Here is a 112,310-nt window from a genome sequence, read left to right as displayed (position 1 = left end):
AATTCAGATGTGCTCTCTCAGCTTGCTGAACTCGACGTTCGGCCGTCCCGATACGAAAGGCCGGGGCGAGCTTCCAGAACCCGGCTACCCAGCTGGGTTTTTTTTGTCCGTTGTTTGGTCTGTTCGGTAAATCGCATCAACGATGTCACAGTCGTCCTCCACGTCTTCCCGCATGACCGCGCCCGAACTGCGCGCGACCACGTCGCTCGCGGCGATCTTCGCGCTGCGCATGCTCGGCCTGTTCATGATCATGCCGGTATTTTCGGTCTACGCGAAAACCATCCCGGGCGGCGACAACGTGCTGCTCGTCGGCATCGCGCTCGGGGCCTACGGCGTCACGCAGTCGCTGTTCTACATTTTCTACGGCTGGGCGTCCGACAAGTTCGGCCGCAAGCCGGTGATCGCCACGGGCCTCGTGATCTTCGCGCTCGGCAGCTTCGTCGCCGCGTTCGCGCACGACATCACGTGGATCATCGTCGGCCGCGTGATCCAGGGGATGGGCGCCGTGTCGTCCGCGGTGCTCGCGTTCATCGCCGACCTGACCTCCGAGCAGAACCGCACGAAGGCGATGGCGATGGTCGGCGGGTCGATCGGCGTATCGTTCGCGGTCGCGATCGTCGGCGCGCCGATCGTGTTCCACTGGGTCGGGATGAGCGGGCTGTTCGCGATCGTCGGCGTGCTGTCGATCCTGGCGATCGGCGTGGTGCTGTGGATCGTGCCCGACGCGGCGAAGCCCGTGCACGTGCCCGCGCCGTTCGCCGAGGTGCTGCACAACGTCGAACTGCTGCGCCTGAACTTCGGCGTGCTGGTGCTGCACGCGACGCAGACGGCGCTGTTCCTCGTCGTGCCGCGCCTGCTCGTCGAAGGCGGGCTGCCGGTCGCCGCGCACTGGAAGGTCTACCTGCCGGTGATGGGGCTCGCGTTCGTGATGATGGTCCCGGCGATCATCGTCGCGGAAAAACGGGGCAAGATGAAGCCGGTGCTGCTCGGCGGCATTCTGGCTATCCTGATCGGTCAATTGCTGCTGGGCAGCGCGCCGCATACCATCCTGATTGTGGCGGCGGTCCTGTTCGTGTACTTCCTCGGGTTCAACATCCTGGAAGCGTCGCAGCCGTCGCTCGTGTCGAAGCTCGCGCCGGGTTCGCGCAAGGGTGCGGCCACGGGCGTCTACAACACCACGCAGTCGATCGGGCTCGCGCTCGGCGGCATCGTGGGCGGCTGGCTGCTGAAGCACGGCGGCGCGAACACGGTGTTCCTGACGTGCGCCGGATTGGTTACGGTGTGGCTCGCAGTCGCGGCCGGCATGAAGCAGCCGCCGCCGCGCATTTGAACGATCTCGAAGTCGTTCGACATTCGAAACAGGCAGACCAGTGTTTGGGGGGAGACCGATGATTCGCATTTCCGCGCTCGCGGATCGACGTGCGTTGCTGCACGCCCGGCGTCTGTGGCTTCACTACGGCGTGTTCTGGCTGGGCGCGGTTGCCGTGGGCCTCGTGGCGGTGCTCTACGCGAAGCTGATCGATTTCGGCTACGGGTTTTTTCTGGGCTACGCTGCCCGGCACGCGTGGCTGCCACTGATCGTCACACCGATCATCGGTGCGCTCACGGTCTGGCTGACGCGGCGATTCTTCGACGGCGCGGAAGGAAGCGGTATTCCGCAGGTAATTGCGATGCTTCACGCACCGGGCAACGGGGGCGCACGGTTGCTCAAGTTCCGGATCCTGGTCGGGAAGATTCTCGTTTCGTTCCTGGCCATTCTCGGCGGTTTCACGATCGGACGCGAAGGTCCGACGATCCATGTGGGTGCTGCGCTCATGTTCAACCTGCGGAGGTTCTATCCGCAGCGGTTTCGTGCGATACGCCCCGGCGTGCTCGAGCATCGGCTGGCTCTTGCGGGCGCGGCCGCGGGTCTTTCCGCAGCTTTCAATGCGCCGCTCGCAGGCGTGGTGTTCGCGATCGAGGAACTCACGCGAAGCTTCGAGCAACGCACGAGCGGTGTCCTCATTACGGCGATCATCTTCGCCGGCATCGTGTCGCTCGGCATTCAGGGCAACTACGTCTATTTCGGCACGATCGACGTCGGGACGCACCTGCCCGAGTCGTTGGCGCTGGCGGTCGTGCTCATCGGCGTGATGGCGGGTGTCATGGGCGGGATCTTCTGCTGGATATTGCTCAACACGCGGCGCTGGATGCCGAGCAGGCTCCAGGATTTCCGTGCCAACCGGCCGGTTCTGTTTGGCGCCCTGTGCGGGCTGGTCGTCGCGGTCGTCGGCGTTGCGACCCACGGCCATACGTTCGGCAGCGGATACGCGGAAGCCCGGGGCATGCTCGAGAGCCACGCCGACGTCAGCATCCTGTACCCGGTGTTCAAGATGGTTTCGATGATCGGCTCCTATCTTCCCGGCGCGCCGGGCGGCCTGTTCGCACCGTCTCTGGCGATCGGCGCGGGGATCGGCAATACGCTGCATATCCTGTTCTCGGGGATGCAGTTGCAGATGCTGATTGCACTCGGGATGGTCGGCTATCTGGCCGCAGTCACGCAAAGCCCGATCACGGCGTTCGTGATTGTCATCGAAATGATCAACGGCCACGCACTCGTCATCTCGCTGATGGCCACGGCCCTGATTGCGAGCCGCGTGTCGCGATTCTTTGCTCCGCCGCTGTATGAAGCGCTTTCGACACGCTATTTCCCCGGAGACCACCGGTGACCTCAAGGGCATCGGTTCGCGGCGCGGGACATGATTAACCTCGTCCAGTTCTACTCATGAAGGGTTTGCTCATCTTTCTCTCAGCGTTGATGCTTCTGTTTGCCTATGCGGCACGATCCAGCGCTGACGACACGATTTCAGAGGATTATCGCTATCTGGCGCGTATTAACGTTCGCCCGGTCGTCATCAATTGCGTCGCGGAAATCGACCGATGGATCCGAACTTCGGCGAAATTCGACATGTTTCTCGCACCGGACGTTCGTTTGCTGAGGGCCAAAGTTCGCGCGTTTCGCGCGATCGACGGAAGTGCCGACAACGGACCGTCTGTGGATTCAACGGTGACCATTCGCGCTTCAGCGCGCCTGCGGCCTCGTGCTGCCTGGATTCCCGTGAAGGCACGGTGCAACATCTGGCGCACGCGCGTGGTGGGCATTGCAATGAAACCAATGGAATGACGGCGGTCGGCTCGCGCATGCCGAGCCGTGACCAACACGAGCGCTGACATTAAATCGAGCGCAGGTGCTGTCGAACCATTACGCCGGATCTGGCGCCCCGTGTGTCTCGCGGCGTGCTCATGATTGTGGAACGGCCGGCGTGCTGGCTGCGCCACGGATCACATCAGAATGCAGGCATCCGCGCACCATCGACCAGTAAAGCGGGTCGGCACGGCGCCGGCGGAAGTATTCGACGCGCGAGTGTCGTCCGTCAGTCACGACGCGCAATCCGATCGGCACGCCGCGGAAGAATGATTCGGCACGCAGCAGGATCGCCCCGGCACCTTCCGCGCGATGCAGCTGCCGCGTACTTGATTTCCAGCGATGGACGACGCATTTCGCGACCTCGGACGCAGACAGGCTCGATTGCTCCGCGAATACGGGCGATAGGGAGAAGACGCCGTCTCGGCGCGAACACGCCACGAGCATCACACAGAACCCTGCTGCAATTACCGTCTGCCAATTGTTCATCGGTGTTCTCCGTGTCGATGCGGCCCGACGTGGGATCCGTTGACGAAATTGCATCGCAGTGTGACACAAGAGCACATCGACGGCACTGCGTCGAGAGTTCGTCCTAGCGGATTTTTGCCTCGATCGATATGCGGCGTCCCCGTGCATCCTCTCGGGAGACTATGCCGCCCCATGTTCGTCTTGACCGATAAGCAGTTCGCTCGGCGACAGGAACATGTAACGCGGCACATCGAGGTTCTGCGGTGCCGGCTTGTCGCGGAATACCCGTCCGGCAAGATCGTAGGTCGAGCCATGACAGGGGCACAGGAAGCCGCCTGGCCAATTATCGGGCAGGTTTGGCTGAGCCCCTGGTTGAAACCGAGGTGTTGGCGTACAACCGAGGTGCGTACAGACGCCAACCACGACCAGAATGTTCCGATGGTCGGCACGCGAGCGAAAGGTGTTTTGGCAATAGACCGGCAATGGCATTGAGAAGGCGTGACGCGAGTCCGGATCAGCGACGAGCGGGGTCGCCTTGATGACGGTTTCAAGCATGGTCGGCGAGCGGTCGACGATGAACACCGGCTTCCCGCGCCATGCAACGGTCAACATTGCGCCTTCGGACAAGCGACCGATGTCGACCTTGACCGGTGCGCCAGCGGCGAGCGCATTGGCGGGTGGTGTCAGGGAATCAACGAAAGGGATGGCGGCCGCGATGCCGCCGATGCCGCTCGCGACGGAAGTCGCGATCAGCCAACGGCGACGCTTGACGTCGGGCCCCGCCGGCTCGGTCGGTTTCTCGTCCATGTCGACTCCTTCGATGTGGCCGTCTTTCATGCTTTCCGGGCCGCTGCCACGCCCGAACCCATGGTCGAGCAGATGGGCCGGCTCCCGGAGGTCGAGCTACATTGTCCAGACGAACACCGAGTGGGCATGCGACGACTCGCGTACCTCGACGCTTCGCCGCATGGCCTGCCCGTTATAGGTGGCCGTCACGGTATAGCGCCCGTCGGGCGTTGAGACGAGCAGGAATGGCCCGGTGGTTAGCATCGAGAGCACGGTCTTGCCATGTGCATCGACGATCTTGACCGGGACATCGGCCAAATAGTCGTTCCCGCCGCTCGTATGCCCCGCAAACTCGAGCACGAGCGGATACTTGCCCATCTGCTGTTTGATTGCAGTCGATTGATCACTACCGATGCCGCCGGATAGATAGGTTACGTTGCCAGCGTGTTCGGGCTGCGGCAGTGACGCCTGCTCGGCGGAAAACGCGTCTTGGGCGAACACGGCAATCGTCACGACGACGACGCCGAGCGCTGTTCTGGACGAGTACTTCATGACTGACTCCTTGAATGTGCACGATGCCGAGCTGCCGACAGCGAAACATGCTCAACCTGCGTCCGTGGCGACGAACGTGCGCGGACCGTTCTGCCGCATCAGCCCGAACGCCTTGGCAAGCGGAGCCGTCACCTCCTGCGCCGAGACTCCGAGTCGTCCATGCGCGGCCTTGCCGTGCAACTTCAACTGACGTTCGACCTTCATGGCCTTGTCGATCGGTATCGCAAAGGCGAGACCCTGATACACGTTGCCGTCGTCCGGAGGTGGCGTTTCGATACCGACGACTTCACCCTTGAGGTTCAGGAGCGGGCTGCCGCCGTCCCCGGAGTGCTCCGTAAGATCGGTCTGGATCAACGGAACGTACGATTGATCGGGAAGCAGACGGGAGGGGTTGCTGACGATGCCTCTGACGATCGAGGTTCCCAGCCCGTAGGGCGAACCGATCGAGGCGACCCATTCGCCGGCCTTGAGCATCGCAGGTGATCCGATCCGGGCGACCGGCAGACCTTTCGCATGAATATGAAGCAGCGCGACACCGCTTGCCGGATCGCTGCCGATCAACCGAGCGCGGTACGTTTTCCCGTCGGCGAGCGTAACGGCGATCGTCGACGCGCCGGCAAGGTCGCCGGCATCGGTGAGGATGTCGCCGTCCGACGAGATAATGAAGCCGCTGGCGGGCCGCTGTGCCAAGGCACCGCGATCGCCGCCGGGTGGGGGTGAAAATTCCTCGAAGAAACCGAGGAACGGCGCGTTCACGCTGCCTGGCGGGGGCCACAGTTGCCGCACACTCGATGTCGCGTCGATCCTGGACACCTTGACGGCAACGACGGCGGGGCCGTCGATTCGCGCCATGTTCTCGAAGTCGGACACGATTCCCGGGTAGGCCGTGAAACCCGGGCTTGCGGACAGAACAGCCTGCGGAGCCCGTGTTGCCGTTGCAGGCGACAGCGGTTCCTTCGCCATGCAACTCGCGGACACGGCTGCAATGGCCAGACTGGTAAGCGCGATACGCTTGAACCCGATGCTTGTCATGACTACGCTCCCGTCGCGCCGTACCGAACGCACTGCGTATAACCGCCCACACGGCTATTTCATGACGTGACGATTCCACCGTAGGTCGCCAGAATTAAATTTTGCTTAAAACGCCGGAATCAGCGTGCCCGTCGCAAGGGACGTGCGTTGCGGCTTCTCGAGCGGCAAGGTCGTCATGGCCGGCTAGGCGCGATTGCACGCCTATGCAAGTCAATGAACGGAGGAATGATCGGCAAGACGATCAGTTTCGACCGCAGAAAAGGCGGGGCGCTGCTCAGCCATTCCCAATGAACGGCGCGTTCGGGAAAGGCGAACATCCGGCCAGCTTTCTTTGGGGGGCCGAAGGTGGCTGGAAAGCGCAACATTCGCCATCCCGTTCCGGGCAGCATGGTATTCCTGTCACACTGTGACATTTCTATTTCGGCGCGCGGCAGCACACCGTTCGGCCAGACATCGGATCGATAGACATGACGTTCTTCCACGCGCTGACTGCATTGATCGTCCTGGCTGCATTGGGCAGCTACGTCAATCATCGCGCTTTCCATTTGCCGCCGACGATTGGGGTGATGACGATCGCATTGGTGGCAACCGTCCTGCTCGTCATACTGGGCGAATTCGGCGCAATCGACGTGACGCGCTTCACGCGGCTGATTCCGGAGATCGACTTCAGCGAACTCCTGTTTCACGGTTTCCTGCCGTTTCTTCTGTTTGCCGGCGCATTGCATGTCGATTTTCACGATCTCCGCCAGGTGAAATGGACGGTCGGCGTGCTCTCGACCGTCGGCACACTGATCTCCACCGTGTTCGTCGGTGCCGCGTTCTGGTATGCGTCATGGTGGCTGGGTGTACGGATCGGCTTCATCTATGCGTTGCTGTTCGGCGCGCTCATCTCGCCGACCGACCCGATTGCCGTGATGAGCATCATCAAGAAGGCGGGTGCTCCAAGGGAATTGGAAACCCGAATTACCGGGGAAAGCCTATTTAACGACGGGGTGGGTGCGATCGTTTTTCTGACGCTTCTGAGTATCACAACCGCCGCTCGCGAACCCGGTGTCCTCGACGTCACCTTGCTGTTTCTCCAACTGGCGGTCGGCGGCGCCTTGGCAGGATGGTTAGCAGGGTGGATCGTATCCCGTCTCGTCGCAAGTATCGACAATCATCACGTCGAGATCCTGCTATCGATCGCGCTTTGCATGGGATCATATGCGCTGGCGGAGCTTGCCCACGCCTCGGGCCTGATCGCGGTGGTCGTGGCCGGGCTGTTCGCCGGCAACCACGGGTCGATGAAGACCGTTTCCGGCCAGACGGGGGAGTATCTGAGCATGTTCTGGGAGGTCGTCGACGAGATGATGAACAGCGTGCTCTTTCTGCTGATTGGCCTTGAAGTCCTCTCGATCCATCAGAGCCGGACGTATCTGATAGCCGGAATAGTCGCCGTCGGCTGCGTGCTGGCGGGACGGACAGTCAGCGTGGCCATTCCGCTCTGGGTGATCGGTCTGCGTATCCGGTTTCCGAAAGGCACGACCAGACTGCTGATCTGGGGAGGCCTGCGCGGTGCCATCTCGCTCGCACTCGCGCTTTTGCTTCCCCATGGGCCCGAGCGGGAAATGATCGTGACCGTAACCTATGTCGTCGTCGTGTTTTCCGTACTGACTCAGGGCACCACGTTCGGATGGCTTTTGCGGAAGTTGACATCGCCGCCCGAACCGTCAAATACGGCACCGTAGCGATTCATGAAGCGAGAGTCCCCTCGACGCTCGACAATTCGACGATTTCGGCAGTGATCTGCTCCTGTCTCAAGCGGTGATAGTCCCGGTTCAGCCGCTGTGCGGTGTCGTCGATATTACGTTTCGCCGCGATCATCGCGCGCATTCGCGCTTCGTTCTCCGCGGCGAACGACAGAATGATGGCCTCGCATACCTGGGTGTAGACGTATTCCTCGGCCAGCCTTTCCTGCAGTTGTTGTATCGGGAGCGTGACGACAGGCGGGAAGGGGCGTCTGGCCGGTTCGAACCGCTGGAAATCGAACGGCAGCAGCGAAGTGGACTGTACAGGCGATTCACCGGCCGCTTGCGGCGCGCCGTGGACAAGCGTGACGTGCGATGCGTTGCCGTGGCGCAGGCGGCCGTAAAGCGCATCGATGATCCTGGCTGCGAGATCGGACACCATATCGGCGTGACCGATCATTTCCGACGACCAGGTGACCGGCAGATTGAGCGCGTCGGCAGCGACCCTTGCGCGACTCCCCACGACGAAGTACTCGACGGCAACAGTCGCAGGAACGCAAATCGACTGGAACACGCGTTGGTTGTAGGTGCCGACGAAGCCGTGCTCTGCGCCGATGACGATAAAGACGTGAGTGTCGGCCGGAACGCGGGGCCTTCGGCTCTCGGAGGGGCGTTGGGCGGCAATGCCCATTGCATCTGCGATCGCAAGGCCGATCAGATCGGCGCAGGCCCGGATGCCCGGCAGGCGGGAGAGCGCTTCTCGCGTCCGTGTCGCTGCGATACCGCGCATTGCACTTACCACGGATTCCAGTTCGCGGACCGTACCCAATCGATTCTGGACTTCGTCGAGCCGATTGCTCATCGACCGCTCCTGACTTCCGCGGACTGCGGGATGAGGTCGCGGACAATGCGAACAAGCGCCGCCCGGTCGTCGGATGACACTTCTCCGCCGGCAACGAGGATTGGGCCCAATCTTGTCGCGATGCCGGTCGAATCGAGACGGGCGGGAAGTGCGACTCGCACGGCAGCGATCGTTGACGGTGCACACGCATCGAATACACCGTCGGCCAGCGCAAACAGCAACGCAATCTCGCCAACCGGGCGTAGCGGCGCAAATCGCGGCTGCGCAATCAACGTACGAATACGCTCTCCACGAGCGATTTGCGCCTTGATCCTCGTGTCGCCGAGACCGCCGAAGCGCGTGAACATCTCGAGCTCGAGAAACTGTGCGTAGTCGAGTCGCAACCTTCCGGAGGCGGCTCTCAATGCCGGCAGCTGGGCCTTGCCGCCAACACGGCTGATGCTGAGTCCGACATCGATCGCAGGGCGCTGGTTGGCCGCGAACAAGTGTGCATCCAGCACGATCTGGCCGTCGGTAATCGAGATCAGATTGGTCGGGATGTATGCTGCCAGGTTCCCGGCATCGGTTTCCGCAATGGGGAGCGCGGTCAACGAGCCGCCGCCTCGTTCCGCGGAGAGCTTGGCGGCACGCTCCAGCAGACGGGCGTGCAGATAGAAGATGTCGCCCGGATACGCTTCGCGCCCCGGCGGATCTCGTGCAAGCAATGCGAGTTCCCGATGGGTGGCGGCATGCTTGGTCAGGTCGTCGATGACGACGAGCGCATGCTCGCCCCGATCCCTGAAGTATTCCGCGATGCTGAACGCGGCAAACGGGGCAATCCATTGCAGGCCGGGCGGATCCGCCGCCGACGCGACGACGAAGATGCAGCGTTCCGGCGCACCGTGCCGTCGAACCGCCTCGATCACGCGCTCGACCGCGGTGGCCCGCTGACCGATCGCCACGTAGACGCAGATCATGTCGGAATGTTTCTGGTTGACGATCGCGTCAACCGCGATGGACGTCTTGCCGGTTGCGCGATCGCCAATGATCAGTTCGCGCTGCCCGCGGCCGATCGCGAAAAGCGCATCAATCAACAGAATGCCCGTTTCGACCGGTTGAGAGACCGGTGCGCGCTCGATGATCGACGGCGCGGCGCGTTCGATCGGGAGGGATAGCTTGCATTTCGGCGGCCGTCCGCGATCGAGCGGCCTCCCGAGTGGGTCGACAACGCGTCCGAGCAGGTCCGGACCTACCGGAACTTCAACCACGCGGCCGGTGCCCGATACGCGCGTGCCGGCGGCAATGCCGCTACTGTCGTCGAGCAACACGCAACTTAGCGTGTCGACGTCCAGCTTGAGCGCGAAGCCGTACTGTCCGTCCCCGAACTGCAACAACTCGTTCAGGCGAACATGCGGGAGGCCGCTCACCCGTGCAATGCCGTCAGCGATATGCTCCACGCGCCCAACCGATTCCGTCTGCGGCGCAAGATTCAGCGACTCCAGCACGGCTCTGCCGTTCGTCAGCCATGCGTCGTCGGAGTCGTTATGCGTTTCGTTCGTCGCCATGGGAGATGAGTCCGCTTCTCAGGGATTCCAGGCTATGTCGAAAGCTGTTTCGCACGATAAGGTGAGGTGCGACGAGTTCGAGTCCCGCGATCAGGGTGGGATCGACTTCGGTTCGAATGGAGAGGGCGTGGCCCGATGCCGTCGCGAGCATCGAACGGCAATGAGCCAGTTCGTCGTCGTTCAACGTGCGCGGGGCTATCAAGCGCAACGTTTCGCCTTCGCGGCCGAGACAAGCGCGGTCCTCCGCGGGCAGGGCACGGACTGCGTCGGCGAGCGGCGCAATGAATCCTTCTACCAGCGTGCTCGGCGGGAGCGTCGCGAGCAACCGCGCCGCGATGTCGACGGCAAACTGACCGGCCCGCTCGGCATTGGCTCGCAGCGCATCGTCTTTCATCGCCGCGGCTTCGGCCTCGGCCGTCTTTCTGAGTGTATCGGCCTCGGCGTGCGCATCGGCGAGCAGGGATGCCTTGAGGCGCTCTGCCTCCGACGCCACCGCACTCAATCGATCAAGGCGCTCTGCATCCTGTGCGGCGCTTTCCCTTGCAGCGTTGTCGCGATCCTGCCGCGCTGCATCGCGGGCAGCCGAGGCATCTTGCAGGAGGCGTGCGGCGGCCTGCTGACGATCCGCCATGATCTTGGCGACCGGCTTGAACAGCAAGCGCGACAGCAGCCAGATCAGGACGAGGACGTTGATCGTCTGGAAGCCGAGTGTCCACCAGTCGATTCGCATGGCTAATGCCTACTTGATAAACGGATTGGCGAACAGAACGAGCAAGGCGACCACCAGACAATAGATCGCCATGGTTTCGATCATGGCCAGGCCGACAAACAGCGTTCGCGAAATCGTGCCTGCCGATTCCGGCTGACGCGCCAATGCGTCCATCGCGGCTGCGACGGCGCGACCTTCGGCCAGCGCCGGGCCGATCGCGCCGAATGAAACGGCAATGGCTGCCGCGACGATGCTCACCAGTTGAATCCAGTTGCTCATGATGCTCCTTGCCGTGGATGCGGCGTGGCTGAGCGCTCGTCGCCGAGCGCGGCGCCAATGAATACCGCCGCGAGTACCGTGAAGATGTACGCCTGAACCGCGCCTGTCAGCAGATCGAGCGCCATGAGCGGTATCGGCACCAGAAGGCCCGCGAGCGACAGCACGATACCGATCACGAACACGCCGCTCATGACGTTGCCGAACAGGCGCACGATCAATGAGAAGGTACGGGTTATCTGCTCGACCAGATTGAGCGGAATCATGATCCAGGTCGGTTGAGCGAACGAGGCGAGATAGCGAGCGAGCCCGCGTTCGTGGACGCCGTAGAACACCGTCGACGCGAACACGACGGCTGCGAGGGCCGCATCGGTTTCGAGATGGGCGGTAGGCGGCTCGACGCCTGGAACCAAGCCGGACCAGTTGGAAGTCAGGATGAACAGGAACAACGTACCGAGCAAGGCGCGGCAACGCGCGGGGTCGATTTGCATCGTGTCCTGCAACTGGCTGTCGAGCGTGGAGACGAAGAGTTCCACCGCCGTCTGGAGTTTGCCCGGGGTCAACGACAGTCGCCTGCGCATCGCGGCCGCGGTGACGGCGACGAGCGCCATCAGTGCCCAGGTGGTTGCGACCGGCGTCGACACGGGAATCGCCCCGATGCGAAACAGCGGTTCGGTCAAGAGCGGTGAATGCATCATGACGAACCTCCCGGCAAGCGGATCATCGCGCGGCGAGCGAGCATGATGCCGGCGAGGCCGCTCAGCAACGCAACGTATCCGATATGTGCCAGACCGAACAGCACCAGAGCGAGCGTGCCGAAACGAACGAGATGCACGATGATGGCGACGCTGATTGCATCCCTGACGTACCAGCGCACATTAGCGAGTAGCGACGCAAAATAGGCGAGCCCGACGACGCCACCGGTCACGCCACCGACAGCCATCTGCAGGGGGATCCACAATGGATGGACTGGCATCATGTTTCAGCTCCCTGGGCCCTGGCGATGCATCCAGCGCCACGCGGACCACAAACCGAATGCAGCGCCCAGCATCAGTAACGGCGCTGAGAAAAACACGCCGGTATGAAAATGTCGGTCGAGCCAATGGCCCGCCCAGAGTGCCAGCAAGGCCGGAATCACGATCATCCAGCCAAGCATGCCGATCTGCCCCAGTCTGGAGCCCAGTGTCGGCTCCGGTACATCGCGCGCCTGCCGGTCTCGCCGGACGGCGCATTGCGTGATTTGCTCGAGTACCGGCGCAGCGGGCTCGGGCGCTTTCACGTCCCGGTCGCGCGGGCCAGGAGCGGTTTTTCGTGAATTACCGGCCATGACCGTCGCCTTCATTCGTGCCATCCGCATGTCCGGCCGCCGCCGGGGCGCCGGGGCGCAAGTACTTCAGTACCTGCCGGATCGCCTGGGCATTGAGGCGCGTTTGCTCGACCCGGACGCGGCGGGCCGCATCGATTCGCGATTCGCGGGCGTCCCGGACGCGGCTTTCGAGCGTCTCGAGCGCGTCCCCGAGTTCGCCGTCACGACACGCGATATTGACGTCTTTTCCGTTGACGACTCGCAACACGCCACCGCTTACGGCGCAAAACCTGCGCGTGCCATCCGCGGTGCGCCAACGCATGACGCAGGGCGACAGCACGGTGAGAAAATCCGCATGGCCGGGCAGAACACCGAAACTGCCGGTCGCATCCTCCGCACGGAAAGCAACGACATCAGGTGCGTCGACCAGCATCCCGGCGGGCGTCGCGATGGTCATATGAAGCGCCGTGCTCATGACGTTTCTCGCTCCCGCTCGCGTGCTTCGTCCAGCGTCCCGACCATGTACAGCGATTGTTCCCGCCACGCGTCGCATTCGCCGTCCAGAATCGCGCGGCATCCTGCAATGGTGTCGTCGACCGAGACGGAGCGGCCGGGCACACCCGTGAACGCTTCGGTGACGGCGAACGGCTGGGTCAGAAACCGCTGCAGACGGCGGGCCCGGCCGACGATCCGGCGGTCGTCCGCTCCCAGTTCCTCGATGCCGAGCAGCGAGATGACATCCTGCAGTTCGCGGTAGTGCTCGATCGTGCGCCGCACGTCGGTTGCGACCTGAACGTGTTCGGCGCCGACCACCAGCGGATCGAGCAGAATCGACGACGAGGTGATCGGGTCGATCGCCGGATACATGCCTTCGGCGGCCATCGCGCGGGACAGAACGACCATGCTGTCGACGTGTGCGGCGATGGTCGTGACGGCAGGGTCCGTGAAATCGTCCGCCGGAACGTAGACGGCCTCAATTGCCGTGATCGAGACGCCACCGACCGATACGATGCGCTCCTGCAGCGCAGCCACTTCGGTGGCCAGCGTCGGCTGATAGCCGACGCGTGACGGGAGTCTCCCGAGCAAACCCGACACTTCGGCGCCGGCCTGGACGAAGCGGAACACGTTGTCCATCAGGAGCAGCACATTCTGGTGCTGGTCGTCGCGAAAGTACTCAGCCACTGTCAGGGCGGTCAGCGGAACGCGCCAGCGCGCGCCTGGGGGCTCGTTCATCTGACCATACACGAGCACGGTCTTCGACAGCACGCCGGAATGCTGCATGTCCATCAGCAGTTCGTGGCCTTCTCGCGAGCGCTCCCCGACGCCGGCGAACACCGAGATTCCCTTGTAACGCTCGACCATCGCATGAATTAGCTCCATGACGAGGACGGTCTTGCCCACGCCGGCACCGCCGAACATCGCCGCTTTGCCGCCCCGGGCGAGCGGGGCAAGGAGATCGACGACCTTGATGCCCGTGGCGAAGATGCCCGTTGCGCTGTCTTGTGAGGACAATGCTGGCGGAGGCCGATGGATCGGACGGCGCTCGATATCGAGCGGAAGCGGCTCGCCCTGGTCGCCCGGCGTGCCCATCACGTCGATCAGGCGTCCGAGTACGGCGTTGCCGACCGGAACCGCGATCGGCCGACATGACGCTTGCGCCGATGCGCCTCTGGGCAAACCGCTGGTCGACTGCATCGCCAGTGCCCGGACGGTCCGCTCGCCGAGGTGGGCTTGTACTTCCGCGACGATCGAACTGTCGCCATCGACTTCGATCGAGATCGCAGTGTCCACCGGGGGTAGCGTACCTGCCGGGAACGCGAGATCGACAACGGCGCCGCGCACCGCGACGACGCATCCGGGAAGCTGCGGGCTGGAGACATTGGCGATCGTCGCGGTATTCATCGGTTTTCGTCGCTGTTGGAGGGCACCCATGCACCGGTCATTGCCGTACGAGTCCTAGTCACTGGCAAAAGCCACAAGCCAATATTTACTGCGATGCATCCTGTCGACGATTGATCGTGATCAAGGGGCCTGTCGCCGAGCTGACTGAGAGGTGGGGATGGGGACGTTCACGCCAAAATGCCGGCGATACCCGGCGATGTGCGCTGTGCAAGCCAGATTGATGCACATCAACGAGCCGGTGCGCTCGTCACCTAATCTCGATATCGGAAACACAGGCAAGCGCCGGCTATTGGCGCATGACTGAAACAGGTACGAGGAGGCTGACAATGCACGCCATTGACGTCATGACACCCGTAGTCGTTTCCGTGAAACCGGATATGACAGTTCAACAAACGGCAGCGCTTCTCGTCGAGAATGGAATAAGTGGCGCGCCAGTGATCGACGCGAATGGACGGTTGGTCGGGATGATCAGCGAGTCGGATCTGGTGCGACGCGTGGAGATAGAAACGGACAGGCCACATCGCGCCTGGTGGATGGAACTGCTGACTGCCCGCCGCGACGATGCCGCCGACTATGTGAAAACGCATGCGCATCTCGTCAAGGATGTCATGACGAAGCACGTCGTCACCGTTCAGGAGATGACGCCGATCGACGAGTTGGCCCACATCCTTGAGAAGGCGCACGTCAGACGTGTCCCCGTCGTGCGCGGCAATGAGGTTGTCGGGATCGTGAGCCGAGCCAATCTGGTTCAGGCACTCGCGATTTCGCCGTCGACGCCGAACTTGCAGCAGGTTCTAAGCGATCGCGAGATTCGAGGCATGCTGTTGGCCGAGATTGCAGGTCGCAAATGGAGCTTTCCCGGTCGCAATGTGATCGTCAAGAACGGGATTGTCCATCTTTGGGGCTACTACGCCTGGGCACCGAACGAGGTCCAGGCGATGCGGGTAGCAGCAGAGGGCATTCCAGGCGTCAGGGGTGTGGAGGATCACACTGGCGCATCGCATTCAGATGCGTAGGACGGGAAGCAGGGGCTGTGCGTAGAGCACGAGCCTGGTTGACGTTGCATGCGCGACCAACGGTTGCTTTGAGCCTCGAGAGAATTGCTCGACGCCTGCGCACCGTCGGTGAAGGTGTTGTGCTTATCCTTGTAGCCAAGAGACCTGAACGGCACGGTGGGCCTGTCAGGAATTTTGTGTTTAAGGCATAACATGCTCTCAAGGAGAGTTTATGCCTCGCAAACCGAAAGCCCAGCCGGCGGCGCTGCCGGCGATTCCGGCCGAGCTGCTTGAGCAGTTCGGCAACGGCCCGATGACGGCTGAAGCCATCAATGCCGCGACGCTGGCGCTCAAGAAGGCGCTGATCGAGCGTGCGCTGGGCGGCGAGATGAACCATCATCTCGGCTACCCTCTCGGTGCTGCCAAGCCGGCCAACGCCACGAATCAGCGCAACGGCAAAGGCGCCAAGACGGTTCTGACCGAAGACGGTCCGATCCGCATCGAGGTGCCGCGTGACCGCGACGGCAGCTTCGAACCCGTCCTGATTCCCAAGCACGAAAGGCGCTTCACCGGCTTCGACGACAAGATCGTCGCCATGTATGCCCGAGGCATGACCGTACGCGAGATCCAGGGCTTCCTGCTGGAACAGTACGGTACGGAGGTCTCGCCCGACTTCATCAGCTCGGTCACCGACGAAGTCATGGCCGAAGTGACTGCCTGGCAGGCCCGACCGCTTGAACCGATGTATCCGGTCGTGTTTTTCGACGCACTGCGGGTCAAGATTCGCGAAGACGCCGTCGTGCGCAACAAGGCGGTGTACCTGGCGCTGGGCGTGCTGCCCGACGGCACCCGGGAGATCCTGGGCCTGTGGATCGAGAATACCGAGGGTGCCAAGTTCTGGATGAAGGTGTTCAACGATCTGAAGACGCGCGGCGTTCACGACATCCTGATCGCCGTCACCGACGGTCTTAAGGGCATGCCCGAAGCTCTGGCGGTGGTGTTTCCGGCGACTACGCTGCAAACCTGTATCGTCCATCTGATCCGCAACAGCCTCGATTACGCCAGTTGGAAAGATCGCCGAGGACTGGCCGCCGCGATCAAGCCGATCTACGCCGCTCCCAGCGCGGAAGCAGCTCAGGCCGAACTCGATGCGTTTGCGGATGGGCCGTGGGGTCAGAAATTCCCGACCGTCAGTAGCGCGTGGCGCAACGCCTGGGATCGCGTGATCCCGTTCTTTGCGTTTCCGCCGGGTGTGCGCAAGATCATCTACACGACGAACGCGATTGAAAATATCAACTCGCAGCTGCGCAAGATCATCAAGACCCGGGGTCACTTCCCGACCGACGAGGCAGCCACCAAACTCATCTGGCTGGCCTTGCGCAACATCACCGCGAATTGGGGAAGTGCCGCTCATGACTGGAAGACGGCCATGAACCAATTCGCTATCCTTTACGCAGATCGATTCGCTCGGCCTTCCGTGTAATTACTCCACCCGCCTTGAACACGGAAATTCTGACACCCCCGGCACGGTCACCGCGAGTCATATTTCTGGCTTCAGACAATATCCTCCGTCTGATCCTCATACTGTCCGGCGCGCGTCGGCCAGGGCAGGATGCGGGGGAGAATGCTTTCCGTCCGGATTACCTGATGCGCCAATGCGCCGAGCACATGGATGCCGACCAATGCGACAAGTCCATATGCCGTCAGTGCATGCAGTTCTCCTAGCCACTGCGATATGGCACGACTTTTCGGCACCAGCGTCGGTAACGAAAAGAATCCGAAGCAACTGGCCGTGTGCCCGGCGGCGTTCGTCTTCATCCACCCGAGCAGCGGGATGACGAGCATCAGCACGTAAAGCAGGCTGTGGACAGTGCGTTCGACGAGGCGGGCCGCCGTGCCAACCGGATTGATCGACGGCGGCAACACGCGTCGCTTTCGGACCCGATTCCCGAGACGAACCAGTACAAGGCCGAGAATGACGATGCCGATCGACTTGTGCAGACCGACGAGATCCTCGTTGTCGTCCAGCAGCAGGCCGACGATCAAGTTGCCGATCAGCGCGACGGCCAGCAGCCAGTGCAGTACGCTGATCGACAGCGGATAGCGGGTGACGATTTTCATGACGGGAATATCTGTTCAGTGGCAAAAGCGTGGTTGGCCGCAGTCAGCCGAGAAGGTCGTGATAGTGCTTTTTCGTGCCGTTGATCCGTCGTAGCGCTTGCTTGGCGGCTGACAGATCGTTGGCCTGGATCGCGCGGTCGACGTCGGTCAATTCTCCCTGCAATGTACGCATTCCTTCGTCATAGGTCGGCTGGTCATCACGATACCTCTGGCGGCTAGCCTGTTGCGCATCGCTTTCGAGCCGGGCCACATAGGCTTTCATTTCGGGAATCGTCCGGCTGTTCGTCGCACCTTGCATCGCGTGCTTCATGTCCCTCATCAATGTCTTGATCTCGCCGGCGCAGGCCGGCGCGGTAGCCACGGAAAGCAGCACGGCCAGCGCTGCGCAGAAACGGAGTCGGAACGACAGGCTGTTCATGGTCATCGATTCGATTGCGAATGTCGGTGACCGCGACCTTAGGGTGCCGACGTTAACGAATTCTTAAGGCCCGGAATTTTCCGCGACCGACTTGATGGCGGCCCGCGCCTGCGGTTATCGTGCGGCTATGGACGCCATGTGCGGAACTAACAGGAACGCGACGCCATGCGGGTACTACTCGTGGAAGACGACAAGCTGATCGGAAGCGGGGTGGAAGACGGCCTGATCGACGCTGGCATGACGGTCGACTGGGCGCACGACGGCAGGCATGCACAGCTCGCGCTCGAAACCACGCCATACGATCTCATCGTGCTCGATCTCGGCCTGCCCCGCATGTCGGGGGTCGAATTGCTGGATTGGCTTCGCAAGCGCCGCGACCATACGCCGGTGCTGGTGATGACCGCGCGCGACACGGTGGCCGATCGCGTGAGTGGCCTGAGCGCGGGTGCCGACGACTACCTCGGCAAGCCGTTCGACCTGACCGAGCTGCTCGCCCGCTGCCGGGCGCTCGTGCGCCGTTCGCAGGGCCGCGGTACCGACACGATCGAATACGGCGACATGTCGATCGACCCCGCGCTGATGACGGTGACGCGCGGCACCGAGCGGATCGCGCTGACCTCGCGCGAATGCGCGTTGCTCGTCGAACTGCTGGCGAACCAGGGGCGCCCGTTGTCCCGCGCGCGCCTCCAGGACAGCCTCTACGGCTGGAACGAAGAAATCGAAAGCAATGCGATCGAAGTGCATGTGTCGAATCTGCGCAAGAAACTGGGGGCCGACCTGATCCGAACGATCCGCGGCGTCGGGTACGTGGTGGAGAAGGCATCGTGATGCGCTCGATCCGGCAACGGCTCACCTTGCTCGTGTTGTCGGGTGTCGTGGTGGTCTGGGCGTACTCGCTGTTGTCGAGCTACCGCCAGGCGATTCAAGAAGCGGAGGAATGGGACGAAACCCGCATCGAGCAGATCGCCAGGGCGTTCGCCGCGCTCGATGCCACCGATCTCCCAGTCTTTGCGGACATCGCGCTCGGTTCGTCGGAAGACGATGACGGCGACAACGATACATCGCCGCGGATGTTGTATCAGGTCAGCGATACCGGCGGACGCATCCTGGCCGCCAGTCCGGGGCTTGACTCGCTCGATCTACCGGTGTTTCCCGCTGCCGCATCGAGCCCGATCCGGTTCGGCAATCCGAAGTGGCACGCGTACGTGCTGACCGATGCCGCGCGCGGCCGTACCGTGCGTATCTTCGAGCAACGCTCACACCGTTCGGATTTGTCTGCGGAGGTAGCGCGTCGCGTCGCCCGGCCGCTCGCATTCGCGTTGCCCGTGCTGGCCGTGTTGATCTGGCTGGCGATCGGACGCAGCCTCACGCCGCTACGGACGCTGTCCGAGGCAATCGAGGCGCGTTCGCCCGACAGTCTCGATGCAATCGGCACGAAGGGCATTCCCGACGAAGTGCGGCCGCTAGTCGCCGCACTGAACACGTTGCTGCAACGTCTGCGCGGATCGCTCGATCGCGAGCGCGCGTTCACCAGCGACGCGGCACATGAGCTCAAGACCCCACTCGCCGCGCTCAAGGTTCAGGCGCAGGTCGCGCTCACGGCGCGCGATCCTGACCGTCAGCGGCGCGCAATGCAACGAGTCGTCGAGGGCGTCGACCGAAGCACGCATCTAGCGGACCAGTTGCTTGCACTCGCACGACTCGACGAGACGGTACCGATGGCTGGCGAGGACATAGATCTCGCGCGCGTGGTGCAGACCTGCATCAACGACCACCAGACGCGCGCGGATCGCAAGCGGATTGCGCTGAATTCGCGCGTCGACGGCCCAGTCATCGCACATGCGCCGTCGACGCTGGTGCGTGTCTTGCTAGACAACCTCGTCGATAACGCGATCAAGTACGGTCGCGAAGAGGGGCGCGTCGAAATCACGTCGTGGCAGGATGCCGGCGCGGTCAGCCTCCAGGTACAGGACGACGGGCACGGCGTCTCGGACGAAGATCTGTCCCGATTGCAGGATCGCTTCTTTCGCGGTGCGGACCATCAAGAAAGCGGCAGCGGGCTGGGGCTATCGATCGTTGCGCGCATCGTGACCAAACTTGGAGGTAGGTTCATGTATATCGATGGGCTCGATGGAAAGGGGTTTGGCATTCGTGTCGTGTTGCCCGCGTCGGCTTGATTCGGCATCCACGGTATGAGGTCGCCATTCCTTCTCGGGCAGGGTAGGCGATGCGCAGTGTTTCCTAAACGCACGCGCCGTCATGATTTCAGTCGTTCCGTGTCGATCGGCTTACTCCGGACCTGCCGACGTCATGGCTAATGCGCTCAAGGACGCGCAGTTAACATTGCCTTCATGTTGAGCGGGGCATGCTGTCATTACGGCAGAAGAGGTTTCCTTGGATGCCGACCCTGTTCATTGGAGGTTGAAATCATGAAGTTCGCTATCGGTACCATCATGCTGGTCGTGGGCATCGCCCCCGTGTTTGCCTCGGCAGGTCAGTCGAATGGCGGCTTGACCAGGGCGGAAGTTCGTGCCCAGATCGTACAACTCGAGCAAGCCGGCTATAACCCAGCCAGAAAGGACATCCATTATCCGCAGTCGATCCAGCAAGCCGAAGCGCGCATCCGGTCTTCGGAATTGAGGCGCGCAGATGCATCGGGATACGGGTCCGCTCAGCCGTCTGGATTTGACTCGGGGGCAGCAGTCCAGAGCCACGCTCCGGCACGTTCGTTGTACATGCATCATTGACGCGGCGTACATGCCATCGTTCTGTCATCCTGTGGCGTATTCGGGACCGGACCGAGATTTCACCGATCAACCGCGTCTTTCGAGGAAGTGTTCGCTCGCCGATGTGTACTCGCAGTACGGCACATGAAAGATCGCGCGTAGCCAAAAAAAGGGTTCATCGCGGATTACCGGGGAACGCGGCGCGGATTTTGAGGAAGAAGTATTCCTCGTCGCGGTACCCATAAGCCCGACGCTTGATGACCTTGATGGTGTTGTTGATGCCTTCGACGACGCTGGTATTGAGCGGATGACGGCAGCGAGTCACGATTCCGTGCCAGTAACCCTGCAAGCGCTGAGCGAACTTTTGCAGCGCGGCGATCCCGCTTTGCTGAGCCTGTTCGAACCATTGCCCCCAAGCCTTTTCCGCCCAGGCGGGCTTTCGGTAGAACCAGAGCCGTTTGAGTTCGTCGCGCAGCACGTAGACGCATAACAGCGACTGATTGGCGGCCAGCAGATCCTTCAGGTGCACGGCCTGTTCTGGTTTCAGGTTGTGACGGTTGCGCAGCAACAGCCAGCGGCTGGACTTCAGGACCTTGCGGGCCGGCTTGTCATGTCGTAGTTGATTGGCCTGATCCACTCGCACCCTGTCGATCACTTCGCGGCCGTACTTGGCCACGACGTGGTACAGGTCAAAGACGATTTCCGCTTGCGGGCACTGCTCCTTGATCTCCAGCTCATAGGCCGTGGTCATGTCGATCGCGACCGCTTCGATGCGCTCGGCAACGCCTTCGGGCAGTTGTTCGAAGAAGGTTCGAGCCGTTTCTCGTGAACGTCCGGGGCCGACCCAGAGCACCTGTCGGCCGATCGGATCAACTACCACCGTGGCGTAGCGATGGCCCTTATGCAGCGCGAATTCGTCCATTGCCAGATAGCGGATCGTCGACCAGTCCGGCTCGGCCACGCGAGCCCGCAAGCGCATCTTGTCGATCGATTTGACCGTGTGCCAGCCCAGGTCGTAGAAGGCTGCCACCGCCTGCACGCTGGCCGCTTGCAGCAGCTTCTCACAGGCCTTGGCGAACCGCTCCGTCACTCGCTGGTAGCGGCCCAGCCACGTCAGCTTCTCCAGCCTCGGGCCGCCGCAGTGTGCGCACCAGACCCGACGGCGGGGGACATGCAGCACGACTCGGTACTCGAACAGTGGCAGATCGCGCACTCGCCGAACCGTCGTCTCGTGGATTTGCTGGCAGCGCGCGCCGCACTGTTCGCAGTGCATGACCTTGCTGACTGGCTTCAGATGCAGCGACAGCGTATGGCCGTCTCCTTCCGGCCATTCCACCCGTTCCAACCGATAGCCGGTCCAGCAGCCCAGTGCCTGAAGCGCCTTGCGATCGAGCAATTCTTCCCCCTGACCTCCATAGAATCAGGCGTCAGGTTACGCAATCGCCCTCAAACGCTCCACGGTTTCCTGCGATGAACCAAAAAAAGACCCGGTGTTGAACCGGGTCAAACGAGAGCGGCAGCCGGGCAGGTCCCGAAGATCGCGGGGTGTACTGCAGTTAACGCCACGTTTGCCGTCACTCGGCGTGGACGACGCGAAACATGATAAGCGTGATCGTCGTTATCTCCGTTGGACGAGATTGACACGCGATGCTTAAGTTATCCTTAACAGGCTGTTGAAATTGGATACGGTGTAAGCGGGCCCTGAGGGCGATGCGTTAGAGATATCGTGTTCATGATCTTGGGCAGACGAGAGCGATGCGCGGAATGGACGAGATGCAAGAACCGCTGTTCACGACGGTAAAACTGGAAGATTTTGTTCCGGCCGACCACCCGCTGCGGCCGCTTCGGCTGCTCGTCAACGACGCGCTGAAGCGGCTCAGCGGGCTGTTCAGTGTGGCACGCTTGGGCCAGCCACAAAAGTTTCCGGCCCAAGGAGGGGGCGGACGATGAGCCGCCGCCGGCGGGCGGGCGTAACGCCGACACTGACTGGAAAGGCAAGCGGCGCAGCAACGAGACTTACGAGTCGAGTACCGATCCGGACGCACGGCTGTTCAAGGAGAGCAAAGGCACGCCGTCCATTCTGTGTTACCTGGGCACATCCTGATGGAGAACCCCTTAAACAGTGCCTCGGTCGTCAAATCGATGCGCTTTTCAACAGCCTGTTAGACCCCTGGGGTTGCGATGTTGGCGCACAACGGGTACCAGCGTGTTCACGGTTCCGAGTTCAGTAGACGGAGTCCGAATACGTGGTGCCGACGCCGAGTTCGCCGAATGCTGGGCCGACGTGGTCAACGGCAACGACATGCCGGGCGCGTTAGAAGTTATCCGTAAATAGTAAACTCTTGCTCCGGGCCGCACTGCAAGCGGCGACGGAACGAAGAGATGGCAACACGCAAGCGAGTGGAATCGTGGGTGGTGACGGAGGATTTCTGGGCGCGGGTCGAGCCGTTGATCCCGCAGCGTGAGCGTCCGGCAGGCCAAGAGTACTTGCGCAAGCCCGGCGCGGGGCGACCCGCCAAGCCGGCGCGACAGGTGTTCGAGGCGATCATGTATGTGCTGCGCACGGGCTGCCAATGGAAAGCGCTTCCCAAAGAACGATTTGGCAGCGCCAGCGCGATGCACAAGCGCTTCTTGGAATGGGAGGCGGCAGGCGTGTTCGAAGCCATCTGGCAGGCCGGACTCGCCGAGTACGACCAGATGGAAGGCATCGCCTGGCGATGGCAAAGCATCGACGGGGCCATGTTCAAAGCGCCCATGGCGCAAGAGGCTGTGGGACGCAACCCGACGGATCGGGGGAAAAAAGGGAGCAAGCGCCACCTGCTGGTGGACGGGCGTGGCGTCCCGTTGTCGCTCGTCGTGACCGGAGCCAATAGGCATGATGTCACGCAACTCGACGCGGTGCTCCAAGCCATCATGGTCAAGCGCAAGACGCCGAGAACTCGACGCAGCAAGCATCTTTGCGCCGATGCAGGCTATCGAGGCAAACGTGCATTGGAGACGATCGAGTCGCACGGCTACATTGCCCACGTCGTCGATCGACGCAAAGAGGCCGATGCCAAGCGGCGCGATCCAACGAAGAAAGCGCGACGGTGGGTGGTCGAGGTCTGTCACAGCTGGTTCAACCGTTTTCGTAAGTTGCTCGTGCGATACGAAAAACTGGAGCGCAGCTTCGTCGCGCTCAATCACATCGCCGCGGCGATCATCGCGTTCCGTAAAGTGAAGTTGTCGGTCAACATTATTTACGGATAGATTCTTAATCACCGCGTCCGAGCTAGTGGGGGTGTGAGATGGTGCGACAGGTGCGCACCAGAAATCACCATCGCCGCCAGCAGGACGTGCAGAGCTACCGCCAGTCCAGGCGCTCACCCCGTGCCGTACTCGTGCGGTGGCCAAACAGGCAAGCTGGATTTCGTGTTTACGGCTGCTTAGCGCCGGCCCGCACCTCCATGAGCGCGCCTCGAACCGGTGCTCCGTTCGTTACTCATTCCAGTTTAGTCGTGGCGCGACAGTAAATCACAATGGGTAACTGCCGGCGGACTTCCGGCAACCATTCGACAGTGTTTGGTACTCCATTACAAAAACGTAAGAGCAATGGCCACCGGCGTTGCACCGTTTTTCCATCATTAATCCGCGTTAGCTGGATCGACGAGTACGTCGGCGCGCATTACTGGCCGAGCTTAGGCTTCGACTCCATTTCGAACCGATTCTCAGCGGACACGCGAATCCGATATGAGTCAATTAGCCGCATGGTCGAACGGATGCAAACCGTCCGTCGCCAAAGCCAGTGCTGGCGCACGGGTGCGCGTGATCACAAAGGCGCTCGAGACGTGGTCCCCAATGATTAACGCAACTCGACGATCGACGTCATTGTGGATTCGCTGACAATGAAGTATTTTTAATGCATGTTATGTGTCGCCGTTGAACAGCTTCGCACGCGCGGGTCCAACAGCGCCGTTTCAGGGATGGAGCCACCATGCACCTCACTCTCTACACCGATTACACGCTTCGGGTGATGATGTATCTGGCTCTGAAGTACCCGGGCGGTGGCGTTTCGACCATTGACGAGATCGCGGGCGCCTACGGTATTTCACGCAATCATTTGACGAAAATCGTTCACGGGCTCAGCCAGGTCGGCTTCATCGAAACCTCGCGCGGTCGGGCTGGCGGCGCTTGCCTTGCGCGCGCGCCCGAGCAGATTTCGGTAGGGGAAATTGTGCGGGCCGCCGAAAAAGATTTTGCCGTCGTGCGTTGCCAAGATATGACCGTCGCACACGGCTGCACGATTTTTCCGGCCTGCAACCTGAGGCACAGGTTGTACCGGGCGGTCGACGCCTTTCTCCACGAGCTCGACACTATGACGTTGCGAGAAGCCATCGCGGCGCCCACGGTGGCGGCGACTGTCCTGGGCATGGCCGACCCTCGCGAGTTGGTATCGGTGGCCGTGTCGCGCCCGCGTGGCAGTACGAGCCGCCGCACAGGAGGCCAGCAATGAAAATGCATCTGCCGCACCGTTCTTCGTTCGTGTCACCTGCATCGGAGCTGGCCGTCCTGAGACTCGGCTTCCGGCCGTTTTACCTCGGGGGCGCGCTGTTCGGTGCGCTCGCCATTCTGGTCTGGCTTGGCGCGCTGCATGGCATTGTGTCGGCAGGTCGGATGACGTCACTCAGTGGCATCCTGTGGCATACGCACGAGATGATCTTCGGGTTTGCCGCAGCCATCGTCGCTGGCTTTCTGCTGACGGCGGTGCGGGCCTGGACCTCGCTCAAAACACCATCCGGCGCGCCTTTGGCCCTGTTATGGCTTCTGTGGCTCGTGGGGCGCATCGCGGTATGGTCCGGCCCGGAGCTGCTGGCCGCGATCGTGGATTCGGCGTTTCTGCCGGTCCTGATGATCGCCTTGCTGCGCGTGCTTATCCCGGCACGCAACCGCCACAATATCTTTGTACCCGTCGTGCTGGGCATGCTCGGTCTTCTGAACATCCTGTTTCACGCCTGGGTGTTGCAGGGACGGGCCGATCTGGCATTGCGCTCTGCTGGCGCCGCTGTTGGGCTGCTGGTGACGCTCGTCACTATCATCGCGGGTCGAGTGACGCCGATGTTCACTGCCAACGCTGTGCCCGGCTATACATTCAGGCGCTGGCGGGTAGTCGAAGCGCTGGCCGTGCCGCTGCCGCTGCTGGCTTTTGGGTTCGACGCGCTAGGCGCGAGTGCGTGGCTTGTTGGCAGCGCGGCGGGTGCGACGGCGGTGGTCCATGGCATCCGGCTTGCTGGATGGCGCTCGTGGAAAGTCGGCCGCCGGCCGATTCTCGCCATCCTTCACGCGGCATACGCCTGGGTTCCACTCGGCTTCGGCCTGCTGATGCTGAGTGCAGTCGGACTGGTACCGCATTCCATCGCGCTGCATGCCCTTACCGTCGGTGCGCTCGGAGGCGCGATCATCGCCATGATCACACGGACCGCGCTCGGACATACCGGCCGCAATCTCGTCGCCGGACCAGCCGAGATTGCCTGTTACTGCCTCGTGATCGCCGCCGCCGTTCTACGCGTCTTTGGTCCGTTGCTGGCGAGTGGCTGGAGCGCGTGGTGGATCGACGCCGCCGGCTTGTGCTGGTGCGTGGCGTTCGCCATGTACGCACTCCAATATTGGCCCTACCTGACACGCCCGCGAACTGACGGCAAGGCTGGCTGAAGCGAAACGATGTGAGTGATGCAAAATGAAGTCGAATAGTCTATTGGTCAAGTCTGCGCCCTCGTTCGACGAACCGATCGAGATGCTCAGGGCGTGTCACGAACGCATTGCCGCACAGTGCGCCACGCTCAAGAAGCTCGCGGCGCACCTTCCCGTGCATGGCACTGATACCCAGGCGCAGCAGGCAGCCGGAAACATCCTGCGCTATTTCGACGTCGCGGGCCCGCATCATCATGCGGATGAGGAACAAGACCTCTTTCCAATGCTGATTGAGGTCGATCGACGGCATGGCTCGTCGGTGACTAAACGGATCGCGTTCTTATTGGACGAGCATCAATCGCTGGAGGCAGGGTGGGGGCGGTTGCGACCTGTGCTCGCCGACATTGCCCAAGGGAAAGCAAGGCTGCTTGAACGCGTTTGGGTGGATGACTTTGCCGATGCGTACCGCGGCCACATCGCGCTGGAGGAGAGCGAGGTTCTGCCATTTGCCGAAGCGAGCCTGGATCGGCGGCAGATGGCCAAGCTAAGCGCGGCTATGGTGGCCCGACGCACCACTACGCCGTAGCGACGGCCACGGCCGACGGCCTTTCAGAAGAAACACCCATGCGAAATCGCACAGAAGTCCTGCCCATTCTTAACCAGCAATACGTCTTCGATGCCTGCGGCATCGCCAAGCGTTTCCGCTACGCGGCCATTTTCGGCGCGCTCGATGAGTTGGAACCAGGCGAGGTGATGCGCTTCGTCAACGATCATGACCCGCTCCTGCTTCTGGCCCCAATCGAGCATCACTTCGGGCCGCGCGTGGATTTCGGGTACGTCGCTCGCGAGCCGGGCAACATCGTGATTGACTTCACGGTGAAGGCGGTGAATTGAAATGTCCGCTACGTGCGGCAACAAGTCTCGCGGTGGCAGAGACATTTCTTTGACTAAGCCAGTTGATCCAGTGCGTTGCACGAGAGATTAGCGTCTCGCGATGGCCGCCAACACGCCTCCGATCACTTGGATATTTGTGGATAGAGAAAAACATGTTGACCATGACTGAACCTTATGGAGGTTCGACATCTCTCTACTATCGCGAGCCGTTCGCGCGGCAAACCGACCAAGGGAGGCCGGCGTCAAACATCGCCTGCAAGACGTGCGCGATGGCAGGACTATGCACCCGCAGTTCAATTGACACCTTGACCCACGAGCGGCTCAACGCCGCCGTGCAGTGCGTCCGTACCGTGCATCGCGGGCATGCTCTGTATCGCCCGGGCGACACCTTCGCGAGCATCTATGCGATCCGCGCGGGTTCGTTCAAGACCGTGGTCATGCATCACGAGGGGCATGAGCAGGTCACGGGCTTCGGCATCGTAGGCGACACGCTCGGCATCGATGGCATTGCCACCGGCAGACACAGTTGCGAGGCGATCGCGTTGGAAGACAGTTCCGTGTGCGTGATGCCGTTCGACCTACTCGAGATGCTGTGCCGGGAAGTGAAGGTAGTCCAGCGCCATGTGCATCAGATGCTGGGCGCTGAGATCGTGCGCGAGTCTGTCCTCATGATGCTGCTGGGCACTACGACGGCGGAGGAGCGGGTGGCTACATTTCTCGCCGACCTGTCGAAGCGTTGGCAGGCGCGCGGCTACTCCGCCGCTGCGTTCACACTGAAGATGACGCGCGAGGAGATTGGCAGCTACCTCGGTCTGAAGCTCGAGACAGTCAGCCGGATGTTGTCGAAATTGCAGGGGCGAGGGCTGATCGAGGTGCGTGGCAAGGATCTCCGGATTCTCGATATTGACGGGTTGCAGAAGCTGGCGACAGACGTTGGCCATGCTTCCTTCCGGGGTCAACCCCACCGGGAGGCATTCGGGTACGCGCCTGATGTTCGCTTGCCAGAACATCGGCCAGGAGGACATTGATGGAAACTCAATACGAATTCGAAGGCATTGCATCCCGACAGGTCAACCACCTCGACACCCAGCGGGATGGGCAAGCACGGTCTTCAGAGCGGACCGCGCTGCAATGCGATGCGTCTCCCACTTGCGCCACGAATTTCCCGATGCTGACGCCGCACGAGATCGCCACACTCATGCTCGTCGCTCACGCCCCTGAGCAAGTCAGCATCGAGCGGCCCGACTTGCTGCCATTATTGAGTGGCAATCTGGTCAAGATTGACCGGTGTCGCAGATGCCGGGGCAAACCTCAGATGACGCCGTTGGGAGAAGTTCTCGTTATCCGGCTTTGCAAAACAACGCGCCAGGTCTCGAAAGATGCGTTGTCAAACCTTGATCGCAGTCGAGACCATCATTGAGGCCCATCATGCAAATCCCTCATGAAGCTGAGTGCGTGGCGCGTCAGCGCGCCGATCACCTCGAAGCCCTGATCGACGAGGCCGGGGCGGAGAGCTTCCCGGCAAGCGATCCCCCCGCTAGCGGGCCGGCGCGAATACCGTCATAGATCCGTTGCTGAAGGCGGGGTGGCCCAGGCCGGCAACCGTCCCGTCTTCACTGCAAGGGGCTCTACGCGTCGCCCTCCGGGCATCCGCAATCGGCTTCGGCAGCGATTACGCGGTGCAGCTGCACAAAGCGCTCGTGGACCGGGGTCTGAAAAAGTGGGTCAGCGGACTGGTTTGGGCTTGCCTGCAGAATCGAGGACCAGTCGCCCGAATCCAGATGACGCGTCGCGATCGGAAACAGCGTGAGTTCCTCAACCGCCATGTTATGGCGCAGCCGCTCCGCGTACAGCCGGATGCGAAATTCGAGGAGCTCTCTCGACATATTTTCATCGCGCACCTTGGATTCGAGGTCCTGAATCAGTTCGTGGCCCTGAAGTGCCAGCGTCGCGTGCTGCGCCGACAGCTCGCTTGCCAACTCGGTGGATAACGCCTTCTTCTCGAGCAGCTTGCCGATGACGCGATCCTCCAGTGCATGGTGGTTCACGTCGGGAAACCGCGTGAGGTAATAGAGGGCATCCACGAGCACTGCGGCGTTCGGTGCCGCCTGCGCATCACGGAGCATCGATTGACGTTCGAGGAGCCGCACGAGTCGCTCCAGGCGCCGGTGCTCGGTGATCAGGTTGTCAATGATGCTCGTCATGCCGGGCCTCGCACGACTGCCGCTCTTGCTTCATCACGTCGAGCGCGAGTGCCGAATGTGCGTAAGCTGCACCGGCACGCATCTCGGCCGCGACCCAGATCGCTTCCATGATCTCATTCTCCGATGCCCCGGCCTTCAATGCCTCCTTTGTGTGACCGCGGATGCAATAGGGACACTGCGTCACATGTGCGACGGCCACGGCGATCAGCTGTTTCGTTTTCGCTGGCAGCGCGCCGTCGCCAAACACGCTGCTATTGAAAGCCCGGAACGCAGCGAGCGCTTCGGGGGCGAGTTCCCGGCGTCGCGTAGCAATTTCCGCGTGCCACTGCGGATACATTGAGTCGCCCATCATTCACCCCCCGCTAAAACGCAAAAAACGCGGATGTCCGCAGTCGACATCGTCGCACTCGCAATCCAGCCCGACGGGCCGGTGTTGACGCCGCCATGAAAGAGGTTCCCGAAAACCCGCCGTCACGCCGACCGGGCGGTGGAACCCGTTCGTAACCATCTCTTGAACTCCAGATACGCAACGATGAAGCGGTGCCGGTAAGGATGCGTGCGCGCGAACGTCGATCAGTTCCCCTGTGTCATCCGTGGCATGGCCATAACAGCCTCCCTGTGTCAGTTTGCGGCACTCAGATCGTCCGGCGCGCGAGCATGGTGCGAATCTCCCCGATCGCCTTGGCCGGATTCAGGCCTTTGGGGCAGACGTCCGTGCAGTTCAGTATCGTCCGGCACCGGAAGAGGCGATACGGATCGTCAAGATTGTCCAGCCGCTCGCCCGTGCCCTCGTCGCGGGAATCGACCAGAAAGCGGTAGGCCTGCAGGAGGCCGGCAGGACCGACATATTTGTCTGGATTCCACCAGTACGAGGGGCACGCGCTGGAACAGCACGCGCACAAAACACATTCATAGAGACCGTCGAGTTGATCGCGTTCCTCGGGCGACTGGCGCCTTTCCCGTTCGGGTGGGGGAGTGTCGTTGATCAGGTAGGGCTTAATCGAGTAGTACTGCTTGAAGAACGCGGTCATATCCACGATCAGGTCGCGAACGACCGGTAATCCGGGCAGCGGACGCAGGACCGTATGACGGGGGAGATCGTTAAGGTTGGTGATGCAGGCGAGCCCGTTCTTGCGGTTGATGTTCATCGCGTCCGAGCCGCACACACCTTCACGACACGAACGCCGAAAGCTGAGCGTCTCGTCCTGTGCCTTGATCCGGACAAGTACATCCAGCAACATCCGGTCACCAGGGGGGGCCTCTATCTCGTACGTTTGCATGTACGGCTTGGCATCCCGGTCCGGATCGTAGCGGAAAATTTCAAAGGTTCTAGTGTTACTCACGATGTTCCTCCTCGGTGGAACGGATTTCGTATCCAGCGCGGGTTGTCTCCTATGTCACTCCCAACGGTATCCCAGACGGAGAATTCGGTCACGGACGTGCTCCAATAATTGTTCGCGTTGGTAAGACGCCGTCAACACCGGAAGCCATGGCTGTTCTGCCAAAAATTGGACGCAGTTTAGCAAGAGGGCTGGATCATGTTCCGTTCGAGCTGCTGCGGCAGTCACATCGCGTCATGGACCGCTGACTCTCACCCTATCGAGCGGAAATCGGGGGGGCTTTGCTCCATGTCAAGACATTCAATTTATATCACGACATGATGTATATTGGCAGTCGCGATACTGGCCAGAATCAGGCCGGGCCCGTCTGACCTTCGAGTAGTCGATGCGCGCTGGCATGTCGTCGTTGCAAGTGCTGCACCGGCTCGGTAAGGGAAAAGACGGCAGGCGAAATGGTGCGGCCCGCATGACATTCATGAGGAATACACGTGACATCCCCGGAAAATTCGTTGGTCTCGAATCTTTTGCGAACCGACGTGTTGATTGTCGGCGCAGGCCCTGTGGGCCTGTTCGCCGCATTCGAGGCAGGCATAATCGGACTCTCGTGCCAGATTGTCGACGGGATCGAGCGCCCCGGTGGCCAGTGCATTGAACTGTACCCAGACAAACCGATCTACGATATCCCCGCGATACCGTCGTGCACGGCGCGCGATCTCGTCGATCGTCTCGTCGAACAATGTCGGCCCTTCAATCCCCCGATGCATCTCGGTCAGCGCATCGAGACGCTCGATCCGCTCGAGGGCGGTCGATGGCTTGCCCGCACCGACAAGGGGCATGAGTTTGACGCTGCGGCAATCCTGATTGCGGCGGGCAACGGTGCGTTCGTGCCGCAGCGGCTGGCCCTCGACGAGGCGGCACTCCTTGAAGGCCAGTGCCTCCATTACAGCGTCTCCGACATGAACAGCTTTGCCGGAAAGAACATCGTGGTCGCGGGCGGCGGCGACTCGGCGCTCGACTGGGCGCTGGCGCTACGCTCAGTCGCGCGGCACGTGACACTCGTCCATCGACGCAGCGGCTTCAGCGCGACGGACTCGAGCGTCGCCCGGTTCCATCAGGCAGTCGCGGCAACTGAAATGGATTTCGTGGTCGGCACGATTGCCGGGCTGAATGCGCCCGGGGGGACACTCGAATCAGTCGAGGTTCGCCAGATCGGCGGCTCGGTGTGCCTCGACGCCGATCAATTGCTCGTGCTGTACGGAATGGTCGCGGATCCCGGTCCGATCGCCAACTGGGGGATCGCCATGCAGGCGGGACGGATCGTCGTCGATACGTCGTACTACGAGAGCTCACGGCCAGGCATCTTCGCGGCAGGTGACATTGCCGGCTACCCAAACAAGCAGAAGCTGATCCTGTCCGGGTTTCATGAGGCTTCGCTCGCGCTGCGCAAGGCATACACTTATGCATTTCCCGACAAGAAGCGTGTGCATGTGCACTCGAGCTACGACGCAAAGCTTGCCGAGCGCGTGGCCGCCGCTCATCCGTAGCTGAGGCCCGAGATGTCACCACGCTTTACACGCATATCCACCGACCACACTTGCGGAAAACTTCGATAGGCGATCGCATCGTCGGTGGTGAGCGACGACAGTGCGCAACTGCCCTCAACGCGCGCCCACAGAATCAGGCGTTCGGCCTCTTTTCCGTAGTCCGAGGTCTCGACGCCTGAACAGCGCGACATGCCCGCGCATCTGGCGGCATGGGGCCGATCAGCTATCGGCGTTGCAGGATCAGATTCTCGCACTGGTCGACGAACTGTCTCAGGACACCATCGACCGGATCATAGGCATGAGCGATGCCGACCTCGCCGCAGCGGTGCTATCGGGGCACCTCAAGTTCCCGAAACGCTGATCGATCAACAATGCCGAGACTTCGAGTATCTAGGCCGCATCGATGACCAAAATTCACGAACCCGCGTACCCGGTACTCCCGGCGGAGCTGGAGGACGCGGAATTGCGGACGGTCTACACACCCAGGGCGGCGGAGATCCGGTTCGTCTTCGGTCAGTTCCGCCAAGCGCCTACCCGCGTGCTGATCCTTGCGCAACTGAAGCTGCTGCAGCGCCTCGGGTACATGCCGGTGATCTCGGACGTGCCGCCCGCCATCATCGAACACGTGTGCGCGGTGCTCGGCGTCCGTCCGCTGCCGCGCACAACTCTCGCGCGCTACGACCGCTCGGGCAGCAAATCCCGGCACCAGAAAAGCCTGCGCGAGTTCGTCCGGATTCTCCCCGTCGACAGTACCGCACATGCATGGCTGGTCGACATCGCCGCACATGCGGCCCGAACCAAGGCGGAATTGCCCAACATCGTCAACGTGGTGCTGAAAGAGTTGGTCCGGCAACGCTACGAGTTGCCGCCCGTTGCGACGCTCACCCGGATCACCGGTCACGCCCGCAGCCAGCTCCATGAATCGATTTACCGCGCGTTCGTCGACTCTCTCGATGATAATTTGACGGCGTCGTGTCGACGCGCCGTTTCAGATCCGGCGCGGCCGAACACAGTGGAACGAACTCAAGCGGGAACCGAAACGACCCGGACTACGGGAGATTGCATCCTGGATATCCTCACCGAAACCGAGCGATGGCTCGATTTGCACCGACTCTTCGGTTTGCGCTGGTCGACCAGGGACGTAGCAGAGCCCGTGGGGTAACTTGTCGGGAATTTTCTCGACGTCTCTTTGCCGGCAAGGCATTGCGGCCGAGATTGGATCGCCGCCGGGAAATATGGGTAGGATCATGGGTAGGAAGCCGTCTGCGATTGAGGGAGTCTTACCTGGCGGGTCTGTGCGAGCGGTTGTTGGAATCTGCTGCCTTCCGCCACATGGGTTTCCGGCGATTTCGGGCGCGCCAAACGGAGTGCTCCTACATTAAGGGTGTGGGTTTTTCTGCCCGATTCGTGTCGGACGCCTACGATCGGCCGATCGTCTTCACGGCCTCGGCGAGCCTATCCGTTACCAAGTGCGCGTATCGCTGAGTATTCCCACCAGCATTGCCCGGCGCGGAAAACCACACTGCAGTGGCCTGGGAAAGGTTCGATGGGTCGTTGAGCGTACGCATGCCTGGATGCACCATTTTCGGCGTCTGCGGATTCGATTCGAACGGCGTGCCGACATACATGAAGCGTTCTTCAAACTCGGCTGCTGCATGATCTGCTGGAATACCTTGCAGCGCACTCAGCAGCCTTTATGAAGCCGTCTCCAAGTGTTTCTGGTGACGTTCTTATAAAGAACCATTGATCGTAGTGCATGCCCGCGAAATTCGTGCGGCGCGCGACTATTGGGGTTTGATTTATAGGTGAATGGGGTGCGCGTATTTATGGGCGGTTTGAAATAGAGCGTAATTAGCATTCTTTGGTTGTAAGTATATTGGAATTATCTCGTCACATAAGAGCTCGTGTTGGGGATCATGTGACAACGACGCAAATTCATCAACTAAACAGCCGGGATGGCCAGGCGTCGGGACGAATCGCGGAACGCGACACGTCGATGTCCCCGCTCCAGTGCATGGACCGACTTGTAACTCGGGCGAACACGCTCGGCACTTCGTATCGCCGGCACTCTGGATCTGTCCCCTGATCAACCGCGCCGGGTAGCCTGCGGAATGTCGTAAACAATAATGACAATTATTTCCCGCACCGGCGTACTTTTAAAAACAATACTCCCACCCCATTTATTTTAATCCTTGTCTTACGAATTCACGCTAGACTGTTTTAAGCTTCAGCCAACATCCGGCCGTGACGATTTAAGAATCGGGAATCTGAAATAAGAAACGTGCTGTAGTTTGATTCGACAAGCGCTGCTGTCGTGCTTTGTGGAAAAAGATTGAAAAAATCGCTCTCGAATTCGACCGAATAGGAAAGAGCATGCAAAAACCGGGGACAGAAATCCGCAGCGTGGGCAGGTTGCCCGATTCTGACGCGACGGCGCGCGCCGGCACCGCTATTCGGCGGCCTGACGTCATCCTGCACCGGCGTGCATCGCGATTTCTGCGCATCGCGCGATGAATCCGATACGAAACAGGGCCGCCTCCGGCCCTGACGCGTGCGCATGCGACACGGGTACACCTGAAGCGCATCCGCTGATCGGCGTGTCGTCCGCGTTCCGCCAACTGGTCGGGATGATCGACCGTCTCGCGCCGACCGAGCACACGCTGCTCATCGTCGGGCCGACCGGTTCCGGAAAGGAACTGGTCGCGCGGCGTCTTCACGCAAACGGGCCGCGTCGCGACATGCCGTTCATCGACGTGAATTGCGGCGCCATCCCCCACGACCTGATCGAAGCGGAGTTCTTCGGTCATATGCGAGGTGCCTTTACGGGCGCCGTCGAACACCACCGCGGCTTGTTCGAGCAGGTAGGGTCGGGCACGCTCTTTCTCGACGAGATCGGCGAGCTCCCGCTTGCGCTGCAGCCCAAACTGCTCCGCGTGCTCGAAACGCGCGCGTTCCGTCCGATCGGGGCATCGGCAAACCTGCGGTTCCACGGGCGCGTCGTCGCAGCGACGCATCGAAACCTGCTGGAAGAAGCGCACGCCGGCCGGTTCCGCGAAGACCTGTTCTACCGGCTCGCGGTATTCATCCTCAACGTGCCAGGGCTCGCGCAGCGAAGCGAAGACATCCCGCTCCTCGCAGCCCATTTTGCGGCCCAGCAAGCGCGCGCGATCGCGTTCACGCCGGCTGCAATCAAGCGGCTGTGCGAACAACCGTGGCCAGGCAATGTGCGCCAGTTGCGCAACCTCGTCAGTCAGCTGAGCGTGTTTGTACAGCATGCGCGGATCGACGCCGAGACCTTGGCGCCGTTTCTGGCGACAGAGGCGCACGACGCCGCCGCGCGTGCCCATCTCGCGGATCGCCTGCTGGAACTTGGCGGCGACGACAAGCTGGCCGCAGCCGAACGACTGCTGATCGATCGCGCGCTGGAGAGGGCTTCGTATAACAAGAGCGCCGCGGCCGCGTTGCTCGGTGTCGGCCGCAAGGTCATCGAGCGCCGGCTCAAGGCGCGCGAAACACAACACGGGGAAGCGAGACAGTGCCTGGAGCGTGCGGAAGCACTGGTCGGCACCGTCGAGTTTCGCGAAGCCGTTGCGCTGCTGCGTCGCTGCCTCGATCTGCTGCAAAAGACCAGCCCGACCGAAGACAGCCGCCGACTTCAGTTCGGCGCGTATCGCCTGCTTGCCGTCAACCTGCGCAGCATCCATGGCTGGCAGTTTCCCGAGGCGATGGCCTGTTACAAAGCGGCTTTGTCGATTGGCGACGGCGTATGCGACGCGTGTGAACTCGCGGCGGTTCAATTCGGCATCTGGACGACGCAACTGGTGACGCTGCAGCTCAGCAAGGCGCGCGCCACGGCTCAGGAACTCCTTCAGCGCGCGCACGCGATGGGGGATCGGGCCGCGCTCGACGAGGCCCACGTCGCGCTGGCCAATACGCTGTTCTGGCTCGGCGACAGCGAGGAAGCGCTGGCATCGCTGTCCCGCGGCGGGCTGCGCAGCATCGGCCGCGCCGACCGCCGGCTCGGGGCCCAGGGCGTCGATGTCGCGGGACTCGCATTGACGCTCGAGGGGCTCGCCGCATACCAGACCGGGGCAGTCGACGATGCACGCCGTGCGATGGACAGTTTGATCGCGCGAACGGAGGAAGAACATCCGCAATCGCCCGGTCGCGCGGCCGATCTCCAGGGTGCTGCGTGGCTCGCGATGCTCTTCAACGACACCGATCGGCTCAGGGATCTGACGAGCGCGCTCGACGCTGCATCGTCAGCCGGCGGTCCGGCTTGTTGCAGTGGGGCGGCCCGAATATTCAGGGCGTGCTATCTGAGCGCAGTCGGCAAGCACGGAGAAGCCGAGGCGATGCTGCTGGACGGTTATGACAACGACATCGCGAAGCATGGTGGCGCGCTGTTCTATTCGATCAAGACCTGGAAGCATGGTGAGCTCCTGTTGAGCACAGGTCGCGCGCGGCAATGCGAAGCGCTCGTTTCCGAGGCGCTCGACGAAGTGATCCGCAGACAGGAGCGCGCTTATCTGGGCGAGTTGCTGATCGTCAAGGCACGTGCGCAATGGATGCTCGGCGATACCGGCGCGGCCGAGCAAGGGCTGCGCATCGCGATCTCAACGGCGCTGGCGCTCGGCTCGGTCCCCGCGCGGCTTGCCGCGACGGCGTATCTGGCGGATCTGCTGAGACAGTCCACGCGGACGACATCAGCCGTCGAAGCCCTCGAGCGACCGTTGCACGTGTCTGCGGCTGCGCTCCCGGCCCCGGGCCTGATCCAGGCGCCAGGGCTGCTGTAGCGATGACGTCAACGCGATTTCCTGAATGCGAGGCACGACGAATTGGGTCCCCTGACCCTGCATCCCCGGGCGGATGTCGGCACCGGCGACGTCGACGCGGCGTGACAGGCGATCGACATGCCCGGATGTTGGCAAGCTTCCACGATCTGCGTGTGCTTTGCCAGTGACGAGTCGAGATTCGCCCGGCGCTTCAATGCGGCGTACACGGTAGTGATGCAGCGCGCGTGCAGCGGAGTCGACGCGTGTCACTCCGCGTAGACCTGTTGCTCGGTTCGAACCGGCGAGCACCGTCGCCGCGCGTACTTGCGCATCCTGTCGGCAATCGTGCATTCCCCCTTCGCTGATCGACCTTCCCCAGCCGCCGCGCTCGCGGCGGTCCATCCATACCTTCTTCCCTCGAGCCCCTGGTCGTGACTGTCATTGCATCCGAGACGCTGAACCATGCAGCCGCACATGGACGAATTCGTCCATCGCGCAGCAAGCGACCGGACGAATTCGTCCATTGATCGGCGAGCCGCAGCGGATCCTGCGGGCGCATGCCGGACGTGCGGCAACTGGCACATGCGTTGCTTTGTCTAGTGCTCGCGGAGGCTCCGCGAATCACGGCGACCATCTTTTCAGCGAGAACGGTATGAACAGGGAAACCGGGCATGTCATTCCGCCTTACGGCGTAGCGATCCACCAGGCCATATCGGAAGGGGATCTGACAAAAATGAAGGCTTTGCTGAGCCAGGCCGAAGAGGTCCTGAAGCAGCACGGGGACCTTGCCGCTGTGGTCGGCAAGCTCAAGCAGGAAATCGTGAAGCGCGAACGGGCCTGACCGGTCGTCGCGCGCATTGCTGTTTCGTTCACCACCCAGGAGGACCAGATGTCCGAGAACACACGTACAGGGCTTTTCCCGGCCGGCTACCTAATCGGCACGGCGATGCCGGGCGCGCCGACGCTCAGGCTCGCGTTGCTCGTCGACACTCCCGAGCGCAGTGTGGTCGGCACCGCGACCATCACGCAGGCAGTGAACCCGCCCGTCGAGTTTCATGCCGACGTCTGGGGCAACTACACCTATATGGCGCTGATGCCGCCCGTCAATACGCGAATTCTGGTGACGCTGCAGGGCAATGACGGCGGGCCGAACGCGAATTCCATCGTGACGTTCCGGCTCCATCTCGTGCTGGAAAACGACTGGCAAAGCGGCGTGGCCTCCTACAGTTACTTCGACAACGGCAACTGGCACGCAATCGAGAACGTACCGGCAAAGATTGATCGCGAATTCGTGCCGCTCGAGCCGGGCCCGGTGATCCTGGAGCCGCACGGGGGACCGCGGCCCTTGTACGGGGCGCCCATTCAACAGGCGACGGCCTCCGGCGATCTCGCGCACATGAAGACGGTTGCCGCTGCCGCGAATCATCAGTTGCAAAGCCGCGACGAAATCGCGTCGGCACTGGCTGCGCTGAAGGCGGAAATCGCCCGACTGGAAGCCGGGCATTGAGCCCGACCGGGTTTTACCGATCACTATTCGCTACAGGAGCTACGTAATGTCCGCCGCTCTTTTTCCCGTAAATTTCCGCATCGCAACGCCGGCAATTGGCGCACCTGTCCTCACGCTGGCGCTGCTCATCAACCCGCCGGCCAAGAAGGTCAGCGGCGTTGCTCGCATCACTCAGACGACCTGGCCGCCGCTCGAATTTCGTGCGCAGGTATGGGGCCAATACAGCCAGATGGTGCTGGCGCCCGGCGCCAAAACGCAACTCGTCCTCAGCCTGCAAGGCAATCCGTCGGGGCCGACCAGCGGCCTGGCCGAAACGTTCCGCCTACAGGGCATCGTCGAGGCGGACTGGAAGTCGGGTGTCGCCAGTTACCGGTTCTTCGAGGGGGAACGCTGGCACGAAGTCGAACACGCGATCATGACCGCGACCGGCGCGCTGCAGCCGCTCGAGCCACGACAACAGCCGGTGACGCCGCTGTACGGTGTCGGCCTGCAGCAGGCGCGGCAATCGGGCGACCTTGGTCGCATGAAGGCGTTGGCCCGCGAGGCCGAACAACAACTCGCTAACACCGGCCGCATCGAGGAAGCGCTCGCTGGGCTGAATGCCGAGATCGCACGCCTGGAAGCGCGACGCTGAGCGTTTGCGACGCGGGGAACGCGTGCCGCCGTCCGCGGCACGCGTTGCAGACAGCGGGCAGGAAAGACTACGGACAACTCGGTCGACAAGCGGCCGACGCGGGCGAAACAATCTTCGAAGGACATCGGCATGGACGAGACCCAAGTACGCCCGGTTCGATTCCTGGGCGATGAGGATTACAAACGTTTTACCCCGGTTCATGTCGTGTGGGAAATCACGCTGGCTTGCGATCTGAAGTGCCTGCATTGCGGATCCCGTGCAGGCCGTCGGCGCACCAACGAACTCTCGACGGACGAGTGCCTCGAGGTGATCGAGTCGCTGGCCAGGCTCGGCACGCGCGAAGTGTCGATGATCGGCGGAGAGGCCTACCTGCGCAAGGACTGGACGCAGCTCATCAAGGCAATCCGCTCGCACGGGATGTACTGCGCGGTCCAGACGGGTGGCCGCAATCTGACGCCGGCACGGCTTGCTCAAGCCGTCGAAGCGGGCCTGAACGGTCTGGGCGTGTCGCTGGACGGCCTGGCGCCGTTGCACGACAAGGTGCGCAACGTCCCGGGTTCGTTCGACCGGGCCGTGGATACGCTCAAGCGCGCCCGCGCGCACGGTCTTGCGATCAGCGTGAATACGCAGATCGGCTCGGCGACGATGCGCGATCTTCCGGCGCTGATGGACACGATCATCGAGATCGGGGTCACGCATTGGCAGATTCAGCTGACGGTCGCGATGGGCAACGCGGTCGATCACGACGAATTGCTGTTGCAGCCGTACCAGCTCGAGGCGCTGATGCCGCTGCTGGCCGATCTCTACAAGCGGGGTCTCGATCGCGGCCTGCTGATGAACGTCGGTAACAACATCGGCTACTTCGGCCCCTACGAGCATCTGTGGCGCGGTTTCGGGGACGAGCGGGTGCACTGGACCGGATGCGCGGCCGGGCAGACCGTCATTGCGCTCGAAGCGGACGGCACCGTGAAGGGTTGCCCGTCGCTGGCGACGGTCGGCTTCGCGGGCGGCAATGTCCGCGATCTGTCGCTCGAACAGATATGGCGGACCAGTGACGCGATTCATTTCGGCAGGTTGCGCTCCGTGGACGACCTGTGGGGATTCTGCCGCACGTGCTACTACGCCGACGTGTGCCGCGGCGGCTGCACGTGGACATCGCATTCGCTGCTCGGCAAGCCGGGCAACAACCCTTACTGCCACTATCGCGTGCTCGAACTGAAGAAGCAGGGCCTGCGCGAGCGCATCGAGAAGATCGAGGATGCGGCGCCGGCGTCGTTCGCGGTGGGGCGCTTCGATCTCGTCACCGAACGCATTGCGGACGGCGTGCCCGTGTCAAGCATCTCCCGGTCGGGTCAAACCGTCGAACTCGCGTGGAGACACAAGGGCAAGCGTGCGCCGGACGTCGGGAGAATCCCGCCCACGCTCGGTCTGTGCCGTGCCTGCAACGGCTACGTTCACCAGCACGAGCGCGAGTGTCCGCACTGCGGCGCGGACATCGAGGCCGCTGCGCGCGCTTACGAGCAGGATGCGCAACGGCGCCGCACGCTCATCCAGGAGGTCGAGCGGCTGTTGAGTTGACCGGTGCCGGCGGTGTGCGTCCTTGCTCGGGACAACGACCGTGCGCACCGTGATACCGAGCCTGTTCGCCCGGCAATGTCGTGCATCGGGACCGGGCCGGCGCGTTGCGTGACGGAAGGCCAAACCAGCCGTTCCCTGTCGCCGACCGACAGGCCGACCTGACAGCGCGGCATCGCAGAGCAAGGAGCCGGCGCGGCGTTGTCGTCGAAGCGGAATCCGCAAGATGCGGGCGTCCTGTCGGCCGGTCCGACAGTGCGCGAATCAACTTCCACAGGAGGCCAGCAATGGATACGTGGGTTTGTCAGCAGTCCGATCCGTCGCCGTGTTCACCGTATCGCGCATGGGTGCAATGAACATGGCCACTTACCCGATCAACGTCACCAGCACGTACGGCGCGGCGGTGAATGTTTACACGACGATGTCGCCGACCCCGACCAATCCGCCGTCGACCGATCCGTCGGCCTACGTGCCGACCTATACGCTGCTCGGCAGCGTCCCCGCCGACAGTACCGGCCACTTCACGACCGACGAGCCGATCGCGCGCGTCGTGATTACGCGTCAGACGGACGAATTTCCGCTCAAGGTGGCCGTCGCGGAAGCGCTCACGCCCGGTTCGCAGACGATTCCGCTCGCGCAGGCCGACGTGGACATCGCGCAGGCTGGCTGGAATTTCTACCGGAATACCGTGAGCCAGCCGTTTACGCCGACGGCGCTCAACTTCAACGCGCTGGTCGAGAATACCCCGGTGACCAGCCTGCCGGATGCGGCGGCGACCTATTTCTCGCAGAACGGCGCGGCGGGGCTCACGTTTGGCCTCTACTCCGCGCTCGGCTACTGGGCGACGAACCAGCTCTATGCGTTCCCCGGCACCTACTATTGCTATGAGCCGCCGGTAGCGAGCTCGATGGGCTTCATCTTGCCGACGACCTGCGTCGGCACACTGTCGATCACCGGCGGCAAGGCGACGTACACGCCTACCGAAGGCGCGCCGATTCCGCTGGATTTCGCGACCTCGCAGCTGTCCAGCGCAGGGGCAACCGCGAAGAACGGCATGCTGCTCACGGCTGTCATACGCGACCTCGCGTGGGAAGGGCACCCGGACACGATCACGTGGGCTTTCGTCGGCACGTACAACGGCCAGCAGTTCATCGCGCAATCCTACGAGGACCCGAAACTGCCGTGGTACGCGGTGCTCTACGACCTCGTCTACGGCGCGTTCTTCACCGTCCAGCTCGCGATGGCGGTCGATGCGGCGATCAACCTGCTGGGCGCGATTCCTGGCGGACTGCAGTGGCTCGCGAACAACGTCGGCGAGATCGCCGGCAAGATTCGCGGCGCGCTGAACGCGAACGGCGACAGCGCGGCGCCGGACAGCGCAGTGGGCGACGATGCCGATCCCATCAACGTGGACATCGACATCGACATCGATATCGACGTGGATGTGGACGTGGACATCGATATCGACGTGGATGTGGACGTGGATGTCGACATCGACGTGGACGTGGATTTCATCGCTGTGGTCGACGTGGATGTCGATGTCGATATCGACATCGACATCGATGTCGTGACCGACAGCGACATCGATATCGATGTGGACGTGGATATCGACACCGATGTCGATGTGCAGCCCGGCACGGTGTCGCGCGTGCTCGGCGCGGTCGGCAACTGGATCATGACGAAGGCGCTGCCGACGCTCGTCGAGGGCGTCGCGATCTACGTCGCGTTCCAGACCGCAGGCAAGCTGCTCGACGCATGGCGGCAGCAGGACGAGCGCGACATGCAGAATCTCCAGCCGCGCCAGACGTCCGGGCTGGGCCTGCTCGTCAACTACATGCTGAACGACCCGATTCCGGTCGACACGCGCTGGACCACCTTCAGCCAGTACGTGCAGGAAGTGCAGGGCGATTCGACCACGCTGCAGGTGACGCTGTCGACGATCCTGCAAACGAAGAACAGTCAGGCGGATACCGAAGCGCAGAACTGGCGCTGGCCGCAGGATGCGCAGGACGCGCTCGTCGCGCAGATGAAGCAGAACACCGGCGCCAACGCGTATCTGGCGTTCCAGACGCTCGCGAAAGCGACGTACCAGAACCGGCCGCTGCCCGTGAAGACCGGGGCGTCGGTTGCGATGGTCTACCTGAAGGGCTGATTGCCCGTCCGTCACGAGGATCGATCATGAGCACTGCCTGGTTTCAGCCGGACCATGAACGCTATCCCGATGCGGAAACGCATCGCCGCCGCTGGCGACACCTCGCACGCGAGATCGCGGCGCGCGCGGCGTCCATTACCGACGATCCGGCCGCGATTGCACCGCCGGCCCGGCCGGGTTCGCTGGAGATCCTCGGCTCCGGGATCGAGGCGAGCGGTTTCACCCGTGCCGACGAAGCGCGCATTCGTGCGGCGGATCACGTGTTCTTCTGCGTCGCGGACCCGGCGACGAAGGTCTGGCTGCTGCGCGAGCGGCCCGATGCCTACGACCTCTACACGCTCTACGACGACAGCAAGCGACGTTACGTCACGTACATGCAGATGGCCGAAGCGATGCTGCATCCGGTGCGACAGGGGCGCCGGGTCGTCGCGATCTTTTACGGTCATCCTGGCATCTTCGTGCTGGCGACGCACCGGGCCGTCCGGATCGCGCGGCGCGAAGGGCATCGCGCCGAGATGCGTGCGGCGGTCAGCGCGCTCGACACGCTTTGCGCGGACCTCGGCGTCGATCCCAGCCAGCCCGGCATGCAGATGTACGAGGCGACGGACATGCTGATCCGGAGCCGGCGGCCCGATACGGGATTGCACCTCGTGCTGTGGCAGGTCGGGCTGATCGGCGAGCTCGGGTATCGCCGGCAGGGGTATCTGAACAGCAACTTCTCGGTGCTGCTCGACTATCTCGAGGCGCTGTACGGTGCCGACCATCCGGTCGTGAACTATGTCGGCTCGCGCTATCCCGGCGTCGATCCGCTGATCGACCAGCAGACGATCGCATCGCTGCGGGATCCGTCGGTGCAGAACTGGGTGACGGGCATCTCGACCTTCTACCTGCCGCCGAAGGACGCGGCCCTCGCCGATGCGGCGATGCTCGGGCGGCTCGGGCTGCTGCACCCCGGCCAGCCGCTGCGCTCGACCGCCGATGCATTGCGCGTGATCGATCGCTATGGCCCGCGCGAACGCCGGGCGTTCACCGATTTCGCGACCTTCGACGTGCCGCAAAGCTACCAATGGCAGCCCGACAGCGCGGCCGCGCGGTTCGTGCTGGCGTTATGCGACGATCCGCACCTGCGCGAGCGCTATCGCGACGATCCCGCCGCGGCCGTCGCCGGCTGGTCGGGCCTGTCGCAGCGCGAGCGCGAGCTGCTGAGCCGGCGCGATGCGGGCGCGATCCAGCTCGCCGCGAAAGGGCTGCGCTCCGGTGGGGAGCCCGAAAACCGACGGCTGCTGAGCCTGCTGCTCGACCTCAAGTCGGCGAGCGCGACGCTGCTCGCGGCCGTCAAGCGCGCGCCGGCCGGCCGCGTCCAGGCGGCCGCCGCGTCGTGGAGCGGCGCACGCGGCATCGCGGCCGACTGGCCCGCGCTCGCCGCCGATTTCCAGCAACTGCTGCGTCGCGACCTGGCGGTATGGAGCGGCTTCTATCTGGCCGCCGGGCATGCGCTGTCGCTATCGGTGTTCGGCCGGCCGGACGGCAGCGTCACGCGCGTCGACCTGAACGGCGTGCGCGTGCAGGGCGCGCGCTTCGACAAGGGCGTGCTCACGTGGTCCGCCGATGCCGGCAATCCGTATTCGGGCTACCTGCAGCCCGATCTGCGCCCCGGCGGCCAGCGGCGCTGGGTCGGACTGATCTGGCCGGCGGGCGCCCATCCCGATACGTCGCACAAGCTTGTCGTGGACGAGTGCCTGGCGCGCCCGCGGCTGCCGACGAGCGCGATCGCCGGCGTCTATCCGTGGCTTGCGCCCGACGATGGCGAGCACCGGATCGCGATCCTGCCGACGCCGGCCGGGATGAGCGTCACGCTCGACGGCACGCCTGTCGACGAACCGCTGACGATCGGCCGCGACCATTTCACGCTCGGCGAACGCCGCGTGCCGCTCGCGACCCGCATCCGCGACGATGCACCCGCCGCGCACCTGCATGGCGAATACCGGTTGCTCCTGCGGCACGGGGCGCTGGCCGAGGTGAGCTCCGCTTGCGTCGATGCCGGCGGATTCTCGATCGGCGGGCGGCGCGTGGCGGCGACGTTCGACGGCGACGCGATGCAATGGCGCGACGGGCCGCCCGCGATGGCGAGCGGATCGCTGACTTTCACGCTCGACCCGATCACGCTACGTCCGCTCGTGCACGGCACCGCGCACGGCGCTAGCGGCGCGAGCATCGCGCTGCGCGGGATGGCGGCTATGAGCGACGCCGACGCCGCCGTGCTCGCCGCGACACCGCGGCTCGGACTGCCCGACTGGGCGTGGGCGCATCTCGTCGCGATCATGGCCGGGGCGAGCCGCAAGGGCGGGCTGTTCCTGTGGCACGGCTACGAGCGCGCATCGACCAATCTCGCGCGCGTCCGCCAAGTGCTTGCGCGACTGCATCGGGACGGAGCGGACCACGCATGAGCACGGTCATGTCCACCGACGCATCGATTGCCGACGTCGATCGCGCGAAACTCGTGCGCGAAGCCGGGCCGCGCCCGCGACGCCCATGGGTGCTGCTCGACTACGACACGGCGCGTTTCCCGTTCGCGGCCGTGCTGAGCCGCGACGTGTACAAGGTGCAGCGCCTCGACCGGCTGCATGCATACCTGCTCGACCATCGGCGGCGCAACGGGCGCAGCGCGCGGATCGGCCCACGCGACAACCTGATGGTGAGCGCAATGATGGAGCGCCAGCCTGCCGATGCCGATTTCTGGAAGCTCTACCACGGCTTCATGCTCGCACAGCTCGCGCCGCTGGTCGGGCGCGGGATTTCGTACACGAGCCATCCGAAGCTGCGCATCCACCTGCCCGGCACGGCCAGCATCAGCTCGTTCCATCACGACATCTGCGTCACACGCCGGATCGACCAGATCAACTTCTGGATGCCGTTCACCGACGTGTTCGACGGCGCGACGCTGTGGCTCGAGCGCGACTACGGCAGCGGCGATTTCGAACCGGTGCCGGTGCGATACGGGCAGGTGCTGATCTTCGATGGCGGCTATCTGGGCCACGGCACGGTCGCCAATCATTCGGGCGTGACGCGCGTGAGCCTGGACATGCGGTTTTCTTACAAGCGGGCGACGACGCGCGCCGAAGGCGTCGCGCTGATGGACCGGATCGTCGACGTGCTCGAGCGGCCGCGCGTCAGCGGCGACGACGCGGGGCCCGTCGAGCGATCCCTGACGACGCAGGAGGCACCATGATTCAGGAACTCGGGCAGCAGGCGCTGGCCGTCGCGGCGGACGTGGCGAATCTCGGACGCAACCGGCCGCGATCGGTCGGCGCAGTGCATTACGGCCCCGACGGCGCGAGCGTCGCGACCACCGGCCAGGCCAGCTACGCGGACGTGTCGGACGCGGGCGGCACGATCCGCTATGCGGCATCGCTCGCGGGCGGCGCGCCCCATTCGACGTCCGACATCGTCATCGATGCGCAAGGCCGCGCCGTGTCGTCGGCGACGCGGCTGCTCACCGCCGACGGCACGCTGCGGCGCACCGTGCAAGGCATCTATCGCGCGCTGGTGCTCGACCCCGCCGGCTGGCCGACCGACGGCGTCGCGCGTTTCTCGCTCGCCGGCCCTGACGGGTCGCCAAGCCATGTCGCCGAGATGACCTACGCGAACGAACGGCCGGCGCATTACTCGCTCGTCAACCACGCATCCGGCGGGAAGGGCGCGATCGCGGGCCGTCTACAGATCGATTTCGCGAACGCCGTGCTGGTCGGCACGCGGCTCGCAGGCGGCGAACTGGCGATCGTCCGCCAGGTCGGCCCGGCGCTGACGCTCGCGAGCACCGCGCGCTCGATCCTGACCGCGCACGGAACGCCCGGCCGGCTGCTCGCCATCAACTACGCGAAAGACGGCGCAACCGTGCGCCAACGCGTCGAATCCGACTACGGCGGCGTCGTGTTCGATGCGCGCGGCAAGATTCTCGACGGGCATCTGCTTGTCGCGCTGCAGCCGGCGGGCAGCGACACGCAGGTGGTGACGCTGTTTCGCTTCGCTAACGGCAAGCTGACCTCGACGCGCGTGCTGAAACCGGGGGACCCCGTGCCGCCGCCGCGCGAAGCCGCGCCGGCGAAACCCGTGCCGGGGCCCTGGCAGCCGACGCGTGCGCCGGATCGGACGCGGCGCGCGTTCCGCGCCGACGGCAGCCTCGCGCAGGTGCGCGACGAATGGATGTCGAGTGGCGGCGCCGCGCCGTGGCGCTCGCTCGTCACGGGTTTCGCGACCGACGGCAGGACAGCCGTGCGCGTGACCGACGTCGACTATCGCGCGGCGCAGTTCGCGACCGACGGGCAGCCGAGCGGCGGCACGATCATTTCCACCCGGTTCGAAGGGGGCGTGCGCTCGAGCACGACCCACGTCGTGTACTAGACGCAAACAGACGCAAACACGGCGCGCCCGCCGGGCAGGCGGCGCGTGTGCCGCGAGCGACGTCATCACCGTCAACCCGCGTTGTTCCTACTCACCTACGGAGAAAAGCGATGGCTATCAACCAGAACTGCTCGATCACCAACAAGTCGGGCAAGAGCGTCGTCGTGCTCAATGCGTTCAACTCGTCGACCAACGTCGCGAAGAACTCGTCGAAGCAGGGTTATCTGCAAGAACTGACACTGCTGGCGCTGTCGTCGGGCAGCAAGGTGCTGGCCAACGGCGCGACGGGCGCGGTCACGCTCGACGGGACCTACACCGATTCGAAGGGGCAGACCAAGCCGTGCTACATCTACCAGCTGCTGATTTCGCAGCCGGACTCGCTGTTCCCGGTGATGTCGGTCGGCGAGGCGCTCGATTTCGGCACGCAGGGCTACCCGCCGATCCCGGTGACCGAAGCTGCCGCCACCAACATGGCCAAGGCCCTCAGCTTCTGCCAGAACATCATGACGTCGCCGACGTCGAAGATGGCGACCGGCTTCCAGAGCGCGATGACCGACGCGTTCAAGCTGCCGTCGGTGTCCGACAGCGAGAAGGCGATCGCCGCGTTCTTCAACCAGTACGACCTGTTCAAGGGGCTCGACTTCCCGAGCTACGTCGCGGTCAGCACCTGGATGCGCGGCTATGCGTATCTGTGGGGCATGGACGACAAAGGCCAGCCGGGCCGGACCTACTACGTCTATTCCGCGCCGGGCGACGGCAAGACCGGCGCGACGTCAGAAGGCACGATCGTGTTCGCCAGGAAGTCCGGCGCGCCGTCGCCGGCCGATCCGGCCGACCGCCTGAGCGGCATGACGATCACGCTCACCGGATCGAGCGGCTCGACCAGCACGCTGTCGTTCGACAATGGGCAGGTTGTCGATAGCGCCGGCGCGGTCGCCCTCAATGCAGCATTCGGCTTCAAGGGAACCTTCACGGGCAAGGAGAGCGACACCACCGCATGGCCGATCCTGACCGGCACGCTGCTCAACAAGAAGGTGATCGCGATCCCGCTCGCGCCCGAGTCGGGCTGGGACAAGTTCTGGTCGAACCTCTCGTTCGAGAAGGTGCTCGGCTACTTCCTGCAGGCGATGGGCGTCTGGATGGCGCTCGATTTCCTGAAGCAGAAGCTGACCGGCAAGGACAACAAGCTTCAGGACGACCAGGCCAACGAGAATCGCGGCGATGCGCCCAACCAGCAACAGCAGCAGGATGCGCAGGATGCCGGCAACGAGATCGGCAATGACGCGCGGCAGCAGGACCAGCAACTGGCCGACCGGGCCGCGGGCGACGGCAACGTGCAGGTGCCGGCGGACGATGCCGCGTTCGCGAACGACGTGAGTGCGGCGCGTCAGTCGGGCTCCGAAGCATACAGCGAGGTGGCCGGGGACAACATCGGCGGCGGGATCGAAAGCGCAAGCACCCAGCTCAAGGATCTTGCACAGATCGAGGTCAACGAGCAGATCGAGGAGGCCGAGGGCAACCTGGTCGACGCGAGCTCGAAGCTCGAAGCCGGTCAACTGAGCGAAGCGAACCAAAGCCTCGGCGAGGTCACGCAATCGCTTCCCGACATCGTCGAGAATCTTGGCGACCAGGTGAGCCAGCAACTGAAGGATCAGGTCGAGGAAGCCGTCGAGGTGCAGCAAGAGGCGTCCGACGTCGCCGAAGAGACCAGCGATAACGCCGACGAGGCGGGCTCCGGCGAAGAGGAGCCGTTTGACGATCCTGTCATTCCCGAGTGAGCGGGAGGCGTTGATCCGTCGGGTTGCCCGTATGGGTGACCCGCCATGCTGCCTGCCCGGCTGCACACGGGTTCCGATTCGGTCGCCCCATTTCACAGACTCGTCGCACGGTTCGTCCCTGCAGCGGTCCTGCCGAAATTTCCGGCAGGGCCGTCGCGCGTCCATTTCCGGGAGAACACCATGCGATATCCATTGCAGTACGCAGACCAAGTTGCCTCGGCGCCGCTTCCATCCGAACCCGAACCGCACGCATCGGCGCCGCGGGCGGACATCGAGGAGGTGTGAGCCATGAGCAACGAAGCACTCGACCCCCTGCTGCGGCAGTTCGCAGAGAAGCGATTGGGACGGCCCCTCGAGCCTGGCGAAGAACGGGTGCTGCTGGAGCGGCTGCCGAGCAGGCACGGGAACCAGCCGGCGCCGGCCGCCGGCACGGCCACGCAGGCGCCCGCCGCGAACCCGCCCTTGCCGCAGTTGAAAACCCGGCAGGAGGCGCGCGAGCAGGTCAAGCATTTCCTGCAGCTCAACCAGCAGAAGGCGTACGAGAAGATGCGCGGCATCCTGCAGACGATCGATGCGCAGAACGAGACGACCCTCGGCATGCTGGCGTCGGAACAGCGGAAAGTGTCCGGCGTACTCGACGCGCACGAGCCGCAGGGCGACGCTCAGGCATCCGGCGCGGCCGACATCCAGGACAGCACCCGCCAGGCGCTGGCGATGATCGGCGAACAGCTGACGGGCCTCATCCGGCAGGAAATCGAAGCATGCTTCCGGCAATACGTCGATTCGCTCGCCGAACGGCTCGCCATACGGCTCGACGCGATAGACGACCGGCTGCAAAGCGTTGGCGCCGGTCCGACCGAACTGCCCGAACCGACCGCGCCGGATGCTGCCGCTGCCGTTCACGACACCCGCGGCCCAGCGTCCATGGAGTAGCACGCGGGTCATGCGGCTGAAGTCAAGCGGCTGAACGCGAGACCGGCCGGCCCCGATGTGCGACCTCTCAACTACGTAATTCAAGGAGCAAAAAATGGGTGATACGTGTCAAGTGTGCCAGGTCAATCCCGCGATTACCGATGCGGTCACACAGGTCAACGTCAAGGTGGTCGCCGAAGCGCCGGCAATGGCGATGGGCTCGCTGTACCAGGCCCAGAGCCATTCGCTCAGCATCCTGTTCGAGAACGCGGTGCAGCAGCAGTCGCAGGCCGCGATCCAGTCGCAGACGTCGACGAACGTGGGGACGATGCAGCTCTACACGATCGGGCCGGAAAGCGCGGGAGCGGCCGCCACGGAAATTGGCGCGAACGGGATCATCTCCGTGCTGGCCGACGTGATCGCGATCGGGAAGGCGATGAAAGGCTAAGGCGCCATCGCAACGCCGTAGTTGAGCGGCGGCACCGGCGGCACGAGCCGCCAATGCCGCCGCCGTGCCGCGGATCAGCGGCGCGGCCGCCGGCGCCTGAACAGCGGTGCCGCGCGGTGTTCCGGAGCAGCTGATAGAACGGGCAGAGCCGATTCGATGCGGCGCCCATTCGCAAACCAGGAGAAATACGATGCCAAACGACGCAAACGCGAACGCCGACGACCTGAGGGTCCCGAATGACCCGAAGGATCCGAAGGACCCCTGCAACTGCAAGACATGCGCGGTCAATGCCGCGATCACCGACGCGGTCACGCAGACCAACGTCAAGGTGGTGGGCGAAGCGCCCGCGATGGCGACGGGATCGCTGTACCAGGCCCAGAGCCATTCGCTCAGCGTGCTGTTCGAGAACGCCGTGCAGCAGCAGTCGCAGTCCGCGGTGCAGCTGCCGACCTCGACGAACGTGGGCACGATGCAGCTCTACACGCTCGGGCCGGCGAGCGCCGGCGCCGCCGCGACGGAAATCGGCTCGAACGGCGTGCTTTCCGTGCTGGCTGACGTGCTCGCGCTCGGCAAGGCGCTCGCCTGACGCGTAACCCGGTGTCGACGCCGGGCGGTGGCCCCGATCCCGGTGGCTGGCGCCCGGCGCCCGACGTCGGGTCGACGCCCGCGACGGCGAGCGCCCGCGGCGCATCGACGGCGCCGCGCGGCGCGCGTCGCCGACCGACCCACTCATGCTTTCGCCGCGACTGCGCCGCAGCGGCGAGCAAACCAGGAGCAACGACATGCCGGAACAGGTTTCCGCCGCGATTACCGATGCAGTCACGCAAGCCAACGCCAAGGTGGTGGGCGAAGCGCCCGCCGTGGCCTTGGGCACGCTCATGCAGTCGAACAGCCATGCGTCCGCGATCCTGCTTCACAACGCGGTGCAGATGCAGGCGAACCAGGCGATGTCCAACCTCGCCGCCACGACCGTCGGCATCATGCAGCTCTATGCCGGCTCGCCGGTGGCGTCGGCCAGCGCGGCGCGGTCGGCGAACGACAACTTTGCGTCGCAGCTGGCCGCCGTCGCGCAGTTGATGAACGCCATCGGCCACTGGCGCGGCTGACCCTCACCGCGCGCCGCGCAACCCGGCGCGCGCAACCTCCCCGCGACGCTGCACGACACACGTGCGTGCCGGGGCGTCAATTGGCGTCGACGATGTACCGGAGCTGATCCGGTTTCTCGATCGTCACACCGTGCTCGTGCAGCCGGATCAGGCCGTCGCGCTGCATCTTCTGCAGGCTGCTGTTCAGTCGCGGCCGGCTGACGTTGAGCATCGCGGCGAGGATGCTCTGGTTCTCCGGCAGCGGCACCTCGAGATCGCTCCCTTGCATGCGGTTCAACAGATGGCGCGCGAGCCTTGCTTCGAGCCGGTACAGGCATGCCGATTCGACGAAGTCGCTCAGCTGATGGATGTGCCGGCACAGCTGCTCATGGATGCGCTCCATGAAATCCGCGTTGGCCAGCAGCGGCGCGAAGTACTGGCGATGCAGCAGCGAAATGCGGCAGTCGGGGCTCAATTGGGCGGTGAAGCTGCGCCGGTGTGCGCGAACTAGCGTGCTTTCGCCGATGAGTTCGCCCGGCATCGAGTGGCCGAGAATGATTTCGCGTCCGCCGGGTTCGTGCAGCGTCTTGTAGACGCGGCCGCGGTGCACGAAGGCGACGAAATCTCCCGGATCGCCCTTGAAGAACAACAGGCGGTTGCCGTGTTCGGGCCAGGGCGTGACATGCCGCTCGATGTGAGCGAGCAGGCTTTCCGGGAGATCGGTGAGTATCGGTATAGTGCTCAGCGTTTGAACATTAGCAAGGGCAGGCATGGTTTCCGCGCGAGGTTGTTTGACGATGCGGCCACCTAGCGAAAAACGCTGCCTTTGGCACTGCGTGAAAAATGAATAATGAAGATGGCGAAATAATCGGCAAGCAGTCCGCATATGGCGGCACTTCGGCGGCAAGGACGCTTGGTCGATCGACAAGGATAGCCGCGTGCCGGCGCGCGAACGCATCGCGGCTGCAGTCGTTCTTTTTCATCGCGATGCCGTTATTCACGTCCGGCGGCGCGCCTGAAACGACGGTTTGGGCTATGCCGGGGGTTTAAAAATTTCCGTAATAATAATCAAGAAAATTTACCGAAACCGATTATCGTAATAACGGTGTTACGCGGGTAACAGCGCCATTCGCGGCATCGAATCGATTCTGTGTTTTCCATGAAAAAGGAAGGCACGGGATGACAACCTCGAACCAGCACGCTGCCCCGACGCCTGAGTCACCGGCGCAGCAGCTCGATCGCACGTGGCGGGAAATGCAGGGGAAATTGCGGCGCCGCGCGCGCCTGTTGTGCAAGGGCGATATTCACCGTGCCGACGAACTGCTCTCCGATACCGCACTCAAGGTCCACATTTACCTGCAGCGTTCGCCCGAGCGTGTTCGGAACCTGGCCGGCTTTCTCTTTCTGGCGCTGAACCACGCGTTCCTCGATGGCGCGCGCCGCCGTCTCCGCGAAAACGGCATGCTCGAATTCGACTCGGGCTGGGACGACGATCACACCGTCGAGCTGGCTGGCCATGCACCGTCGGTGGAGCAGCAACTACTGCTCCGGCAGCAGCTGCTGCGTCTCGAGCAGGCGCTGTCCGCGCTCCCGCAGCAGCAGCAGATGCTGTTCACGCTGAAGTTCGAGGAGGACCGGCCCTATCTGTACATCGCGGCGACGCTCGGGATCAACGAGCCGCTTGCCAGAAAGCGCGTCGAGCTGCTGCGCAAGAAGTTGCGCGAGGAACTCGCCTGAGCGCGTTCACGAACGCGGGCACGCAGCGTTCCTAACGGCATGCGCGGCGTCGATGGCCTGCCGGCCCGCCGTTCCTTCAATCGCATGCCGGAGCCGAGATCCGAGGAGGCCTCGTGGCAGACAAAGTCAATGAGCAGGTTACCGACGCGCTGACGCAGACCAATGTCAACGTCGTCGCGGGATCCCCGGCCCAGGCGCTGGGCATGCTTTACCAGATGTTCAGCCAGGCCGTCGGCATCTCGGCGCAGAACATGACCCAGCAGCAGGCGGCGCTGAACCAGATTTCGAACGCCGTCGTGTCGAAGGCGGTGGCCATGATCCTGTCCGTCGAAGCGTCGCCGAAGGGCGCATCGGGCGGCGCGTTGCCTGCAGCGACGGGCGGGCCGCAGACGGGTTCCACGCATTAGGACGCGATGACTCTCGGGATACCTGAATCATGAACATGAAAGGCCTTTTGGGCGGACGCGGCGACGGCGCGCCGCAGACGCCGAGCGATGCCGCAGACGCCGCAGACGCCGCCGCCGAAGCAACGACGCCGGCCGATGTCGCGCCGCACACCGCGGCGTCGAAGGCCGGCGCGCGCGCATGGCCGGTCAACCGGTTGCGCAGGCTCACCGATGCGCTGAAGGCGCCGAACCAGATCGCGGATGCGGCCGGGTCCGGCAGCCTGGCGCTGCAGACCGTGCAGGCGATCAACGCGGAGGCTGCGTCCTACGCGACGACGCAAATCGCCGTCGGCCCGAACATGATGATCACGCAGGCGGGCGGCCTGGTCGCGCAGGCGGCGGCCAACTACTTCGAGGCGTCGACGTCGCTGGCGATCGCGGGCAAGAGCGTGCTGATGAAGGATCTGGCGCAGAAGACCATCGACGAGAACGTGCCCGGGATGGCGATGGATGCGATGGGCCTGCTGTTGACGGACCTGTTCGTCGCGACTGCGGCGATCGTCGCGGGTGCCGCAGAGGCGATCGAAGGGGAGGCCGCGAGCATCGCGCTCGACAAGATCGACGAGAGCCTGCAGAAGTACCAGGCGCTGCTGGACAAGAAGGGCGCGTAGTGCGCGCCGGTGGCGCCGCGGCGCATCGCCGCTTCACGTCCGGTGGCGGCGGACGTCCTTGAGGAAGCAGGACGAAGGCAGGCGACGTGCCGATTTACAGCCTGCCGAATCCCGAGCATGAGGGCCGGAGAAATAATGAGTACACCGGCAGGTTCAGACGTCTATACCGGCTCTGTACCGCAGTCGCGATCGACAAAACTTGATCGGGAAAAACACTAAAATCTTGCGAATTATTTCCCGGCTATAGTGGCGTTACTGGCGGTAGGCGCGGCGCTTTTTGCCGATACCGGCCAGGTAATGACTGTAGACGGGTGCTGTATGAAAAATAAAATCGAAAAGACCGCCGGACCGATCTGGGGCGTGGCTGCAGGATTGCTTCTTGCGGTCGCAGGATTGGGTCTCGGCATCTTCCCGACGTCCTTGCACAGCTCGGGAAACGCAAACGACTTCATGGCATCCGGTGCCGCGATGCTGGGCATCTTCCTGGTCGTTTATTCCATGCACGAATTACGAAGAAAGCGCATGCACTGAGCGTTTGCGCGTCGCTGATCCACGAAAAACGACTTGAGCCGGCCGACGGCTCATGAGCGTGCTCGCCCTCGATGCGCACGAGTCGCACGGGATCCCGGACGCTACACCTTGCGGATTTCGTGGTGATAGACGAGTTCGACGATTCGCTTCGTCGGGATGCTCGCGCGCAATCCGTCGACGCCGTCGATGGGAAACCACTTGCATTTCTCGATCTCGTTGTTCGCCTGCGGCGTCTCGTCCGGGCCGACTTCCGCAAAGAACACGTGATGGATCTTCGCGAGCCCGGTGAACTGCATCGAGTAAACGAGATGCTGGCCGGTGATGCCGGTTTCTTCGCATAACTCGCGATGCGCGGCTTCGAGCGGCGTTTCCCCGCGCTTTATCGTGCCGCCGGGAAGGGCCCAGCGCGACGACGCACGCGCCACGAGCAACACTTGCTCGTCGCGGTAGCAGACGACGGTAGCCCGTTCCTTGATCAGTACGGTGCTGGTTTCGTCGGGAATCGTGGAGTCAGGTGCTTGGGACATGAAGCAATTCTAACCATCATGGTGCGCGCGGCCAAGCCGGTATTACGACGACGCGGCCCGTCAGGCGCACCGCGTCGTCATGCGGTTCGCACCGTTACTTCTTTTCCGGCAGGAACCAGTTCATCACGAGCGCACAGATGCCGCCCGTCGCGACGCCCGATTCCAGCACGTTCTTCAGCGCGTGCGGCAGGCTGTTGAGAATGTCCGGCACCTGCGACACGCCGAGGCCGAGCGCCAGCGACACCGCGATGATCAGCAGCGCGCGACGGTCGAGCGGGACACCCGCGAGGATGTTGATGCCCGATGCGGCCACTGCGCCAAACATCACCATCGCCGCACCGCCGAGCACGGGTTCCGGCACGGCCTGCAGCACGCCGGCGACGACCGGGAACAGGCCGAGCACCACGAGCATTCCCGCGATCCAGATGCCGACGTAGCGGCTCGCGACGCCGGTGATCTGGATCACGCCGTTGTTCTGCGCGAACACGGAGCTCGGGAACGTATTGAATACGCCGGCCAGCAGCGAGTTTGCGCCGTTGACGAGCACGCCGCCCTTGATTCGTTGCATCCACACCGGCCCTTCGACCGGCTCGTTCGAGATCTTGCTGGTGGCCGTGACGTCGCCGATCGCTTCGAGCGACGTGACGAGGTAGATGATCAGCATCGGCACGAACAGCGACCACGAGAAGCCGATGCCGAAGTGCAGCGGCGTCGGAACCTGGAACAGCGCGGCCTGGTGCATGCCGGTGAAGTCGAGGCGGCCGAGGAACGCGGCCGCGAGGTAGCCGATCACGAGCGCGATGACGAGCGCGGTGCTGCGCACCCAGACGATCGGCACGCGGTTCAGCAGGATGATCGTGCCGAGCACGAGGCCCGACAGCGTCAGGTTCTCGGCACTCGCGAACGTGCCCTTGGCCATCGCGCCATAGCCGCCGCCCATGCTGATGAGGCCGACCTTGATCAGCGTGAGGCCGATCAGCAGCACGACGATGCCGGTGACGAGCGGCGTGATCAGGCGCTTCACGAACGGCAGGATGCGCGACACGCCCATCTCGACGAACGACCCGCCAATGACGACGCCGAAGATCGCGGCCATCACGGTCTCGACCGGCGTGCCTTGCTTGACCATCAGGCTGCCGCCGGCGATCAGCGGGCCGACGAAGTTGAAGCTGGTGCCCTGGACGATCAGCAGGCCGGCGCCCAGCGGGCCGAAGCGCTTGCACTGGACGAAGGTGGCGATGCCGGAAATCACCAGCGACATCGACACGATAAGGGTCGTATCGCGGCTGGACACGCCGAGCGCCTGGCAGATCAGCAGGCCGGGCGTGACGATCGGCACGATGATTGCCAGCAGGTGCTGCAGCGCGGCGACGAAGGCGACCATCGGCGCCGGCCGGTCGTTCGGGCCGTAGACGAGGTCGCGGGCCGATTCTGCGGCGTCGGCGCCGTGGGCGGCGGGTTGGGCGGAGGAGGTGGGGTGCATGGCGAGCGGGCCGGACAAGGTGGAAAGTGCGGCATTTTAGCCGAAGGGCCCGCCGACGCCGCCGGGGCGCGCGGCAATGGCCGGGATTCGACGGAGCGGGGAAACGGCGGCGGATCGGTACCAGGCCTGCCGTGATTGCGGCGCCCGTCGATCAGCGGGCCTGGCGCGTCGCGACGGTGGTGGTGGTCGCGGTCGCGCTGAAGCCGGGCAGTTCGGGAATCCGCTGTTCCATGAACTGCAGGAAAGTGCGGGTCCTGAGCGGCAGGTAACGGCGTGACGCATACACGAGGTGCAGGGCATGCGGCGGAACCATGTCCCACTTCGGCAGCAACCGGACGAGCTGCCCGGCGTCGATCAGATCCTGAACGAGCCACGCCGGCGCGCTGCCCACCGCGTTCCCGGCCAGGAAGCATTCCCGCAGTGCGATCGAGCTGTTCACGCGGTACCGGCCGCGCACCGGAACGGCGACCTGGTCGTCGCCCCGGGCGAATGCCAGTTCGCTTCCGATGCCCGCGCGCGCGTAGCCGACATACGGGTGCCTCGCCAGGTCTTCCGGCCGGCGGATCCGCGGTGCCTGCGACACATACGCTGGCGTGGCCACCAGCAGGCGCGGCGACGACGCGATGTGGCGTGCGACGACATCCGGCGGCAGCACGTGGCCGAGGCGAATGGCGACATCGACGCCTTCCTCGACCAGATCGATCACGCGATCGGTCAGGTGCAGTTCGACGTCGATCTCCGGCCACGCGGCGAGGAATTCGAGCACGAGCGCGTTCAGCTTCAGCTCGCCCAGCCCCAGCGGCGCGTTGACGACCAGCTTGCCGACCGGCCGCAGCGTTTGCCCGCGCACCTCGGCCACCGCGCTCGCATATTCGTCGATCACGCGCTTGCAGCGGTCGTAGAACCGGCGGCCTTCGTCGGTCGGCGCGAGACTCGTCGTCGAGCGCTCGAGCAGGCGAACGCCCAGTTCCTTTTCGAACGCGGCGACGATCTTGCTGATCGTCGGCTGGCCGGTGCCTTCCTCGCGAGCGACCGCCGAAAAATTGCCCAGCTCGATGGCGCGGACAAACACGCGCATGGATCGCAGCGAATCCATCTGATTCCTTTATGGCATGAACCTTATTCAAGTCTCCCACGTTCCGGTGCAATAGAGAATGACCTAACGTTCGCGAACCTTCAATCCCGGATGAGGAGTCGACATGAACGAGGCAATGCAATCTTCGACACTGGACGGTATGCACGTCGTGATATTTGGCGCGAGCTCCGGAATCGGCCTCGCGGCCGCGGCCGCCGCGAAGGCGAGGGGCGCCCGCGTCACGCTGGTCGGCCGGACACGCGCGAAGCTCGAGGCCGCCGCGCAGGCGATCGGCGGCGCGCGCATCGCGGTGGCCGACATCGCGGACCGGCACGCGGTGCAGGCCGTATTCGACACGATGACGCGCGTCGATCACCTGGTCGTCACGGCTGGCCGCTTCATTGCCGGCAAGCTGAACGAGACCGACCCCGATCATCTGCTCGCCGCGCTACAGGAGCGTATCGCCGGGCCGGTCTACGCGATCCGGGCCGCGTTGCCGCTGATGCTCGCGACCGGCTCGATCGTGCTGACCGGCGGGCAGTTGTCGGATCGTCCGTCCGCGCAGGGCACGTCCGTCATTGCCGCTGCCGTACGCGGCGTCGAAGCGCTGGCGCAGTCGCTCGCGCTGGAACTGAAGCCGATTCGCGTCAACGTCGTCGCGCCCGGCTTCGTCGAGACGCCGCTGTACGACGCGTTCGGCCCGGAAGCGCGCGACGCGATCCTCACGGGGGCCGCCTCGGCCCTGCCTGGCGGCCGCGTCGGCCGCGCCGACGAAGTCGGGGAAGCGATTGCGTTCCTGCTGGGCAACGGCTTCATGAATGCCGCAATCCTGCACATCGACGGAGGCGGCCGATTGGTCTGAGCCGCGCGCGGCGTGCGGGCCGGCTTCGGCTGCCCGCGCGGCGTCAGCCGGCCGCGCGTGTTCCCGCGCGGCGGCGCGCCGGTGTGCGCGGCGCGCGGGACTCCGGATACGCGCGCTGGCAGACGGCAATGACCGCATCGCGCAGGCGGCGATGGACAGGGTCGCCATGCATGCGCGGATGCCACAGCGCAGAGACGAGGATCGCCGGCAGGCGGACCGGGATCTCGAAGCTGCGCAGCCCGAGGGCCTCCGCGAGCCCTGGCGAGAGCGCGTTGCCGAGGCTCGAGCGCGGCACCAGCGCGATCAGGTCGGTGCTGGCCGCGACGCGCATCGCATCGGGGTAGCCGGGGACGACGACGCGCACGGTGTGGCGCGAGCCGGGCCTGTCGGTCGAATCGTCCGCCGGCCCGCTGAAATCGCCGAGCTGCGATGCGATGACGTGGCTGCAGGCCGCATAGCGCGCGGGCGTGATCCTGGCCGACGCGAACAGCGGATGCCCGCTGCGCGCCACCGCGACGTGCCAGTCGTGAAAGAGCATGCGCGTGTGCAACTCCGGCGCGTCGTCGCCGCGCTTGCCGATTTCCAGATCGACCGTACCGTCGCGCAGCGCTTGCGGATCGCGGTCGAGCTTCGGTACGAAGCGGATGCGCACATGCGGCGCGACTTCGCCGAGCGCGGCGACCACCGGGCCGGATAGCATTTCCATGAACGACGCCGCCGCGCGAATGGTGAACGTGGACGCGAGCGTCGCCATGTCCGCGTCGGCCGTCGCCGGTCGGAGCACGGCGCGGGCGTCGCTTGCGATCGCATGCACGCGGTCGCGCAATGCGGCCGCGTGCGGCGTCGGCACGAGCTTGCGCCCGGCGCGCACCAGCAGTTGATCGCCGGTGGAAATCCGCAGCCGCGTGAGCGTGCGGCTCATCGCGGATGTGCTCAGGCCAAGCCGGCGCGCGGCGCCGGTTACACTGCCGTCCGACAGCAGCGCGTCGAGCGCGGTGACGAGGTTCAGGTCGATGTCTTCCATGCGGACAGGATACGCCAGGGCACGATTTGGCATGGCGTCGTATGCAACTATGGATTGCATCTGATGCGTCTGGCGCTTGCTATAGCGCATGCCTATAGTGGGCGCATGACAAAACCTGGCAAAGGCGGAAACCATGCAATCGACTGTATCGAACCCGAACGCACCCACGATCCTGCTCGTCGCGGCCTCGCGCGGCCTCGGGCTCGCAATGGCGGAGGTGTTCCTGAACAAGGGCTGGAATGTAACGGGTACCGTGCGTGAAGGATCGGGGCGCACGAAGTTGCAGGACCTGGCCGACCGGTTCGACGGCCGGCTCGAGATCGGGACGCTCGACATCTGCGAGCCGGCGCAACTGGCCGCGCTGCGCGAGCGCCTGTCGGGCAGGCGCTTCGACATGCTGTTCGTGAATGCCGGGACGACGAACGACCCGAACGAAACGATCGGCGAAGTGACGACCGACGAATTCGTGCGCGTGATGATCACGAATGGACTTGCGCCGATGCGCGTGATCGAGACGCTTCAGGATCTCGTGACTGCGGACGGCCTGATCGGCGCGATGTCGTCGGGGCAGGGCAGCGTCGCGAACAACGTCAGCGGGATGCGCGAGGTCTATCGCGGCAGCAAGGCCGCGCTGAACCAGTTCATGCGCAGCTTCGCGGCGCGCCAGGCCGACACGCCGCGCGCGATGGCGCTGATGGCGCCCGGCTGGGTCCGCACGGAGCTGGGCGGGCCCGATGCGCGCCTGACCATCGACGAGAGCGTGCCGAGCCTTGTCGACGTGCTGATCGCGAAGCGGGCGCGCCCCGGGCTCGAATACCTCGACTATCTGGGGCGGACGGTGCCGTGGTGAACGGAAACCACGGCGGTTTGTCGCGTCCGGCCGCATGCGCATGACGTTGTGCCCGCAACTATTTAACGGCGTGATGACGTGCCGCTCGCTGCATCGCACAACCGACTGCGCTTGACACAGGCGTGATGCCCGCCGTAAATTGCGCGGGCAGATCTAGATAAGAGACTATCTGTAAGATGGTCTCTCCATGCGTCGATCGCATCTGCAATGTCGAGCCTCTTACAGAACAAATATACGGAGGCCGATTGTGCAAACGATCGCGGTCAAGCTTCATGGCATTGAAGACGTTATTTCCTTTCTCGACGCGCGCCCCGGTATCGCGGGCAGGGCGGGGCTCGTCTGGTGGTTGTCGCTCGGCGGGCTGTTTCTCGACGCATTTTCCAACTCGGCATTGAGCGCCGGCCTCGGGCCGATGACGCACGAATTGCATCTGTCGGCCGCGCAGGTTGCGTGGATGACGTCGTTCGCGTCGTGGGTCGCGATCGCATTCAACCCGATTGGCGGCTGGATGGCCGATCGCTGGGGGCGCGTGCGGCCGCTGATCGCCGCGAAGCTGCTGTCGGTGATCGGTGCGCTGCTGGTGGTGTTTGCACCGGATTTCAATACGATTCTCGCGGGGCGCTTCTTCGTCGGGATGGCGTACGGGATCGACTTCGCGATCGCGATGGCAATGCTCGCGGAGTTCACGCCGGGCCGCCTGAAGAGCCGGCTCAATACCTGGCAGGGCATGTGGTATACGGCCGTCTGCCTGAACCTGCTGCTCGCGCTGCTGTTTCATGCATGGCAGGTCGGCGATTCGATCTGGCGTTACTCGGTCGCGGCTACCGCGGTGTTCGGCGTGACGATTTTCGCGCTGCAATGCGCGTTCCTCGTCGAAAGCCCGATCTGGCTCGCGCGCAAGGAACGCCTCGACGACGCGGCACGCGCGATGACGCGCATCTATGGGCAGGCATTCGTCGCAGCGCCTTCGCATGAACGCACGCCCATCGTCAATCCGGCCACGCGCGGCCTGGCGAACGTGCTGCTGATCTTCCGTGGCGTCTACCTGCCGCGCACGATCCTGGCCGCGACCGTGCAGATCGGACAGTCGATCGAATACTTCGCGATCGGCTGGTATCTGCCGCTGATCAGCGCCGCGCTGTTCGGCAAGGACTTCGTCTACGCGACACTCGGCGCGCTCGTGTTCAACCTGTTCGGGATCGTCGGCGGTTTCTCGTCGTCGGCGGTCGGCCGTCGCGTCGGCCTGCGCCGCGCGTCGGCGATCGGTTTCGCGGCGGTCTGCGCGATGCTGGTCGCGCTCGGGCTGTTCCATGCACACATGCCGCTGTGGCTGTCGGTGGTCGTGCCGTCGCTGTTCATCCTGTTCCACTCGGCCGGCCCCGGCGCGAACGGCAAGAGCCTGTCGTCGCTGTCGTTTCGCGGCGAACTGCGCGCGGGCGCGAACGGCATTGTCGGCGCGCTCGGCTCGATCGGCGCGGCACTCGGCCTGCTGGTCTTTCCGCTGTTTCGTGCGCGCTACGGCCTCGAACACACGTTCCTGATCCTCGCGATCGTGCCGTGCGTCGCGAGCGCGATTTGCTTCGCGATCCGCTGGGATCCGACGCGCACGACCATCAATCCCGACAACGAACCCGACGCGCCGCACTTCGGCGATGACGCGCGCGCCACGTCGGCCTTCCTGAAACCCGCCATCGAGAAAACGCAGCGATGACCGATTCCCGAAACGCCATTCTCGCCATCGACGAAGGCACGTCCGGCACGCGTGCCGCGCTCGTCGACGCGAGCGGACACGTGTCGTGCCTTGAATACCTGCCGCTGTCGGTCGAGAGCCCGCGGCCAGGCGTCGTCGAACAGGACGCGAACGCGATCCTCGACAAGACGCTCGCGGTCTGCCGCGCGACGCTCGAGCACGCGCACGATCGGGGTGTGCGCATCGTCGCGCTTGCACTCGCGACGCAGCGCGCGACCGCCGTGCTGTGGGATACGCGGACCGGGCGCGCGCTCGTGCCCGCGATGGTCTGGCAGGACACGCGCCATGCGGCCGAGCTCGACCGTCTCGCGGCCGACTGGGACAGCGTGCTCGTGCCGCAGGTCGGCCGGCCGGCGGGCGTGCGTTCGCCGTATCTTTGGGCTGTGCACCAGATGCGCACGTCGCAGGCGGTGGCCGACGCGCGTCGCGCCGGCTGTCTCGCGTTCGGCACGATCGACACGTGGCTGCTGTGGCATCTGTCCGATGTGCGCGAGTGCGTGACGACGCCGACCCACGCGACTTCCGCCAGTGCGTACCTGCTCGGCGAACATCGCTATTTCGACCCGTGGCTCGACGCGCTCGGCTTTCCGCACGAACTGCTGCCCGCGCTGCGTGAGGACGCCGACACATTTGGCCGCACGCGCCAGGACGTGCTCGGCATCGACGTGCCGATCCTTGCCTGCGCGGGCGACCAGTTCGCGGGTGCGGTCGGTCTCGGCTGCGTCGAGCGCGGCCAGGCGATGTGCGTGCACGGCACCGGCAGCTTCGTCGACCTGCTGACCGGTACGGTGTGTCCCGATGCCGGATCGCATGCACAACCCGGTCACGCGCATGACGGTACGCTGGCGATGACCGCGCGGCGACACGGCGGCGTGTCGCATTACTCGCTCGAAACCTTCGTCGCGACAACGGGTTCGGCGCTACGCTGGGTCTGCGAAAAACTGCGCTGGTTCGACGATCCCGCGCAGATCAGCGCGCTGGCGGGCACCGTGCAGTCGGCACGCGGCGTGACGTTCGTGCCGGCGCTCACTGGCCTGCGCGTGCCGCGGATGGAGCCGAATGCGCGCGCGTTGCTGTCGGGCATCTCGATCGCGACGACGCAGGCCGAGGTCGCGTATGCGGTGCTCGAAGGCATCGCGCATTCGGTCGCGTCGTGCATGGAGGCCAACCAGGCCGTGGCGCGGGCCGACGTGTCCGAGTTGATCGTCGGCGGAGGCCTCGCGGGCAGCGACACGCTGCTGCAGATCCAGGCCGACGTGAGCGGTGTGCCCGTGCGCCGGATGCGCGAAGGCGATCGCGCGAGCCTGCGCGGCGCGGCGTTTCTCGCGGGCGCGTCGGGGCTGCTGTGGGATTCGCTCGACGCGGCCCGTGCGACGCTCGTTACCGACACCATTTTCGAACCCTCGATCGATGCGGACAGCCGGCAGCGCCGGCGCGCGGCCTGGCATGCGCGGATCGCATCCGAGCTCGCGCACGCGGCCGATTTTGCTCACGCGTAAGCACGGAGAACGACCAGCATGATGTTTTTGCCATCCAGAAAACCGCGGACGGACCGTGCCGGCATGACGGGAACCGAGCCGCTGCGCGTGAACCGCGACGAGCATCTGGCGCGACTCGAGACGGATACGTTCGACGTGCTGATCGTCGGCGGCGGCGTGACAGGCGCGTACGCGGCATTCGACGCGAGCCTGCGCGGGTTGCACGTCGCGCTCGTCGAGAAGAGCGATTTCGCGTCGGGGACGTCGTCAAAATCGTCGAAGATGGTGCACGGCGGGCTGCGCTACATCGAGCAGGGCAATCTCGGGCTCGTGCGCCATTCGCTGCTCGAACGGCAGCGGCTGCGGCGCAACGCGCGCCATCTCGTGCAGCGGCTGCCGTTCCTGTTCCCGGTGATGGAGCGCGAAGGCGTGTTCGACCAGCGTCTCGCGAAAGCCTTCGAAAGCCTGCTGTGGACCTATGACATCGCCGGCGGCTGGCGCGAGGGCATCCTGCACCAGAAGCTGACGAAGGCCGAGGTGCTGTCGCATTGCCCGACCTTCAACGAGACCTACCTGACGGGCGGCTTCCTGTACTTCGACGCGCGCGTCGATGATGCGCGCCTGACGCTGAACCTCGTGCGCACGGCCGCGTTTCACGGCGCGGCGGTGGCGAACCACGCGCGTGTGGTCGAGCTGACGCGCGACGGCCACGGCAAGGTCGACGGCGCGATCGTGCATGCGGACGGCCGCGAGCGGCGCGTGCGCGCGCGCGTGGTCGTGATGGCCACGGGCGTGTGGCTGCGCGACTGGACCGGCGCGCGCAAGGGCGACACGTCCGCGTTGCAGGTGCGGCCCGCGAAGGGCGTGCACGTCGCGATTCCGTGGCTGAAGATCCGCAACGACTGCACGGTGACAATTCCGGTGCCGGGCCGCAACCGCCGCGCGACGATCACGCGCTGGGGCAACGTGTCGTATCTCGGCACGACCGACGAGGACTACGACGGCGATCTCGACGACGTGCACTGCACGCGGCAGGAGCTCGATTTCCTGCTCGACGGCGCGCGTTCCGCGTTGAAGGCCGACCTGAGCGCGGACGACGTGGTCGGCAGCATCGCCGGATGCCGGCCGCTCGTCGGACCGCCCGGCGGCAAGACGATCGAGATGAAGCGCAATCACGAGATCCATGTCGCGCCCGACGGGCTCGTGACGATCGTCGGCGGCAAGCTGACGACGTCGCGGCACATGGCCGAGCAGACGATCGATACGGTCGGCAAGCTGCTCGGCCGTCGCACGCGCTGCCGTACGAAATCCGCGTACCTGCTCGGCGCGGCCGGTTACGACCCGCAGGCGATCGTTGCGTCGGGCGGGCTCGCCGCGCATCTCGGCGAACGCTACGGCACCGAGGCGCGCTTCGTCGGCGATCTCGCCGATGCGACGCCGTCGCTGCTCGCGCCGATCGTCGAAGGGCTGCCGTACAGCGAAGCGGAAGTGCTCTATGCGGTGCGCCACGAATTCGCGCGCAGCATCGACGACGTGCTGTCGCGTCGCACACGCGCGCGACTGATGGCGCGCGACGCATCGGCGCGCGCGGCACCGCGCGTCGGCGCCATCCTCAAGGCGGAGCTCGGCCTGTCCGATGCAGCCGTCGCCAGCCAGGTGCGCGACTACGTCGCCGCCATTGCACTCGAAAAAGCCATCCTCATGGGAGAAAACGGATGATCAGCAAGGAAGCCATCAAGCGCGGCTACAACCGCGGCAACTACGTCGTCGGCGCGCATACGCCGCCGCCATACGCGCTGAACCTGCCCGCGGCAGGCGGCGCGCAGGTCGAAGCCGGCATGCAGCGTGCACCGGTCCCGGTGTCGCAGCAGCAGGTCGACGCGTTGCGCGCGGTGGCCGACGAGGTGCTTGCGCGGCCGGCCGACGTCGTCGCGTGGACGCGCGACTGGTGGGCCGCGTCGATGGTGGCGGAAACAGGCGGCCGGCCCGCGACGCCGCACGCGGTCGTCGTGCGCGTGTCGACGGTCGAGCAGGTGCAGGCCGTGATGCGCATCGCGCACGCGGCGACGATTCCGGTGACGGCGTCGGCCGGCCGCAGCAACGTGACGGGCGCGGCGCTGCCCGTGCGCGGTGGCATCGTGCTCGACGTGTGCGGGCTGAACCGGCTGATCGGGGTTGACACCGAGAGCCAGATCGTCGATGTCGAAGCCGGGATGTTCGGCGACGTGTTCGAGGAGACGCTGCAGCGCGAGCACGGACTGACGATGGGGCACTGGCCGTCGTCGTTCGGGATCAGCACGGTGGGCGGCTGGATCGCGTGCCGCGGCGCGGGGCAGCTGTCGACGCGTTACGGGAAGATCGAGGACATGGTGTTCGGGATGGACGTGGTGCTCGCGGACGGCAGCCTGGTCACGCTCGGCGGCTATTCGCGCGCGGCGGTCGGCCCCGATCTGCAGCAGCTGTTCATCGGCAGCGAAGGGACGCTCGGCATCATCGTGCGCGCGCGCCTGAGACTGCATCGGCTGCCCGACTACGGCCGCGCGATCGCGTACGGCTTCGGCACGTTCGCGGCCGGCCTCGATGCCTGCCGCGAGATCCTGCAGCGCGGCGCGAACCCGGCCGCGCTGCGGCTCTACGATTCGCTCGAAAGCGGCGTGCAGTTCGGGCTGCCCGATACGAACGTGCTGCTGATTGCGGACGAAGGCGCGCGAGAGATCGTCGATGCGGTGATGGCGATCAGCGCGCGCGTAGGCGAGGAAGGCGGGCGCAGGCTCGACGGCGACGCGATCTTCGAGAAGTGGCTCGACACGCGCTACCTGACCGGCAAGAGCGCGGAAGGCTTCAAGCGCAGCCCCGGCTTCGTCGCCGATACGCTGGAGATGTGCGGCCGCTGGCGCGACCTCGCGGCGATCTATCGCGACGTGGTGGCCGCGCTGCAGGCCGTGCCGGGCACGCTGGCCGGATCCGCGCACCAGTCGCATGCGTATGCGGACGGCGCATGCCTGTATTTCTCGCTGCGCGGCGACGTCGCGGTGGCCGAGCGGGCTGCGTGGTACCGCGCGGCGTGGGACGCGGCGAACGCGGTGCTGATCCAATACAATGCGGCGTTGAGTCATCACCACGGCGTCGGGCTGCTGCGTTCGCCGTACATGCGCGATTCGCTGGGAACGGCGTTTCCGGTGCTGCAGACGGTGAAGCGCGCGCTCGACCCGAAACACATCCTCAACCCCGGCAAGCTCGGTCTCGGCGACGAGACCGGCCCGCACGTCGACCGGTAAACGTCATGGACAAGTCGCTGGGCGCGCGTCTCGCCCGTCATCCCGTCATCGCCACGCTGTACGGCGCCGAGCAGGCCGACAGCTTCATCGATAGCGCGGCCGAGGTCGGCATCGTCGCGAACGTCGACCTGCGGAGGCTGCAGGAGGTGGTCGTTGCGCTCGCCCGGGCCGGCAAGTTCGTGATCGTCAACATCGACAGTTGCGACGGGCTGTCGCAGGACAAGGGCGGCGTCGAGTATCTGGCCGATATCGGCGTCGCGAGCGTCGTGTCGACGCGCGTCGCGACGATCCAGCGCGCGAACCGCGCGGGGCTGATCACGATGCAGAAGGTGTTCGTGACCGACCGTTCGACGTGGCCGCGCAGCGTGAAGGCGATCGAGCAGAGCGATCCGAACCTCGTGCAACTGATGCCGGCGCCGATGCTCGCGCACCTGAGCGAAGCCGACCGGCAGGCGCTGCCGCCGATCGTTGCGTCGGGTTTCGTCGGCAACGCGGACGACGTGCGCAGTGCGAGGCGGCACGGCGCGGTCGCGGTGTCGACGAGCGACCGCGCATGGTGGAATTTCGACCCGTCGTCGTGACGGCCTCCTGTCGAACACGGAGCACAGCATGAACGAACCTTACCTGCAGGTCATCGCGCATTACTTCGCGAAGCCCGGCAACGGCGAGCGCGTGATCGAACTGCTCGCGGAGCTCGCGCCGGCGACGCGCGCCGAGCCGAAGAATCTCGACTACGCGTATTTCCGGTCGCCAGCCGATCCCGACCACATCGTGATCCTCGAGCGTTACCGCGACGCGGACGGCCTCGACGCGCATCGGGAAACGCCGCATTTCCAGCGGATCGGGATCGGGGCGATCATTCCGTTGCTCGATCGCCGCGACGTGTCGCGCTACATGGTGCAGCCGGACACCGGCACGGCGACACCCCCGGGAGACACCCGATGAACCCGTTTCAATTCCGTACCGTTCCGACGCAGGTCGTCGAATTCGGCGCCGCGCGCCGGCTCGGCGTGTTGTTGCGCGAACGCTTTCCGGCACTCGTGCGGCTGTGCGTCGTCACCGATGCGTTCCTGCATCGCAGCGGCGTGCTCGCGCCCGCGCTGGAGAGCCTCGCCGCGCACGGCTGGCAAGTTACCGTGATCGACGACGTGATCGCCGATCCGCCCGAGCACGTGGTGCTCGAAGCAACCGAGCGGGCGGTGGCGGCCGATGCCGAGATCGTGCTCGGCCTGGGCGGCGGTTCGTCGATGGACGTCGCGAAGCTGATCGCGGTGCTCGCGCCGGGGCAGCAGGCGCTGGCCGACATGTACGGCGTCGACAAGGTCGCGACCGCGCGGCTGCCGCTCGTGCAGATGCCGACGACGGCCGGCACGGGCTCCGAGGTAACGGCCGTGTCGATCGTCACGGTCGGCGAGGCGCGCAAGATGGGCGTCGTGTCGCCGCACCTGTTCGCGGATGTCGCGATCCTCGACGCCGAGCTGACGCTCGGCCTGCCGCGCGCCGCGACGGCCGCGACGGGCATCGACGCGATGGTGCATGCGATCGAAGCCTATACGTCCGCGCGACTGAAGAATCCGGTGTCCGACATGCTGGCCGTGCACGCGCTGACGCTGTTGTCGCGCAACCTGCTCGTGGCCTGCGACGACGGCGGCAACCGGCCCGCGCGCGAGGCGATGCTGGTCGGCGCGATGTTCGCCGGGCAGGCGTTCGCGAATGCGCCGGTCGCGGCCGTGCATGCGCTGGCCTATCCGGTCGGCGGCATCTTCCACGTGCCGCACGGGCTGTCGAATGCGCTGGTGCTGCCGCACGTGCTGCGCTTCAACGCGCCGGCCGCCGCACCGCTGTATGCGGAACTCGCGGCGATCGTCGCACCGTCGGCGACGGGTAGTGACGAAGCGAGGACGCATGCGCTGATCGGCGAGATCGATCGGCTGATCGTCGCGACCGGCATCCCGTGCACGCTGCGCGAGGTCGGCATCGGGGAGGGCGACCTGCCGGGGATGGCGTCGGACGCGATGCTGCAGACACGCCTGCTCGTGAACAATCCGCGCGAGGTGACGGAGGCCGACGCGCTGGCGATCTATCGGCAGGCGTGGTGACGCGGCCGGCGTGAACGGTCGGCGGGCAACGGCGCGATGCCGCTGGCCGGCCGGGCGCCGCTATTTCAGATCGCGATCCTTGCAGGTCGGCTCGAGTTCGCCGTCGAAGTACTGATACAGGTGCACGAGCAACGTGTTGGCGCCGACCTTGCGCCCGAGGTAATGGGTGCCTTCCATCGACGTGCAGGTCGAGAACGCGAGTTGCAGCCCGCCGTCGAGCACGGCTTCCGGGCGCGCGCCCTGGCGCACGAAGCGCGCGGAGCCGGCCACGCCGAAGCCGCGCGTGTCCGCCGGAACCGACTTCGGCAGCGACAGCGCATACGCCGCGATCGTGCGGTCGTCGTGCAGGTTGTCGAGAATCTGGTTGGCGGGCTTGCTGGCGGGCCCGGTGATCGTCGCGCAGCAGTGCGCGATGCCCTTGTCGTCGTCCGGCAGGACCTGCAGCGATGTGCCTGCCGCCAGATGCGTGTTCGGCGTGTAGTAGACGCCGTCGGCGACCACGCCGACCTGCTGCGCGTGCGCGGCGAGGGAGACGGCGAGTGCAGTGGAGATCAGGAGCGGACGAAGCGGTCGGATGGGCATGATGGCGGCGATGATACACGTCGTGCGCGAGGCCGGCGAGCGCGCCGCGCGGCCCGTCACGATGCGCGCGCGGCCTGCCGCGCGGGCCAGGCCGCGACGCACGCGCACGCCAGTGCGACGGCCACGAGCAGGCATCCGGCCCACGGCGTGACGCGCAGCGCATCGTGCCCGACGAGCACGCCGCCGAGCGCCGAACCGAGCGCGACGCCCGCGTGCATGGCCGACACATTGATGCCGACGCTCGCATCGGCCAGCGACGGCGCGGTGTGGATCAGGTAGTTCTGCACGATCGGCGAGATCGACCAGCTGATGCCGCCCCACAGCATCATCGCGGGCACGAACGACAGCGGCGACGCGCCGGCCGCCGGCAGCACGGCCATCGCGACGAGAAACACGGCCGGGCACGCGCACAGCGCGCGCGACGCGCCGAGCCGGTCGGAGCACAGTCCGCCGAGCCACGCGCCGGTCACGCCGGCGATTCCGAACGCGACGTACAAGCCTTCGAGCGCGGCCGCGCCGGGCGACAGCACGGCCTGCAGATACGGCGTGAGATACGCAAATAGCGTGAAATGTCCGCCGATCATCGCGATGGAGACGAGTTGCGCGGCCAGCAGCCGCGGGCGCGCGAGCGCGGCGCGATACGACGGCGTGGCCGGCGTGCCGGTCGCATCCGGCACGACCGTGGCAGCGGCCGGCGCGATGCGCGGCAGCCGGCGGCCGAGCCAGATCCCGAGCGGCAGCGCGGGCACGGCGATCGACACGAACACTGCGCGCCAGCCGGCCCATTCGGCGATCCGCATCCCGCTCGGCACGCCGAGCACGAGCGACGCGCTGATTCCCATGAACACGATGCCGATCGCGCGGCCGCGTTGCGAGGCGGGCGCGAGTTCGGCCGCGAATCGCGTCGCGACGAGGATCAGCGTCGCGCAACTCGCGGCCATCAGCACGCGTGCGGCGAACAGGCTCGCATAGCCGGGGCTCGCCGCGGCGAACAGGTTCGCGGCCGCGAACGCGCCGAGCGATGCGAGCAGCGCGGTGCGCCGCTCGACGCGCGCGACACCGGCGGCCGCGACGAGCGCGGCCAGTGCGAACACGGCGGAGAAGATCGTGGTGAGTTGACCGGCGGCCGCGATCGACACGTGAAGGCCGGCGGAGATGGCCGGCAGGATGCCGACGCAGATGTTTTCGGCGACGCCGGCCAGGAACACGGCGGTGGCCAGCAGGTACACGCGAACGTCCAACGCAACCCCCTCCTGTACGCGCGACGCGACGGCGCCGGGCAGGGGCGGGGTCGCATCGGATCGAATCGACGGATGGGTTTCGACGCGAGGCTTCGGTTATCCCGGAAAGCAGGACGGTACCGCACGGTCAGGCCGTGCGCAAGTATCGGCCGCGCGGTCGTTGTCGCGGCATGGAGCCGAGGCGGGAACCGAATCCGGCTCCCGCTCCCGCTCCCGCTCCCGCTCCCGCTCCCGCTCCCGCGATGGGCGGCAGTCCTACGCGCGTGACGCGTCGCCACCGGCCGTCACCACGTACGCCGATGCCTGCTTTGAGCCGTCCGGCTTCGTCTGCAGGTAGACGCCCTGGATTTCCGGTTCGAAGCCCGGCAGTGCGTTGATTCCGGCTTCGAGCGCGCGGAAGTAGTCGAGCGCCGGGCCGCCCCAGGCTTCGCCGGGCACCACGCAGAAGATGCCGGGCGGATAAGGCAGCGCGCCTTCGGTCGCGATCCGGCCTTCGATGCGATCGAGCGTGACGAGCTCGACGTTGTTGCGGATCAGCTCGGCGTTCGCGGCCTGCGGCAGCATCGCCTGCTTCGGGAACTGCGCGCGCCGGAACATCTGCTTCTGCAGATGCTTCATGTCGTGGCTGCGGTAGAAATCGTGCATCCGCTGACACAGCTGCCGCAGACGCATGTTGCCGTACAGCTCCGGATACGCTTCGCACAGCGACGGGATCGCTTCGCGCAGCGGCGTGTCCTGGTCGAGATGGCGTTCGAACTGCGCGAGGTGCGCGACCAGATGCTGCAGCTTGCCGAAGCTTTCCGACGGCGTGAGCAGGAACAGGATCGTGTACAGGTCGGCCTTCTCGGGCACGACGCCGTGCTCGCGGAGATAGCGCGCGAGGATCGGCGCCGGCGCGCCGAACGGCGCGTACTCGTGCGTGTCGCGATCGATGCCGGGTGTCGTCAGCAGCAGCTTGCACGGATCGACGAAGTATTGGTTGTCCGCATAGCCTTCGAAGCCGTGCCACGAATCGGCCGGGTGGAAGCGGAAGAAACGCAGGTCGTCGACGATCTGCTCGGTCGGGTAGTCGGCCCACGGGCGGCCGTCGATATGCTGCGGGACGAACGGGCGGATCTGGCGGCAGGTCTTCAGCAGCAGCTTGCGAGCATCGACGCCGTGCGCGACGCAGTCGCGCCACAGGCGCTTGCCGGCCGGGCCCGCGTGCATCTGCGCGTTGACGTCGAGCGCCGCGAACATCGGGTAGAACGGGCTCGTCGACGCATGGATCATGTACGCGTTGTTGAAGCGCCGGTGATCGCAGAACCGCTTCTGGCCTTCGATGTGGCTGTCCTTCTTGTGGATCTGCGACGTCTGCGAGAAGCCGGCCTGCTGCTTGTGCACCGACTGCGTGACGAAGATGCCGGGATCGTCGGGGCCGAGTTCCAGCATCAGCGGCGAACAGTCCTGCATCATCGGGATGAACTGCTCGTAGCCGACCCACGCCGAATCGAACAGGATGTAGTCGCACAGATGCCCGATCCGGTCGACGACCTCGCGCGCGTTGTAGATCGTGCCGTCGTAGGTGCCGAGCTGGATCACCGCGAGCCGGAACGGGCGCGGCAAATCGGCGCGCTCGGGCGCGACGTCGCGGATCGCGTCGCGAATGCGCGCTTCGCCGAGCGCCGCGCTGTCGACGCCGCCGATGAGGCCCCACGCGTTGCGCGCGGTCTCGAGGTAGACCGGCCGTGCGCCGGACAGCACGAGCGCGCCGAGGTGCACCGACTTGTGGTTGTTGCGATCGAACAGCACGAGATCGTCGGGCGCGAGCAACGCGCTCGTGACGACCTTGTTCGACGTCGACGTGCCGTTCAGCACGAACCAGGTCTTGTCCGCGTTGTAGATCCGCGCGGCGTTGCGCTGCGCTTCCAGCGCCGGGCCTTCGTGAATCAGCAAGTCGCCGAGCCGGACGTCCGCGTTGCAGAGGTCGGCGCGAAAGAGCGTCTCGCCGAAGAAGTCGAAGAACATCCGGCCGAGCGGATGATTCGAGAAGAACTGGCCGCCCTGGTGGCCGGGGCAATCGAACTCGACATAGCCGCGCTGCACGTATTCGCGCATGACCTTGAAGAACGGCGGCAGCAGGTTCTCGCTGTAGATGTCGGCGGCGGCGGAAATCTGCCGGCCGTAGTAGTGGCGGCCGCCGTGCCGGAGCTGGATCACGCCGCTCGCGCTCGGCAGGACCGACGGCGGCACTTCCTGGTCGGGCTCGATCGCGACGAAGAACGGAATCGCGAAACCGGTTCTTTCGACGGTTTTAAGGACCTTTTGCGCAGAATCAATTCCGACGACGATTGCCGCGATATTCGTGAAATCGGTCTGAAATACGTCGACCTGCTCATGCGTGGTGAGGAAGGCGCCAATCAGCGCCGGCTCGACTGCGATTTTCAACAGGCTCACGCGAATTCTCCGGTAAATATGCGGAAACGGGAGCCGTATTCGCGCCGGCGCGTAATCCGACACGCGCTGCAGCCGATTGAAACGCTCCCGCGAATGCTGTCGCCGCATGCTCGCCACACGAAGAAGCCTTGTGCGGCGCGGCGCAGCCGTCGCCGGTCAGCGCGCGGCGCAGTCGATCGTAGCAACAAAACCCGGCGAATTCAATCGACCGGAAAAGACAATGTCATTGCGGGATGCGATTGATCAAATAATCATGAATTGGCGTGTTGCAATGCACATCAAAATGAACCGATCGTGAAAGCCGCTTTGAAAGCGATCGATAGTTTCGCCGAATCGTCTGCTTTTCATAGAAAGGCATCTATGGCATAGTCGGCTCCGAATTGAATGGCGGAATAGCGAATCAAACCGGAATTGCAAGCGTCTCGTGCCGGCCCCCGTGGTCTGCTGTCCGCGTGCTCGCGAGACGAACAACACCAATCAAAGCATCGGAACAGCGAGGGCAAAAATCATGAATACGTCCGTCGGTGGTATTCGTCGTCTTGGCATGCGCGCGCTGCTGGTCGATGACGAAATCTCGCAGGAAACGGCGACCGGGCGCGCGGTTCGCACGCTGAGCGCCGAGCTCGTGCAACGCGGCATCGACGTGCTCACGGCGACGTCCGCCGACGATGCGATCGTGCTGATCCGCTCCGATCCTTCGATCCAGTGCGTGCTGCTCGACTGGGATCTCGGCGTGGACGGCCACGGGCCGTCCGAGACCGTGGTCGAAGCGATCCGGCATCGCAACGGCAACGTGCCGATCTTCCTGCTGGCCGACCGCAGCGTCGCCTCGTCGGTGCCGGCCGCGGTCATGGGCCAGGTCGACGATTTCGTGTGGCTGCTCGAGGATACGGCCGACTTCATCGGCGGGCGCATCCATGCGGCGATCGAACGCTATCGCGCGACCGTGCTGCCGCCGATGTTCGGTGCGCTCGCGAAGTTCTCGCGCGTCTACGAGTACTCGTGGCATACGCCCGGCCACACGGGCGGCACGGGCTTCCTGAAGTCGCCGGTCGGCCGTGCGTTCTTCGAATACTTCGGCGAAGCGCTGTTCCGTTCCGACCTGTCGATCTCGGTCGGCGAGCTCGGTTCGCTGCTCGATCACTCGGGCCCGATCGGCGAAAGCGAGCGCTATGCGGCGCGCGTATTCGGCGCACATCGCACGTATCACGTGACGAACGGCTCGTCGACGTCGAACCGCATCATCCTGATGGCGAGCGTGAGCCGCGACCAGATCGCGCTGTGCGACCGCAACTGCCACAAGTCGGCCGAACATGCGATGACGATGTCGGGCGCGATTCCGACCTACCTCGTGCCGACGCGCAACCGCTACGGGATCATCGGGCCGATTGCGTCCGAGCGCCTCACGCAGGCGGCGATCCGCGAGGCGATCGCGTCGAACCCGCTCGCGGCCGGGCTCGCCGATCGCCAGCCGAAGCACGCGATCATCACGAATTCGACTTACGACGGCCTGTGCTACAACGTCGCGCGCGTCGAAGAACTGCTTGGCGCAAGCGTCGATCGCCTGCACTTCGACGAAGCGTGGTACGGCTACGCGCGCTTCAACCCGATCTACCGCGACCGCCACGCGATGCACGGCGACCCGCGCGACCATCGTGCGGACCGGCCCACGGTGTTTGCGACGCAGTCGACGCACAAGCTGCTGACCGCGCTGTCGCAGGCGTCGTACATTCACGTGCGCGACGGCCGCAACCCGATTCCGCATGGTCAGTTTAACGAAACGTTCATGATGCACGCGTCGACCTCGCCGAACTACGCGATCATCGCGTCGAACGACGTCGCGGCCGCGATGATGGACGGCCCCGGCGGCGCGGCGCTGACGCACGAGTCGATCGAGGAGGCCGTCGCGTTCCGGCAGATGATCGCGCGGATGAACGGCGAATTCGGCGCGAAGGGCGACTGGTTCTTCGAATGCTGGCAGCCCGACACCGTGCTCGAGGCGCGCACGGGCCGCACGCTGCCGTTCCACGATGCGCCGCCCGACCTGCTCGCAAGCGACCCGTCGTGCTGGGTGCTGCGCCCCGGCGCGCAATGGCACGGCTTCGGCAATATCGAGGACGGCTACTGCATGCTCGATCCGATCAAGGTGTCGATCGTCACGCCGGGCGTCGCGCCGGCCGGCGGCCTGATGCCGGTCGGCATTCCGGCAAACGTCGTCACCGCGTATCTCGATGCGCGCGGGATCGTCGTCGAGAAGACGACCGACTTCACGATCCTGTTCCTGTTCTCGATCGGCATCACGAAGGGCAAGTGGGGCTCGCTCGTCAGCGCGCTGTGCGACTTCAAGCGCGACTATGACGCGAACCTGCCGCTCGACCTCGCGATTCCACCGCTCGCGAAGGCGCATGGCGCGCGCTATGCGGGCATGGGGCTGAAGGACCTGGCCGACACGATGTTCGCGGCGATGGAGCAGCTCGGCACGACGCAGTTGATGTCGGAGGCGTTCTCGATCCTGCCGAAGCCGGAGATGAGCCCGGTGCGCGCGTACGAGCATCTCGTGCAGCGCCGTGTCGAGCAGGTCACGCTCGACGAGCTGGCCGGGCGCACGGTCGCCACCGGCGTCGTGCCGTATCCGCCCGGCATTCCGCTGCTGATGCCAGGCGAGAACGCGGGGCCGGCCGGTGGCCCGGTGCTCGGCTACCTGAAGGCGCTCGAAGCGTACGACCGGCGTTTTCCGGGCTTCGCGCACGACACGCACGGCGTCGAAGTCGAGGACGGCACGTACCGCGTGTACTGCCTGACAGCCTGAGCGCCTGGCCGGGCGAACGAGCGACCGGCCGCGCGGCGGCCTCACATCGAAGGATCGACATCATGGAAAACGCAGCGCGCATGACCGACGCGGCTTCGGCGGCCGCGCCGAAGAACCGGATGAATGTCTGGCAGCTCACCATCCTCACGGCGGTCAACATGATGGGCTCCGGCATCATCCTGCTGCCGTCGAAGCTCGCGCAGGTCGGCACGATCTCGCTGCTGTCGTGGATCGTCACGGCCGGCGGCTCGCTCGCGCTGGCCTATGCGTTCGCGCGCTGCGGGATGTTGAGCCGCAAGCCGGGCGGGATGGGCGGCTACGCGGAATACGCGTTCGGCAAGGCCGGCAACTACATGGCGAACTACACATACGGACTGTCGCTCGTGATTGCCAATGTCGCGATCGGCGTCACGGCGGTCGGGTACGGCACCGTGCTGTTCGACGCGACGCTGTCGCCGCTGCAGACGGGCCTGTGGACGATCTTCCTGCTCGTGCTCACGACGGTCGCGAACTTCGGCGGCTCGCGCATCACCGGCCGGATCGGCGCGGTGACCGTGTGGGGCGTGATCATTCCGGTCGTCATCGTGTCGCTGATCGGCTGGTTCTGGTTCAGCGGCGCGATCTGGGGCGCCGCGTGGAATCCGCACAACATGCCGTTCGGGCCGGCCGTCGGCGGTTCGATCGCGGTGACGCTGTGGGCGTTCCTCGGGCTCGAATCGGCATGCGCGAACTCGGATGCGGTGGAGAACCCGGAGCGCAACGTGCCGATCGCCGTGCTCGGCGGCACGGTCGCATCGGCGATCTTCTATATCGTGTCGACCAACGTGATCGCGGGGATCGTGCCCAACGCGATCCTCGCGGCGTCGAACGCGCCGTTCGGCATCGCGTTCGCGACGATGTTCACGCCGACGGTCGGCACGATCGTCACCGCGCTGATGGTGATCGCGTGCATCGGCTCGCTGCTCGGCTGGCAGTTCACGGTCGCGCAGGTGTTCAAGAGCTCGGCGGACGTCGGCTACTTCCTGCCGGTGTTTGCGCGTGCGACGCGCACGGGCACGCCGATCGTCGGCATGGTGATCCTGCTCGTCGCACAGGTTGCGCTGGCGCTGATGACGATCAGCCCGGAATTGAGCAGCCAGTTCCAGAAGATCGTCGATCTCGCGGTCGTCACGAACCTCGTGCCCTACGTGATGTCGATGGCCGCGCTGATCACGATCCAGAAGGTCGCGAAGGTGCCGCCGGCCAAGGCGCTGGTGACGAACGTGATCGCGATGGTCGCCACCGCGTACAGCTTCTATGCGCTGTTCAGCTCGGGCGAGCAGGCGCTGATGCTCGGCGGCCTGTGCGTGTTCGCAGGCTGGACGCTGTTCGGCTTCGTCAGCGCGCGCTTCTACCAGATGGAAGTCGACGCGCACGTGAAGGAGCCGGGGAAGTCGCTGCAGGCGTGACGGCGGGCGGCCATCGGTCAAAAGACGACCGGCGCGGCGGAGGTTCCGGTCGCCGAAGCCGCGTGCGTTCATCGGCGTCGTGAGCGAAAATCGGTTTCCGCGCGACCGACAGGAGACGGCGACATGACGCAACAGGATGCAGCGGTGCGCACGCGATGCGTCGCATGGCAGATCGTGCAGACGTGGCAGGCGGCTGAATGGTGCCGGCTCGTCGAGTCGCAATCGGGAATCGACCTGTCGGGTTCGGTGTCGGGCGCGATCGACGGCACGCCGTTTCGCGTCGATTACGCGATCGCATGCGGCGCCGACTGGCTCACGCGTTCGGCGCGCGTGACACGTCGGGTTGGCACGATGCCGCCGCTGCAACTGGACATCGCGTGCGACGGTGGGCGATGGACGATCGACGGCGTCGACGCACCGGCGCTTGCGGGTGCGACCGACATCGACCTCGGCTTCAGTCCGTCGACCAATACGCTGCCGATCCGGCGGCTGGCGCTGGCCGTCGGCGATTCGGCGACGATCCATACCGCATGGTTGCGCTTTCCGGATTTCGGCATCGTGCGCGGCGAGCAGCGCTATACGCGCACGGCGCCCCGCGTGTATCGCTACGAAAGCGGCACCTATGCGGCCGACATCGCGATCGACGAAGCGGGTCTCGTCACCGACTACGACGAATGGCGGCGCATCGGCGCGGCGCCTGCGCCGTAACAGGCCGCGCGTGGCGCGTCAGCGCGCGCTGGCGACCGTCAGCTTGCCCGGGATCAGCGTCAGCGTGGTGAACGCGTCGGCGATGCTCTGCTGATACGCGATCGTCGCATCGGTGACGGGCTGCACGCCGTAGCCGGCGCGCTTGAGCGCGATTTCGAGCGTCGGCGCGTCGAGGCCGACGAGCGGCGACAGTTGTGCGGCGACGTCGGGAACGTGGTCGCGCGCCCAGCGATCGGTCGCGTCGACTTCGTCGAGCAGCGCGCGCAGTACCTGCGGGTGAGCGGCGGCGTACTTGCGCGCGGCGAGGTAGTACTGCGTGTTGCGCACGAGCCCGTCGCCGTTCGCGATCACGCGCGCGCCGAGCTGCCGCTCGGCGGCCGCCAGATACGGATCCCAGATCACCCACGCATCGACGCTACGCTGCACGAACGCGGCGCGCGCGTCGGCGGGCGTCAGGTAGATCGGCTGGATGTCGGCATACGTGAGGCCCGCATGTTCCAGCGCTTTCACGAGCAGGTAGTGGACGTTCGAGCCCTTGTTGAACGCGACCTTCTTGCCGCGCAGTTGCGCAACGTTGCGGATCGGCGAATCGGGCAGCACGACGATGGCTTCGCCCTGCGGCGCGGGCGGCTCGTTGCCGATATAGACGAAATCGACGCCGCCCGCCTGCGCGAAGATCGGCGGCGTTTCGCCGACCGTGCCGACGTCGATCGCGCCGGCGTTCAGCCCTTCGAGCAGTTGCGGGCCGGCGGGGAATTCGAGCCATTGCACCGTGACGCCCTGGCTCGCGAGACGCTTCTCGAGCGTGCCGCGCGCCTTGAGCACGACGAAGTTGCCGTATTTCTGGAAGCCGATGCGCAGCCGCGTGCCGTTGCCGTCGGCCTGCGCGGGCAGGGCCGCGAGCGGCCCGAGCGCGAGCCCGGCCAGCCCGGCGGCCGCGCCGTGCAGCCACTGGCGGCGGCGCGGGTTCGCCGGGGTCGTTTCAACGTCTGCGTGCGGTGTGTCGTTCATCGGGCCGTCCTGCGTGCGGGTTCATGGGCCGCGCGCGAAGGCGGCGCGGCCGGCGCAGGACCGTGCCGGATGCGGGCGATGCACGCAACGGGCCGGCCCGCGCCGGATTCAGGACGATACGGCCGCGCGGACCGGCGGCCAACCAACGAATCCGCATATGCAAATCAGCGGCACTCAATCCGTGCCGGCGGCGCTTTCCTCGATCGAGTCGACGCGGTCCGGGTAGAACGCAAGGTGCCCGCGAATCGCTTCGACGGCCGGATACGGATGCTCGTACGTCCACACGGCGTTGGTCGCGCGCTCGCCGCCGGCCGGGATCGAGTAGTACGCGCAGTCGCCCTTGTACGGGCAGTAGGTCGAATGGTCCGTGCGCTGCAGCAGCGACAGGTCGGCGTCTTCGCGCGGGAGGTAGAGCACGGCCGGATAGCTGGCCTCGCGCAGCGCCAGCGCGCGATGCGTATCGGCGACGACCTTGCCGGCCACCGTGACCACCACGCGCCACGGATGCGGTTCGACCGTGATCGGGTGATCGGGGCCCGGCGACTTCACGGGACGCGCGGGCGTATCGGAGCTGTTCGACATCGTGTGTCCTCCAGGAATCGGCGGCGCGACGGCGCCGGGCGGATCCCGGCGCGCCCGTGCCGGCGTTTGCCAGCCGATACGATGCGCCATTTCGCGCGAGTCTGCAGGGGGCCGGAAGGCGGTGGCGCGACCGGGCTGCCGGCCGGTCCGCCGGCGCTCGCATGGCCATTTCCATGCCCGGGCAGCGGGATGCATCCGCCACGATAAGCAACGCCGAATTAATTGGTAAGCGATCGGCGAGATGCGCGCGAAGATCGGCGGTCGTCATTCGCATGACAGCCATCCTTTCTCTCCGCCACCATGAAGAACGCTTTCGTTTCGTTAGCCGCGCGTCGTGCGCGTGGCGCCACGCGCGCCGCTGCCGCGCTCCGCTGCCTTGTCGCGTCGCTGCTGCTTGCCGGCGCGGCGACGCATGCCGTTGCCGCGCCGGCCGGCAAGACGCTCGTGTACTGCACCGAAGGCAGCCCGGCCGGCTTCGATCCGGGCCAGCACACGACGAGCACCGATTTCGACGCGAGCACGTACACGATCTACAACGGGCTCGTGCAGTTCAAGCGCGGCACGCTCGATCTCGAACCGTCGCTCGCGACGAGCTGGGACGTGTCGTCCGACCAGCGCGTGATCACATTCCATTTGCGGCGCGGCGTGAAGTTCCAGACGACCGCGTGGTTCAAGCCGACGCGGCTGTTCCAGGCCGACGACGTCGTATTCACGTTCCGCCGGATGCTCGACCCGGACGATCCGTTCCGCAAGGCCTACCCGGCCAGCTTCCCGTATTTCAGCGATCTCGGTTTCGACCGCAACGTCGAGCGCATCGAGAAGGTCGACGACTACACGGTGCGCTTCGTGCTGAAGTCGCCCGACGTCGTGTTCGTGCGCAACCTCGCGATGGCGTTCGCGTCGGTCCTGTCGGCCGAATATGCATCGCAGCTCGCGGCGCGCCATCGCGAAGCCGACATCAACCAGTTTCCGGTCGGCACGGGGCCGTTCCTGCTGCGCACGTACCAGAAGGATGCGCTGATCCGCTACGACGCGAACCCCGACTACTGGAAACCGGACGACGTGAAGCTCGCGCGCCTCGTGTTCGCGATCACGCCCGATCCGGCCGCGCGCCTGCAGAAGCTGGTGGCCGGCGAGTGCCAGGTGTCGGCGTTCCCGCGGCCGGCCGATCTCGACACGGTTCGGCGCGACCCGAAGCTGGCGCTGTTCTCGGGGATGGGCTTCAACGTCGGCTTTGTCGCGTACAACACGCAGCATGCGCCGCTCGATCGCGTCGACGTGCGGCGCGCGCTCGACATCGCGATCGACAAGACGGCGATCGTGAAGACCGTCTTCAATGGCGACGCGAAGATCGCGACGAACCCGATGCCGCCGTCGCAATGGTCGTACAACCCGCGCCTGAAGGATGCGCCGCGCGATCCGGCCGCGGCGAAGGCGCTGCTCGCGCAGGCCGGGTTCCCGAACGGCTTCGACCTGACGCTGTGGGCGATGCCGGTGCAGCGCCCGTACAACCCGAATGCGCAGTTGATGGCGCAGCTGATCCAGCAGGACTGGGCGAAGATCGGCGTGCGCGCGAAGATCGTCAGCTACGAATGGGGCGAATACAACCGCCGCGCGAAGCACGACGGGCAGCACGACGCGATCCTGTACGGCTGGTCGGGCGACAACGGCGACCCCGACAACTGGCTCGGCACGCTGCTCGGCTGCGACGCGGTGCATGGCAGCAACCTCGCGAAGTGGTGCAATCAGGACTTCGAACGGCTGGTCGACGCAGCGCGTTCGAATGCGGACGTCGCGAAGCGCACGGCGCTGTATGAACGGGCGCAGGTCGTGTTCAAGGACCAGGTGCCGTTCACGCCGATCGCGACGTCGATCGTGTCGCTGCCGGTATCCAAGCGCGTACACGGGTTGACGTTCTCGCCGCTCGGCGGGCACCGGTTCGACGGCGTGTGGCTGGATTGAGCGCAACGGCGCGCCGGAGCCGGCGGGTTTCGGCGGGCGACCGTCGTGTCACGGGATTCGCGTCGCGTATTCGGAAATCCGATCAGGAATCCGATCGGATTGTTCATGCACCGCGCGACTGAACGATCGATTGCCGATTCGGCAATCCTTTCGGCAGCGACCCACGTGGACAGGTGTCAGGCAGGTATCGGCAATACGTTCCGACCTTGTCGTTTTTTTGCCGGATGGACTGAGCGAGGCGCGAATGAATTACCGATCGATTCCGCCGTTCAGCCAATTGAAATGACGCGCGCGAACCCGCTGCACATACTGAAAAATTGAATAAAAACAGGCCACTAGCTTGTTGCGAAAAGCCGATATCCGGCATGGAAAATCGCGCGCCTCAACCGTTGACATTCTTTCAGAAACATCGGTTGAAGCGTGAAATAAATGCGCGAGCTACACCACCTGATTTCATCGTTTCAGGGTGCTATCCAAAAATACATTCCGACGCTAAATTATTTGAAATCGTCCGAAAAATTGTCTATACCCAAAACGAACCAACGCTGTCGGCATCGTGCCAGCCGGCGGCGCAACAGGCGCGCCAATGAAACTGTAGTCGCGTTCGTTTCATGCCGTGCGTCGCAGCGATCGAGTGGACCCCGAGGGATGTGAGCGGCCCGATGTGCAGGCCGTCCGCATGAATCGCGTTTGGGGCGAACGACAGGCGTAGCCGCCGGGGCAACGCAACGCCTTTACGTTAAACGGTCGACCGTCGGCCCCGTCACGCGGAGGTTGTCATGCTGCAATACGTCAAGTCCCTGCTGAACGACGAACGTGGTGTCAGCTCGCTCGAATATGCGGTGCTCGCAGGCATCGTCGTGGTCGCGCTGGCGGCGGTCGGCACGATTCTCAGCAGTACGTCGGGCGGCTTGCCGAGCGTGTTCTCGGCACTGATTTCGAAGGTGACCAGCCTGATCTGATCCCTTGACCCCGCGCGCCGCCGACGAGCACACCGATCCGCAGCGGTCGACCGTATCCTGCCGGGGGCGCGCTGACGGACGGCTTTCCACATGCTCACCCTCGTGCAGTCGGTGGCGACGATCGTGCTCGCGTCGCTCGCGGTGCAGGACGTCCGCGCCCGGCGCCTGTCGAATCGCGCGGTGCTGACGTTCGCGATGCTGTACTTCGTCGCGGCGGCGCTCGCGCGCGACGGCATCGGGCCGGTCGGGGGCCACGTCGCGACCGCCGCGGCGATGCTGCTGCTGTTCGGCTGGTTTCGTCACGCCGGCTGGATCGGCGGCGGCGACGTCAAGCTGGCGGCGGCGGTGTTCCTGTGGGCCGGCCCGGCGCTGGCGTTTCCGGTGCTGACGACCGTCGGCGCGGGCGGCGTCATCTGTGGCGTTGCGATGATCGCGGCCGGCGCATGGCAGCGGCGCACCGCGCCCGTGCATCCGGTCGCAGTGCGCGGCGCGCCGTACGGCGTCGCGCTCGCGCTCGGCGGCGCGCTCGCCGTGTGGGCGCCGTGGCCGCACGCCGTCACGCTCACCTAGCGGGGGGCGCACGCCGCGATGCCCAAACCCTTGCGAATGGCCGCGCTGATCATCGCCGCCGGCATCGGCGCCTTCATCCTGCGTGAACTGTACGTTGCCGCGTCGACGACGCAGCCGTCCGGCGAAGCCGTGGAGGAGCGCGTGCGCGTCGCGGCCGCCGATCTGCCGGAAGGGCTGCTGCTGCGCGACAACGACCTGGCGTGGAAGCGCATCCCGCATGCGCAGGTTCCGCCGGGCGCGTTCGTCGAGTCGCAACCCGGCGCGGACCTGAAGGGCGCGCTGCTGCGCAACCGCGTGAGCGCGGGCGCGCCGATTCGCGCGGAGAACGTGATTTCGGCCGGTGCGCCGGACTTCCTCGCGGCTGCGCTGCAACCCGGCATGCGCGCGATCTCGGTGCCGGTCGACGACGTGTCCGGCAACGCCGGCCTGATCCAGCCGGGCGATTTCGTCGACGTGCTGCTGACCCAGCAGATCGGCGGCACGTCAGCGTCGCCGGGTGCCTTCGAGGCCGAGACGGTCGTGCGGCGCGCACGCGTGCTGGCGGTCGGCTCGGAATTCCAGCGCGCGAAGCAGGCTGCCAGTGCGGCGGATGCGAACGCGACCGCGCGTGCGCGCACGGTCACGCTCGAAGTCGCGCCGCGCACCGCGCAGGTCGTGCTGGTCGCGACGCGTCTCGGCTCGCTGTCGCTCGCGCTGCGCAGTTTCGCGACGAGCGACCGCCGGCAGCCCGCAGGCGGCGACGAGCAGGAGCCCGACACGCCGCCCGTGTGGGCCGGCGACGTGTCGCGCGCGTTCCGCGACGCGACGCGCGCGCCGAGCGCCGCAGCGGGTGCCGGCGCGCGCACGCCATGGCAGGGCAACACGGTCGTGATCTATCGCGGCTCGTCGATCGACGACGGCTCGCGCGGCGGTGGTGGTGGGGGCGTCGGTGTGCCGGGCGTGCCGCCGCTGCCGGCGGGGCTGCCGGGCTTGTCCGGCGTGCCGGCCGCCGGCAACGGCAGCGCGGATGCGGCGGCGCAGTTGGCGCGGACGGCGCCGCAGTGACGGTTCGGGCCGGCCGCGCGGCGGCCGGAATATGACGGGAAGGCGGGACGACAGGAAAACGCATGGTGCGCATGGTTCGTTGGATCGCTCTGTGGTGCGTGGCCTGCATCGCCGCGCCCGGCGTCGCGCTTGCGCAAGTCACGCACGGCACGCGCGCGCCGGACGCCGGCGCGCCGCTGTCGATCGCGACCGGCAAGGGCGACATGCTGTCGCTGCCGGAGCCCGCGAGCGCGATCTTCGTCGCCGATCCGACCATCGCCGACGTCCAGGTGCCGTCGCCGCGCACCGTGTTCGTGTTCGGCAAGAAGGCCGGCACGACGACGCTGATCGCGCTGGGGGCAAACCATCGGCCGATCCTGCGCAAGACGGTGATCGTGCAGGTCGACACCGCGTCGCTGCAGGGCGTGCTCGACAGCCGCTTCCCGCAGATGAAGCTGTCCGTGTCCGGCGCGCCGGGCTCGCTGATGGTGTCGGGCAAGGTGCCGAGCCCGGCCGACGCGGACGCCGTGATGCAGTCGCTCGCGCCGTACTTGCACGACAAGGAGAAGATCGTCAACCGGCTCACGCTGTCGCGGCCGATCCAGGTCAACCTGCGCGTGCGCGTGACCGAGGTGAGCCGCAACATCACGCAGCAGCTCGGCATCAACTGGAGCTCTCTCGGCGCCGCCGGCAACTTCGTCGGCGGTCTGTTCAACGGGCGCACGCTGTTCGACCCGACGAACGGCCTGTTCAACCTGTCGCCGACCGGCGCATTCTCGGTGCTCGGCGGCTTCCGCGCGGGACGCTGGTCGATCGACGTCGTGCTCGACGCGCTCGATCAGGAAGGGCTGATCACGATGCTCGCGGAGCCGAATCTGACCGCGATGTCGGGCGAGACGGCGAGCTTCCTCGCGGGCGGCGAGATTCCGATCCCGGTTGCGCAGAGCGGCAACACGGGTGTGATCACGGTCGAGTACAAGCCGTTCGGCGTATCGCTCGACTTCACGCCGACCGTGCTCTCCGACAACCGCATCAGCCTGAAAGTGCGGCCGGAAGTGAGCGAGGTCGACGCGAGCAACAGTGTGACGACGGGCAGCATCAGGGTGCCGGCGCTCACCGTGCGACGCGTCGAGACGACGGTCGAGCTGTCGAGCGGGCAGAGCTTCGCGATCGGCGGGCTGCTGCAGAGCCAGACGGCCGACACCGTGTCGCAGATCCCGGGGCTCGGCCGGCTGCCGATCATCGGCCGGCTGTTTTCGTCGAAGAATTTCCAGGACAACAAGACCGAGGTGGTCGTGATCGTCACGCCATACATCGTGCAGCCGACCGGGCCCGGCCAGCTCGAGCAGGCGATCGACACCGTCGCGCGGCCGAGCAGCGATCTGGAGTTCGCGGTGCAGCGCAATCTCGGGCTCGACCTGCTGTCGGGCGACACGCCGCGCCTCGTCGGTGCCGCGGGCTTCGTCTACTGACTTCGGGGAGCGGCTCATGCGCATTCGAACCATCGTTTCCACGCTGATACCGCTGGCGCTTGCCGGATGCCTGTCCGCGCCGCCGCCGATCAACCTGCCCGATGCGTCGTCGATAGGCTTCGACGGCGTGCACGCGGTGCCGCCCGACTGCGCGAAGCTGATGCAGCCGTCCCATCTCGTCGATGCGGGCTTCGGGCGCGCGGGCGTGCCGTTCGGCTGCGCGACCTACCGGAACCTCGCGGCGATGCTCGCGCGGCCCGAGGATCTCGTCGCGCCCGTGCCGTACGGCGGCGCCGACGCGGAGGTGGCGGCCGGCGCGGTGCGCCGCTACGTCGAGGATCGCGTCAAGCAGCCGGCGTCGGCCAAGACGCTGACGACGACCGGGTCGCCCGGTCGCTGATTTTCACCACGCATTCGCGAGCCGCCATGAAAGTCCTCGCCCGCCAGAACGCCAAGCGCGCCGCCGTCGCCGGAGCGGCGGATCTCGTCGCGGTCGTGTCCGATCCCGGCAGCGAGGACGTGATCCGGCGCGTCGCGCGGGATCTGTCGATCGCGCGCGCGCATCTGCAGCTGGGCACCTGCGACGATGCGATCCGCCTGCTGCAGCAGAACGAACGCTCGCCGCGCCAGCTCATCGTCGACGTGTCGGATTCGGTGCTGCCGGTGTCGGACCTGATGCGGCTCGCCGACGTGTGCGACCCGTCGGTGCGGGTCATTGCGATCGGCATGCAGAACGACGTCGGGCTGTTCCGCAACCTGCTCGGCATCGGCGTGCAGGACTACATCGTGAAGCCGCTGACGGTCGAGCTGATGCGGCGCGCGCTGACCGCGACGGAGTCGGTCGTGCAGGCGCGCACCGGCAAGACCGTGAGCTTCGTCGGCGCGCGCGGCGGCGTCGGCGTGACGACGATCGCGGTGAGCCTCGCGCGCTGCCTGGCGGGCGAAAAGCGCCGGCGCGTCGCGTACGTCGACCTGAATCTGTACGGCGGTGGCGCGAATTCGATGCTCGGGCTGTCCAGCAACAACGGGCTGATCGAGCTGCTGAACATGGACCAGCGGCCGGACGACGCGCTGTTCGAGCGCATGTTCGTGACCAAGGGCGACCGGCTGCACGTGCTGTCGGCCGAGCTGGCGTACGGCGCCGATGCGCCGCTGCGCGACGCGTCGATCACGCGCCTGGTCGACATGCTGAAGGATCGCTTCCATTACGTGCTGTTCGACGTCGGCAACCGGGCCGGCACGCTGTTCGAGGACGCGCTCGAAGCGTCCGATCTCGTCTACGTCGTCGCCGACCGGTCGGTGCACGCCGCGTACGAAGCGGCGCGGCTCGCGCGTTTCATGCGGGAGCTGCCCGGCGAGCGGACGCTGTCGATGGTGCTGAACAACCCGCTGGTGCCGGTCGCGGGGCGTGTCGAGCCGGCCGATTTCGAGGACGCGTTCGGCCAGGTGAAGCTGCACGAACTGCCGCACGAGCCGCAGACGCTCGCCGTCGCGGAAAACCTCGGCGAGCCGATCGACAGCGCGAAGCGCCGCGGCTTCGTCGACGAGATCCGGCTGCTCGCGAACGGCATCACCGGCGAATCGACGACCGTTGCCGAGCCGTGGTACGCGCGCTTCGTCAAGTGGAGGACAGGATCGTGAAGTTCGGTACCCGAAACCGGCCGCCGGCGGACCCCGCGCCCGCCGCGGACCCGGCCGCGCAGCGCCCGCCCGTGCCCACGCCGATGCCGACCCGCGCGAGCGCGGCGGCCGACAGCCACGAGGCGCTGATCCGCTCCGGCAAGTTCGATGCGATCCGCTCGGCGGTGTTCGCATCGATGAACATGTCGGCGGCGCTGATGAAGACGCGCGACGAGGTGCGCACCGGCATCGAGCAGGTCGCCGCGCACACGGTCGAGCGCGAACAGCTGAAGATCACGGCCGGCGAGCAGGTGCTGATCGTCGACGCGATTCTGAACGACATGTTCGGCGTCGGGCCGATCGAGCCGCTGCTCGCCGACGACACCGTCACCGACATCCTCGTCAACGGGCCCGACCAGGTCTACGTGGAGCGTGCCGGGCGGCTCGAGCTGACGACGCTGAAGTTTCGCGACAACGCGCACGTGACGAGCGTCGCGCAGCGCATCGCGGCGGCGATCGGCCGCCGCGTCGACGAGAGCAGCCCGATGGTCGACGCGCGCCTCGCCGACGGCAGCCGCGTGAACGTCGTGCTGCCACCGGTCGCGATGCGCGGCCCGTCGATCTCGATCCGCAAGTTCGCGAAGCGCGACATCACGCTCGCGCGCATGGCGCAGCAGGGCAACATCTCGCCGGCGATGCTGCAGGCGCTGAAGGTCGCGTGCGTGTGCCGGCTGAACGTCGTGATCTCGGGCGGCACCGGCTCGGGCAAGACGACGCTGCTCAACGCGCTGTCGCAGCATATCGAGGAGCACGAGCGGATCGTGACGATCGAGGACGCCGCCGAGCTGCAGCTGCAACAGCCGCACGTCGTCAGCCTCGAGACGCGGCCGGAGAATACCGAGGGGCTCGGCGGGATCTCGCAGCGCGACCTCGTGCGCAACGCGCTGCGGATGCGGCCCGACCGGATCGTGCTCGGCGAGATCCGCGGCCCGGAGGCGTTCGACGTGCTGCAGGCGATGAACACCGGCCACGACGGCTCGATGACGACGATCCACGCGAACTCGCCGCGCGACGCGATCAGCCGCCTCGAAAGCATGGTGATGATGGCGAACGCGAACCTGCAACTGCTGTCGATCCGGCGCCAGATCGCGAGCGCCGTCCACCTGTTCGTGCAGGTCGAGCGGATGCGCGATGGCGTGCGGCGCGTGACGCGGATTACCGAGATCGTCGGGATGGAGGGCGAGGTGGTCATCACGCAGGACCTGTTCACGTTCCGTCAGGACGGCGACACGACGCGCGACGCGGTCAAGGGCGTGTTCGAGGCGTCGTCGCTGCGGCCGGCGTTCGCGGCGCGCGCCGCGTACTACGGCGTCGAGGACACGCTCGCCGAGGTGTTCCGCCAATGAGGACCGCCGATCTGTTCGCGCTCGGTGCATTCATCGTGATCCTCGCGCTGGGGATCGCCCTGTCGTCGCTGCTCGACCGCGTGCGCAACACGCCGGCGCAGCGCATCCGCGCGCGTCTGCACCGCCTGTCGCCAGCGCACGCCGGCGGCGAAGCGGGCGCGGGCGACGCATCGGGCATCGCGCTTTTCAGCCTCGAACGCAGGCAAGGCCGCGCGCGCGCGTGGCTGCAGCGGTACGTGACGCGCGTGCGCGTGGTCGCCGGCGACGGCGGCGTGCGGACCGTCGTCGCCAGCACGATCGCCGGCGCGCTCGCGGCGATCGTCGCGGTCAGGCTGATCGGGCCGCCGGGGTTCCTGCGACCGCTCGTCTACGCCGGGCTGCCGCTGATCGCGATGCGCGCCAGCTACCTCGCGCTGATCCGGCGCTTCCGCGTGCGCTTCCTCGAAGCGTTTCCGGACGCGATCGACCTGATCGTGCGGGCCGTGCGCGCGGGCATTCCGATCACGCAGGCGATCAGCACGGTCGGCGACGGCGCGGCGGAACCGGTGCGCTCGGCGTTCCGGGCGATGGGCGACAGCCTGCGCGTCGGCGCGGATCTCAAGGACGTGCTGACGCAGACGGCGGATCGGCTGATGATCGCGGACTTCTCGTTCTTCACCGTCTACCTGCTGCTGCAGCGCGAAACCGGCGGCAGCCTCGGCGAGACGCTCGACGAGCTGTCGAGCATCATCCGCACGCGCCGCGACATCCGCCTGAAGACCCGCGCGCTGACCGCCGAGGGGCGGATCACGACCAACATCATCTCGGCGATGCCGTTCGTGATCGTCGCGGTGCTGTTCCTCGTGAACCGGTCGTACGTCATGCTGCTGTTCACGACGCACGCGGGCCACATGATGCTGACGGTGGCGTCCGTGCTGCTCGCGATCGGGCTGCTGATGATCCGCAAGATCTCGAGACTGGATACCGCGCGATGATGACGTCGACCCTGGCCGCCCGCGGCTTCGAACTGCTGCTGTTGCTGGCCTGCGTCGCGTTCGCGCTGGCGCGCCCCGGCGGCGGCACGCGCCAGCGGATCGCGGCGCGCGTGCGGCAGGCGGCCGGGCAGCGCGCTTCGGCGCCGGCGGGCGGGCGCCGGCAGCCGGGCGAAGTGCGCCAGGATCTGTCGCGGCGCCTCGCGCAACTCGGCGAGCGGCTGCCCGTGCTCGACCCGATGCAGCGCGCCAAGCTCGGGCTGCAACTGGCGCGCGCGGGTTTTCGCGAGCGCCGCGCGGTGTCGTCGATGATCGGGATCAAGCTGAGCTGCGGCGTGCTGTTCGCGCTCGCCGCGATCGTGTTCAGCCCGTACATTCCGCGGTTTGGCGAATACTTCGTGATCCGCGCGCTGGCAATGATCGCCGCGTTCGTGATCGGCGTGATCGTGCCCGAGTATGTGCTCGGCATGATGATCCGGCGGCGGCAGCGGATCATCGCCGCGTGTTTTCCGGATGCACTCGACCTGCTCGTGATCTGCACGATGGCCGGCAACAGTCTCGCGTCGGGCGTGCGCCGCGTCGCGCACGAACTGGCGCGCATCTGCCCGCCGCTCGCCGACGAGCTCTCGGTGTGCGCGGACGAGCTGACGTTGAGCGGCGATGTGTCCGCGACCCTCGGGCATTTCGCGACGCGCGTGAATTTCGCGTCGGCGCGCTCGCTCGCGACGACGCTGACCCAGTCGCAGCGGTTCGGCACGCCGATCACGCAGGCGCTGCGGACCCTGTCGCGCACCGAGCGCACGGAGCAGATCGTCGCGCTCGAGGAGAAGGCCGCGAAACTCGCGCCGAAGATCACGCTGCCGATGATGCTGTTCATCCTGCCGACGGTCTGCCTGATTGCGGCGGGTCCGGCGGCGATCCGCCTGCTCGAGGTGTTCCGATGACACGACCCGCCGCTCGCGCGTTCCTCTGCGCCGTCATGCTCCCGGTGCTGGCCGGCTGCGGCGCGTCGGGCCTTCAACCGCGCCCGGTGCTGTCGCACCGCAGCGACGATCCGCAGGCGGAGATGCGCATCGCGGACAGCGCGCTCGCCGGCGGCAACGTCGATCTCGCCGGGACGCTGTACGAGAAGGTGCTCGCCGCGCATCCCGATTCGCTCGCGGCGTGCCTCGGCCTCGGCGACGTCAACTACCGCACCGGCAACCTGGAGCGCGCGCGGATCCTCTACGCGCAAGCGCAGCAGCAGGCGCCGGCGGAGCTCGGCCCGCAGCTCGGCCTCGCGCGCGTCGCGCTGCGGCAGCGCCGGCTCGACGAGGCCGCGCAGCGGTATCGCCAGTTGCTGGCCGCGCAGCCGAACCATCCGCTCGCGGCCGAAGGGCTCGGCACCGTGCTCGATCTGCAGGGCCGTCACGCGGACGCGCAGGGCGTGTATCGCGAGGCGCTGCGCGCGCATCCCGACGCGCAGGGGCTGCGCGTCGACCTCGGGTTGTCGCTCGTGCTGAGCAACCGGCCGCGCGAGGGCGTGAACGTGCTGCTCGACGTCGCCGGCCTGCCCGACGCGCCGTGGCAGGCGCGCCAGAATCTCGCGTTCGCGTACGGCGTGCTCGGCAACACCGATTCGGCGAAGAAACTGCTGTCCGCCGATTTGCCCGCGTCGGCCGTAGACGACAACCTGCGCTTCTACCAGGCCGTGCGTGCGCGGCTCGCGTCGCGCGCAGCCGGCGGCGCACCGCTGTCGCGCGCGGCAGGAACGGGCAGCGCGCATGCGGACGCGGGAACCGCAAAATGACACGCCGGGCGGCGCTCGCCCGCCGCGCGCGCGGCGTCGTGTCCCTCGAATTCGTGCTGATGCTGCCGTTCCTGCTGATGGTACTGCTCGGCATCATCGACACGAGCCTGATCCTGTGCGACAAGGCGATCATCACGAACGCGAGCCGCGAGGCCGCGCGCGCCGGCGTGGTGGTGCGCGTGCCGATGCTGACCGCGACGCAGATCACCAACGTCGCGCTCAACTACACGGAGAACGGCCTCATCAGCGGCGGCACGGCGAGGGCCCCGACCGTGACCGTCACCCAGGCGAACGGCACGACGACGGGTAGTGCGCTGACCGTGACGGTGAGCTACACGTATTCGGGGATGGTGCTCGGTTCCATGTTCAGCGCGCTGACCGGCCCCGTCACGGTCACGGCGACCTCGGTGATGCTTTATGAATGACGCAGGCCTGCGAGATATCGACCCGCGAAGGCGGGCAGCGCACGGCCCGCATCGGCGATGCGCGGCCCGCATGCGGCAGCGAGGCTCGGTCGCGCTGTTCTTCCTGCTGTTCCTGATTCCGCTGCTGTCGTTCGGCGCGCTGGCGATCGACGTCGCGTGGGTGGCCACGGTGCGCAACCAGTTGCAGACCGCGGCCGATGCCGCCGCGCTGGCGGGCGCAAGCAAACTGGCGTCGTCCGGCGGGACGACGCTGAACTGGTCGCAGGCGGCGAGCGCGGCGAGCGGCGCGGTCGCGCTGAATTCGGCGGCCGGCGCGGCCCTGTCGACGGGCACGGTCGCGACCGGCTACTGGAACCTGACGCGCAGCCCCGCGACGATGCAGGCGACGACCATCACGCCCGGTGTCTACGACGTGCCGGCGGTGCAGGTCACCGTATCGCGCACGACCAATGTGAACGGCGGCAAGATTCCGCTGCTGCTGGGCAGCCTGCTCGGCATTCCCGGCGCGTCGGGCAGCGCGACCGCGGTGGCGGTCGCCACGTCGCCGGGCGCGATCGGCGCGGGCGGCGTGTTTCCGCTCGCGGTCGACCAGTGCGTCTACGACCTCTACTGGAACGCGGCAACCGGCCTGCCGCTCGTCAATCTGCTGACCGGCCTGCCGTACGAGGTCGTGATCACCAGCGGGCAGCTGTACGGCGCGTCGTGCTCCGCCGGCACCTGGACGTCGTTCCTGACAAACGCGAACGACGAGCCGACGCTCGAGGGGCTGATGCAGACCGGCAATCCGACGCAGTTGTCGATCGGCGACAGCATCTATCTCGCGCCGGGCGCGAAGACGGCGCTCTACGGATCGGTGCCGGTCGGCACGACCGTCGTGGTGCCGGTCGTCACGCAAAGCGCGAGCAATTCTTACGTGGCGATCGTCGGGTTCGCGGCGTTCGCGATCGATGCGTCGGTCGGCGGCAGCGGCAAATACGTCCTCGGACACTTCGTGGCCGGCTACAAGGTGTCCGCGGCGGCAAGCGGCGCGGGGCCGAACTACGGCGTGGTCGGGCCGCCGAAGCTCGCGCTATGACCGCCGAGCCGCGCGCGACGCAGCAACACGAGGAGCGCGAGGAGCGTCACGGCCGGGCCGATCTGCGGCAGTTGCAGCCACGGGTTCAGGTATTCGGCGATCGGCAGCAGCCACATGAGCGCGATCACGGTCTGCTCGCCGCGCAGCCAGCCGTCGCGCCAGCCGATCGCGAGCATGCACGCGATCGGGATGCCGAGCCACGCGAGCTCGTAGTGCCACACGTACGGATTCGACGCGAGCGTCGCGACCGCCAGCACCGCCGCGCGCAACCGCGTGTCGCGCGATTTCGCCCAGACGATGCACGCGGCCGCGATCGCGATCGCGGCGATGCACGCCTGCGCCGCGTACGCGGCCCCGACCGACAGGCCCGCGAGGCGGAACACGGCGAATGGCGCCGGCGACGCGAACCAGAATTCGACGCCGTGTTCGAGGATGAGCCGACGTGCGAGGCCCGCGCTGTCGATGAACAGGCGCAGCGACTCGACCCCGCACACCAGCACGCTCAGCGCGACGAACCCGGTGGTGGCGAGCGCGGCCCACGCGAACGTGCGCCACGCGCGCGCGGCGATCAGCACGAACGGGAACAGCAGCGCCATCTGCGGCTTGACCGACAGCAGGCCGATGCAAAGGCCCGCCCAGGCCGGCCGGCGGTCGGCCCAATAGACGGCCAGCGCCGCGCACGACGCGGTGAGGAACGCGTTCTGCCCGAACGCCGCGGTAACGAACACGCACGGCATCGCGACCAGCGCGAACGCGCCGAACCGTTTCGCGCCGGGAATCGCGGCCAGGCCCGACACGCACCATGCGGCAACGCCGAGCATGCCGACGCCGACCGCGACGAACAGCGGATAGCCGACCGCGTAGGGCAGCAGCGACAGCGGCGTCACGAGCAGCAGGTAGGTCGGCGGGTACAGCCACGCGACAAAGCCTTCGTGATGGAAGTGCGGGAACATCCCGGCCCACAGCCGCGAGAAGGTCGGGACATCGTAGGCCTGCCACGGGACGCCGTGCAGCATCGCGTACGACGCCGCCCAGAACACCGAATAGTCCGCGCCGGGGCTCGACGCGCCGCTGCCGGGCGCGTGATGGATGACCGACGCCCAGATCGAGACGAACACGGCGCCGAGCGCCAGCACGCACGCGCTGTACACGACCACCCGCTTGGGCGTCAGCCATGCGCGGACGGGGCGGTCTGCCGATTGCATCGATGAGCGGGGGATGTCCATGTGCCGCGCGCCGGGTTGCCGGGTTACTTGACCGAGAGCTTCCTGACCGCGTGGCCGGCCGTCGCCGGCATCGACGGCCGACGGCGTGCGGCATGCGCGCGCTTCACCGGAAACTGCAGCAGCTTCGAGCCCGGATGCGCGGGGCCGTGGCGCGCGGGCTGCGCGGCGGCCGGGTGTTCGGCGCGGTAGCGGCGTCGCACGAGATAGACGGGGCGCTGCTTCGATTCGTGATAGATGCGGCCGAGGTATTCGCCGATCACGCCGATGCCGATCAGCTGGATGCCGCCCGTGAACAGCACGACGGAAATCAGCGACGCATAGCCGTGCACGGGGTTGCCGAACAGCAGCGTGCGCACGACGATGAACGCGCCATAGACGAGCGCCAGCATCGCGAACGCGAGGCCGACGTAGGTCCAGACCCGCAATGGAACGGTGCTGAAGCTCGTGATGCCTTCGAGCGCGAAGTTCCAGCGCCGCCAGCCGGAGAATTTCGAGCGCCCGGCACTGCGCGGCGCGCGCGTGTATTCGACGATCGCGGTGCGATAGCCGACCCATGCGAACAGGCCCTTCATGAAGCGCCGCCGCTCCGGCAGCGCGCGCAGCGCGTCGACGACCTCGCGGTCCATCAGGCGGAAATCGCCGACGTTTTCCGGCATGTCGACTTCGGACAGCGCGTTGTGCACGCGATAGTAGAGCGCGGCGGCCGCGCGCTGCATGAACGGGTCGCACCTCCGGTCGGTGCGCTTCGCGGCGACGACCTCGGCGCCGGCGCGCCAGTGTTCGATCATCGCGGGGATCAGCGCGGGCGGATCCTGCAGGTCGGCGTCGATCAGGACGACCGCGGTGCCGGCGGCTTCGTCGAGGCCGGCGGTGAGCGCGGCTTCCTTGCCGAAGCGGCGGGTGAGGTCGACGACGCGCACGCGCGGGTCATCGGCCGCGATGGCGATCAGCTTGTCGAGCGTGCGGTCCCGGCTGCCGTCGTTGATGCAGACGATCTCGAAGCGGACCGCTTCGACGGATTCGAGGATGGGAAGGGTTTCGGCGAAGAACGCGTCGATCGCTTCGTCTTCGTCGTGAAACGGCACGACGAGCGATACCAGCGGTTTTCTGGCATGTACGGACATGAGTCCCCCGAACGATCCGGTCGGCACTGCACCGTGTGGAGTCGGTTGAGTCTTCTGCTTCTGGCCAGGACGCCCGCCGCAGGCGCGGATGGCGGGCATTCGGTCATTGTACGCAGGAATCGGCGATTCGTAGCATGATTGCGCGGGTTTGCGCGGAGGCCGCCGGGCGACGCGCGCACGGGCTAGCATGGCGTTATCGGCGGATATGGAGGCGGCGATGCAAGTTCAGGAACTGGCGGGCGCGGCGCTGGATTACTGGGTGGCGGTGGCGGAAGGGCTCGGCGCGCCGCATGTCGTCGACGGGGCTTGCCTGGCCGTGCGGGCGGCGGGCGGCGCACCCGCGCCGTTCGCGCCGTCGTTGTCGTGGGCGGACGGCGGCCCGATCGTCGAGCGCCTGCCGTTCGCCGCGTTCGAGCGCGACGGCGGGCGCGGCGCGTGGCGGGCCGTGCTGCATCGCGCGGTGCCGGCGGCGGGCGAGCGCTGCACGTTCAACCAGACGGGGCAGACACTGCTGGTCGCGGCGATGCGCACGCTCGTCGCGTCGACGTTCGGCGACGACGTGCCGGATCTGGACATGTCGACACCGCGCTGAGCGTTGTCCCTCGCATGCGGCGTCCGGCGGTTCTGGCGCCTTCTATACGGCAGACACATTCCGGATCGCGATCGCCGCGACATCGACGCGCCGCGGCAGGATTGCGTCCGCCGCCGCACGATCGGCGACGCGCTGCAGCACGTCGATGTCGGCGCCGCTGAGGCTGCGCTGCGCGAGCGCGGCCCGGCGTGCGATGTCGGTGGCCGCGTCGGGCGGCAGGCGCGTGAGCGACGCATAGACGTTCGCGTAGTCGGCCGGATGCGCGAGCGCCCATTGGCCTGCGCGGGCGAGCCGCGTGAGCACGTCCGTGAGCGCCGCGCGCTTGGCGCGATCGTCGAGCGTGTCGATCGGCGAGGTGAGGAACGCGAGCCCCGAATTGATGCCGCCGCCGTCGCGGACGACGCGCGCGCCGCGTCGCACCGCATGCCCGTAGTACGGGTCGAAAGTCGCCCAGATGCCGATCCGTCTGGCCTCGAACGCGGCGAACGCATCGACGGGCAGCACGAAGCGCACGTCGACGTCGCGCGGCGCGAGGCCGTGTTCGCGCAGCGCACCGTACAACTGGTATTGCGAGATGCTGCCGCGCGCGGACGACACGACGACGGTTTGCCCTTTCAGGTCGGCGACGGCGCGGACCGGCGAATCGGGCTGCACGACGATGCCGAGCGACGTCGGCGAGCCGACGCGGGTCGCGACGATCCGCAACGACGGATCGCCGAGCGCGGCTGTCAGCACGGGCAGGTCGCCGGCCGGTGCGAGATCGATCGCGCCCGCGCGCTGTGCCTCGAACAGCGGCGCGGCGCCCTGGAAATTGGCCCAGCGGAACCGGTAGGGCGTGCCGTCGAGCACGCGCGCGGCTTCGGCCAGCGCGCGCAGGCCGCCGGCCTGGTCGCCGAGCACGAGCGTGACGCCCGACAGGTCGGCGCCGGCCGCGCGGGCGGGCAGCGCGATGCCGCCGGCGAGCGGCGCGGCGGCGAGGGCGGCAAGACGCTGCAGCACGCGGCGGCGCGCTGTGTCGGAAGCGTGATTCATCGCGGGGTGTCCTCGGTGATCCGCGCACGCGTGGCGCGGCTGCCGGGCAGGTTACGGAATCGGTTGCCGGCCGACAAACATCGAATCGTGGAATGCATATTCGCGCGGCGACGGCCGGAACGGCCGGTATCGACGCGCGCGGGCGCGTTACGCGGCCGGCGGCACCGTGCGCAGGAACGCGCGCACCGCCGGCGCCTTTTCGAACCGCCGGTGCGCGAGCGCGAGTTCCGACATGATCGGCTTGCCGGCGATCGGCCGGTATACGACGCCCGGCAGCGACACGCAACCGGCGAGCGCATCGGGAATCACGGCGACCCAACCGTTCACGGACACGCACGCGAGCACCGCGAGCAAGCCGCCCGGCCGCGCGGCGATCACCGGCGCGAAGCGGCCGCGGCGCGCGACTTCGAGCGTGCCGCGGTCCTGCTCGGGCACCGCGAAGCGCGCGTCGGCGAGGTCGGCGGCGCGAACGGCCGCCATCGACGCGTAGCGCGAATCGGCCGGCACGGCCGCGACGAACACGTCGCGCTGCAGCGTGACGATCCGCAGGCCACCGGGCAGCGGTAGCGGCGGGCGCACGTACGCGAGATCGAGCCGGCCTGCGTCGAGCTGGTTCGCGACGTCGTCCATCGGCACTTCGCGCAGGTTCAGCTCGATGCGCGGGTGCGCGGCACGAAACGCGCCGACCGTGCGTTGCAGCGTGCCCGAATAGACGGCGGACGATACGTAGCCGATCTCGATCCGGCCGAGTTCGCCGCGCTCGGCCAGCGCGGCGAGTTCGCGGCCGCGCTGCAGGTGCTCGAACGCGGCGCTCGCCTCGGCGAGATAGGCCTCGCCGGCCGCGCTCAGCGTGACCGCGCGGCGCGACCGGTGGAACAGCCGCACGCCGAGCACGCGTTCGGCTTCCTGGATCTGCCGCGTGAGCGCGGGCGGGGCCATGTCGAGCGCATCGGCCGCGCGGGCGAAATGCAGGTGCTGCGCGACGCTCAGGAACGCGCGCACGTGACGGAATTCGAGCCGGTCCATGATTGCAATTTTCGTCAATAAAATAGCATTGGAGTGTCAATGACAGGCAATACCGGGCAAGCCTAGCATACGGCTCGTTCATCCTGTTCCGGAGTTGCCGATGTCCCAGTCTTCACCGGCGTCGCGCGCGGGCGCGGCTGCCGCCCCGCACGCGGGCGCCCGCCTGCCGGCCGCTGCGACGCTCGCCGTCGCGTCCGCGACCTGTTCGCTGATCGTGCTCGACACGAACGTCGTCGCCGTCTCGCTGCCGAGCATCGCGCGCAGTTTTCACGCGAGCTTTGCCGATATCGAATGGGTCGTGAGCGCGTACATGACCGCGTTCGCTGCGTGCCTGCTGCCGGCCGGCGGGCTGGCCGACCGCTTTGGCCGCAAGCGGATGCTCGGCGCGGGGCTTGCGCTCTTTTTCGTCGCGTCGCTCGGCTGCGGCGTCGCGCCGTCGGCCGGCTGGCTGATCGCCGCGCGCGCGGTGAAGGGCGGTGGCGCCGCGCTGCTGCTGACGGCCGCACTCGCCGTGATCGCAAACCGCTTTCCGGAAGGGCGCGAACGGGCACGCGCGTGGGCGATCTGGGGCATGTGCATGGGAATCGCGACGGCCATCGCGCCGCTCGTCGGCGGCGCGATCACCCAATGGATCGGGTGGCGCTGGGTGTTCCTGCTGAACCTGCCCGTCTGCGCGTTGCTCGCGGTCGGCGCGCACGTCGCGATCGACGAATCGCGCGATCCGCACGCGAAACGCGTGGACGTGGCCGGCAGCCTGCTGTTCGGCGCGGCGCTCGCGTGCGGGATCGCGGCGCTGATCGGCGCGCCGTCGCACGGCTGGCTGTCGGCCGCGACGCTCGGCCGGCTCGCGCTCGCCGCCGCGCTGTTTGCGGCGTTCATCGGCGCGGAGCGCTGGCAGGCGCGGCCGATGATCGACCTCGCGCTGTTCCGCCAGCCGCGCTTCGTCGGCGCCGTGCTCGCGATGTTCGGCTACGCGGCGTGCGCGCAGGTGATGATGACGTTTCTGCCGCTGTACCTGCAGAACGCATTCGGGATGTCGGCGATCGATGCGGGGCTCGGCATGCTGCCATTCGCGTTCGCGATGATTGCCGGCCCGTCGCTCGGCGCGGCGCTGGCCGCGCGCGTGTCGTCCGGCGGCGTGCTGGCGGGCGGGCTCGCGCTGATCGGCGCGGGCAATCTCGCGACCGCCGCGCTGACGGCCAGCGGCGACTACCGGCTCGTCGCGCTCGGCATGTTCGTGACGGGCTGCGGCGCCGGCATCATGAACGGCGACACGCAAAAGGCGATCATGGCGTGCGTGCCGCCGAACCGCACGGGCATGGCATCGGGCATCAGCACGACGACCCGCTTCTCGGCGATCGTCACGGCGGTGGGCGTGCTCGGCGCGGTGCTGGCGGCGAGCACGCATGCGCGGCTCGACACGTTGCTCGACGCCGCGCCCGGCCTGCGCGGGTTCGCCGATGCGCGCTTCATGTCGAGCCTGCTGGCCGGCGATCTTGCGCAGGCGCTCGAACGCGTGCCGGCGTCGGCCGCCGCGAAGCTCGCGCAGGCGGCGCCCGCGGCGTTCGCGAGCGGCTTCGCCAGCGCGCTTGTCGTGAGCGGCGTGCTGGCGCTCGCAAGCGCGGCGGTTGCCTACAAGTTGCTTGCGCAACCGATGCGGATGGAATGAAAAGCATACGCGCTGTGAATTGGCCGCGCTCGCTCGCGCGGCACGCTGATGCCGCGCGCGATGCGCGGATCGGGCGCGTCAGCGCTTCAATGCGTCGCGACTGGCTGCGGCGTCATGCAGTTCGCGGGTCGCGTCGCGCAGCTTGTGCTGCTTGTCGGCGAGCTTGCGCTTCGCCTTTGCGATCTTGCCCGCGTCGCCGCGTGCCTCGGCTTGTTGCACATCCGATTCCGCTTCGCGCACTTCGTCCTGCGCCTTCTCGACGTCGCGCTGCTCATCCCGCACCTCGCGTTCGGCGCGTGCGAGCTGGCCCGCGTCCGTGCAGTTCGCCCTGATCTGCGCCAGCGCGGCCTGCTGGTGCATCGCCTGTTGCGCATTGCCGTGTTGTTTCGCGTAGTCGATCTGCGTTTGCAGCGCACGGATGCGCGTCGCGCAGTCCTGCGTATCGGCCAGGGCGGCGGAGCTGGCGAGCTGTGCGATCGGGAGCGTGATGGCGATCAGGGTGTTTTTCAAGGGAATTCCTCGGTGTGCTGCCAGTGGCAGGGTTTGTTGTTGGAGAAGCGCATGACGACGCGTGGCCGTTCACTGGACTGCATTGTGCAAGGGCGGACTGGCGCGGGTAAATAGGATCAGTCCTACGTTCGATTGGCGGCGGGCCGGGGAGCAGCCCGATCCGGTTCGCGGATCGCGCGAGATTGCCCGGGTGTCCGCCGCGAGCAGGCTGCACGCAGCGCGGGGTCAAGCGATGCCACGACGACCGGTGCGATGCGCATGCGACGACATGACGCGTGAGCGCGGCGATTCGCTCGCGGTTCAGTGCGACTTCGTCGTGGGGCGCGAATGACGCGCGACGCGCGGCTGATGCGACGCGCGGCAGCGCGTGGCCTTGCGCGCACGTGGCAGACGCGGCGGTTCCGGCGTGGGCGTAACCTGCACGGTTGCCGCGGCCGCAATCGCCGCCACGGCCGGCAGCGCGGCCTCGGCATCGAGCCAGCCGCGCGTCGCCTCGGCGATCAACGCGCGCACCCAGCGCACGCCGTCGACGCACGGACCCGATTCGTTCCACGTCATCCGGTACACGATATCCGGCGGCTCGGCCGGCAGCGCGACGGTGGCGAGCGGCAGCAGCTTCGCGTAATGGCGCGCGAGCCGGTACGTCGTGGTCAGGATCAGGTCGGAGCGCACGAGCGCATGCGCGGCGAGTTCGAAATGCGGCAGCGTGACGACGATCCGCCGCTGCAGGCCCACGCGTTCGAGCTGCCGGTCGATTGCGCCGGATGCTTCGAGCCACGACGGCGTCGGGCACAGCTGCGGCGCTGCCGCGAAATCGGCGGCCGTCATCGTGCCGCGCCGCGCGAGCGGATGCGTCGCGCGCATCAGGCACACGACGCGATCGTCGAACAGGTCGTCCTGCCGGAACCGCGACTGGCGCGCGGGCCGGTTGTCGATCACGACATCGAGTTCGCCGTCGGCCAGCGCGCGCTCGTCGTCGAAGCCGTCGCCGAGCGGATGGAACACGAGCTGCGCGTTCGGCGCGCGTTCGCGGAACAGCGCGACGAGCTTCGGCACGAACAGCACGTTCAGGTAGTCGGGGCAGCCGATCCGGTAGGTGCGCACCGACGTGCGCGCGTCGAAGGTCGGCTGCTGGATGCGGATGAAGTCGATCACGCGCAGCGCGTTGCGCAGCGGCTCGATCAGCCGCGCGCCGAATTCGGTCGGCACCATCCCGTAGCGGCCGCGCACCAGCAGCGGATCGCCGAGCAGCGTGCGCAGGCGCTTCAGCGCGGCGCTCGTCGCCGGTTGCGACATGTTCAGGCGCACGGCCGCACGCGACACGGTCCGCTCGGTCAGCAGCACGAGCAGGATGCGCATCAGCCGCGCGTCGAGGACGTCGAGCGCATCCATGGCGTCGGACGCGTCGCGCAGAAGATGGGCTGGGTCTAAAGCATCCCGCATGTCGATGGGTCTCCCGGCAACGCCAGGTTCGCGCGCCGCCGCCGGCGCATCATTTTACGAAGGTGCCCGGCCAGCCGACGATCCGTTTCGGGCGCGGCGGCGCGTACGTGCGGACCTTCGACGTCTTCAGTTTCAGGCGCACCAGCGACTCGGCGAGCGCGACCGCGGCCGACACGCCGTCGACGACCGGCACGCCCGTGCATTCCTCGATCTGCCGGTCGAGGCCGGCCATCCCGCCGCAGCCGAGGCAGATCACTTCCGCGTGATCGTCCTTCACCGCGCGCTGCGCTTGGCCGACGATCGACTCGATCGCGCGGGCCGGATTCTCTTCGAGTTCGAGCACCGCGAGGCCGCTCGCGCGTACCGATGCGCAACGCGCGTCCAGCCCGGCGAGCTTCAGGCGATCCTCGATCAGCGGCACCGTGCGGTCGAGCGTCGTGACGACCGAATAGCGATGGCCGAGCAGCATCGCGATGCTCGCGGCCGCTTCGGTGATGTCGACGACGGGCACCGTCAGCAGTTCCTGCAGGCCTTCGCGGCCGTGTTCGCCGTAGCCGGCCTGGATCACCGCGTCGTACGGTTCGTCGTAGCTCAACACGCGATCCATCACGGCGATCGCCGCGAGGTAGCTCTCGAAGTTGCCTTCGACCGACTCCGCGCCGAAGCGCGGCGTCAGCCCGATGATCTCCGTGCCCGGCGACGCGGCGGCCTGCGCCTGCGCGGCGATCGCGTCGGTGATCGACTCGGTCGTATTGACGTTGACTACCAGGATCCTCATCGGTGACTCCGTATGCGTGTGTTCAGTGTCGGGCGCAGGCGACCGCGATGGGTTCGCCCGAGCGCTCGTCGTATTGCCGTTTGCGATCGGCCAGCAGCCAGTACACGCTGCCCGCGATGGCCGCGCCGAGCAGCCAGGAGAACGGCGTCATCGCGCTGAAGGCCGGCACGACGGCGAGCGTGAGCGAGATCAGCGCGGACGGCACGAGCGCCGCGAGCGCCTTGCGGTTCACGCCGCGCGTGTAGAAATAGGTGCCGGTCGGCGCTTCGGTATAGAGGTCGGGCACGTTCACGCGCTGCTTGCGCACGAGCCAGTAGTCGACCGTGATGATCCCGTACAGCGGGCCGAGCAGCGCGCCGAGGCCGGACAGGAAGTAGACGATCACGATCGGGCTGTTGTACAGGTTCCACGGCAGGATCAGCACGGCGACCGTCGCGCTGATCAGGCCCGCGCGTCGGAACGACAGGCGGTGCGGCGCGAGGCTCGTCAGCACGAAAGCCGGCGCGACGAAGTTCGCCATGATGTTCACCGCGACCGTCACGATCAGGAACGCGAGGCAGCCGAGCACGAGGAACAGCTTGTTCGGCACCGTCGCGATGATTTCCGTCGGGCTGTGGATGATCTGGCCGTTCAGCTTGAACTGCGCACCCGCGAGCACGAAGCTGACGGTCGCGAACACGAGGATGTTCACGGGCAGGCCCCAAAAATTGCCGACGCGCACCGCCTTCGCGCTCGGCGACGAGCGCGCGAAATCGCAGAAGTTGAGCACCAGCGTGCCGTAGATCGCGAGCCACAGCGAGCCGCCCGCGAAGATCTCCGTCCACATCTTCAGGCCGGTCAGCGGCTTGCCGATCGACATCGCGAGATGGCCGCCCGTGCGGCTGAACATCCAGGCGGCGAGCGACAGCGTCGTGACGAGGATGACCGGGCCGGCGAGTCCTTCGTACTTGCGGACCATTTCCATCCCGTACGTGAGGATGCCGATCTGCACGAGCCAGATCGCGACGAACGTGATCCAGCCGAGCTTCGACAGCCCGAAGATCGCGTTCTGGTCGAAGGCGGCGAGGCCCGGCCAGATCGCGGTGAGCAGCACGCGCAGCACGACGGATGCGAGATAGGTCTGGATGCCGAACCACGCGATCGCGATCACCGCGCGGATCATCGCGGGCAGCAGCGCGCCGTAGATGCCGAAGCTCATCCGGCTGATCACCGGGAACGGCACGCCGGTCTTCTGGCCCATGTAGCCGGTGAGGTTCATGAAGCTGTACACGAGCACCGCGCCGATCGCGAGCGACGCGAGCATCTGCCAGCCCGACAGGCCGAGCGCGAACAGCCCGATCGCGAACGAATAGTTGGCGATGTTGTGCACGTCGTTGGTCCACAGCGCAAAGATGCTGTAGCGACCCCAGGTCCGGCCCTCGGCCTTGGTCGGCGCGAGGTCGGGATTGTGCAGCCGCGGGCTCAGCGCGGGGTCGCGCGTGGCCGTATCGGTTCGATGCGATGCGTCGTCCGCGCCGAGCACGATGCCCGGGCGGTGAGTGGCTTCCAGTTGCACGCCGTTGTCTCCTTCCATGTGCGGGGCGCGAAACCGGCAGCGTGGGTACGCAGCGCCGGCCCGGCCGCCGTGGACGTTATGTCTCGGATTTGTTCGCGAGTATGGGTGGCCGGTGCGGTGAGGGGAAATTAAATATTCGGCTGGGCGTCATTTGAAAAATGAATGGAGCGCGAGCGGCGGCGGTGGCCGATGCGGCACGCGAATTGCTCGTCAGCGGGCTCCATCCACATCGACATCAGCGGAGGTGTCATGCAGCGATATTCATTTCGACATGTATCGCGAGCCGTCTTCGCCGGCATCCTGATTGCGGGCCTGGCGGCAGGCGCAGGCTGCCAGAAGAAGAGCGACAGCGGCGGCGGCGCGAGTTCCGACACGGGCGCAACGGGCGGCATGTCAGCCGCGCCGTCCAGCGCACCGTCGGGCACGCCGAGCAGCGGAGCGGCCGGAAGCAGCGGCGACAGCGGCGCGAGCATGCCGGGCGCGGCCTCCGCGCCGGGCGGTGCGAGCGGCGGCTGACGGGCGCCCGACCGGTCGGGCGGACGGCGCGCAAGCCGCGCCGTCCGCTTGTGGCGTGCCTTATGGAGCGTGCCGTGCCGGCCTGGCACGTGCGCCGGGTGGCGCGCGTGCGCGCGGCCGTGTGCATGAAAGATTTGCAAGGACCGTTGTAGCGATTCCCGGACCGGCGGCGACCGCTTGAACCGGCGCACGCCGGCCGGACAGGAGGTGCGATGCAGAACGCGGAATCGAACCCTACCCCGAAAAAGCAGCAGGAAGCGGGCGCGAAGCGCGCTGAAACAACGCCGGCCGCAGGCGGCAACAAGCCGGATGCGCCGACCCGGGCCGCCGGATCGGCGCGGCGGCCGCTGTCGCCCGAAGCGGTCGCCGCGAAGATGCCGACCGGGCTGCCGCCGATCGAACGTGGCGTGAATGCGGTCGATAGTGGCGACCCCGTGCGGCGCGCGGCCGGCCGGATCCCGACGCTCGACAACGCGAACATGGCGATGACCGACAGCACGGTCGACGTCGACGGCAAGGGCATGGAAGCCGCCGCGGGCGCGTCGGAGTGGCACGACAACGTGATCTATTCGAACGCGTCGCTCGACGACGCGGTCGATACGCCCGACGAAGGGCTTGGCGGGATCGAGAGCCGGCCCGCCGGCAACCTGCCGCAGATCGCGACGCGGCCGGGCTGGCGCGTGTGCCATACCGGCGATGTCGATATCGAGCACGGCAACGGGACGCGCGCCGAGCATGTGATCCGTCTCGAGCGCGTCGACTGACGCCGATGTGCGAGGCCCGGCGGCCGGCGCAACTGCACCGGCCGCCGCGACCGTTGGCGGTCCTTACTGCGGACCCAGTTCCTGCGCGGACGTATCGGCGTCGTTGCCTTGTGCAACCAGCACGTGGATATCGTTCGGCGTTACGTCGCCGATCCCGCCCGACGGAATCGTCACGAGCAGCCAGTCGGCGTTGTTGTTGATGGCGACCGGCGCGGTCTTGAGGATCGGCGCCTTGCTGCCGGCTGTCGTGACGATCACCTGGTAGCTGCCGCCGTTCAGGTAGATCGAATCCTGGGTCGATGCCGGCACTGCGTTCTGGTAGGCCGCGCCCGCCAGCGTCGGGCTTTGCGTCGTGATGTCGGTGCCCGGCGGGACGACATACACGTCGACGTTCTGCGCGTTCGGCGACGCGTTGAAGCTGCGCACGCGCGCCTTGTCCGACAGCAGGGCCTTGTCGAACGGATCGTCGATCACGGAGATCGGCGACGACGTGCTCGGCAGCGCGACCGTCGTGTAGTGATGGCCGTTCGCCGCGCTGAACGATTGCGCGGCGACGGTCGTGGTCGTACCGGAAACGTCGTAGCTCGCGTTCTGCGTACCCGAGTCGACGTCGTGATAGCGCGTCACGCCCTTGTACGCGACGCCCGCCTGGTCGATCTTCGCATTCAGGTAGTAGTCGAGGTTCGGCCCGGCCGGCACCGCGTTGATGAAGCGCGCCTGCGGCTTCGAGATGCCGAGTTCGGTGCCGACGTCGTTGCCGTCGCCGCCGCACGCCGCGAGCACGGAAATGACCGAGCACAGGGCTACCAGCGTTCGTATTGATTTCATGTCGTCCTCTCGTTCAGGGAACCTGCTTGCGATGCGGGATCGCCGCGCGAAGGGTCGCGCGGTGCGCAGCGCCGGTTGAGGGAAGGATGCCGTCCGCCGGGCGGCGGGCGGGTCGATGTCGCAAGCGATGTGCCTGCGCGGCGGATGACGGCGGGAAGCGCGCACGCGCCGGTGTGGCGGCGTGCGCGGTGCGAAGCGGGCGGGGCTGTTGCCGCGGTTGTAAAAAGGACAGCGTCGCGCGCGGGCGACGCGCTGGGTTAGCGGTTCACGAGCTTGGCCGGATAGGCAAGCGCGAGTGCGCAGCCGACCAGCATGCACGCGGCGAAACCATACAGTCCCGCGCCAGATGCGGTAGGAATCTCCTGTCTTCCGGCAGGGGAGGATGTCAACAGCGCGAACAGCAGCACCGTGCCGAACATGCCGTGCGACGACGAAACCGCGATCGCCAGCGCGATGGCCGACACCATGAACGGGACGATTTCGTCGGCGGTCAGCCATTGCACGAATTCGATGCTGTTGGGCAGCCAGCGCAGCACCGTGAAGCAGAGCAGCACCGATGACAGTACTTCGAGCAGGAACAGCCACTGCCAGCCGTCGAGCCCGTGCGCGCCGTCGAACGCGCGCATTGACCGGCGCGCCGGCAGGGCAAAACTACCCGACGCACGAAAGCGGGCGTGGCGACGGCTGTAAATCTTGCCTGCGACGGTCATCGTTTAACCATTCGAAACAATGTGTTCACTGAAAGGGGCATGATCTCCGGCGATCGAGCAGGCATACTGTCGCCTATGTTGCTCAATGCACGTCGAACGGCGTGCGGTTCTCCCTCATGTCCATTCCAGTCTCTTTTCAAACCCTGCGATGGTTGACCGTCGCGGCTGCCGCATGCTTGCTCGCCGCGTGTTCGACCGCTTCCGACGTGACCGCGACGTCGAACCCGAACGTGTTCACCGTGACGACGCGCACGGTGGGCGTGTCGACCACATGGGCCGACGCCCATGAGAAGGCCTTGAACGAAGCCACCAACTACTGCACGCAGCGCGGGATGCGCGCGAGCATGAAGCAGGAGTCGCTGACCGGCGGCCGTCGGGTCGACGCGCGCTCCGAACTCGCGTTCGAGTGCCATCCGACCTTCGAGACCGCATCGAACCCGCGCGGTTGAACGACCGGCGGCGTTATCGCGCCGCCAGCCCCCGCGTTCTCCTTTCCCCGCATGCGATCCGGCCTGCGATGCCGTTCACGCGCATCGCGGGCCGGCGCACGTCCGGCGTCGGCTACGGCGGTTACGCGGGCTGCGCCTCGTACAGCTTCACGCACGCGGAGAAGTCGAGTGCGCCGAGCCCCTGCTGGCTCATCGACTGATAGAGCTGCTGCGCGAGCGCGCCCATCCACACCGGCTGATGCGCGCTTCGTGCGGCTTCGGTCGCGAGCCCGAGATCCTTCAGCATCAGGTTCGCCGCGAAGCCGCCGGCATAGCCGCGCGCGGCCGGCGCGGTGTCGCTGACGCCCGGATACGGGTTGTACGTGTCCGCGCTCCAGCAGCGGCCGGTCGACGTGTTGATGATGCCGGCCAGCACGGCCGGCTCGATGCCGAGCGCGGCGCCGAGCGCCATCGCTTCCGATACGCCCATCATCGAGATCCCGAGCAGCAGGTTGTTGCAGATCTTCGCGATCTGCCCGGTGCCGGTGCCGCCGCAATGCACGACGTTCTTGCCCATGTCGAGCAGCACGGGGCGGATGCGCTCGAACAGCGAGGCTTGCGCGCCGACCATGAAGGTCAGCGTGCCAGCCTGCGCGCCGCCGGTGCCGCCCGACACGGGCGCGTCGGCGAGCGGGAAGTCGCGCTGCGCGGCGGCTTCGGCCACCGCGCGCACGGTGCCGGGATCGATCGTGCTGCAGTCGACCAGCGTTGCGCCGGCGCGCGCGCCGGCCAGCACGCCGTCGTCGCCGAGGTAGACGGCGCGCACGTGCTGCGCGGCCGGCAGCATCGTGATCACGACCGCGCCGCGCGCGGCCGCGTCGCGCGGCGAGCCGGCCGCCGTTGCGCCCGCGCGCACCGCGGCGTCGACCGCGTTCGCGTCGAGGTCGAACACCGTCAGCGCGTGGCCGGCCTTGAGCAGGTTGGCGGCCATGGGGCCGCCCATGTTGCCGAGCCCGATGAATGCGATTTCCATGTGCATGCTCCTTCGCTCAGCGCAGCGCGATCGTCGTGTTCACGCCGCCGGCCGTCGCGTCGTCGTCGAACCAGCGCGCGGTGACCGTCTTCGTCTGCGTGTAGAACTGCACGACCTGCTTGCCGTACGGGCCGAGATCGCCGAGCTTCGAGCCGCGCGAGCCGGTGAAGCTGAAGTAGGGCACCGGCACCGGAATCGGGATGTTGATGCCGACCTGGCCGATGTCGATCTCGCTCTGGAACTTGCGCGCGGCCGCGCCGCTCTGCGTGAACAGCCCGACGCCGTTGCCGAACGGGTTCGCGTTGACGAGCGCGATCGCTTCGTCGAGCGTCTCGGCTTCGAGCACGATCACCACCGGCCCGAAGATTTCTTCCGTGTAGATCGACATGTCGGTCGTCACGCCCGAAAAGACCGTCGGGCCGACGAAGTTGCCCTGCTCGTAGCCGGGCACCTTCACGCCGCGGCCGTCGAGCAGCAGCGTCGCGCCGGCCTTCACGCCTTCGTCGATCAGCGCCTTGATGCGCGCCTGCGCGGCCTTCGACACGACGGGCCCGACATCCGTGCCCGGCTCGTGACCCGCGTTGATCTTCAGCGCCTTCGCCTTCTCGACGAGATCGGGCAGCCAGTCGCGCGCCTTGCCGACGAGCACGACGACCGACGTCGCCATGCAGCGCTGGCCGGCCGCGCCGAAGCCCGCGCCGACGAGCGCGTTGATCGACTGCTCGCGGTGCGCATCGGGCAGCACGACCGCGTGGTTCTTCGCGCCCATCATCGACTGCACGCGCTTGCCGTGCTGGCTGCCGAGGTTGTACACGTGCGTGCCGACGCGCGTCGAGCCGACGAACGAGATCGCCTTGATGTCCGGATGCGTGCAGAGGCGGTCGACCACCGTCTTGCCGCCGTGCACGACGTTCAGCACGCCTTGCGGCACGCCGGCCTCGATCGCGAGTTCGACGAGCTGCATCGTCGACAGCGGATCCTGCTCCGACGGCTTCAGCACGAACGTATTGCCGCACACGATCGCCATCGGGAACATCCACAGCGGGATCATCCCGGGGAAGTTGAACGGCGTGATGCCCGCGCACACGCCGATCGGCTGGCGCAGCGTGTAGGTATCGACGCCGCCCGCAACGTTCTCCGCGAATTCGCCTTGCTGCAGCGTGCCGATCGAGCATGCATGCTCGACTACTTCGAGGCCGCGGAAGATGTCGCCCTGCGCGTCGGGCAGCGTCTTGCCTTGCTCGGCCGTCAGCGTGTGCGCGATCCGTTCGAGATTGCGGCGCACGAGATCCTGGAACTTCAGCATGATGCGCAGCCGCGCGCCGATCGGCGTCGTCTTCCACGTCTGGAACGCGCGCTGCGCGGACGCGATCGCGGCATCGACCTCGTCGAGCGTCGCATACGGCACGCGGCCGATCACTTCCTGCGTCGCGGGGTTGACGATGTCGCCCCATTCGGCGCTTTGCGATTCGACGAACGCGCCGTCGATCAGCAGCTTGGCGGTAGGCAGGGCGAGGGTGGTCTGGGGAACTGCGGCGTTCATGGAATTCTCCGGGAAACGGTGTGGCGACAAAAAGGGGGCCGGCATCCGCCGCGCGCGTGTGCACGGCGGACAGCAGGACGAACTGAAATCGATCGAATACCGACCGGCGCGCTCAGGCGCGCGCCGGACGCATCAGCGCGGTACACGCGAGCGCGAACACGCCGAAGCCGACGAGGTACGCGATCACGTAATGGGGTTGGCCGCCGCCGACCTTGAGCAGCGACGTCGCGATCATCGGCGCGAAGCCGCCGCCGATCACGCCGGCCAACTGCACCGACAGCGAGATGCCGCTGTAGCGGATTTCCGCCGGGAACTGCTGTGCGAACAGCAGCGATTCGGGCGCGTAGAGGATCGGGAACACGACGCCGAGGCCGAGCACGATCGCCCACCATGCGTACGACGTCTGCTGCGTGCCGAGCATCATGAAGAACGGCGCGGCGAACGCGCACATCAGCACGAGGCCGATCGCGAACATCCGGCGCTGGCCGATCTTGTCGCTCAGGTGGCCGCACAGCGGCATCGTGACGAGCGACAGCGCGGCGCCGGCCGTGATCGCGTGCAGCATCTCGGCCTTCGGCAGATGAAGCTGCTGCGTCGCGTAAGCGAGCGCGAACGTGACGACCATGTAGAACCAGGTATTTTCGGCGGCGCGCGCGCCGACGATCGTCAGCACCTCGCGCGGGTGGCGGCGCAGCGCGGCCATCACGGGCGATTTCTCGGCCTTGCCCTGGCGCTGCATCTTCTCGAAGTCGGGCGATTCGGGCACCTTCGCGCGGATGAACCAGCCGAGGCCGACCAGCGCGATGCTCGCGAGGAACGGCACGCGCCAGCCCCACGACAGCATGTCGGCTTCCGGCAGCGCGGCCACCGCGGCCATCGCGACCGACGACAGGATCAGGCCGAGCCCGACGCCCGTCTGCGGCAGGCTGCCGAACAGCCCCTTGCGGCCCTTCGGCGCGTGTTCGACGGCCATCAGCACCGCGCCGCCCCATTCGCCGCCGACGGCCATCCCCTGCAGGAAGCGCATCGCGATCAGCAGCGCGGCGGCCCAGTAGCCGATGCTGTCGTACGACGGGATCAGCCCGATGATCATGCTCGGCACGCCCATCAGCAGCAGCGTGATCATCAGCATCGACTTGCGGCCGATCCGGTCGCCGAAGTGGCCGAACACGATGCCGCCCATCGGCCGGCCGATGAAGCCGACCGCGAACGTGCCGAACGCGGCGAGCGTGCCGACGACGGGGTCCAGCGACGGGAAGAAGATGCGGTTGAATACGAGCGCGGCGGCCGTGCCGTAGAGGAAGAAGTCGTACCACTCGATCGTCGTGCCGGCCATGCTGGCCCAGCCGGCCAGCAGGTAGTGCTTCGCGGTGCGGGCGGGTGCCGGCGTCGCGACTGTCGCATGCTCATCGAGGGTGGATCGCGTCTGCATGGTGTCTCCGTGGTGGGTGCCGCGGCTCGTGGTCCGCAGGTCACGGTCGAGTATAGTTATGCGCAGATTCATGATGTAGCGACAAAGAAACCGGTTGGATATGCATTTATGCATATCGACGGCCGGCCCGGAGATTCCAGCCCTTTTTCCTCGCCGATGCGACATGCCACCGAGCCGGTTTCCGGCAACCTCAACTGGGACGACCTGCGTTTCTTCCTCGAAGTCGCGCGCACGCAGCGCGCGAGCGGCGCCGCGAAGCGGCTTGGTGTCGACTACACGACCGTCGCGCGGCGCATTCGCGCGCTCGAGGCCGCGATGGGCACGCTGCTGTTCGACAAGTCGCGCTCCGGCGGCTTCACGCTGACGGCCGAAGGGCAGCGGCTCGTCGCGTACGCGGACGCGATGGAGACGACCGTGCAGTCCGCGTGCGACCAGGTCGCGAACACGGGCGCGGCGCTGTCGGGCCACGTGCGGATCGGGTCGACCGAGGGGTTCGGCTGTTTTTTCCTGGCGCCGCAGCTCGCGCGGTTTCGCGCCGCGCATCCGCACGTGACGGTCGACCTGCTGCCGGTCCCGCATTTCGTCAACCTGCCGAAGCGCGAGGCCGACCTGGCGATCACGCTCGAGCGGCCCGATCGCGGGCCCTATGTGGTCACGAAGCTGTGCGACTACCAGTTGCGGCTCTATGCGACGCGCGACTATCTCGCGAACCATGCGCCGATCACGTGCACGGA

Annotated in this window: 110 protein-coding genes and 4 pseudogenes (1 of these 114 only partly in view); 70 read left to right on the top strand and 44 right to left on the bottom strand. The window is 66.0% G+C overall.

Features of this window, described 5'->3' with window-relative positions:
* Positions 1–142: 142 nt before the first annotated feature.
* From CUJ89_RS26850 to CUJ89_RS26840, 3 genes are read left to right on the top strand one after another with little or no spacing between them, the layout of a single operon-like run.
* Complete coding sequence (locus tag CUJ89_RS26850; protein ID WP_114180370.1) at positions 143–1,330, top strand: MFS transporter; 1,188 nt, start codon at positions 143–145, stop codon at positions 1,328–1,330.
* A gap of 58 nt (positions 1,331–1,388) precedes the next feature.
* Positions 1,389–2,708, top strand: coding sequence for a chloride channel protein (locus tag CUJ89_RS26845; RefSeq protein WP_114180369.1), 1,320 nt, complete (start codon positions 1,389–1,391; stop codon positions 2,706–2,708).
* A gap of 56 nt (positions 2,709–2,764) precedes the next feature.
* Positions 2,765–3,163, top strand: a complete 399-nt coding sequence (locus CUJ89_RS26840) for a BspC domain-containing protein (protein ID WP_114180368.1) — start codon at positions 2,765–2,767, stop codon at positions 3,161–3,163.
* Between the two features lie 117 nt (positions 3,164–3,280).
* Here CUJ89_RS26840 and CUJ89_RS26835 read toward each other — a convergent pair whose 3' ends face one another.
* The 4 genes from CUJ89_RS26835 to CUJ89_RS26820 all read right to left on the bottom strand — a co-directional run bounded on the left by CUJ89_RS26835 (position 3,281) and on the right by CUJ89_RS26820 (position 6,022).
* Positions 3,281–3,673 (bottom strand): hypothetical protein, encoded by a 393-nt coding sequence (locus CUJ89_RS26835; RefSeq protein WP_152036669.1) that lies wholly within the window; start codon positions 3,671–3,673, stop codon positions 3,281–3,283.
* 159 nt (positions 3,674–3,832) lie between these two features.
* Positions 3,833–4,459 (bottom strand): ubiquinol-cytochrome c reductase iron-sulfur subunit, encoded by a 627-nt coding sequence (gene petA / locus CUJ89_RS26830; protein WP_114181579.1) that lies wholly within the window; start codon positions 4,457–4,459, stop codon positions 3,833–3,835.
* 96 nt (positions 4,460–4,555) lie between these two features.
* Positions 4,556–4,990 (bottom strand): carboxypeptidase regulatory-like domain-containing protein, encoded by a 435-nt coding sequence (locus CUJ89_RS26825; RefSeq protein ID WP_114180366.1) that lies wholly within the window; start codon positions 4,988–4,990, stop codon positions 4,556–4,558.
* A 51-nt stretch (positions 4,991–5,041) separates the two neighbouring features.
* Positions 5,042–6,022, bottom strand: a complete 981-nt coding sequence (locus CUJ89_RS26820) for a trypsin-like peptidase domain-containing protein (RefSeq protein ID WP_114180365.1) — start codon at positions 6,020–6,022, stop codon at positions 5,042–5,044.
* 467 nt (positions 6,023–6,489) lie between these two features.
* On the opposite strand from CUJ89_RS26820, the gene CUJ89_RS26815 reads away from it, so the two are divergent.
* Positions 6,490–7,749 carry a cation:proton antiporter gene (locus tag CUJ89_RS26815; protein WP_114180364.1) on the top strand — a complete coding sequence of 420 codons (1,260 nt, stop codon included), beginning with the start codon at positions 6,490–6,492 and terminating at the stop codon, positions 7,747–7,749.
* Between the two features lie 4 nt (positions 7,750–7,753).
* Here CUJ89_RS26815 and CUJ89_RS26810 read toward each other — a convergent pair whose 3' ends face one another.
* The 9 genes from CUJ89_RS26810 to atpD are packed head-to-tail and all read right to left on the bottom strand — an operon-like array spanning position 7,754 to position 14,348.
* On the bottom strand, positions 7,754–8,611 hold the full coding sequence (locus CUJ89_RS26810; RefSeq protein ID WP_114180363.1) for a F0F1 ATP synthase subunit gamma: 858 nt from the start codon (positions 8,609–8,611) through the stop codon (positions 7,754–7,756).
* On the bottom strand, positions 8,608–10,155 hold the full coding sequence (locus CUJ89_RS26805; RefSeq protein WP_114180362.1) for a F0F1 ATP synthase subunit alpha: 1,548 nt from the start codon (positions 10,153–10,155) through the stop codon (positions 8,608–8,610). The genes CUJ89_RS26810 and CUJ89_RS26805 overlap by 4 nt, the downstream gene beginning before the upstream one ends.
* Positions 10,133–10,885 carry a F0F1 ATP synthase subunit B gene (locus CUJ89_RS26800; protein ID WP_114180361.1) on the bottom strand — a complete coding sequence of 251 codons (753 nt, stop codon included), beginning with the start codon at positions 10,883–10,885 and terminating at the stop codon, positions 10,133–10,135. Before CUJ89_RS26800 ends, CUJ89_RS26805 begins: the two co-directional genes overlap by 23 nt.
* A gap of 9 nt (positions 10,886–10,894) precedes the next feature.
* On the bottom strand, positions 10,895–11,143 hold the full coding sequence (locus tag CUJ89_RS26795; protein WP_114180360.1) for a F0F1 ATP synthase subunit C: 249 nt from the start codon (positions 11,141–11,143) through the stop codon (positions 10,895–10,897).
* The gene (locus tag CUJ89_RS26790) at positions 11,140–11,838 is read right to left on the bottom strand and encodes a F0F1 ATP synthase subunit A (RefSeq protein WP_114180359.1); all 699 of its coding nucleotides are present in this window, start codon (positions 11,836–11,838) and stop codon (positions 11,140–11,142) included. The genes CUJ89_RS26795 and CUJ89_RS26790 overlap by 4 nt, the downstream gene beginning before the upstream one ends.
* Entirely contained in the window at positions 11,835–12,119 is a 285-nt protein-coding gene (locus CUJ89_RS26785; protein ID WP_114180358.1) for an ATP synthase subunit I, read from the bottom strand. The genes CUJ89_RS26790 and CUJ89_RS26785 overlap by 4 nt, the downstream gene beginning before the upstream one ends.
* Before the next feature lie 3 nt (positions 12,120–12,122).
* The gene (locus CUJ89_RS26780; RefSeq protein WP_236654968.1) at positions 12,123–12,482 is read right to left on the bottom strand and encodes an AtpZ/AtpI family protein; all 360 of its coding nucleotides are present in this window, start codon (positions 12,480–12,482) and stop codon (positions 12,123–12,125) included.
* Entirely contained in the window at positions 12,457–12,921 is a 465-nt protein-coding gene (locus CUJ89_RS26775; protein WP_114180357.1) for a F0F1 ATP synthase subunit epsilon, read from the bottom strand. Before CUJ89_RS26775 ends, CUJ89_RS26780 begins: the two co-directional genes overlap by 26 nt.
* Entirely contained in the window at positions 12,918–14,348 is a 1,431-nt protein-coding gene (gene atpD, locus CUJ89_RS26770) for a F0F1 ATP synthase subunit beta (protein WP_114180356.1), read from the bottom strand. Before atpD ends, CUJ89_RS26775 begins: the two co-directional genes overlap by 4 nt.
* A gap of 326 nt (positions 14,349–14,674) precedes the next feature.
* On the opposite strand from atpD, the gene CUJ89_RS26765 reads away from it, so the two are divergent.
* Both CUJ89_RS26765 and CUJ89_RS26760 read left to right on the top strand, forming a co-directional pair.
* Positions 14,675–15,364 carry a CBS domain-containing protein gene (locus tag CUJ89_RS26765; RefSeq protein WP_114180355.1) on the top strand — a complete coding sequence of 230 codons (690 nt, stop codon included), beginning with the start codon at positions 14,675–14,677 and terminating at the stop codon, positions 15,362–15,364.
* Positions 15,365–15,575: 211 nt separating this feature from the next.
* A complete protein-coding gene (locus tag CUJ89_RS26760) occupies positions 15,576–16,826 on the top strand; it encodes an IS256 family transposase (protein WP_114176554.1) in 1,251 nt (416 codons plus the stop codon).
* Positions 16,827–16,897: 71 nt separating this feature from the next.
* Here the strand turns inward: CUJ89_RS26760 and CUJ89_RS26755 are convergent, their stop codons facing one another.
* Both CUJ89_RS26755 and CUJ89_RS26750 read right to left on the bottom strand, forming a co-directional pair.
* Positions 16,898–17,464, bottom strand: a complete 567-nt coding sequence (locus CUJ89_RS26755; RefSeq protein WP_114180354.1) for a cytochrome b — start codon at positions 17,462–17,464, stop codon at positions 16,898–16,900.
* A gap of 43 nt (positions 17,465–17,507) precedes the next feature.
* Entirely contained in the window at positions 17,508–17,882 is a 375-nt protein-coding gene (locus CUJ89_RS26750; protein WP_114181577.1) for a cytochrome b562, read from the bottom strand.
* A 165-nt stretch (positions 17,883–18,047) separates the two neighbouring features.
* Between CUJ89_RS26750 and CUJ89_RS26745 the strand changes: the two genes are divergently transcribed.
* The 3 genes from CUJ89_RS26745 (at position 18,048) to CUJ89_RS26735 (ending at position 20,629) form a co-directional block, all read left to right on the top strand.
* Positions 18,048–18,710, top strand: a complete 663-nt coding sequence (locus CUJ89_RS26745; protein ID WP_114180353.1) for a response regulator transcription factor — start codon at positions 18,048–18,050, stop codon at positions 18,708–18,710.
* On the top strand, positions 18,710–20,059 hold the full coding sequence (locus CUJ89_RS26740) for an ATP-binding protein (protein ID WP_201752409.1): 1,350 nt from the start codon (positions 18,710–18,712) through the stop codon (positions 20,057–20,059). The genes CUJ89_RS26745 and CUJ89_RS26740 overlap by 1 nt, the downstream gene beginning before the upstream one ends.
* A 252-nt stretch (positions 20,060–20,311) precedes the next feature.
* Positions 20,312–20,629 carry a DUF4148 domain-containing protein gene (locus CUJ89_RS26735; RefSeq protein ID WP_114181576.1) on the top strand — a complete coding sequence of 106 codons (318 nt, stop codon included), beginning with the start codon at positions 20,312–20,314 and terminating at the stop codon, positions 20,627–20,629.
* Positions 20,630–20,783: 154 nt separating this feature from the next.
* Here CUJ89_RS26735 and CUJ89_RS26730 read toward each other — a convergent pair whose 3' ends face one another.
* On the bottom strand, positions 20,784–22,004 hold the full coding sequence (locus tag CUJ89_RS26730) for an ISL3 family transposase (protein ID WP_114176182.1): 1,221 nt from the start codon (positions 22,002–22,004) through the stop codon (positions 20,784–20,786).
* A gap of 368 nt (positions 22,005–22,372) precedes the next feature.
* Here CUJ89_RS26730 and CUJ89_RS26720 point away from each other — a divergent pair.
* The 8 genes and pseudogenes from CUJ89_RS26720 to CUJ89_RS37850 form a co-directional block, all read left to right on the top strand.
* Positions 22,373–22,720 (top strand): annotated as a pseudogene (locus tag CUJ89_RS26720) (IS5/IS1182 family transposase); the annotation flags it as partial.
* 270 nt (positions 22,721–22,990) lie between these two features.
* Positions 22,991–23,857, top strand: coding sequence for an IS5 family transposase (locus CUJ89_RS26715; RefSeq protein WP_114180351.1), 867 nt, complete (start codon positions 22,991–22,993; stop codon positions 23,855–23,857).
* A gap of 724 nt (positions 23,858–24,581) precedes the next feature.
* Complete coding sequence (locus CUJ89_RS26710; RefSeq protein WP_114180350.1) at positions 24,582–25,100, top strand: RrF2 family transcriptional regulator; 519 nt, start codon at positions 24,582–24,584, stop codon at positions 25,098–25,100.
* Positions 25,097–26,296, top strand: coding sequence for an NnrS family protein (locus CUJ89_RS26705; RefSeq protein WP_114180349.1), 1,200 nt, complete (start codon positions 25,097–25,099; stop codon positions 26,294–26,296). The genes CUJ89_RS26710 and CUJ89_RS26705 overlap by 4 nt, the downstream gene beginning before the upstream one ends.
* 25 nt (positions 26,297–26,321) lie before the next feature.
* On the top strand, positions 26,322–26,861 hold the full coding sequence (locus CUJ89_RS26700) for a hemerythrin domain-containing protein (protein WP_114180348.1): 540 nt from the start codon (positions 26,322–26,324) through the stop codon (positions 26,859–26,861).
* Between the two features lie 38 nt (positions 26,862–26,899).
* The gene (locus tag CUJ89_RS26695) at positions 26,900–27,169 is read left to right on the top strand and encodes a DUF2249 domain-containing protein (RefSeq protein ID WP_114180347.1); all 270 of its coding nucleotides are present in this window, start codon (positions 26,900–26,902) and stop codon (positions 27,167–27,169) included.
* Positions 27,170–27,321: 152 nt separating this feature from the next.
* The gene (locus CUJ89_RS26690; RefSeq protein ID WP_114180346.1) at positions 27,322–28,197 is read left to right on the top strand and encodes a helix-turn-helix domain-containing protein; all 876 of its coding nucleotides are present in this window, start codon (positions 27,322–27,324) and stop codon (positions 28,195–28,197) included.
* Entirely contained in the window at positions 28,197–28,589 is a 393-nt protein-coding gene (locus tag CUJ89_RS37850; protein ID WP_152036668.1) for a hypothetical protein, read from the top strand. The genes CUJ89_RS26690 and CUJ89_RS37850 overlap by 1 nt, the downstream gene beginning before the upstream one ends.
* Positions 28,590–28,797: 208 nt before the next feature.
* On the opposite strand, the gene CUJ89_RS26685 is transcribed toward CUJ89_RS37850, so the two are convergent.
* The 3 genes from CUJ89_RS26685 to CUJ89_RS26675 all read right to left on the bottom strand — a co-directional run bounded on the left by CUJ89_RS26685 (position 28,798) and on the right by CUJ89_RS26675 (position 30,716).
* On the bottom strand, positions 28,798–29,373 hold the full coding sequence (locus CUJ89_RS26685) for a hemerythrin domain-containing protein (protein WP_114180345.1): 576 nt from the start codon (positions 29,371–29,373) through the stop codon (positions 28,798–28,800).
* On the bottom strand, positions 29,357–29,725 hold the full coding sequence (locus CUJ89_RS26680; protein WP_201752335.1) for a carboxymuconolactone decarboxylase family protein: 369 nt from the start codon (positions 29,723–29,725) through the stop codon (positions 29,357–29,359). The genes CUJ89_RS26685 and CUJ89_RS26680 overlap by 17 nt, the downstream gene beginning before the upstream one ends.
* A 283-nt stretch (positions 29,726–30,008) precedes the next feature.
* Positions 30,009–30,716 carry a succinate dehydrogenase iron-sulfur subunit gene (locus tag CUJ89_RS26675; RefSeq protein ID WP_114180344.1) on the bottom strand — a complete coding sequence of 236 codons (708 nt, stop codon included), beginning with the start codon at positions 30,714–30,716 and terminating at the stop codon, positions 30,009–30,011.
* 485 nt (positions 30,717–31,201) lie between these two features.
* Between CUJ89_RS26675 and CUJ89_RS26670 the strand changes: the two genes are divergently transcribed.
* The gene (locus CUJ89_RS26670; RefSeq protein ID WP_114180343.1) at positions 31,202–32,257 is read left to right on the top strand and encodes an NAD(P)/FAD-dependent oxidoreductase; all 1,056 of its coding nucleotides are present in this window, start codon (positions 31,202–31,204) and stop codon (positions 32,255–32,257) included.
* Positions 32,258–32,313: 56 nt separating this feature from the next.
* Here CUJ89_RS26670 and CUJ89_RS26665 read toward each other — a convergent pair.
* A pseudogene (locus CUJ89_RS26665) lies at positions 32,314–32,415 on the bottom strand (integrase); the annotation flags it as partial.
* A gap of 74 nt (positions 32,416–32,489) precedes the next feature.
* Here CUJ89_RS26665 and CUJ89_RS38885 point away from each other — a divergent pair.
* From CUJ89_RS38885 to CUJ89_RS26590, 17 genes and pseudogenes are all read left to right on the top strand, one after another.
* The gene (locus CUJ89_RS38885) at positions 32,490–32,618 is read left to right on the top strand and encodes a hypothetical protein (RefSeq protein WP_265341764.1); all 129 of its coding nucleotides are present in this window, start codon (positions 32,490–32,492) and stop codon (positions 32,616–32,618) included.
* 42 nt (positions 32,619–32,660) lie between these two features.
* Positions 32,661–33,330 (top strand): annotated as a pseudogene (locus tag CUJ89_RS26660) (DUF4158 domain-containing protein); the annotation flags it as partial.
* A 426-nt stretch (positions 33,331–33,756) separates the two neighbouring features.
* Positions 33,757–33,957 (top strand): annotated as a pseudogene (locus tag CUJ89_RS26655) (transposase); the annotation flags it as partial.
* An 810-nt stretch (positions 33,958–34,767) separates the two neighbouring features.
* Complete coding sequence (locus CUJ89_RS26650) at positions 34,768–37,053, top strand: sigma-54-dependent transcriptional regulator (protein ID WP_114180342.1); 2,286 nt, start codon at positions 34,768–34,770, stop codon at positions 37,051–37,053.
* A gap of 631 nt (positions 37,054–37,684) precedes the next feature.
* Positions 37,685–37,873 carry a DUF1843 domain-containing protein gene (locus tag CUJ89_RS26645; RefSeq protein ID WP_114180341.1) on the top strand — a complete coding sequence of 63 codons (189 nt, stop codon included), beginning with the start codon at positions 37,685–37,687 and terminating at the stop codon, positions 37,871–37,873.
* A gap of 48 nt (positions 37,874–37,921) precedes the next feature.
* On the top strand, positions 37,922–38,539 hold the full coding sequence (locus CUJ89_RS26640) for a DUF1842 domain-containing protein (protein WP_114180340.1): 618 nt from the start codon (positions 37,922–37,924) through the stop codon (positions 38,537–38,539).
* A gap of 46 nt (positions 38,540–38,585) precedes the next feature.
* Positions 38,586–39,173, top strand: a complete 588-nt coding sequence (locus CUJ89_RS26635; RefSeq protein ID WP_114180339.1) for a DUF1842 domain-containing protein — start codon at positions 38,586–38,588, stop codon at positions 39,171–39,173.
* Between the two features lie 129 nt (positions 39,174–39,302).
* Positions 39,303–40,751, top strand: coding sequence for a GDL motif peptide-associated radical SAM/SPASM maturase (locus CUJ89_RS26630; protein ID WP_114180338.1), 1,449 nt, complete (start codon positions 39,303–39,305; stop codon positions 40,749–40,751).
* Between the two features lie 298 nt (positions 40,752–41,049).
* Complete coding sequence (locus tag CUJ89_RS38070) at positions 41,050–42,900, top strand: hypothetical protein (RefSeq protein WP_161556561.1); 1,851 nt, start codon at positions 41,050–41,052, stop codon at positions 42,898–42,900.
* 26 nt (positions 42,901–42,926) lie between these two features.
* A complete protein-coding gene (locus CUJ89_RS26625; protein ID WP_161556560.1) occupies positions 42,927–45,347 on the top strand; it encodes an SAM-dependent methyltransferase in 2,421 nt (806 codons plus the stop codon).
* Positions 45,344–46,129: a streptomycin biosynthesis enzyme StrG gene (locus tag CUJ89_RS26620; protein WP_114180336.1), complete on the top strand. Its 786-nt coding sequence runs from the start codon at positions 45,344–45,346 to the stop codon at positions 46,127–46,129. The genes CUJ89_RS26625 and CUJ89_RS26620 overlap by 4 nt, the downstream gene beginning before the upstream one ends.
* Positions 46,126–47,301 carry a hypothetical protein gene (locus CUJ89_RS26615; protein WP_114180335.1) on the top strand — a complete coding sequence of 392 codons (1,176 nt, stop codon included), beginning with the start codon at positions 46,126–46,128 and terminating at the stop codon, positions 47,299–47,301. The genes CUJ89_RS26620 and CUJ89_RS26615 overlap by 4 nt, the downstream gene beginning before the upstream one ends.
* A 110-nt stretch (positions 47,302–47,411) precedes the next feature.
* Entirely contained in the window at positions 47,412–49,079 is a 1,668-nt protein-coding gene (locus CUJ89_RS26610) for a hypothetical protein (protein ID WP_114180334.1), read from the top strand.
* 288 nt (positions 49,080–49,367) lie between these two features.
* Positions 49,368–50,012 carry a hypothetical protein gene (locus CUJ89_RS26605; RefSeq protein WP_114180333.1) on the top strand — a complete coding sequence of 215 codons (645 nt, stop codon included), beginning with the start codon at positions 49,368–49,370 and terminating at the stop codon, positions 50,010–50,012.
* Between the two features lie 94 nt (positions 50,013–50,106).
* Positions 50,107–50,439: a RebB family R body protein gene (locus CUJ89_RS26600; RefSeq protein WP_114180332.1), complete on the top strand. Its 333-nt coding sequence runs from the start codon at positions 50,107–50,109 to the stop codon at positions 50,437–50,439.
* 190 nt (positions 50,440–50,629) lie between these two features.
* Positions 50,630–51,025 carry a RebB family R body protein gene (locus CUJ89_RS26595; protein WP_236654966.1) on the top strand — a complete coding sequence of 132 codons (396 nt, stop codon included), beginning with the start codon at positions 50,630–50,632 and terminating at the stop codon, positions 51,023–51,025.
* Positions 51,026–51,221: 196 nt separating this feature from the next.
* Positions 51,222–51,545, top strand: a complete 324-nt coding sequence (locus CUJ89_RS26590; RefSeq protein WP_114181573.1) for a RebB family R body protein — start codon at positions 51,222–51,224, stop codon at positions 51,543–51,545.
* 76 nt (positions 51,546–51,621) lie between these two features.
* On the opposite strand, the gene CUJ89_RS26585 is transcribed toward CUJ89_RS26590, so the two are convergent.
* Entirely contained in the window at positions 51,622–52,452 is an 831-nt protein-coding gene (locus CUJ89_RS26585) for a Crp/Fnr family transcriptional regulator (protein ID WP_236654965.1), read from the bottom strand.
* A gap of 251 nt (positions 52,453–52,703) precedes the next feature.
* Between CUJ89_RS26585 and CUJ89_RS26580 the strand changes: the two genes are divergently transcribed.
* The 4 genes from CUJ89_RS26580 to CUJ89_RS26565 all read left to right on the top strand — a co-directional run bounded on the left by CUJ89_RS26580 (position 52,704) and on the right by CUJ89_RS26565 (position 54,849).
* Entirely contained in the window at positions 52,704–53,261 is a 558-nt protein-coding gene (locus CUJ89_RS26580) for an RNA polymerase sigma factor (RefSeq protein ID WP_114180330.1), read from the top strand.
* 113 nt (positions 53,262–53,374) lie between these two features.
* On the top strand, positions 53,375–53,668 hold the full coding sequence (locus CUJ89_RS26575) for a RebB family R body protein (RefSeq protein WP_114180329.1): 294 nt from the start codon (positions 53,375–53,377) through the stop codon (positions 53,666–53,668).
* Between the two features lie 35 nt (positions 53,669–53,703).
* Entirely contained in the window at positions 53,704–54,318 is a 615-nt protein-coding gene (locus CUJ89_RS26570) for a hypothetical protein (protein WP_236654964.1), read from the top strand.
* A 318-nt stretch (positions 54,319–54,636) separates the two neighbouring features.
* On the top strand, positions 54,637–54,849 hold the full coding sequence (locus CUJ89_RS26565) for a hypothetical protein (protein ID WP_114181572.1): 213 nt from the start codon (positions 54,637–54,639) through the stop codon (positions 54,847–54,849).
* A gap of 101 nt (positions 54,850–54,950) precedes the next feature.
* Here CUJ89_RS26565 and CUJ89_RS26560 read toward each other — a convergent pair whose 3' ends face one another.
* The 3 genes from CUJ89_RS26560 to CUJ89_RS26550 form a co-directional block, all read right to left on the bottom strand.
* Positions 54,951–55,376 (bottom strand): NUDIX hydrolase, encoded by a 426-nt coding sequence (locus CUJ89_RS26560; protein ID WP_114180327.1) that lies wholly within the window; start codon positions 55,374–55,376, stop codon positions 54,951–54,953.
* A 94-nt stretch (positions 55,377–55,470) separates the two neighbouring features.
* Positions 55,471–56,859: a nucleobase:cation symporter-2 family protein gene (locus tag CUJ89_RS26555; RefSeq protein WP_114180326.1), complete on the bottom strand. Its 1,389-nt coding sequence runs from the start codon at positions 56,857–56,859 to the stop codon at positions 55,471–55,473.
* A gap of 151 nt (positions 56,860–57,010) precedes the next feature.
* Positions 57,011–57,955 (bottom strand): LysR family transcriptional regulator, encoded by a 945-nt coding sequence (locus CUJ89_RS26550; RefSeq protein WP_114180325.1) that lies wholly within the window; start codon positions 57,953–57,955, stop codon positions 57,011–57,013.
* A 115-nt stretch (positions 57,956–58,070) separates the two neighbouring features.
* On the opposite strand from CUJ89_RS26550, the gene CUJ89_RS26545 reads away from it, so the two are divergent.
* Positions 58,071–58,796, top strand: coding sequence for an SDR family oxidoreductase (locus CUJ89_RS26545; RefSeq protein ID WP_236654963.1), 726 nt, complete (start codon positions 58,071–58,073; stop codon positions 58,794–58,796).
* Positions 58,797–58,839: 43 nt separating this feature from the next.
* Here the strand turns inward: CUJ89_RS26545 and CUJ89_RS26540 are convergent, their stop codons facing one another.
* Positions 58,840–59,820 (bottom strand): LysR family transcriptional regulator, encoded by a 981-nt coding sequence (locus CUJ89_RS26540; RefSeq protein WP_114180323.1) that lies wholly within the window; start codon positions 59,818–59,820, stop codon positions 58,840–58,842.
* 133 nt (positions 59,821–59,953) lie between these two features.
* Here CUJ89_RS26540 and CUJ89_RS26535 point away from each other — a divergent pair, with 133 nt between their 5' ends.
* The 8 genes from CUJ89_RS26535 to CUJ89_RS26500 all read left to right on the top strand — a co-directional run bounded on the left by CUJ89_RS26535 (position 59,954) and on the right by CUJ89_RS26500 (position 69,275).
* Positions 59,954–60,670: an SDR family oxidoreductase gene (locus CUJ89_RS26535; RefSeq protein WP_114180322.1), complete on the top strand. Its 717-nt coding sequence runs from the start codon at positions 59,954–59,956 to the stop codon at positions 60,668–60,670.
* Positions 60,671–60,917: 247 nt separating this feature from the next.
* Complete coding sequence (locus CUJ89_RS26530; RefSeq protein WP_114180321.1) at positions 60,918–62,381, top strand: MFS transporter; 1,464 nt, start codon at positions 60,918–60,920, stop codon at positions 62,379–62,381.
* Complete coding sequence (locus tag CUJ89_RS26525) at positions 62,378–63,919, top strand: FGGY family carbohydrate kinase (protein WP_114180320.1); 1,542 nt, start codon at positions 62,378–62,380, stop codon at positions 63,917–63,919. Before CUJ89_RS26530 ends, CUJ89_RS26525 begins: the two co-directional genes overlap by 4 nt.
* An 18-nt stretch (positions 63,920–63,937) precedes the next feature.
* Positions 63,938–65,617 (top strand): glycerol-3-phosphate dehydrogenase/oxidase, encoded by a 1,680-nt coding sequence (locus CUJ89_RS26520; protein ID WP_114180319.1) that lies wholly within the window; start codon positions 63,938–63,940, stop codon positions 65,615–65,617.
* Complete coding sequence (locus CUJ89_RS26515; RefSeq protein WP_114180318.1) at positions 65,614–67,176, top strand: FAD-binding oxidoreductase; 1,563 nt, start codon at positions 65,614–65,616, stop codon at positions 67,174–67,176. The genes CUJ89_RS26520 and CUJ89_RS26515 overlap by 4 nt, the downstream gene beginning before the upstream one ends.
* Positions 67,177–67,181: 5 nt before the next feature.
* Positions 67,182–67,757 (top strand): glycerol-3-phosphate responsive antiterminator, encoded by a 576-nt coding sequence (locus CUJ89_RS26510; RefSeq protein ID WP_114180317.1) that lies wholly within the window; start codon positions 67,182–67,184, stop codon positions 67,755–67,757.
* Positions 67,758–67,785: 28 nt separating this feature from the next.
* Entirely contained in the window at positions 67,786–68,121 is a 336-nt protein-coding gene (locus CUJ89_RS26505) for a putative quinol monooxygenase (protein WP_114180316.1), read from the top strand.
* Complete coding sequence (locus tag CUJ89_RS26500; RefSeq protein ID WP_114180315.1) at positions 68,118–69,275, top strand: iron-containing alcohol dehydrogenase; 1,158 nt, start codon at positions 68,118–68,120, stop codon at positions 69,273–69,275. Before CUJ89_RS26505 ends, CUJ89_RS26500 begins: the two co-directional genes overlap by 4 nt.
* Positions 69,276–69,335: 60 nt before the next feature.
* Here CUJ89_RS26500 and CUJ89_RS26495 read toward each other — a convergent pair whose 3' ends face one another.
* From CUJ89_RS26495 to CUJ89_RS26485, 3 genes are all read right to left on the bottom strand, one after another.
* Positions 69,336–69,857 (bottom strand): hypothetical protein, encoded by a 522-nt coding sequence (locus tag CUJ89_RS26495; RefSeq protein ID WP_114181571.1) that lies wholly within the window; start codon positions 69,855–69,857, stop codon positions 69,336–69,338.
* A gap of 56 nt (positions 69,858–69,913) precedes the next feature.
* Complete coding sequence (locus CUJ89_RS26490) at positions 69,914–71,098, bottom strand: MFS transporter (RefSeq protein ID WP_114180314.1); 1,185 nt, start codon at positions 71,096–71,098, stop codon at positions 69,914–69,916.
* A gap of 255 nt (positions 71,099–71,353) precedes the next feature.
* On the bottom strand, positions 71,354–73,534 hold the full coding sequence (locus tag CUJ89_RS26485; protein ID WP_114180313.1) for an ornithine decarboxylase: 2,181 nt from the start codon (positions 73,532–73,534) through the stop codon (positions 71,354–71,356).
* 508 nt (positions 73,535–74,042) lie between these two features.
* Between CUJ89_RS26485 and CUJ89_RS26475 the strand changes: the two genes are divergently transcribed.
* The 3 genes from CUJ89_RS26475 (at position 74,043) to CUJ89_RS26465 (ending at position 78,499) form a co-directional block, all read left to right on the top strand.
* Entirely contained in the window at positions 74,043–76,343 is a 2,301-nt protein-coding gene (locus CUJ89_RS26475; protein ID WP_114180312.1) for an Orn/Lys/Arg decarboxylase N-terminal domain-containing protein, read from the top strand.
* A gap of 62 nt (positions 76,344–76,405) precedes the next feature.
* Positions 76,406–77,791, top strand: coding sequence for a putrescine-ornithine antiporter (potE, locus tag CUJ89_RS26470; RefSeq protein WP_114180311.1), 1,386 nt, complete (start codon positions 76,406–76,408; stop codon positions 77,789–77,791).
* A gap of 123 nt (positions 77,792–77,914) precedes the next feature.
* Positions 77,915–78,499, top strand: coding sequence for a putative glycolipid-binding domain-containing protein (locus CUJ89_RS26465; RefSeq protein WP_114180310.1), 585 nt, complete (start codon positions 77,915–77,917; stop codon positions 78,497–78,499).
* An 18-nt stretch (positions 78,500–78,517) separates the two neighbouring features.
* On the opposite strand, the gene CUJ89_RS26460 is transcribed toward CUJ89_RS26465, so the two are convergent.
* Together CUJ89_RS26460 and CUJ89_RS26455 are read right to left on the bottom strand one after the other, a co-directional pair.
* Positions 78,518–79,510: a sulfonate ABC transporter substrate-binding protein gene (locus tag CUJ89_RS26460; protein ID WP_114180309.1), complete on the bottom strand. Its 993-nt coding sequence runs from the start codon at positions 79,508–79,510 to the stop codon at positions 78,518–78,520.
* A 174-nt stretch (positions 79,511–79,684) separates the two neighbouring features.
* Positions 79,685–80,092: a DUF427 domain-containing protein gene (locus CUJ89_RS26455; protein WP_114180308.1), complete on the bottom strand. Its 408-nt coding sequence runs from the start codon at positions 80,090–80,092 to the stop codon at positions 79,685–79,687.
* A gap of 300 nt (positions 80,093–80,392) precedes the next feature.
* On the opposite strand from CUJ89_RS26455, the gene CUJ89_RS26450 reads away from it, so the two are divergent.
* From CUJ89_RS26450 to CUJ89_RS26390, 14 genes are all read left to right on the top strand, one after another.
* Entirely contained in the window at positions 80,393–82,054 is a 1,662-nt protein-coding gene (locus tag CUJ89_RS26450; protein WP_114180307.1) for an ABC transporter substrate-binding protein, read from the top strand.
* Between the two features lie 365 nt (positions 82,055–82,419).
* Entirely contained in the window at positions 82,420–82,644 is a 225-nt protein-coding gene (locus CUJ89_RS37845; protein WP_152036667.1) for a hypothetical protein, read from the top strand.
* A gap of 189 nt (positions 82,645–82,833) precedes the next feature.
* Complete coding sequence (locus CUJ89_RS26445) at positions 82,834–83,016, top strand: Flp family type IVb pilin (protein WP_114180306.1); 183 nt, start codon at positions 82,834–82,836, stop codon at positions 83,014–83,016.
* 90 nt (positions 83,017–83,106) lie between these two features.
* Positions 83,107–83,586 (top strand): prepilin peptidase, encoded by a 480-nt coding sequence (locus CUJ89_RS26440; RefSeq protein ID WP_114180305.1) that lies wholly within the window; start codon positions 83,107–83,109, stop codon positions 83,584–83,586.
* A gap of 18 nt (positions 83,587–83,604) precedes the next feature.
* Entirely contained in the window at positions 83,605–84,630 is a 1,026-nt protein-coding gene (gene cpaB, locus CUJ89_RS26435) for a Flp pilus assembly protein CpaB (protein ID WP_114180304.1), read from the top strand.
* A gap of 62 nt (positions 84,631–84,692) precedes the next feature.
* Entirely contained in the window at positions 84,693–86,081 is a 1,389-nt protein-coding gene (locus CUJ89_RS26430) for a type II and III secretion system protein family protein (protein ID WP_114180303.1), read from the top strand.
* Between the two features lie 16 nt (positions 86,082–86,097).
* Complete coding sequence (locus CUJ89_RS26425; RefSeq protein WP_114180302.1) at positions 86,098–86,481, top strand: CpaD family pilus assembly lipoprotein; 384 nt, start codon at positions 86,098–86,100, stop codon at positions 86,479–86,481.
* 26 nt (positions 86,482–86,507) lie between these two features.
* Positions 86,508–87,722 carry an AAA family ATPase gene (locus CUJ89_RS26420; RefSeq protein ID WP_114180301.1) on the top strand — a complete coding sequence of 405 codons (1,215 nt, stop codon included), beginning with the start codon at positions 86,508–86,510 and terminating at the stop codon, positions 87,720–87,722.
* Positions 87,719–89,107 carry a CpaF family protein gene (locus CUJ89_RS26415; protein WP_114181570.1) on the top strand — a complete coding sequence of 463 codons (1,389 nt, stop codon included), beginning with the start codon at positions 87,719–87,721 and terminating at the stop codon, positions 89,105–89,107. Before CUJ89_RS26420 ends, CUJ89_RS26415 begins: the two co-directional genes overlap by 4 nt.
* On the top strand, positions 89,104–90,081 hold the full coding sequence (locus CUJ89_RS26410; protein WP_114180300.1) for a type II secretion system F family protein: 978 nt from the start codon (positions 89,104–89,106) through the stop codon (positions 90,079–90,081). The genes CUJ89_RS26415 and CUJ89_RS26410 overlap by 4 nt, the downstream gene beginning before the upstream one ends.
* Entirely contained in the window at positions 90,078–91,022 is a 945-nt protein-coding gene (locus tag CUJ89_RS26405) for a type II secretion system F family protein (protein ID WP_114180299.1), read from the top strand. The genes CUJ89_RS26410 and CUJ89_RS26405 overlap by 4 nt, the downstream gene beginning before the upstream one ends.
* On the top strand, positions 91,019–91,867 hold the full coding sequence (locus tag CUJ89_RS26400) for a tetratricopeptide repeat protein (protein WP_114180298.1): 849 nt from the start codon (positions 91,019–91,021) through the stop codon (positions 91,865–91,867). Before CUJ89_RS26405 ends, CUJ89_RS26400 begins: the two co-directional genes overlap by 4 nt.
* Positions 91,864–92,292 carry a TadE/TadG family type IV pilus assembly protein gene (locus CUJ89_RS26395; RefSeq protein ID WP_114180297.1) on the top strand — a complete coding sequence of 143 codons (429 nt, stop codon included), beginning with the start codon at positions 91,864–91,866 and terminating at the stop codon, positions 92,290–92,292. The genes CUJ89_RS26400 and CUJ89_RS26395 overlap by 4 nt, the downstream gene beginning before the upstream one ends.
* Positions 92,293–92,362: 70 nt before the next feature.
* Entirely contained in the window at positions 92,363–93,367 is a 1,005-nt protein-coding gene (locus CUJ89_RS26390; RefSeq protein WP_236654962.1) for a pilus assembly protein TadG-related protein, read from the top strand.
* Here CUJ89_RS26390 and CUJ89_RS26385 read toward each other — a convergent pair.
* Together CUJ89_RS26385 and CUJ89_RS26380 are read right to left on the bottom strand one after the other, a co-directional pair.
* Positions 93,331–94,593: a glycosyltransferase family 87 protein gene (locus CUJ89_RS26385; protein WP_114180295.1), complete on the bottom strand. Its 1,263-nt coding sequence runs from the start codon at positions 94,591–94,593 to the stop codon at positions 93,331–93,333. The genes CUJ89_RS26390 and CUJ89_RS26385 overlap by 37 nt on opposite strands.
* Before the next feature lie 23 nt (positions 94,594–94,616).
* On the bottom strand, positions 94,617–95,717 hold the full coding sequence (locus CUJ89_RS26380) for a glycosyltransferase family 2 protein (RefSeq protein ID WP_114180294.1): 1,101 nt from the start codon (positions 95,715–95,717) through the stop codon (positions 94,617–94,619).
* 217 nt (positions 95,718–95,934) lie between these two features.
* Between CUJ89_RS26380 and CUJ89_RS26375 the strand changes: the two genes are divergently transcribed.
* A complete protein-coding gene (locus CUJ89_RS26375) occupies positions 95,935–96,309 on the top strand; it encodes a phage protein NinX family protein (RefSeq protein ID WP_114181569.1) in 375 nt (124 codons plus the stop codon).
* 42 nt (positions 96,310–96,351) lie between these two features.
* Here the strand turns inward: CUJ89_RS26375 and CUJ89_RS26370 are convergent, their stop codons facing one another.
* Both CUJ89_RS26370 and CUJ89_RS26365 read right to left on the bottom strand, forming a co-directional pair.
* Entirely contained in the window at positions 96,352–97,341 is a 990-nt protein-coding gene (locus CUJ89_RS26370; protein WP_114180293.1) for an ABC transporter substrate-binding protein, read from the bottom strand.
* 147 nt (positions 97,342–97,488) lie between these two features.
* Positions 97,489–98,367 (bottom strand): LysR family transcriptional regulator, encoded by an 879-nt coding sequence (locus CUJ89_RS26365; protein ID WP_114180292.1) that lies wholly within the window; start codon positions 98,365–98,367, stop codon positions 97,489–97,491.
* A gap of 100 nt (positions 98,368–98,467) precedes the next feature.
* Here CUJ89_RS26365 and CUJ89_RS26360 point away from each other — a divergent pair, with 100 nt between their 5' ends.
* Positions 98,468–100,036 carry an MFS transporter gene (locus CUJ89_RS26360; RefSeq protein WP_114180291.1) on the top strand — a complete coding sequence of 523 codons (1,569 nt, stop codon included), beginning with the start codon at positions 98,468–98,470 and terminating at the stop codon, positions 100,034–100,036.
* A 78-nt stretch (positions 100,037–100,114) separates the two neighbouring features.
* Here CUJ89_RS26360 and CUJ89_RS26355 read toward each other — a convergent pair whose 3' ends face one another.
* The 5 genes from CUJ89_RS26355 to CUJ89_RS38635 all read right to left on the bottom strand — a co-directional run bounded on the left by CUJ89_RS26355 (position 100,115) and on the right by CUJ89_RS38635 (position 104,795).
* Positions 100,115–100,546, bottom strand: a complete 432-nt coding sequence (locus CUJ89_RS26355) for a DUF1090 family protein (protein WP_114180290.1) — start codon at positions 100,544–100,546, stop codon at positions 100,115–100,117.
* Between the two features lie 300 nt (positions 100,547–100,846).
* Positions 100,847–101,989 carry a LysR family transcriptional regulator gene (locus tag CUJ89_RS26350; protein WP_114180289.1) on the bottom strand — a complete coding sequence of 381 codons (1,143 nt, stop codon included), beginning with the start codon at positions 101,987–101,989 and terminating at the stop codon, positions 100,847–100,849.
* Positions 101,990–102,038: 49 nt separating this feature from the next.
* Positions 102,039–102,767 carry an aspartate/glutamate racemase family protein gene (locus tag CUJ89_RS26345; RefSeq protein WP_114180288.1) on the bottom strand — a complete coding sequence of 243 codons (729 nt, stop codon included), beginning with the start codon at positions 102,765–102,767 and terminating at the stop codon, positions 102,039–102,041.
* A 22-nt stretch (positions 102,768–102,789) separates the two neighbouring features.
* Positions 102,790–104,340, bottom strand: coding sequence for an NCS1 family nucleobase:cation symporter-1 (locus tag CUJ89_RS26340; protein ID WP_114180287.1), 1,551 nt, complete (start codon positions 104,338–104,340; stop codon positions 102,790–102,792).
* Between the two features lie 110 nt (positions 104,341–104,450).
* The gene (locus tag CUJ89_RS38635) at positions 104,451–104,795 is read right to left on the bottom strand and encodes a hypothetical protein (RefSeq protein ID WP_236654961.1); all 345 of its coding nucleotides are present in this window, start codon (positions 104,793–104,795) and stop codon (positions 104,451–104,453) included.
* A 255-nt stretch (positions 104,796–105,050) separates the two neighbouring features.
* On the opposite strand from CUJ89_RS38635, the gene CUJ89_RS26325 reads away from it, so the two are divergent.
* Positions 105,051–105,602, top strand: coding sequence for a DUF3005 domain-containing protein (locus tag CUJ89_RS26325; protein WP_114180286.1), 552 nt, complete (start codon positions 105,051–105,053; stop codon positions 105,600–105,602).
* A gap of 63 nt (positions 105,603–105,665) precedes the next feature.
* On the opposite strand, the gene CUJ89_RS26320 is transcribed toward CUJ89_RS26325, so the two are convergent.
* Together CUJ89_RS26320 and CUJ89_RS26315 are read right to left on the bottom strand one after the other, a co-directional pair.
* Positions 105,666–106,430 carry a DUF4397 domain-containing protein gene (locus CUJ89_RS26320; RefSeq protein ID WP_114180285.1) on the bottom strand — a complete coding sequence of 255 codons (765 nt, stop codon included), beginning with the start codon at positions 106,428–106,430 and terminating at the stop codon, positions 105,666–105,668.
* Between the two features lie 257 nt (positions 106,431–106,687).
* Positions 106,688–107,056 (bottom strand): hypothetical protein, encoded by a 369-nt coding sequence (locus CUJ89_RS26315; RefSeq protein WP_114180284.1) that lies wholly within the window; start codon positions 107,054–107,056, stop codon positions 106,688–106,690.
* 200 nt (positions 107,057–107,256) lie between these two features.
* On the opposite strand from CUJ89_RS26315, the gene CUJ89_RS26310 reads away from it, so the two are divergent.
* Positions 107,257–107,589, top strand: a complete 333-nt coding sequence (locus CUJ89_RS26310; protein ID WP_114180283.1) for a hypothetical protein — start codon at positions 107,257–107,259, stop codon at positions 107,587–107,589.
* Positions 107,590–107,710: 121 nt separating this feature from the next.
* Here the strand turns inward: CUJ89_RS26310 and mmsB are convergent, their stop codons facing one another.
* The 3 genes from mmsB to CUJ89_RS26295 form a co-directional block, all read right to left on the bottom strand.
* Complete coding sequence (gene mmsB / locus CUJ89_RS26305; RefSeq protein ID WP_114180282.1) at positions 107,711–108,601, bottom strand: 3-hydroxyisobutyrate dehydrogenase; 891 nt, start codon at positions 108,599–108,601, stop codon at positions 107,711–107,713.
* A 16-nt stretch (positions 108,602–108,617) separates the two neighbouring features.
* A complete protein-coding gene (locus tag CUJ89_RS26300; protein ID WP_114180281.1) occupies positions 108,618–110,144 on the bottom strand; it encodes a CoA-acylating methylmalonate-semialdehyde dehydrogenase in 1,527 nt (508 codons plus the stop codon).
* Between the two features lie 112 nt (positions 110,145–110,256).
* A complete protein-coding gene (locus tag CUJ89_RS26295; protein ID WP_114180280.1) occupies positions 110,257–111,576 on the bottom strand; it encodes an MFS transporter in 1,320 nt (439 codons plus the stop codon).
* A 156-nt stretch (positions 111,577–111,732) separates the two neighbouring features.
* Between CUJ89_RS26295 and CUJ89_RS26290 the strand changes: the two genes are divergently transcribed.
* A protein-coding gene (locus CUJ89_RS26290; protein WP_114180279.1) for a LysR family transcriptional regulator crosses the window boundary here: on the top strand, positions 111,733–112,310 show its 5' portion. It continues 397 nt past the right edge of the window; the window shows 578 of its 975 coding nt (coding positions 1–578); it begins with the start codon at positions 111,733–111,735; the stop codon falls past the right edge of the window.

Source organism: Burkholderia pyrrocinia, assembly GCF_003330765.1.
GTDB lineage: Bacteria > Pseudomonadota > Gammaproteobacteria > Burkholderiales > Burkholderiaceae > Burkholderia > Burkholderia pyrrocinia_B.
This window is presented reverse-complemented; position numbering and strand designations above follow the sequence as displayed.

Excerpts from the sequence above, each read along its gene's own strand:
- CUJ89_RS26550 (WP_114180325.1), bottom strand. The coding sequence starts at position 57,955 with ATGGATTCGCTGCGATCCATGCGCGTGTTTGTCCGCGCCATCGAGCTG.
- CUJ89_RS26375 (WP_114181569.1), top strand. The coding sequence starts at position 95,935 with ATGCAAGTTCAGGAACTGGCGGGCGCGGCGCTGGATTACTGGGTGGCG.
- CUJ89_RS26390 (WP_236654962.1), top strand. The coding sequence starts at position 92,363 with ATGCGGCAGCGAGGCTCGGTCGCGCTGTTCTTCCTGCTGTTCCTGATT.
- CUJ89_RS26310 (WP_114180283.1), top strand. The coding sequence starts at position 107,257 with ATGTCCATTCCAGTCTCTTTTCAAACCCTGCGATGGTTGACCGTCGCG.
- CUJ89_RS26320 (WP_114180285.1), bottom strand. The coding sequence starts at position 106,430 with ATGAAATCAATACGAACGCTGGTAGCCCTGTGCTCGGTCATTTCCGTG.
- CUJ89_RS26440 (WP_114180305.1), top strand. The coding sequence starts at position 83,107 with ATGCTCACCCTCGTGCAGTCGGTGGCGACGATCGTGCTCGCGTCGCTC.
- CUJ89_RS26535 (WP_114180322.1), top strand. The coding sequence starts at position 59,954 with ATGCAATCGACTGTATCGAACCCGAACGCACCCACGATCCTGCTCGTC.
- CUJ89_RS26595 (WP_236654966.1), top strand. The coding sequence starts at position 50,630 with ATGCCAAACGACGCAAACGCGAACGCCGACGACCTGAGGGTCCCGAAT.
- CUJ89_RS26605 (WP_114180333.1), top strand. The coding sequence starts at position 49,368 with ATGAGCAACGAAGCACTCGACCCCCTGCTGCGGCAGTTCGCAGAGAAG.
- CUJ89_RS26525 (WP_114180320.1), top strand. The coding sequence starts at position 62,378 with ATGACCGATTCCCGAAACGCCATTCTCGCCATCGACGAAGGCACGTCC.
- CUJ89_RS26520 (WP_114180319.1), top strand. The coding sequence starts at position 63,938 with ATGATGTTTTTGCCATCCAGAAAACCGCGGACGGACCGTGCCGGCATG.
- CUJ89_RS26460 (WP_114180309.1), bottom strand. The coding sequence starts at position 79,510 with ATGAACGACACACCGCACGCAGACGTTGAAACGACCCCGGCGAACCCG.
- CUJ89_RS26400 (WP_114180298.1), top strand. The coding sequence starts at position 91,019 with ATGACACGACCCGCCGCTCGCGCGTTCCTCTGCGCCGTCATGCTCCCG.
- CUJ89_RS26410 (WP_114180300.1), top strand. The coding sequence starts at position 89,104 with ATGAGGACCGCCGATCTGTTCGCGCTCGGTGCATTCATCGTGATCCTC.
- CUJ89_RS26340 (WP_114180287.1), bottom strand. The coding sequence starts at position 104,340 with ATGGAAGGAGACAACGGCGTGCAACTGGAAGCCACTCACCGCCCGGGC.
- CUJ89_RS26515 (WP_114180318.1), top strand. The coding sequence starts at position 65,614 with ATGATCAGCAAGGAAGCCATCAAGCGCGGCTACAACCGCGGCAACTAC.
- CUJ89_RS26370 (WP_114180293.1), bottom strand. The coding sequence starts at position 97,341 with ATGAATCACGCTTCCGACACAGCGCGCCGCCGCGTGCTGCAGCGTCTT.
- CUJ89_RS26620 (WP_114180336.1), top strand. The coding sequence starts at position 45,344 with ATGAGCACGGTCATGTCCACCGACGCATCGATTGCCGACGTCGATCGC.
- cpaB (WP_114180304.1), top strand. The coding sequence starts at position 83,605 with ATGCCCAAACCCTTGCGAATGGCCGCGCTGATCATCGCCGCCGGCATC.
- CUJ89_RS26790 (WP_114180359.1), bottom strand. The coding sequence starts at position 11,838 with ATGATGCATTCACCGCTCTTGACCGAACCGCTGTTTCGCATCGGGGCG.
- CUJ89_RS26740 (WP_201752409.1), top strand. The coding sequence starts at position 18,710 with ATGCGCTCGATCCGGCAACGGCTCACCTTGCTCGTGTTGTCGGGTGTC.
- CUJ89_RS26295 (WP_114180280.1), bottom strand. The coding sequence starts at position 111,576 with ATGCAGACGCGATCCACCCTCGATGAGCATGCGACAGTCGCGACGCCG.
- CUJ89_RS26345 (WP_114180288.1), bottom strand. The coding sequence starts at position 102,767 with ATGAGGATCCTGGTAGTCAACGTCAATACGACCGAGTCGATCACCGAC.
- CUJ89_RS26465 (WP_114180310.1), top strand. The coding sequence starts at position 77,915 with ATGACGCAACAGGATGCAGCGGTGCGCACGCGATGCGTCGCATGGCAG.
- petA (WP_114181579.1), bottom strand. The coding sequence starts at position 4,459 with ATGGACGAGAAACCGACCGAGCCGGCGGGGCCCGACGTCAAGCGTCGC.
- CUJ89_RS26625 (WP_161556560.1), top strand. The coding sequence starts at position 42,927 with ATGAGCACTGCCTGGTTTCAGCCGGACCATGAACGCTATCCCGATGCG.
- CUJ89_RS26630 (WP_114180338.1), top strand. The coding sequence starts at position 39,303 with ATGGACGAGACCCAAGTACGCCCGGTTCGATTCCTGGGCGATGAGGAT.
- CUJ89_RS26420 (WP_114180301.1), top strand. The coding sequence starts at position 86,508 with ATGAAAGTCCTCGCCCGCCAGAACGCCAAGCGCGCCGCCGTCGCCGGA.
- CUJ89_RS26505 (WP_114180316.1), top strand. The coding sequence starts at position 67,786 with ATGAACGAACCTTACCTGCAGGTCATCGCGCATTACTTCGCGAAGCCC.
- CUJ89_RS26755 (WP_114180354.1), bottom strand. The coding sequence starts at position 17,464 with ATGAAAATCGTCACCCGCTATCCGCTGTCGATCAGCGTACTGCACTGG.
- CUJ89_RS26510 (WP_114180317.1), top strand. The coding sequence starts at position 67,182 with ATGGACAAGTCGCTGGGCGCGCGTCTCGCCCGTCATCCCGTCATCGCC.
- CUJ89_RS26785 (WP_114180358.1), bottom strand. The coding sequence starts at position 12,119 with ATGATGCCAGTCCATCCATTGTGGATCCCCCTGCAGATGGCTGTCGGT.
- CUJ89_RS26820 (WP_114180365.1), bottom strand. The coding sequence starts at position 6,022 with ATGACAAGCATCGGGTTCAAGCGTATCGCGCTTACCAGTCTGGCCATT.
- CUJ89_RS26325 (WP_114180286.1), top strand. The coding sequence starts at position 105,051 with ATGCAGAACGCGGAATCGAACCCTACCCCGAAAAAGCAGCAGGAAGCG.
- CUJ89_RS26450 (WP_114180307.1), top strand. The coding sequence starts at position 80,393 with ATGAAGAACGCTTTCGTTTCGTTAGCCGCGCGTCGTGCGCGTGGCGCC.
- CUJ89_RS26540 (WP_114180323.1), bottom strand. The coding sequence starts at position 59,820 with ATGGAAGACATCGACCTGAACCTCGTCACCGCGCTCGACGCGCTGCTG.
- CUJ89_RS26430 (WP_114180303.1), top strand. The coding sequence starts at position 84,693 with ATGGTGCGCATGGTTCGTTGGATCGCTCTGTGGTGCGTGGCCTGCATC.
- CUJ89_RS26545 (WP_236654963.1), top strand. The coding sequence starts at position 58,071 with ATGCAATCTTCGACACTGGACGGTATGCACGTCGTGATATTTGGCGCG.
- CUJ89_RS26705 (WP_114180349.1), top strand. The coding sequence starts at position 25,097 with ATGAAAATGCATCTGCCGCACCGTTCTTCGTTCGTGTCACCTGCATCG.
- CUJ89_RS26780 (WP_236654968.1), bottom strand. The coding sequence starts at position 12,482 with ATGAAGGCGACGGTCATGGCCGGTAATTCACGAAAAACCGCTCCTGGC.
- CUJ89_RS26635 (WP_114180339.1), top strand. The coding sequence starts at position 38,586 with ATGTCCGCCGCTCTTTTTCCCGTAAATTTCCGCATCGCAACGCCGGCA.
- CUJ89_RS26590 (WP_114181573.1), top strand. The coding sequence starts at position 51,222 with ATGCCGGAACAGGTTTCCGCCGCGATTACCGATGCAGTCACGCAAGCC.
- CUJ89_RS26610 (WP_114180334.1), top strand. The coding sequence starts at position 47,412 with ATGGCTATCAACCAGAACTGCTCGATCACCAACAAGTCGGGCAAGAGC.
- CUJ89_RS26445 (WP_114180306.1), top strand. The coding sequence starts at position 82,834 with ATGCTGCAATACGTCAAGTCCCTGCTGAACGACGAACGTGGTGTCAGC.
- CUJ89_RS26365 (WP_114180292.1), bottom strand. The coding sequence starts at position 98,367 with ATGGACCGGCTCGAATTCCGTCACGTGCGCGCGTTCCTGAGCGTCGCG.
- CUJ89_RS26300 (WP_114180281.1), bottom strand. The coding sequence starts at position 110,144 with ATGAACGCCGCAGTTCCCCAGACCACCCTCGCCCTGCCTACCGCCAAG.
- atpD (WP_114180356.1), bottom strand. The coding sequence starts at position 14,348 with ATGAATACCGCGACGATCGCCAATGTCTCCAGCCCGCAGCTTCCCGGA.
- CUJ89_RS26360 (WP_114180291.1), top strand. The coding sequence starts at position 98,468 with ATGTCCCAGTCTTCACCGGCGTCGCGCGCGGGCGCGGCTGCCGCCCCG.
- CUJ89_RS37850 (WP_152036668.1), top strand. The coding sequence starts at position 28,197 with ATGGAAACTCAATACGAATTCGAAGGCATTGCATCCCGACAGGTCAAC.
- CUJ89_RS26825 (WP_114180366.1), bottom strand. The coding sequence starts at position 4,990 with ATGAAGTACTCGTCCAGAACAGCGCTCGGCGTCGTCGTCGTGACGATT.
- CUJ89_RS26565 (WP_114181572.1), top strand. The coding sequence starts at position 54,637 with ATGAAAAATAAAATCGAAAAGACCGCCGGACCGATCTGGGGCGTGGCT.
- CUJ89_RS26835 (WP_152036669.1), bottom strand. The coding sequence starts at position 3,673 with ATGAACAATTGGCAGACGGTAATTGCAGCAGGGTTCTGTGTGATGCTC.
- CUJ89_RS26760 (WP_114176554.1), top strand. The coding sequence starts at position 15,576 with ATGCCTCGCAAACCGAAAGCCCAGCCGGCGGCGCTGCCGGCGATTCCG.
- CUJ89_RS26650 (WP_114180342.1), top strand. The coding sequence starts at position 34,768 with ATGAATCCGATACGAAACAGGGCCGCCTCCGGCCCTGACGCGTGCGCA.
- potE (WP_114180311.1), top strand. The coding sequence starts at position 76,406 with ATGGAAAACGCAGCGCGCATGACCGACGCGGCTTCGGCGGCCGCGCCG.
- CUJ89_RS26695 (WP_114180347.1), top strand. The coding sequence starts at position 26,900 with ATGCGAAATCGCACAGAAGTCCTGCCCATTCTTAACCAGCAATACGTC.
- mmsB (WP_114180282.1), bottom strand. The coding sequence starts at position 108,601 with ATGGAAATCGCATTCATCGGGCTCGGCAACATGGGCGGCCCCATGGCC.
- CUJ89_RS26840 (WP_114180368.1), top strand. The coding sequence starts at position 2,765 with ATGAAGGGTTTGCTCATCTTTCTCTCAGCGTTGATGCTTCTGTTTGCC.
- CUJ89_RS26715 (WP_114180351.1), top strand. The coding sequence starts at position 22,991 with ATGGCAACACGCAAGCGAGTGGAATCGTGGGTGGTGACGGAGGATTTC.
- CUJ89_RS26750 (WP_114181577.1), bottom strand. The coding sequence starts at position 17,882 with ATGAACAGCCTGTCGTTCCGACTCCGTTTCTGCGCAGCGCTGGCCGTG.
- CUJ89_RS26795 (WP_114180360.1), bottom strand. The coding sequence starts at position 11,143 with ATGAGCAACTGGATTCAACTGGTGAGCATCGTCGCGGCAGCCATTGCC.
- CUJ89_RS26395 (WP_114180297.1), top strand. The coding sequence starts at position 91,864 with ATGACACGCCGGGCGGCGCTCGCCCGCCGCGCGCGCGGCGTCGTGTCC.
- CUJ89_RS26495 (WP_114181571.1), bottom strand. The coding sequence starts at position 69,857 with ATGCCCATCCGACCGCTTCGTCCGCTCCTGATCTCCACTGCACTCGCC.
- CUJ89_RS38635 (WP_236654961.1), bottom strand. The coding sequence starts at position 104,795 with ATGCTCGCGCCGCTGTCGCCGCTGCTTCCGGCCGCTCCGCTGCTCGGC.
- CUJ89_RS26745 (WP_114180353.1), top strand. The coding sequence starts at position 18,048 with ATGCGGGTACTACTCGTGGAAGACGACAAGCTGATCGGAAGCGGGGTG.
- CUJ89_RS26380 (WP_114180294.1), bottom strand. The coding sequence starts at position 95,717 with ATGTCCGTACATGCCAGAAAACCGCTGGTATCGCTCGTCGTGCCGTTT.
- CUJ89_RS26580 (WP_114180330.1), top strand. The coding sequence starts at position 52,704 with ATGACAACCTCGAACCAGCACGCTGCCCCGACGCCTGAGTCACCGGCG.
- CUJ89_RS26690 (WP_114180346.1), top strand. The coding sequence starts at position 27,322 with ATGTTGACCATGACTGAACCTTATGGAGGTTCGACATCTCTCTACTAT.
- CUJ89_RS26850 (WP_114180370.1), top strand. The coding sequence starts at position 143 with ATGTCACAGTCGTCCTCCACGTCTTCCCGCATGACCGCGCCCGAACTG.
- CUJ89_RS26845 (WP_114180369.1), top strand. The coding sequence starts at position 1,389 with ATGATTCGCATTTCCGCGCTCGCGGATCGACGTGCGTTGCTGCACGCC.
- CUJ89_RS26405 (WP_114180299.1), top strand. The coding sequence starts at position 90,078 with ATGATGACGTCGACCCTGGCCGCCCGCGGCTTCGAACTGCTGCTGTTG.
- CUJ89_RS26685 (WP_114180345.1), bottom strand. The coding sequence starts at position 29,373 with ATGACGAGCATCATTGACAACCTGATCACCGAGCACCGGCGCCTGGAG.
- CUJ89_RS26645 (WP_114180341.1), top strand. The coding sequence starts at position 37,685 with ATGAACAGGGAAACCGGGCATGTCATTCCGCCTTACGGCGTAGCGATC.
- CUJ89_RS26805 (WP_114180362.1), bottom strand. The coding sequence starts at position 10,155 with ATGGCGACGAACGAAACGCATAACGACTCCGACGACGCATGGCTGACG.
- CUJ89_RS26765 (WP_114180355.1), top strand. The coding sequence starts at position 14,675 with ATGCACGCCATTGACGTCATGACACCCGTAGTCGTTTCCGTGAAACCG.
- CUJ89_RS26680 (WP_201752335.1), bottom strand. The coding sequence starts at position 29,725 with ATGATGGGCGACTCAATGTATCCGCAGTGGCACGCGGAAATTGCTACG.
- CUJ89_RS26315 (WP_114180284.1), bottom strand. The coding sequence starts at position 107,056 with ATGCGCGCGTTCGACGGCGCGCACGGGCTCGACGGCTGGCAGTGGCTG.
- CUJ89_RS26385 (WP_114180295.1), bottom strand. The coding sequence starts at position 94,593 with ATGGACATCCCCCGCTCATCGATGCAATCGGCAGACCGCCCCGTCCGC.
- CUJ89_RS26615 (WP_114180335.1), top strand. The coding sequence starts at position 46,126 with ATGATTCAGGAACTCGGGCAGCAGGCGCTGGCCGTCGCGGCGGACGTG.
- CUJ89_RS26425 (WP_114180302.1), top strand. The coding sequence starts at position 86,098 with ATGCGCATTCGAACCATCGTTTCCACGCTGATACCGCTGGCGCTTGCC.
- CUJ89_RS26350 (WP_114180289.1), bottom strand. The coding sequence starts at position 101,989 with ATGCGGGATGCTTTAGACCCAGCCCATCTTCTGCGCGACGCGTCCGAC.
- CUJ89_RS26700 (WP_114180348.1), top strand. The coding sequence starts at position 26,322 with ATGAAGTCGAATAGTCTATTGGTCAAGTCTGCGCCCTCGTTCGACGAA.
- CUJ89_RS26600 (WP_114180332.1), top strand. The coding sequence starts at position 50,107 with ATGGGTGATACGTGTCAAGTGTGCCAGGTCAATCCCGCGATTACCGAT.
- CUJ89_RS26810 (WP_114180363.1), bottom strand. The coding sequence starts at position 8,611 with ATGAGCAATCGGCTCGACGAAGTCCAGAATCGATTGGGTACGGTCCGC.
- CUJ89_RS26640 (WP_114180340.1), top strand. The coding sequence starts at position 37,922 with ATGTCCGAGAACACACGTACAGGGCTTTTCCCGGCCGGCTACCTAATC.
- CUJ89_RS26570 (WP_236654964.1), top strand. The coding sequence starts at position 53,704 with ATGAAAGGCCTTTTGGGCGGACGCGGCGACGGCGCGCCGCAGACGCCG.
- CUJ89_RS26555 (WP_114180326.1), bottom strand. The coding sequence starts at position 56,859 with ATGCACCCCACCTCCTCCGCCCAACCCGCCGCCCACGGCGCCGACGCC.
- CUJ89_RS26815 (WP_114180364.1), top strand. The coding sequence starts at position 6,490 with ATGACGTTCTTCCACGCGCTGACTGCATTGATCGTCCTGGCTGCATTG.
- CUJ89_RS26775 (WP_114180357.1), bottom strand. The coding sequence starts at position 12,921 with ATGAGCACGGCGCTTCATATGACCATCGCGACGCCCGCCGGGATGCTG.
- CUJ89_RS26500 (WP_114180315.1), top strand. The coding sequence starts at position 68,118 with ATGAACCCGTTTCAATTCCGTACCGTTCCGACGCAGGTCGTCGAATTC.
- CUJ89_RS26475 (WP_114180312.1), top strand. The coding sequence starts at position 74,043 with ATGAATACGTCCGTCGGTGGTATTCGTCGTCTTGGCATGCGCGCGCTG.
- CUJ89_RS26710 (WP_114180350.1), top strand. The coding sequence starts at position 24,582 with ATGCACCTCACTCTCTACACCGATTACACGCTTCGGGTGATGATGTAT.
- CUJ89_RS26455 (WP_114180308.1), bottom strand. The coding sequence starts at position 80,092 with ATGTCGAACAGCTCCGATACGCCCGCGCGTCCCGTGAAGTCGCCGGGC.
- CUJ89_RS37845 (WP_152036667.1), top strand. The coding sequence starts at position 82,420 with ATGGAAAATCGCGCGCCTCAACCGTTGACATTCTTTCAGAAACATCGG.
- CUJ89_RS26735 (WP_114181576.1), top strand. The coding sequence starts at position 20,312 with ATGAAGTTCGCTATCGGTACCATCATGCTGGTCGTGGGCATCGCCCCC.
- CUJ89_RS26560 (WP_114180327.1), bottom strand. The coding sequence starts at position 55,376 with ATGTCCCAAGCACCTGACTCCACGATTCCCGACGAAACCAGCACCGTA.
- CUJ89_RS26800 (WP_114180361.1), bottom strand. The coding sequence starts at position 10,885 with ATGCGAATCGACTGGTGGACACTCGGCTTCCAGACGATCAACGTCCTC.